At 67.0% G+C, this 113047-nt stretch carries 103 protein-coding genes and 3 tRNA genes (2 of these 106 only partly in view); 55 read left to right on the forward strand and 51 right to left on the reverse strand.

The window, feature by feature from the left end; translation table 11 throughout:
• Window positions 1–673, forward strand: partial view of a VOC family protein gene (locus tag V7S63_RS01350; RefSeq protein ID WP_336528947.1) — the 3' portion only. 203 nt of this gene lie to the left of the window's left edge; 673 of the gene's 876 nt are visible here — the last part of the coding sequence; its start codon lies beyond the left edge, outside the window; it ends in the stop codon at window positions 671–673.
• 8 nt (window positions 674–681) lie between these two features.
• On the opposite strand, the gene mdoH is transcribed toward V7S63_RS01350, so the two are convergent.
• Both mdoH and V7S63_RS01360 read right to left on the reverse strand, forming a co-directional pair.
• The gene (gene mdoH / locus V7S63_RS01355; protein ID WP_442896424.1) at window positions 682–2784 is read right to left on the reverse strand and encodes a glucans biosynthesis glucosyltransferase MdoH; all 2103 of its coding nucleotides are present in this window, start codon (window positions 2782–2784) and stop codon (window positions 682–684) included.
• Window positions 2785–2876: 92 nt separating this feature from the next.
• On the reverse strand, window positions 2877–4409 hold the full coding sequence (locus tag V7S63_RS01360) for an OpgD/OpgG family glucan biosynthesis protein (RefSeq protein ID WP_336528948.1): 1533 nt from the start codon (window positions 4407–4409) through the stop codon (window positions 2877–2879).
• A gap of 344 nt (window positions 4410–4753) precedes the next feature.
• Here V7S63_RS01360 and glmU point away from each other — a divergent pair, with 344 nt between their 5' ends.
• Both glmU and glmS read left to right on the forward strand, forming a co-directional pair.
• A complete protein-coding gene (gene glmU / locus V7S63_RS01365; RefSeq protein ID WP_336529648.1) occupies window positions 4754–6109 on the forward strand; it encodes a bifunctional UDP-N-acetylglucosamine diphosphorylase/glucosamine-1-phosphate N-acetyltransferase GlmU in 1356 nt (451 codons plus the stop codon).
• A 108-nt stretch (window positions 6110–6217) separates the two neighbouring features.
• Window positions 6218–8044, forward strand: coding sequence for a glutamine--fructose-6-phosphate transaminase (isomerizing) (glmS, locus tag V7S63_RS01370; RefSeq protein ID WP_336528949.1), 1827 nt, complete (start codon window positions 6218–6220; stop codon window positions 8042–8044).
• A 13-nt stretch (window positions 8045–8057) separates the two neighbouring features.
• Here the strand turns inward: glmS and V7S63_RS01375 are convergent, their stop codons facing one another.
• A complete protein-coding gene (locus tag V7S63_RS01375) occupies window positions 8058–8447 on the reverse strand; it encodes a YbaN family protein (protein WP_336528950.1) in 390 nt (129 codons plus the stop codon).
• A 109-nt stretch (window positions 8448–8556) separates the two neighbouring features.
• Here V7S63_RS01375 and V7S63_RS01380 point away from each other — a divergent pair, with 109 nt between their 5' ends.
• Window positions 8557–9249, forward strand: a complete 693-nt coding sequence (locus tag V7S63_RS01380; RefSeq protein ID WP_336528951.1) for a DUF502 domain-containing protein — start codon at window positions 8557–8559, stop codon at window positions 9247–9249.
• Between the two features lies 1 nt (window position 9250).
• Here the strand turns inward: V7S63_RS01380 and V7S63_RS01385 are convergent, their stop codons facing one another.
• Both V7S63_RS01385 and V7S63_RS01390 read right to left on the reverse strand, forming a co-directional pair.
• Entirely contained in the window at window positions 9251–10084 is an 834-nt protein-coding gene (locus V7S63_RS01385; RefSeq protein ID WP_336528952.1) for an AraC family transcriptional regulator, read from the reverse strand.
• A gap of 53 nt (window positions 10085–10137) precedes the next feature.
• On the reverse strand, window positions 10138–11049 hold the full coding sequence (locus tag V7S63_RS01390; RefSeq protein ID WP_336528953.1) for a LysR family transcriptional regulator: 912 nt from the start codon (window positions 11047–11049) through the stop codon (window positions 10138–10140).
• A 132-nt stretch (window positions 11050–11181) separates the two neighbouring features.
• On the opposite strand from V7S63_RS01390, the gene V7S63_RS01395 reads away from it, so the two are divergent.
• Window positions 11182–11592, forward strand: coding sequence for a RidA family protein (locus tag V7S63_RS01395; RefSeq protein WP_336528954.1), 411 nt, complete (start codon window positions 11182–11184; stop codon window positions 11590–11592).
• Window positions 11593–11615: 23 nt separating this feature from the next.
• Here V7S63_RS01395 and recG read toward each other — a convergent pair whose 3' ends face one another.
• Window positions 11616–13718 carry an ATP-dependent DNA helicase RecG gene (recG, locus tag V7S63_RS01400; protein ID WP_442896398.1) on the reverse strand — a complete coding sequence of 701 codons (2103 nt, stop codon included), beginning with the start codon at window positions 13716–13718 and terminating at the stop codon, window positions 11616–11618.
• A 135-nt stretch (window positions 13719–13853) separates the two neighbouring features.
• Here recG and V7S63_RS01405 point away from each other — a divergent pair, with 135 nt between their 5' ends.
• Window positions 13854–14150 carry an FAD assembly factor SdhE gene (locus tag V7S63_RS01405; RefSeq protein WP_091828826.1) on the forward strand — a complete coding sequence of 99 codons (297 nt, stop codon included), beginning with the start codon at window positions 13854–13856 and terminating at the stop codon, window positions 14148–14150.
• A 105-nt stretch (window positions 14151–14255) separates the two neighbouring features.
• Complete coding sequence (gene mfd, locus V7S63_RS01410) at window positions 14256–17804, forward strand: transcription-repair coupling factor (protein WP_336528956.1); 3549 nt, start codon at window positions 14256–14258, stop codon at window positions 17802–17804.
• A 194-nt stretch (window positions 17805–17998) separates the two neighbouring features.
• On the opposite strand, the gene V7S63_RS01415 is transcribed toward mfd, so the two are convergent.
• Entirely contained in the window at window positions 17999–19033 is a 1035-nt protein-coding gene (locus V7S63_RS01415; protein WP_336528957.1) for an AMP-binding protein, read from the reverse strand.
• Window positions 19034–19162: 129 nt separating this feature from the next.
• Window positions 19163–21013, reverse strand: a complete 1851-nt coding sequence (locus tag V7S63_RS01420) for an extracellular solute-binding protein (RefSeq protein ID WP_336528958.1) — start codon at window positions 21011–21013, stop codon at window positions 19163–19165.
• Between the two features lie 240 nt (window positions 21014–21253).
• Between V7S63_RS01420 and V7S63_RS01425 the strand changes: the two genes are divergently transcribed.
• On the forward strand, window positions 21254–22087 hold the full coding sequence (locus V7S63_RS01425; protein WP_336528959.1) for an invasion associated locus B family protein: 834 nt from the start codon (window positions 21254–21256) through the stop codon (window positions 22085–22087).
• Window positions 22088–22147: 60 nt separating this feature from the next.
• Here the strand turns inward: V7S63_RS01425 and mazG are convergent, their stop codons facing one another.
• Window positions 22148–22984, reverse strand: a complete 837-nt coding sequence (gene mazG, locus V7S63_RS01430) for a nucleoside triphosphate pyrophosphohydrolase (protein WP_336528960.1) — start codon at window positions 22982–22984, stop codon at window positions 22148–22150.
• Window positions 22985–23021: 37 nt separating this feature from the next.
• On the opposite strand from mazG, the gene arfB reads away from it, so the two are divergent.
• Together arfB and V7S63_RS01440 are read left to right on the forward strand one after the other, a co-directional pair.
• Window positions 23022–23441, forward strand: coding sequence for an alternative ribosome rescue aminoacyl-tRNA hydrolase ArfB (gene arfB, locus V7S63_RS01435; RefSeq protein ID WP_091828879.1), 420 nt, complete (start codon window positions 23022–23024; stop codon window positions 23439–23441).
• 1 nt (window position 23442) lies between these two features.
• Window positions 23443–23994, forward strand: coding sequence for a regulatory protein RecX (locus V7S63_RS01440; RefSeq protein WP_336528961.1), 552 nt, complete (start codon window positions 23443–23445; stop codon window positions 23992–23994).
• Between the two features lie 12 nt (window positions 23995–24006).
• On the opposite strand, the gene V7S63_RS01445 is transcribed toward V7S63_RS01440, so the two are convergent.
• On the reverse strand, window positions 24007–24987 hold the full coding sequence (locus tag V7S63_RS01445) for a Bug family tripartite tricarboxylate transporter substrate binding protein (RefSeq protein ID WP_336528962.1): 981 nt from the start codon (window positions 24985–24987) through the stop codon (window positions 24007–24009).
• Between the two features lie 520 nt (window positions 24988–25507).
• Between V7S63_RS01445 and V7S63_RS01450 the strand changes: the two genes are divergently transcribed.
• Both V7S63_RS01450 and V7S63_RS01455 read left to right on the forward strand, forming a co-directional pair.
• On the forward strand, window positions 25508–25960 hold the full coding sequence (locus tag V7S63_RS01450; RefSeq protein ID WP_336528963.1) for a VOC family protein: 453 nt from the start codon (window positions 25508–25510) through the stop codon (window positions 25958–25960).
• 125 nt (window positions 25961–26085) lie between these two features.
• Entirely contained in the window at window positions 26086–27297 is a 1212-nt protein-coding gene (locus tag V7S63_RS01455) for an MFS transporter (protein ID WP_336528964.1), read from the forward strand.
• A gap of 194 nt (window positions 27298–27491) precedes the next feature.
• Here V7S63_RS01455 and V7S63_RS01460 read toward each other — a convergent pair whose 3' ends face one another.
• From V7S63_RS01460 to V7S63_RS01490, 7 genes are all read right to left on the reverse strand, one after another.
• Complete coding sequence (locus V7S63_RS01460) at window positions 27492–28295, reverse strand: MBL fold metallo-hydrolase (RefSeq protein ID WP_336528965.1); 804 nt, start codon at window positions 28293–28295, stop codon at window positions 27492–27494.
• A 15-nt stretch (window positions 28296–28310) separates the two neighbouring features.
• Window positions 28311–29111, reverse strand: a complete 801-nt coding sequence (locus V7S63_RS01465) for a TatD family hydrolase (RefSeq protein WP_336528966.1) — start codon at window positions 29109–29111, stop codon at window positions 28311–28313.
• On the reverse strand, window positions 29111–30670 hold the full coding sequence (gene metG, locus V7S63_RS01470) for a methionine--tRNA ligase (protein WP_336528967.1): 1560 nt from the start codon (window positions 30668–30670) through the stop codon (window positions 29111–29113). Before metG ends, V7S63_RS01465 begins: the two co-directional genes overlap by 1 nt.
• Window positions 30671–30749: 79 nt before the next feature.
• A complete protein-coding gene (locus tag V7S63_RS01475; RefSeq protein WP_336528968.1) occupies window positions 30750–31820 on the reverse strand; it encodes a DNA polymerase III subunit delta' in 1071 nt (356 codons plus the stop codon).
• Window positions 31817–32494 carry a dTMP kinase gene (gene tmk / locus V7S63_RS01480; RefSeq protein WP_100960430.1) on the reverse strand — a complete coding sequence of 226 codons (678 nt, stop codon included), beginning with the start codon at window positions 32492–32494 and terminating at the stop codon, window positions 31817–31819. The genes V7S63_RS01475 and tmk overlap by 4 nt, the downstream gene beginning before the upstream one ends.
• Before the next feature lie 2 nt (window positions 32495–32496).
• Window positions 32497–33690 (reverse strand): D-alanyl-D-alanine carboxypeptidase family protein, encoded by a 1194-nt coding sequence (locus tag V7S63_RS01485; RefSeq protein WP_336528969.1) that lies wholly within the window; start codon window positions 33688–33690, stop codon window positions 32497–32499.
• Between the two features lie 70 nt (window positions 33691–33760).
• Window positions 33761–34930, reverse strand: a complete 1170-nt coding sequence (locus V7S63_RS01490) for a septal ring lytic transglycosylase RlpA family protein (protein ID WP_336528970.1) — start codon at window positions 34928–34930, stop codon at window positions 33761–33763.
• A gap of 397 nt (window positions 34931–35327) precedes the next feature.
• On the opposite strand from V7S63_RS01490, the gene V7S63_RS01495 reads away from it, so the two are divergent.
• Window positions 35328–35417 (forward strand) — tRNA-Ser (locus tag V7S63_RS01495).
• A 202-nt stretch (window positions 35418–35619) separates the two neighbouring features.
• Here the strand turns inward: V7S63_RS01495 and V7S63_RS01500 are convergent.
• Complete coding sequence (locus tag V7S63_RS01500) at window positions 35620–35814, reverse strand: hypothetical protein (protein WP_091828920.1); 195 nt, start codon at window positions 35812–35814, stop codon at window positions 35620–35622.
• A 243-nt stretch (window positions 35815–36057) separates the two neighbouring features.
• Here V7S63_RS01500 and V7S63_RS01505 point away from each other — a divergent pair, with 243 nt between their 5' ends.
• The 4 genes from V7S63_RS01505 (at window position 36058) to V7S63_RS01520 (ending at window position 37713) form a co-directional block, all read left to right on the forward strand.
• Window positions 36058–36420 (forward strand): carboxymuconolactone decarboxylase family protein, encoded by a 363-nt coding sequence (locus tag V7S63_RS01505; RefSeq protein ID WP_336528971.1) that lies wholly within the window; start codon window positions 36058–36060, stop codon window positions 36418–36420.
• A 149-nt stretch (window positions 36421–36569) separates the two neighbouring features.
• Entirely contained in the window at window positions 36570–36788 is a 219-nt protein-coding gene (locus V7S63_RS01510; protein WP_336528972.1) for a DUF2934 domain-containing protein, read from the forward strand.
• A 123-nt stretch (window positions 36789–36911) separates the two neighbouring features.
• The gene (locus V7S63_RS01515; RefSeq protein WP_336528973.1) at window positions 36912–37208 is read left to right on the forward strand and encodes a GNAT family N-acetyltransferase; all 297 of its coding nucleotides are present in this window, start codon (window positions 36912–36914) and stop codon (window positions 37206–37208) included.
• A 76-nt stretch (window positions 37209–37284) separates the two neighbouring features.
• Window positions 37285–37713: an acyl-CoA thioesterase gene (locus V7S63_RS01520; protein ID WP_336528974.1), complete on the forward strand. Its 429-nt coding sequence runs from the start codon at window positions 37285–37287 to the stop codon at window positions 37711–37713.
• Window positions 37714–37719: 6 nt separating this feature from the next.
• Here V7S63_RS01520 and V7S63_RS01525 read toward each other — a convergent pair whose 3' ends face one another.
• Window positions 37720–38157 carry a GFA family protein gene (locus tag V7S63_RS01525; protein WP_336528975.1) on the reverse strand — a complete coding sequence of 146 codons (438 nt, stop codon included), beginning with the start codon at window positions 38155–38157 and terminating at the stop codon, window positions 37720–37722.
• Between the two features lie 145 nt (window positions 38158–38302).
• Between V7S63_RS01525 and V7S63_RS01530 the strand changes: the two genes are divergently transcribed.
• The 19 genes from V7S63_RS01530 to rimO all read left to right on the forward strand — a co-directional run bounded on the left by V7S63_RS01530 (window position 38303) and on the right by rimO (window position 58210).
• A complete protein-coding gene (locus V7S63_RS01530; protein ID WP_158673321.1) occupies window positions 38303–38464 on the forward strand; it encodes a hypothetical protein in 162 nt (53 codons plus the stop codon).
• A 309-nt stretch (window positions 38465–38773) separates the two neighbouring features.
• Window positions 38774–38860 (forward strand): K(+)-transporting ATPase subunit F, encoded by an 87-nt coding sequence (gene kdpF, locus V7S63_RS28725; protein WP_126116082.1) that lies wholly within the window; start codon window positions 38774–38776, stop codon window positions 38858–38860.
• 24 nt (window positions 38861–38884) lie between these two features.
• Window positions 38885–40594: a potassium-transporting ATPase subunit KdpA gene (gene kdpA / locus V7S63_RS01535; RefSeq protein ID WP_336528976.1), complete on the forward strand. Its 1710-nt coding sequence runs from the start codon at window positions 38885–38887 to the stop codon at window positions 40592–40594.
• 22 nt (window positions 40595–40616) lie between these two features.
• Window positions 40617–42653 (forward strand): potassium-transporting ATPase subunit KdpB, encoded by a 2037-nt coding sequence (gene kdpB, locus V7S63_RS01540; protein ID WP_336528977.1) that lies wholly within the window; start codon window positions 40617–40619, stop codon window positions 42651–42653.
• A gap of 22 nt (window positions 42654–42675) precedes the next feature.
• Window positions 42676–43257 (forward strand): potassium-transporting ATPase subunit KdpC, encoded by a 582-nt coding sequence (gene kdpC, locus V7S63_RS01545; protein ID WP_336528978.1) that lies wholly within the window; start codon window positions 42676–42678, stop codon window positions 43255–43257.
• Between the two features lie 5 nt (window positions 43258–43262).
• Window positions 43263–45986 (forward strand): sensor histidine kinase, encoded by a 2724-nt coding sequence (locus V7S63_RS01550; protein ID WP_100960370.1) that lies wholly within the window; start codon window positions 43263–43265, stop codon window positions 45984–45986.
• The gene (locus V7S63_RS01555) at window positions 45983–46678 is read left to right on the forward strand and encodes a winged helix-turn-helix domain-containing protein (RefSeq protein WP_336528979.1); all 696 of its coding nucleotides are present in this window, start codon (window positions 45983–45985) and stop codon (window positions 46676–46678) included. Before V7S63_RS01550 ends, V7S63_RS01555 begins: the two co-directional genes overlap by 4 nt.
• A gap of 324 nt (window positions 46679–47002) precedes the next feature.
• Complete coding sequence (locus tag V7S63_RS01560) at window positions 47003–47356, forward strand: DUF2849 domain-containing protein (RefSeq protein ID WP_336528980.1); 354 nt, start codon at window positions 47003–47005, stop codon at window positions 47354–47356.
• Between the two features lie 3 nt (window positions 47357–47359).
• Window positions 47360–49042, forward strand: a complete 1683-nt coding sequence (locus V7S63_RS01565) for a nitrite/sulfite reductase (RefSeq protein WP_336528981.1) — start codon at window positions 47360–47362, stop codon at window positions 49040–49042.
• On the forward strand, window positions 49029–49547 hold the full coding sequence (locus tag V7S63_RS01570) for a DUF934 domain-containing protein (protein WP_091828956.1): 519 nt from the start codon (window positions 49029–49031) through the stop codon (window positions 49545–49547). The genes V7S63_RS01565 and V7S63_RS01570 overlap by 14 nt, the downstream gene beginning before the upstream one ends.
• A 4-nt stretch (window positions 49548–49551) precedes the next feature.
• Window positions 49552–49800 (forward strand): hypothetical protein, encoded by a 249-nt coding sequence (locus V7S63_RS01575; protein WP_158673320.1) that lies wholly within the window; start codon window positions 49552–49554, stop codon window positions 49798–49800.
• On the forward strand, window positions 49797–51254 hold the full coding sequence (gene cysG, locus V7S63_RS01580; protein ID WP_336528982.1) for a siroheme synthase CysG: 1458 nt from the start codon (window positions 49797–49799) through the stop codon (window positions 51252–51254). The genes V7S63_RS01575 and cysG overlap by 4 nt, the downstream gene beginning before the upstream one ends.
• 175 nt (window positions 51255–51429) lie before the next feature.
• Window positions 51430–52467: a sulfate ABC transporter substrate-binding protein gene (locus tag V7S63_RS01585; protein WP_100960361.1), complete on the forward strand. Its 1038-nt coding sequence runs from the start codon at window positions 51430–51432 to the stop codon at window positions 52465–52467.
• 2 nt (window positions 52468–52469) lie between these two features.
• On the forward strand, window positions 52470–53315 hold the full coding sequence (gene cysT, locus V7S63_RS01590; protein WP_091828968.1) for a sulfate ABC transporter permease subunit CysT: 846 nt from the start codon (window positions 52470–52472) through the stop codon (window positions 53313–53315).
• Entirely contained in the window at window positions 53308–54201 is an 894-nt protein-coding gene (gene cysW / locus V7S63_RS01595; protein WP_336528983.1) for a sulfate ABC transporter permease subunit CysW, read from the forward strand. Before cysT ends, cysW begins: the two co-directional genes overlap by 8 nt.
• Before the next feature lie 12 nt (window positions 54202–54213).
• Entirely contained in the window at window positions 54214–55260 is a 1047-nt protein-coding gene (locus V7S63_RS01600; protein WP_336528984.1) for a sulfate/molybdate ABC transporter ATP-binding protein, read from the forward strand.
• A gap of 73 nt (window positions 55261–55333) precedes the next feature.
• A complete protein-coding gene (locus tag V7S63_RS01605) occupies window positions 55334–55771 on the forward strand; it encodes an OsmC family protein (RefSeq protein WP_336528985.1) in 438 nt (145 codons plus the stop codon).
• The gene (locus tag V7S63_RS01610; protein WP_336528986.1) at window positions 55768–56631 is read left to right on the forward strand and encodes a sulfurtransferase; all 864 of its coding nucleotides are present in this window, start codon (window positions 55768–55770) and stop codon (window positions 56629–56631) included. The genes V7S63_RS01605 and V7S63_RS01610 overlap by 4 nt, the downstream gene beginning before the upstream one ends.
• Before the next feature lie 259 nt (window positions 56632–56890).
• Window positions 56891–58210, forward strand: coding sequence for a 30S ribosomal protein S12 methylthiotransferase RimO (rimO, locus tag V7S63_RS01615; RefSeq protein WP_336528987.1), 1320 nt, complete (start codon window positions 56891–56893; stop codon window positions 58208–58210).
• Here the strand turns inward: rimO and V7S63_RS01620 are convergent, their stop codons facing one another.
• The 3 genes from V7S63_RS01620 to V7S63_RS01630 form a co-directional block, all read right to left on the reverse strand.
• Entirely contained in the window at window positions 58211–58423 is a 213-nt protein-coding gene (locus V7S63_RS01620; protein WP_336528988.1) for a hypothetical protein, read from the reverse strand.
• A 102-nt stretch (window positions 58424–58525) separates the two neighbouring features.
• Window positions 58526–59554 (reverse strand): hypothetical protein, encoded by a 1029-nt coding sequence (locus V7S63_RS01625; protein WP_336528989.1) that lies wholly within the window; start codon window positions 59552–59554, stop codon window positions 58526–58528.
• 150 nt (window positions 59555–59704) lie between these two features.
• Window positions 59705–60676 carry a quinone oxidoreductase family protein gene (locus tag V7S63_RS01630; protein WP_336528990.1) on the reverse strand — a complete coding sequence of 324 codons (972 nt, stop codon included), beginning with the start codon at window positions 60674–60676 and terminating at the stop codon, window positions 59705–59707.
• Between the two features lie 182 nt (window positions 60677–60858).
• Between V7S63_RS01630 and V7S63_RS01635 the strand changes: the two genes are divergently transcribed.
• Window positions 60859–62031: a UbiH/UbiF family hydroxylase gene (locus V7S63_RS01635; protein WP_336528991.1), complete on the forward strand. Its 1173-nt coding sequence runs from the start codon at window positions 60859–60861 to the stop codon at window positions 62029–62031.
• 3 nt (window positions 62032–62034) lie between these two features.
• Here the strand turns inward: V7S63_RS01635 and V7S63_RS01640 are convergent, their stop codons facing one another.
• Both V7S63_RS01640 and V7S63_RS01645 read right to left on the reverse strand, forming a co-directional pair.
• On the reverse strand, window positions 62035–63138 hold the full coding sequence (locus V7S63_RS01640; RefSeq protein WP_336528992.1) for a CaiB/BaiF CoA transferase family protein: 1104 nt from the start codon (window positions 63136–63138) through the stop codon (window positions 62035–62037).
• Between the two features lie 33 nt (window positions 63139–63171).
• Window positions 63172–64143 carry an AEC family transporter gene (locus V7S63_RS01645; RefSeq protein ID WP_336528993.1) on the reverse strand — a complete coding sequence of 324 codons (972 nt, stop codon included), beginning with the start codon at window positions 64141–64143 and terminating at the stop codon, window positions 63172–63174.
• Between the two features lie 326 nt (window positions 64144–64469).
• On the opposite strand from V7S63_RS01645, the gene V7S63_RS01650 reads away from it, so the two are divergent.
• Entirely contained in the window at window positions 64470–66071 is a 1602-nt protein-coding gene (locus V7S63_RS01650) for a hypothetical protein (RefSeq protein ID WP_336528994.1), read from the forward strand.
• Between the two features lie 65 nt (window positions 66072–66136).
• On the opposite strand, the gene V7S63_RS01655 is transcribed toward V7S63_RS01650, so the two are convergent.
• The 3 genes from V7S63_RS01655 to V7S63_RS01665 form a co-directional block, all read right to left on the reverse strand.
• Window positions 66137–66211 (reverse strand) — tRNA-Glu (locus V7S63_RS01655).
• 94 nt (window positions 66212–66305) lie between these two features.
• On the reverse strand, window positions 66306–68108 hold the full coding sequence (gene recJ / locus V7S63_RS01660) for a single-stranded-DNA-specific exonuclease RecJ (protein WP_336528995.1): 1803 nt from the start codon (window positions 68106–68108) through the stop codon (window positions 66306–66308).
• A gap of 46 nt (window positions 68109–68154) precedes the next feature.
• Window positions 68155–69594 carry an MFS transporter gene (locus tag V7S63_RS01665; RefSeq protein ID WP_091829011.1) on the reverse strand — a complete coding sequence of 480 codons (1440 nt, stop codon included), beginning with the start codon at window positions 69592–69594 and terminating at the stop codon, window positions 68155–68157.
• Between the two features lie 297 nt (window positions 69595–69891).
• On the opposite strand from V7S63_RS01665, the gene V7S63_RS01670 reads away from it, so the two are divergent.
• The 9 genes from V7S63_RS01670 (at window position 69892) to V7S63_RS01710 (ending at window position 81647) form a co-directional block, all read left to right on the forward strand.
• Entirely contained in the window at window positions 69892–70236 is a 345-nt protein-coding gene (locus V7S63_RS01670) for a hypothetical protein (RefSeq protein ID WP_336528996.1), read from the forward strand.
• Window positions 70237–70417: 181 nt separating this feature from the next.
• A complete protein-coding gene (guaB, locus tag V7S63_RS01675) occupies window positions 70418–71911 on the forward strand; it encodes an IMP dehydrogenase (protein WP_091829017.1) in 1494 nt (497 codons plus the stop codon).
• A gap of 60 nt (window positions 71912–71971) precedes the next feature.
• Window positions 71972–72424, forward strand: coding sequence for an MAPEG family protein (locus tag V7S63_RS01680; RefSeq protein WP_336528997.1), 453 nt, complete (start codon window positions 71972–71974; stop codon window positions 72422–72424).
• 215 nt (window positions 72425–72639) lie between these two features.
• Window positions 72640–73908: an efflux RND transporter periplasmic adaptor subunit gene (locus V7S63_RS01685; RefSeq protein ID WP_336528998.1), complete on the forward strand. Its 1269-nt coding sequence runs from the start codon at window positions 72640–72642 to the stop codon at window positions 73906–73908.
• Entirely contained in the window at window positions 73908–77054 is a 3147-nt protein-coding gene (locus V7S63_RS01690; RefSeq protein WP_336528999.1) for an efflux RND transporter permease subunit, read from the forward strand. Before V7S63_RS01685 ends, V7S63_RS01690 begins: the two co-directional genes overlap by 1 nt.
• A gap of 180 nt (window positions 77055–77234) precedes the next feature.
• Window positions 77235–78347: a DUF2865 domain-containing protein gene (locus V7S63_RS01695; RefSeq protein WP_336529000.1), complete on the forward strand. Its 1113-nt coding sequence runs from the start codon at window positions 77235–77237 to the stop codon at window positions 78345–78347.
• Window positions 78348–78472: 125 nt separating this feature from the next.
• Window positions 78473–79522, forward strand: coding sequence for an HpcH/HpaI aldolase/citrate lyase family protein (locus V7S63_RS01700; RefSeq protein WP_336529001.1), 1050 nt, complete (start codon window positions 78473–78475; stop codon window positions 79520–79522).
• A 116-nt stretch (window positions 79523–79638) separates the two neighbouring features.
• Complete coding sequence (gene hspQ / locus V7S63_RS01705; protein WP_091829030.1) at window positions 79639–79968, forward strand: heat shock protein HspQ; 330 nt, start codon at window positions 79639–79641, stop codon at window positions 79966–79968.
• A 50-nt stretch (window positions 79969–80018) separates the two neighbouring features.
• Window positions 80019–81647 (forward strand): phytoene desaturase family protein, encoded by a 1629-nt coding sequence (locus V7S63_RS01710; RefSeq protein WP_336529002.1) that lies wholly within the window; start codon window positions 80019–80021, stop codon window positions 81645–81647.
• Window positions 81648–81656: 9 nt separating this feature from the next.
• Here the strand turns inward: V7S63_RS01710 and hflX are convergent, their stop codons facing one another.
• From hflX to dusB, 7 genes are all read right to left on the reverse strand, one after another.
• Window positions 81657–82994: a GTPase HflX gene (hflX, locus tag V7S63_RS01715; protein WP_336529003.1), complete on the reverse strand. Its 1338-nt coding sequence runs from the start codon at window positions 82992–82994 to the stop codon at window positions 81657–81659.
• 80 nt (window positions 82995–83074) lie between these two features.
• Window positions 83075–83323, reverse strand: coding sequence for an RNA chaperone Hfq (hfq, locus tag V7S63_RS01720; protein ID WP_057192822.1), 249 nt, complete (start codon window positions 83321–83323; stop codon window positions 83075–83077).
• 196 nt (window positions 83324–83519) lie between these two features.
• A complete protein-coding gene (gene ntrX / locus V7S63_RS01725; RefSeq protein WP_091829035.1) occupies window positions 83520–84887 on the reverse strand; it encodes a nitrogen assimilation response regulator NtrX in 1368 nt (455 codons plus the stop codon).
• Window positions 84884–87160, reverse strand: a complete 2277-nt coding sequence (locus V7S63_RS01730; RefSeq protein ID WP_336529004.1) for a sensor histidine kinase NtrY-like — start codon at window positions 87158–87160, stop codon at window positions 84884–84886. Before V7S63_RS01730 ends, ntrX begins: the two co-directional genes overlap by 4 nt.
• Before the next feature lie 232 nt (window positions 87161–87392).
• Window positions 87393–88847, reverse strand: a complete 1455-nt coding sequence (ntrC, locus tag V7S63_RS01735; RefSeq protein WP_100960310.1) for a nitrogen regulation protein NR(I) — start codon at window positions 88845–88847, stop codon at window positions 87393–87395.
• Window positions 88848–88874: 27 nt separating this feature from the next.
• On the reverse strand, window positions 88875–89927 hold the full coding sequence (locus tag V7S63_RS01740; RefSeq protein ID WP_244543705.1) for a two-component system sensor histidine kinase NtrB: 1053 nt from the start codon (window positions 89925–89927) through the stop codon (window positions 88875–88877).
• A gap of 106 nt (window positions 89928–90033) precedes the next feature.
• Complete coding sequence (gene dusB / locus V7S63_RS01745) at window positions 90034–91056, reverse strand: tRNA dihydrouridine synthase DusB (protein ID WP_100960308.1); 1023 nt, start codon at window positions 91054–91056, stop codon at window positions 90034–90036.
• Window positions 91057–91239: 183 nt separating this feature from the next.
• On the opposite strand from dusB, the gene V7S63_RS01750 reads away from it, so the two are divergent.
• Window positions 91240–92433 (forward strand): bifunctional 2-C-methyl-D-erythritol 4-phosphate cytidylyltransferase/2-C-methyl-D-erythritol 2,4-cyclodiphosphate synthase, encoded by a 1194-nt coding sequence (locus V7S63_RS01750; protein WP_336529005.1) that lies wholly within the window; start codon window positions 91240–91242, stop codon window positions 92431–92433.
• Between the two features lie 4 nt (window positions 92434–92437).
• Window positions 92438–92935 carry a CinA family protein gene (locus tag V7S63_RS01755; protein WP_336529006.1) on the forward strand — a complete coding sequence of 166 codons (498 nt, stop codon included), beginning with the start codon at window positions 92438–92440 and terminating at the stop codon, window positions 92933–92935.
• 10 nt (window positions 92936–92945) lie between these two features.
• On the opposite strand, the gene V7S63_RS01760 is transcribed toward V7S63_RS01755, so the two are convergent.
• The 15 genes from V7S63_RS01760 to V7S63_RS01830 all read right to left on the reverse strand — a co-directional run bounded on the left by V7S63_RS01760 (window position 92946) and on the right by V7S63_RS01830 (window position 106623).
• On the reverse strand, window positions 92946–95054 hold the full coding sequence (locus V7S63_RS01760) for a fused MFS/spermidine synthase (protein WP_336529007.1): 2109 nt from the start codon (window positions 95052–95054) through the stop codon (window positions 92946–92948).
• 49 nt (window positions 95055–95103) lie between these two features.
• The gene (locus V7S63_RS01765) at window positions 95104–95571 is read right to left on the reverse strand and encodes a type II toxin-antitoxin system RatA family toxin (protein ID WP_336529008.1); all 468 of its coding nucleotides are present in this window, start codon (window positions 95569–95571) and stop codon (window positions 95104–95106) included.
• 14 nt (window positions 95572–95585) lie between these two features.
• Window positions 95586–96584 (reverse strand): lipoyl synthase, encoded by a 999-nt coding sequence (lipA, locus tag V7S63_RS01770; RefSeq protein ID WP_336529009.1) that lies wholly within the window; start codon window positions 96582–96584, stop codon window positions 95586–95588.
• 95 nt (window positions 96585–96679) lie between these two features.
• Entirely contained in the window at window positions 96680–96955 is a 276-nt protein-coding gene (locus tag V7S63_RS01775; protein ID WP_091829055.1) for a GlsB/YeaQ/YmgE family stress response membrane protein, read from the reverse strand.
• Between the two features lie 71 nt (window positions 96956–97026).
• Window positions 97027–97362, reverse strand: coding sequence for a GlsB/YeaQ/YmgE family stress response membrane protein (locus V7S63_RS01780; RefSeq protein WP_336529010.1), 336 nt, complete (start codon window positions 97360–97362; stop codon window positions 97027–97029).
• A gap of 46 nt (window positions 97363–97408) precedes the next feature.
• Window positions 97409–97657 carry a GlsB/YeaQ/YmgE family stress response membrane protein gene (locus V7S63_RS01785; RefSeq protein ID WP_091829060.1) on the reverse strand — a complete coding sequence of 83 codons (249 nt, stop codon included), beginning with the start codon at window positions 97655–97657 and terminating at the stop codon, window positions 97409–97411.
• A 233-nt stretch (window positions 97658–97890) separates the two neighbouring features.
• Window positions 97891–99330, reverse strand: coding sequence for a dihydrolipoyl dehydrogenase (gene lpdA / locus V7S63_RS01790; protein WP_091829063.1), 1440 nt, complete (start codon window positions 99328–99330; stop codon window positions 97891–97893).
• A gap of 2 nt (window positions 99331–99332) precedes the next feature.
• Entirely contained in the window at window positions 99333–99881 is a 549-nt protein-coding gene (locus tag V7S63_RS01795) for an endonuclease domain-containing protein (RefSeq protein WP_336529011.1), read from the reverse strand.
• On the reverse strand, window positions 99878–100576 hold the full coding sequence (locus V7S63_RS01800; protein WP_336529012.1) for an SGNH/GDSL hydrolase family protein: 699 nt from the start codon (window positions 100574–100576) through the stop codon (window positions 99878–99880). Before V7S63_RS01800 ends, V7S63_RS01795 begins: the two co-directional genes overlap by 4 nt.
• 7 nt (window positions 100577–100583) lie before the next feature.
• The gene (locus V7S63_RS01805; protein WP_336529013.1) at window positions 100584–101954 is read right to left on the reverse strand and encodes a pyruvate dehydrogenase complex dihydrolipoamide acetyltransferase; all 1371 of its coding nucleotides are present in this window, start codon (window positions 101952–101954) and stop codon (window positions 100584–100586) included.
• Window positions 101945–102328, reverse strand: coding sequence for a hypothetical protein (locus tag V7S63_RS01810; RefSeq protein WP_091829071.1), 384 nt, complete (start codon window positions 102326–102328; stop codon window positions 101945–101947). Before V7S63_RS01810 ends, V7S63_RS01805 begins: the two co-directional genes overlap by 10 nt.
• Before the next feature lie 2 nt (window positions 102329–102330).
• Window positions 102331–103743, reverse strand: coding sequence for a pyruvate dehydrogenase complex E1 component subunit beta (locus tag V7S63_RS01815; protein WP_336529014.1), 1413 nt, complete (start codon window positions 103741–103743; stop codon window positions 102331–102333).
• A gap of 65 nt (window positions 103744–103808) precedes the next feature.
• Window positions 103809–104894: a pyruvate dehydrogenase (acetyl-transferring) E1 component subunit alpha gene (gene pdhA / locus V7S63_RS01820; protein ID WP_100960281.1), complete on the reverse strand. Its 1086-nt coding sequence runs from the start codon at window positions 104892–104894 to the stop codon at window positions 103809–103811.
• A 276-nt stretch (window positions 104895–105170) separates the two neighbouring features.
• Entirely contained in the window at window positions 105171–105482 is a 312-nt protein-coding gene (locus V7S63_RS01825; protein ID WP_336529015.1) for an FtsB family cell division protein, read from the reverse strand.
• Between the two features lie 34 nt (window positions 105483–105516).
• Entirely contained in the window at window positions 105517–106623 is a 1107-nt protein-coding gene (locus V7S63_RS01830) for a hypothetical protein (protein ID WP_336529016.1), read from the reverse strand.
• 144 nt (window positions 106624–106767) lie between these two features.
• Here V7S63_RS01830 and V7S63_RS01835 point away from each other — a divergent pair.
• A tRNA-Lys gene (locus V7S63_RS01835) sits at window positions 106768–106842 on the forward strand.
• Between the two features lie 287 nt (window positions 106843–107129).
• Here the strand turns inward: V7S63_RS01835 and V7S63_RS01840 are convergent.
• The gene (locus tag V7S63_RS01840) at window positions 107130–107393 is read right to left on the reverse strand and encodes a hypothetical protein (RefSeq protein ID WP_336529017.1); all 264 of its coding nucleotides are present in this window, start codon (window positions 107391–107393) and stop codon (window positions 107130–107132) included.
• A 192-nt stretch (window positions 107394–107585) separates the two neighbouring features.
• Here V7S63_RS01840 and V7S63_RS01845 point away from each other — a divergent pair, with 192 nt between their 5' ends.
• Complete coding sequence (locus V7S63_RS01845) at window positions 107586–108149, forward strand: PRC-barrel domain-containing protein (RefSeq protein WP_336529018.1); 564 nt, start codon at window positions 107586–107588, stop codon at window positions 108147–108149.
• Between the two features lie 67 nt (window positions 108150–108216).
• On the opposite strand, the gene V7S63_RS01850 is transcribed toward V7S63_RS01845, so the two are convergent.
• Window positions 108217–109737 carry an NAD(P)H-hydrate dehydratase gene (locus V7S63_RS01850; RefSeq protein ID WP_336529019.1) on the reverse strand — a complete coding sequence of 507 codons (1521 nt, stop codon included), beginning with the start codon at window positions 109735–109737 and terminating at the stop codon, window positions 108217–108219.
• 283 nt (window positions 109738–110020) lie between these two features.
• Here V7S63_RS01850 and V7S63_RS01855 point away from each other — a divergent pair, with 283 nt between their 5' ends.
• The 4 genes from V7S63_RS01855 to V7S63_RS01870 all read left to right on the forward strand — a co-directional run.
• Window positions 110021–110359, forward strand: a complete 339-nt coding sequence (locus tag V7S63_RS01855; protein WP_057192756.1) for a P-II family nitrogen regulator — start codon at window positions 110021–110023, stop codon at window positions 110357–110359.
• Window positions 110360–110455: 96 nt separating this feature from the next.
• Window positions 110456–111865 (forward strand): type I glutamate--ammonia ligase, encoded by a 1410-nt coding sequence (glnA, locus tag V7S63_RS01860; protein WP_091829205.1) that lies wholly within the window; start codon window positions 110456–110458, stop codon window positions 111863–111865.
• A 223-nt stretch (window positions 111866–112088) separates the two neighbouring features.
• Window positions 112089–112607, forward strand: a complete 519-nt coding sequence (locus V7S63_RS01865) for a winged helix-turn-helix transcriptional regulator (protein ID WP_336529020.1) — start codon at window positions 112089–112091, stop codon at window positions 112605–112607.
• Window positions 112604–113047: the 5' end (the start) of an MATE family efflux transporter gene (locus V7S63_RS01870; RefSeq protein WP_336529021.1), read on the forward strand. The gene runs 939 nt beyond the window's last position; the window shows 444 of its 1383 coding nt (coding positions 1–444); it begins with the start codon at window positions 112604–112606; the stop codon falls past the right edge of the window. Before V7S63_RS01865 ends, V7S63_RS01870 begins: the two co-directional genes overlap by 4 nt.

The raw sequence follows: 113047 nt of genomic DNA on the forward strand, positions 1-113047 counted from the left end.
GCCGCATGCGCCGCGGCAGTTCTCCTTCGGCGCCTTCGTGCGCGACGCGCTGGCGCAGGGCGAGGGGATGTCGATGCTGGTGCTGGAGAGCCGCGATTCGACCGGTGATGCCGAGGGCTTTCGCAGCGCCGGCATTGGCGACTTCGAGCCCTTCTTCTTCGAACGGCAGGCACGCCGGCCGGATGGCAGCGAGGTCCGCGTCGCCTTTTCGCTCGCCTTTGCCGAGAATCGGACGGCGCCTGAGTGCGGCTTCTTCGTCTGCCAGCAGCACGAGCCGCAGAACTTCTGGAACCCGGCTTTCCAGCAGCACGAGAACGGCGCGAGCGGGCTTTCCGCCGTGTTCCTGGTGGCGCAGGAGCCGGCCGCGCAAACGGCTTTCCTCAGCGCCTTCTCCGGCGCCGAGAGCTTCGCGACGCCGGAGGGAGGCTTGCGCCTGCCGCTGCCGCGTGGACGGCTGGAGGTGCTGACCCCCGGGGCCGCTGAGGCCGTGCTTGATGGCGAGAGCCGTCGGCAAGAGGCTCATTTCGCCGGCTTTGCGGTCACGGTGCCGGATTTCGAACCTCTGCGGCAGCGGCTCTTGGAGCGCGGCATCGCTCACCGCCAGGAGGGCGCCCGCTTCGTCGTTCCGGGGAGTGCGGCCTTCGGCTGCGCCATCATCTTCGAGCGCGGCTGACCCTTCGCTCAGTTCGCCCTGGGTTCGGCGCCGGCACGGGCCGGCCCTTCGGGCAGGTTGGCCAGCAGGCCGAGCAAGGCCCGGTCGTGCAGGACGACCATGCGCTCCTTCGGCTTTAGCCAGATCATCGCGTCGGCGATCGTCTCGGCATCGATCAGCTTGGCCTGCGCCACGGCGCGGTCCGGCTCGATCTCGCCGCGCCGGCGCGACTGGACCTGCGGCAGCATGGCTTCATGGTTCGCGCGCAGCATCGGATCGGCGTGCAGGGTCGCAAGCCCGTCGGCATCGTCGAAGCCGGCCTGCGAGAACTCGGCCTGGAGCGCGTTGGCCCGCACGGCGATCGCCGGCGGATCGCCTTCCTCCGGCGTCAGCAAGAGCCCGCGCCGCTTCAGCCAGAGGCCGAGCGCGAGGTTGCCCGAGGCCCAGGAGAGCGGAATCGCCAGCAGCAAGCCGACGATCGTCGGCGACATCCAGGCGAAGAGCGAGGTCGCGATCATGAAGGCCGACAGGCCGGCGACGAGTCCGAGCAGGGTATGGGCGCGGTGCCTGCGAATGATGTCGTTGAGCGGGATCGAGCCGTCGTCGCGGCGCTGCGGATTCCAGCCGGTGTCGCGGCCGACCAGGATCTGGAAGACCGAGCCGGACTGGATCACCATCATGATCGGCGCGAAGAAGGCCGAGAACAGGATCTCCAGCAGGGCCGAAAGGACGAGCCGGATACCGCCGCCGCAGGCGCGCCTGAGCTTGCCGTCGAACAGCGTCAGCAGGAGGCCGAACAGCTTCGGCGCCAGGAGGATCGCCATGGTCAGCCCGAACAGGTTGAGCGCGCGTTCGGGGTCGAAGCGCGGCCAGACCGGGAAGAGCCGGAACTCCTCGGTGAAATATTCCGGCCTGGCGTAATTGACCTGCAGCACGATCAAAATGCCGACCACCAGCTGCATCAGCCAGAAGGGCGAGGCGAGATAGGCCATCATGCCGGTGGCGAAATGCTGGCGGGTCGAGAGCTTCAGGCCCTTGGCGCCGATGATGCGCGAATGTTGCAGATTGCCCTGGCACCAGCGCCGGTCGCGGGTGGCGATGTCGATCAGCGAAGGCGGGCTCTCCTCATAGGAGCCCGTCAGGTCGGGCAGCATGTAGACCGACCAGCCGGCGCGCCGGATCAGCGCTGCCTCGACAAAATCGTGGCTGAGGACGTGGCCGCCGAAGGGCGGCTTGCCCTTGAGATCGGGCAGGCCGCAATGATCGGCGAAGGCCTTCGTCCTGATGATCGCGTTGTGGCCCCAGTAGTTGCCGTCGCGGCCGGACCAGATCGCCAGGCCCGTCGCGATGACCGGGCCGTAGACCCGCGCCGCGAACTGCTGCAGGCGCGCGAAGAAGGTGTTGCGGTTGATGATCAACGGCAGCGACTGGATGATGCCAGCGTCGGGGTCGGCCTCCATCGCCGCGGCGAGGCGCACGATGCAGGTGCCGGTCATCAGGCTGTCGGCGTCGAGCACGACCATATGGGGGTAATGTCCGCCCCAGCGCGTGACGAAGTCGGCGATGTTGCCGGCCTTGCGGTGATGGTTCTTCGGCCGGTGGCGATAATAGATGCGCGCATCCGGTCCAAGCCGCTGGCGCAGGGCCAGGAAGGCGCGTTCCTCCGCCACCCAGATGTCGGGGTTGGTGGTGTCGGAGACGATGAAATAGTCGAAATGGGCGCCCAGTCCCGTCGCCTCGATCGACTCGCGGATTGCCGCCACGGCCGCAAAGGTCCGTGCCGTCGATTCGTTGTAGATCGGCATGACCACGACGGTCTTTTGCGTCAGCGTCTCGGCGCGGGGGCTCTTCACCAGCCTGAAGAGCAGGGCGCAGAAGCCGAGGATCGCGCTGGTGAAGGCGAGAGCGATCCATGAGAAGTTCACGGTGAAGAGGACGAGCAGCACGTACTGCAGGAAGGTCGTGCGGCTGACCGACACGACATGGTACATCTCCCAGGCGCCGTAGGCGGTCAGCGCCCAGGCGCCGCCGAAGACGAAAATCCGGGCGAGCCAGGGCGTCTGCCAGGCCTGCGGTACAGCCGGCTTGCGCCCCTCGGGGGCGTTCCAGCTGCGGAAGGACTGCACCGGCATCTCCAGCCGGTTCTCGGGCGGCGTCGCCTCGACCGGGGCGGGATAGCCGGTCGCGACCTCGATCTCGGCCGGGCGGGCAGCTACGTCCACAGTCACCAGGTCCACCGATTGAGCAGGGTTTCCGAAACCGGCTGGCCGCCGGCGTCGAGCACGAGGCGCAGTTCCGAGAGCGTCTCGCTGCCGGGATCGACCTCGAAGGCGACGCGCATGGTGCGTCGTTCCGGATAGGGCCAGAGCCGCAGGTTCTGGATCGAGCCCGGCGTTGCCGTAACATTGGCGCGGATGGCGGCGACGAGGGCAGCATCGCCAAGCCTGTCGCCGGTGAAGTCGACGAGGAAGCGGCGTCGGCGCGCCTGCGAGCCCCGGCCTTGCCGGATGCGCGTCGCGGTGGCGAGCGGCGGGCGCTCGGGCGGCTGCCAGCACCAGGCCTGCCGATAGGCGATCGTCGTCTCGCTGCCGGCGGCGATCGGCTGGCGCGGGCGCCAGTAGCTGATGATGTTGTCGTTGAGCTCGGATTCGCTGGGGATTTCGATCAACTGGACCGAGCCCGGTCCCCAGTCGCCAAGCGGCTCCATCCAGACGCTCGGCCTGAGTTCGAAGCGCTGGTCGTCGTCGACGAAGGCATTGGGATCGCGCTCGCGCTGGACCAGACCGAAGCCGCGCGGATTGGAATCCTGGAAGGACGAGACCTGCAGATTGGCCGGGTTGCTGACCGGTCGGTAGATCCATTCGCCGTTGCCGGTGAGCATCTGCACGCCGGAGACCTCGTGGACCGCCGGGCGCAGATCATCGAAGCCGCGCCGGCTCTGCGGCCCGGAGAGATAGGTGCCCATCACGCAGCCGAAGCCGACATGGTCGAGATTGGCACGGGCGAACAGGGTCATCTCGACATCGATGAAGGTCACGTCGCCCGGGCGCAGCGTCATGCGGACTGCGCCAGTGACGCTCTCGGAATCGAGCAGCGCGTGGATGATCAGCATACCGGCGGCGGCGCTCGGCCGCTCGATCCAGTAGGCGCGGAAGAAAGGGATTTCCTCGCCGCGCGTCTCGCCGGGTCGCAGAATCAGGGCGCGAGCCACGGCCCCGAAATTCTGGCCGCGCGCCAGCGAGCGGAAGAAGGTCGCGCCCTGGAAAAGCGCCAGCTCATAGGGACGCTCCAGCCCTGCCGAAACGCGGAAGCCCGAGAATTGGAGGTCTGCGCCCGCAGGCGGGGGCGCCACGCGGCCATAGTTGAACTTGCTGGGATCGAAGGCGACGCGCCGGACGATCTCGTCCTCGACCGTGAACAGGCTGACCGGCGACGAGAAGACATAGCCGCGGTGCAGCGGCTCGACGGTGAAGCCGCGATTCTCGCCGGCCCAGATCATGCCCGAAGGCTGCGCCCTGATGCCGACATACTGGTCGTAGGGCAGGGTGGCGTAGCCCTCCGGCAGGTCGGTGGCGACCAAGGGCACCATCGGCCGGCGCGAGAGCACGCGCGCCGCTTCGACGACGAGTGCGGGATCGAAGCGTTGTCCTTCGGCGATAACCGATTGCACCAGCCCGGCCCATGCCGTCGGGGCCTGCGCCGCCGCAGTGCCGACGGCAAACCGCTGCGCGATGGCGCCGGTCGCTGCGAGGCTCAAAAATCGACGGCGATTCAAGGATTTCGACATGATATCCAACTTGGGCCGGCAAAGCTCTGCCGACTTGCGCTTCTAGAGCATTTCGCGCGGGGCTGAAAAGCGCAGTGCAAGGCCAAAGGCGAAAAAAGGAGCGCCTTGCATGCAGGAATGCCATGCTGAAAACGAAGCCGTGCCGAATGGCTCGTCAGAGGCCGGCATCTGGGCGCTTCGTCCGCTGGGCTTTGCCAAATCCGCTCGCTATCGGCTATCCACCGCCGGGCGGCATTCGCCTGCGCCCGCGACGACGGCCGGTCGTGGCCGCGCTTCCTCGTTAACGAGCATGTGACAGGACGATCATGACGGAAATGCAGCCCGCCCGGACCTGTCTTGCCATCGTGCTGGCCGCGGGCGAGGGGACCCGGATGAAATCGGCACGGCCGAAGGTGCTGCACGAGGTGGCTGGCCGCTCGCTGCTCGGCCATGTCCTGGCAGCCGTGACGACCGCCGGCGCCGATGCGCTCGCTGTGGTCATAGGGCCCGATCGTCCCGATGTGGCGGCCGAGGTCAGGAAGCATGCTCCGCACGCCGCGGTCTTCGTCCAGAGCGAGCGCAAGGGGACCGCGCATGCGGTGCTGGCGGCCCGTGAGAGCCTGGCGGGCAAGCACGACGATGTGCTGGTGGCGTTTGCGGATACGCCGCTGGTGCGTCCCGAGACCTTCGCCGACCTGCGCAAGGCGTTGCATGGCGGTGTCGGCGTTGCGGCGCTGGGCTTCGAGGCGAAAGATCCAGCCGGCTATGGTCGTTTCGTCACCCAGGACGGTGCGCTGCACGCCATCGTCGAACACAAGGATGCCGACGAGGCGACGCGCAGGATCACCCTGTGCAATGCCGGGCTGATGGCGCTCGACGGCAAGAAGGCCCTTGGTATCCTCGACGCGATCGGCTGCGCCAATGCGCAGAACGAATATTACCTGACCGACGCCGTTGCAGTGGCGCGAGCGCAAGGCTTGAAGACGGTCGCAAGGGTTGCGCCCGAGGCCGAGGTGCAGGGGGTCAACGATCGGGTCCAGCTCGCGGCCGTCGAGGCCGATTTCCAGCGCCGCAAGCGGCTTGAGGCGATGCTGGCCGGCGCCACGCTGATCGCGCCCGAAACCGTGTTCTTCAGCCATGACACTGTGATCGGCCGCGATGTCCTGATCGAGCCCAACGTCGTCTTCGGCCCCGGCGTCAAGATCGCGGACAATGCCGTCATTCACGCCTTCTCGCATCTCGAGGGGGCGAGCGTCGGCCCAAGCGCCTCGATCGGCCCCTATGCGCGCCTGCGCCCGGGTGCCGAACTGGCGAAGGGCGCCAGGGTCGGCAACTTCGTCGAGATCAAGGCGGCAGCGATCGGCGAGGGCGCCAAGGTCAACCACCTGACCTATATCGGCGATGCCGAGATCGGCGCGAACGCCAATATCGGCGCCGGCACGATCACCTGCAATTATGACGGCTTCGTCAAGTCTAAGACGATCATCGGCGAGGGCGCCTTCGTCGGTTCCAACTCCGCGCTGGTCGCGCCGGTGACGATCGGGGCGGGTGCCTATGTCGGCTCGGGCTCGGTCATCACCCGCGACGTCAAGCCGGATGCGCTCGCCGTCGCGCGCGGCCGGCAGATGGAGCGCGAGGGCTGGGCTTCGGCCTTCAGGGCTGCAGCGCAGGCCCGAAAGGCCCGACAATAAGCGATTTGCAAGGCATTTCGTTCACAGTTCGATATTCAACGTGATTTCGCATTTGCCGGCTCGCGGCTTATTGCGATGCACATCGATATCAACGGATGAGGCACATCCATGTGCGGGATCGTGGGCATTCTCGGCAAGCAGGCCGTCGCCGGCCAGGTCGTCGAGGCGTTGCGGCGGCTCGAATATCGCGGCTATGATTCAGCCGGCGTCGCGACCCTCGAAGGCGGCCGGCTCAGCCGCCGCCGTGCCGAGGGCAAGCTCAAGAATCTCGAAGTGCGCCTCTCCAACGAGCCGCTCGATGGCTTGATCGGCATCGGCCATACCCGCTGGGCGACGCATGGCAAGCCGACCGAGAGCAATGCCCATCCGCACGCCACGGAGAAGCTCGCGGTCGTCCACAACGGCATCATCGAGAACTTCCGCGAGCTCAAGGCCGAGCTCGAGGCCGACGGCCACGTCTTCGCCAGCGAAACCGATACAGAGGTCATCGCCCATCTCGTCACCCGCGAGCTCGATCGCGGCAAGGACCCGATCGCGGCGGTCGGAGCGTCGCTGCCGCATCTGCGTGGCGCTTTCGCGCTCGCCTTCCTGTTCGAGGGACAGGAAGACCTGCTGATCGGCGCCCGCAAGGGCTCGCCGCTCGCAGTCGGCATCGGTGACGGCGAGATGTATCTCGGCTCGGATGCGCTGGCCTTGGCGCCTTTCACCAATCTGATCGCCTATCTCGACGAGGGCGACTGGGTGGTGCTGAACCGCAAGGGTGCGACCTTCTACGACGCCGACGGGAGCCAGGTCGAGCGCCGCGCCCAGCGCGTCGCGGCCGGTGCCTTCCTGGTCGAGAAGGGCAATCACCACCACTTCATGGCCAAGGAGATCTACGAGCAGCCGGAAGTGGTCGGCCATACGCTGACGCATTATATCGACATGGCGAATGGCGTGACGCGGCTGCCTTTCGAGACGCCGTTCGACTGGAAGAGCCTGTCGCGCCTGTCCGTCTCGGCCTGCGGCACAGCTTACTACGCCGGTCTCACCGCCAAATACTGGTTCGAGAAGCTCGCCCGCCTGCCGGTCGAGATCGATGTGGCCTCGGAGTTCCGCTATCGCGAGGCGCCGCTGCCGGCGAACGGGCTCGCGCTCTTCGTCTCGCAATCGGGCGAGACCGCCGACACGCTCGCCTGCCTGCGCTATGCCCGCCAGGAAGGCCAGCACATCATGTCGGTGGTCAACGTGCCGACCTCGACGATCGCGCGCGAGAGCGACGTCGTCGCTCCGACGCTGGCCGGCCCCGAGATCGGTGTCGCCTCGACCAAGGCCTTCACCTGCCAGCTGACGGCGCTCGCTGGCCTCGCCATCGCCGCGGCCCGCGCTCGGGGCACGCTCACGGCCGAGCAGGAAGCGGCTTACGTCCAGGAACTGATCGCGCTACCCGGCCTGATGGCGCAGGCGCTGACGCTGGAGTCCGAGATCGAGAAGCTCGCCCGCAAGCTCTCCAGGGCGCGCGACGTGCTCTATCTCGGCCGCGGCACCGCCTTCCCACTGGCGCTGGAAGGCGCGCTGAAGCTCAAGGAAATCAGCTACATCCACGCCGAAGGTTATCCGGCCGGCGAGCTCAAGCACGGCCCGATCGCGCTGATCGACGAGGACATGCCGGTCATCGTCATCGCCCCGCACGATGCGCTCTTCGAGAAGACGGCCTCGAACATGCAGGAGGTCGCGGCACGCGGCGGCCGGATCATCCTGATCACCGACGCCAAGGGAGCGGCCGAAGCCGGGGTCGTGCCGGAGGCGACGATCATCATGCCGGAGATGGATCCGCTGTTCGCGCCGATCGTCTATGCGGTGCCGATCCAGATGATCGCCTATCAGACGGCCGTCTTCATGGGCAAGGACGTCGACCAGCCGCGCAATCTGGCGAAGTCGGTCACCGTCGAGTGATCTCTACCCGGTTCTAGTCCGGCTCCGGCCGGCTTGCGACATAGGTGCCGGCGGCGATCAGGCCGGCGCCGCTCAGCCAGAGCGCGATCGGCGGCGCATCGGTCGCCGCCACGATGACGAAGCTCAGCAGCATCGAGCCGCAAGCGAGATATTTCGTCCTGCGGGCAATCGCGCCGGTTTCCCGCCAGCGCACGATCTGCGGGCCGAGCCGGGGGTGATTGACCAGCCAGGTTTCGAACCGCGGCGAGGAGCGCGAGAAGCACCAGGCCGCCGCGATCAGGAAGACGGTGCCGGGCATCACGGGCAGGATCAGCCCGATGATTCCGAGCAGTACGCAGAGCCAGCCGACCGCAAGATAGAGCGGCCGATGCCAGCGGCGTTGAGATCTGGACGGTTCGGACACGAGGCCTATCGACGAATCGGGGGCTAGTCAGCGGCTGGCGCTCGGCTATCGTTCGATAGTGCGGCGCAATATGGTCAGGCCGCAAGAGCGACGGAGACCCGGATCGCCTATGACTGCCCGCACGCCCGATCCGCGCCTCGTCGTCCAGCCCGATCTGCTGCGGCCAACCTTCGGGACCAGGCTCAGGCGCTATTTCCTGACCGGTCTCGTGCTGGCAGCGCCGCTCGCCATCACCGCCTCGGTGACCTGGTGGTTCATCAACCTGGTCGACGGCATGGTGAAACCGCTGGTGCCGGCCCAGTTCTGGCCCGAAAACCATCTGCCGTTCCCGCTGCCCGGCTTCGGCCTGATCATCGCCCTGATCGGCCTGACGGTGATCGGCTTTTTTGCCGCGAACCTGGTCGGGCGCACCCTGATCGGCGCCGGCGAATCGCTCCTCAACCGGATGCCGGTGGTGCGCGGCCTCTACAAGGGCGTGAAACAGATCTTCGAGACGATCTTCTCGCAGTCCGGCACCTCGTTCCGGACGGTCGGCATGGTGCAGTTTCCGCAGCCGGGCATGTGGTCGATCGTCTTCATCGCCCAGGAGGCGGCGCCGGAGATCGCCGGCAAGCTGCCCGACGGCGACGAGCAGATCGGCGTCTTCCTGCCCTGCACGCCGAATCCGACCACCGGGTTCTTCTTCTATCTGCCGCGGCGCGAGATCGTCGAATTGTCGATCTCCGTCGAGGATGGCGCCAAGCTGATCATGTCGGCTGGGCTGATCCAGCCCGGCGAGCCATTGTCGGACGGGGCGAAGTAACTCAGCCTTTCAGCGGCACCCAGATCTCGACGATGCCGTTGCCGCTGGCGCCGTCGAAGCGCTGGTCCATGCGTTCGAGCGTGACGCCCATCGCCGGCTCCCGGCCCGATTTCGGCAGCCAGTCGCGCCAGATCGCCTCATAGGTCTGCTTGATGCCGGTGATGTGGCCGCTGTGCTCGAACACGGCACAGAGTTGCTCCGGCACGCTCAGCCGGGCGAACTCGTCGGGCAGGTCGCCGAACGAAGCGACTTCCGCACCGGCAATATAATCGAAGGCGCCGACATCGTCGCAGTTGTAGCTCGCGCCATAGGCGACATAGCCCTTCTGGCCGGGGATATGGCCGAAATGCGGGGCGATTCTCTGCCAGAGCAGCGGAATACCTTGCGTGTTGTCGACCGAGAAATGACCGTTGAAGCCGGCGATCAGCAAGGGGGTACCGGTGACGATACGCGGCTCGGCGAGGGGAGTGCGGTTTGCAGCGTGCATGGACAGAGGCTCCACGAGAGCAAGAGATGACAGATCGCGTCTCGATCGCAGTTCGTCCGGCGTGATGCCGAACTGCTCGCGAAAGGCGCGGGTGAAAGCCTCGTGAGAGCCATAGCCCCAGTCGAGCGCGACCTGAAGGATGTCGGGTGCCCCATCGGCGAGCTGGCGCGCCGCTTCCGAAAGCCGGCGCTCGCGCACATAGCGCATCACCGAGCGGCCGGTCGCCACGCCGAAGGCGCGGCTGAGATGGAAGCGAGAGACGCCGCTGACCTCCGCGATCTCGTCGAGCGAGAGCTCGGAGGCGAAGCGGCTTTCGATGCACCAAAGGGCTTTCTTGATCGGGTCCATGGCTCACTCACGAAACGCCGGCACCATGGCGGAGGCGAAGCGCGTCTGCTTGATCAGGATTGCTGTCGCTCTTTCCAGCGCGCAGCCTTGGCGACATCGAGGAAGGCCCGCAGCGCCGGCGGCACGGCGCGGTGGCCGGGATAGTAGATCGCGACCCGCTCTGGGGCGGGCGTCCACGCTGCCAGAACCCGGCGAAGGCGACCCTTGGCCAGCGCCGCCTCGGCCGCCGGGCTGGCGACATAGGCGATGCCGAGGCCCGTGATCGCGGCATCCACCATCAGTTCCTCGTCGTCGAGGATGACCGGGCCGGCTGCCTCGATCGTCAGCGCCTGTCCGGCCCGCTCGAACTCCCAGCGATAGAGTTTCCCGCCCGGCACGCGATGGCCGATGCAGCGGTGTCGCGTGAGCTCGTCGGGCGTCCGTGGCTCGCCGAAGCGTTCGAGATAGGCCGGCGACGCGACGCAGACGAAGCTGACCGCGCCGGCAAAGGGCACGGCGATCATGTCCTTCGGAATCGAGTCTACGAGGCGGACCCCGGCATCGAAACCGCCCGCGACGATGTCGATCAGCTTCCCCTCGACGACGAGGTCGACGACCACGTCGGGAAAGCGTTCGGACATCGCCGGCAGGATGTCGCGCAGGAGGATGGTTGCCCCCAGCCGCGGCGCATTGATCCGGACGGTGCCTGCGACATTGCCGCGGAAGGGGGCAACGCTGTCGAGCGCCTCGTCCAGGGTGGCGAGCGCCGGCTGAAGGCGGCCGAGCAATTCGAAGCCGGCTTCCGTCGGCGAGACGCTGCGTGTCGTGCGGTTGAGCAGGCGCACACCCATACGCTCCTCCAGCGCCCGCATTGCATGGCTCAAGGTGGAGGGCGCCGTGCCGAGCTCGTCCGCCGCGCGCCGGAAGCTGCGACGGGTCGCGACAGTGACGAAGGCGGTCAGGTCGTTCAGCGAAGGGCGAGTCATTGCTGGTGATTTTGCATCAGCGCGTACCAAACTCAACGGCTAATCCGAACAATGGTCGCCCGCTATCTCCTGTCGACTAAAGCGAACCACGCGGAGAGGCCGCTGCGTTCGCAGTCCATGAAAGGAACCGACATGGCTAAACGCGCTGCGATTTTCCCCGCCGATCGGCACGCACTGTACGATCTGCATCAGTATTCGGCCGCGATCCGGCATGGCGACCTGCTCTTCGTCTCGGGCCAGGTCGGCAGCCGCGAGGATGGTTCGCCCGAACCCGTGTTCGAGGACCAGGTCCGGCGAGCTTTCGCCAATCTACGCGCCGTGCTGGCGGCGGCGGGGGCGAGTTTCGATGACGTCATCGACGTCATCTCGTTCCACACCGACCCGCAGACGCAGTTCGAGAAGATGATGGCGATCCGCGCCGAGGAAATCGGCGAGCCGCCCTATCCGACCTGGACCGCCGTGGGCGTGACCTGGCTCGCCGGCTTCGATTTCGAACTTAAGGTCGTCGCCCGGATTCCGTCCAAGGCTACCGAAAACGCCTAGTTCGCGCAGGGCTGAGTATCATCTCAGCCGGCCCGCAGCAGGCGGATCGCGACGTCGCGCTCGAACAGGTAGAGCAGCGTCCGGATTGCCTGGCCGCGTGGCGTCTCCAGCTGCGGATCGCGCTCGATCAGCAGGCGGGCATCGTCGCGCGCGGCGGCGAGGAGATCGCCGTCGATCTCCGGCCGGGCGATGCGCCAGTCGGGCGAGCCGGACTGACGCGTGCCGAGCACCTCGCCTTCGCCGCGCAGCCGTAAGTCTTCCTCGGCGATGCGGAAGCCGTCCTCGCTCTCGCGCATGATGGTGAGGCGCGCTTCCGCCACCTGGCCGAGCGGACCCTTGTAGAGCAGCAGGCAGGTCGAGGCAGCGCTGCCTCGGCCGATCCGCCCGCGCAACTGGTGGAGCTGGGCGAGGCCGAAGCGCTCGGCATGCTCGATCACCATCACCGAGGCCTTGGGCACGTCGACGCCGACCTCGATCACCGTGGTCGAGACCAGCACCCGCGTCTTTCCGCCGGAGAAGGCGGCCATGGCGGCATCCTTGTCGCGTCCCGGCATCTGGCCGTGCAGCAGGCCGACCTTGTCGCCAAAGATGGCCTGCAGCGCCTCGAAGCGTTCCTGCGCCGCCGCGACATCGAGCGTGTCGGATTCCTGCACCAGCGGGCAGACCCAGTAGACCTGCGCACCGGCGTCGAGTGCGCGCCCGACCGCGCCGACCACCTCGTCATAGCGCTCAAGCGAGATCGCCCGCGTGGTGATCGGCTTCCGGCCGGCCGGTTTCTCCGAGAGGATCGAGACGTCCATGTCGCCGAACCAGGTCAGCGCCAGCGTGCGCGGGATCGGCGTCGCTGTCATGACGAGAATGTCGACCGCTTCGCCCTTGGCGCCGAGCAGCAGGCGCTGGTGCACGCCGAAGCGGTGCTGCTCGTCGACGACGGCGAGCGCAAGGTCGTGAAAGGCAACGCCCTCCTGGAACAGCGCATGGGTGCCGACGACAATGTCGATCTCGCCATTCGCCAGGCCTTCCAGCACCTGCCGGCGGCCGGCGCCCTTCTCGCGGCCGGTGAGCAGAGCGAGCTTGAGGCCGGCCTTGTCGGCGAGAGGCGCCAAGCGCTCGGCATGCTGCCGGGCTAGGATTTCGGTCGGCGCCATCAGCACCGATTGTCTTCTGGCTTCGGCTGCGGCTGCCATCGCCATCAGCGCGACCACGGTCTTGCCCGAGCCGACATCGCCCTGGAGCAGGCGCAGCATGCGCTCGGGTTTCTCCATGTCGTCATGGATGTCGGCGATCGCCTTGCGCTGGCCGTCGGTCAGCGTGAAGGGCAGGGCGGTTTCGATGGCGTGGCGCAAGGCGCCGTCGCCGGCGGTGGCGCGGCCGGCCGCCTTCTTCTGCTGGCGGCGCACCAAAGCGAGCGCGATCTGGCTCGCCAGCAATTCGTCATAGGCGATGCGCCGGCGGGCGACCGTTTCCCCTGTCGCGGCCTTGAGATCGACCGGGTGATGCAGAGCGTGGATGGCGTCGCGGAAGGGCACGAAATCGTGCCGTGTCAGGAAGGCCGGATCTTGCCATTCCGGCAGCTCGGGACAGCGCTCGGCCGCTCCGGCGGCGATGCGGGCCATGACGCGCCCGCCTATGCCTTCGGTGAGCCCGTAGACCGGCTCGACCGAGGGCAGGGTGGCGGCGAGCTTGGGATCGAGGATGCGGTCGGGATGCACCATCTGACGCATGCCGTCCCAGAGTTCGAGCTTGCCCGAGATGATACGATAAGCGCCGATCGGCAGGGTCTGCAGGAGATGGCGGACATCGGCATGGAAGAAGACCAGCGTGACGTCGCCGGTTTCGTCCTCGACGATGACGCGATAGGGCGCCTTCGCCTTGGTCGGTGGGGCCGGGCGATGCTCGGTCACTTGCGCCGAGAAAGTCGCGACCTCGCCGATTGGCGCCTCGGCGATGCTCTCGCTCGGCCGTCGGTCGATGGCGCCGGTCGGCAGATGGAACAGCAGATCGATGACGCGAGCGGCATGAGTCTCGTCGCCCAGCAGCCGGTCGAGCGCCTTGGCGAGCTTGGGGCCGACGCCGGAGAGGGCTGTGGCCGGTGCGAAGAGCGGATCGAGGACGGATGGACGCAATGGCTTCACGGCATGTCAGGAGTGCGAGCCCGGCGGCATTCCTGCCGCTGACTTCGCGAGATGGCATCGCTATATAGCTCGCGACGGCAGGCTCCGCGACGGGGCCGGCCCTATTTCCATTTCGCGAGGCCGAAGATGAGTGGCTCGACCCGTAGCAGCGCCGATCTCGACCCGCGCCGGCGCAAGATCCTGTTCCGCGCCTGGCATCGCGGCATGCGCGAAATGGACCTGATCATGGGCCGCTTCGCCGATGCGCAGATCGGCAATCTGACCGATGCGGAGCTCGACGAATTCGAGCGGCTGATCGAAGTACTCGACCGCGACCTTTTGAGCTGGGTGACGGGGGAGGCGCAGGTGCCGGAGAACTACGATACCGACGTCTTCCGGCGGCTAAAAGCATTTCACCAGCACGACAAGCCGATCCATGTGTGAACCGCCGTCATGGTCGGGCTTGACCCGACCATCTCGGAAACCAGTGGGCTCTCGTCCTGAGATTCTCGGGACAAGCCCGAGAATGACGCCTGAGAAAATTGCCCGATGAGCATTCCGCCTCCTGCCCAGATCGCCAAGCCGCAGCTCGAGCGCGTCCTCGATGCGCTGAACCGCGGCGACAACCCGACGCTCTCCGGCGTGCCCGATGGTTTCGACGCCGTCGTGCTCGCCGATCTGACGCGGGCTCGGGCGAAGAAATCGGAAGGGCCGGCGCTGATCGTCTTCATCGCCCGCGACGGTCAGCGCCTGCAGGTGCTGGAGAACGCGCTGCAGTTCGTCGCGCCCGATCTCGAGGTGATGAGCTTCCCGGCCTGGGACTGCCAACCCTATGACCGCGTCTCGCCGGCGCCCTCGATCGTGGCGCACCGGATGACGACTTTGTCGCGCCTCGCCAGGACCAAGTCCGGCGATCGGCCGCGTCTGCTGCTGACCACCGTCAACGCCGCGCTCCAGCGCGTGCCGGCCTTCGGCAAGGTCGCCTCCGAGAGCTTCTCGGCCGCGCCGGGCAACATGGTCGATACGGAGGAACTGGCGCGCTGGCTCGACGTCAACGGCTACCTGCGGACCTCGACGGTGCGCGAGACCGGCGAGTTCGCCGTGCGTGGCGGCATCGTCGACCTCTTCCCGCCGGGCATGCCGGCGCCGATCCGGCTCGACTTCTTCGGCGACACGCTGGAATCGATCCGGACCTTCGATCCGGAGACGCAGCGCACCACCGGGCAATTGCGCGGGCTCGACCTCGTGCCGATGTCCGAAGCGCAGATGACCAGCGACTCGATCCGTCGCTTCCGCCAATCCTATATCGCGACCTTCGGCACGCCCGGCCGCGACGACACGCTCTATGAGGCGGTGAGCGAAGGCAGGCGTCCGGCCGGTCTCGAGCACTGGCTGCCGCTGCTGGCCGAGAAGCTCGACACGCTCTTCACCTATCTGCCCGATGTCCCGATCGTCCTCGACCATCACGCCGATGATGCGGTGGCCGAGCGCATCAGCCTCATCAAGGACTACTACGACGCCCGCAAGAGCGCGCTCGACCAGCCGTCGCCGGGCTCGATACCCTATAAGCCGCTGCCGCCGGAGGCGCTCTATCTCTCGCCGGCCGATTGGCGCGGCATCATCGGCGAGGCCGGCGTCGCCTCGCTGACGCCGTTCCAGCTGCCGGAGAGCGAAGGCAAGCTCGTCGTCGATCTCGGCGCCAAGCAGGGCCGCAACTTTGCCGCCGAACGCGCCGACAATTCCGGCAGCGTCTTCGACGCGGCCGTCGCGCATGTGAAGGCCCTGGAGGCAGACGGGCGACGCGTCATCCTCGCCGCCTGGTCCGAGGGCTCGCGCGAGCGCCTCGCCCATGTGCTGGCTGATCACGGCCTGAAGACCGTCCAGATGACCGGTAGCTTGCGGGCTGCCTTCGACCTCAAGCCCGGCACCACGGCGCTCGCCGTCTGGGGGTTCGAGACCGGCTTCGAGGCCGGCAGGCTCGCCGTCATCGGCGAACAGGACATCCTGGGCGACCGGCTGGTGCGGCCGCGCAAGAAGACGCGCCGGCCGCAGGACTTCATCAACGAGCTGTCCTCGCTGACACCCGGCGACATCGTCGTCCATGTCGATCACGGCATCGGCCGCTTCGTCGGCCTGCAGACGATCACGGCGGCCGGCGCGCCGCATGACTGCCTCGAAATCCACTACGCCGGCGACGCCAAGCTGTTCCTGCCGGCCGAGAATATCGAGCTGCTCTCGCGCTACGGCTCGGAGGACACCGAGGTTGTGCTCGATCGGCTCGGTGGCGGCGGCTGGCAGGCGCGCAAGGCCAAGCTGAAGCAGCGCATCCGCGAGATGGCTGGCAAGCTGATCCAGATCGCGGCTGCCCGCGCGCTCAAGGAAGCGCCGCGCCTGATCCCGCAGGACGGGCTCTACGACGAGTTCTGCGCCCGCTTCCCCTATGAGGAGACCGAGGACCAGCAGAACACGATCGATGCCGTGCTCGAGGATCTCGCGGCTGGCCGTCCGATGGACCGGCTGGTCTGCGGCGATGTCGGTTTCGGCAAGACCGAGGTGGCGTTGCGCGCCGCCTTCACCGCCGCGCTCGCCGGCAAGCAGGTCGCGGTCGTGGTGCCGACGACGCTGCTGGCGCGCCAGCACTACCGCAATTTCGCCGAGCGCTTCGCCGGCCTGCCGGTCAAGGTCGGCCAGGCCTCGCGCTTCGTCTCGGCGCCCGATCTGAAGGCGGTCAAGCAGGGTATTGCCGACGGGACGATGGACATCACCGTCGGCACACATGCGCTGCTTGGCAAGGGCATCGACTTCAAGGATCTCGGCCTCGTCATCGTCGACGAGGAGCAGCATTTCGGCGTCGCCCATAAGGAGCGACTGAAGGAAATGCGCGCCGAGGTCCACATGCTGACGCTGACGGCGACGCCGATCCCGCGCACGCTCCAGCTCGCCATGACCGGCGTGCGCGAGCTCTCGATCATCGCGACGCCGCCGGTCGACCGGCTGGCGGTGCGCACCTTCGTCACGCCGTTCGATCCGCTGATCGTGCGCGAGGCGCTGCTGCGCGAGCGCTATAGGGGCGGGCGCTCGTTCTATGTCGTGCCGCGCATCGAGGATATCGCCGAGGTCAAGGACTTCCTCGACAAGCAGGTGCCCGAATGCAAGGTCGGCATCGCCCATGGCCAGATGGCTGCGGGCACACTGGAAGACGTGATGACCGCCTTCTACGAGGGCCAGTACGACATCCTGCTCTCGACCACGATCGTCGAATCCGGGCTCGACATCCCGACCGCCAACACGCTGATCATCCACCGCGCCGACATGTTCGGCCTGGCGCAGCTCTATCAGCTCAGGGGCCGCGTCGGCCGCTCCAAGGTGCGCGCCTATGCGCTCTTCACCGTGCCGGCCAACCGCAAGCTGACCGAGCAGGCCGACCGGCGCCTCAAGGTGCTGCAGTCGCTCGATACGCTCGGCGCCGGCTTCCAGCTCGCCAGCCACGACCTCGACATCAGAGGCGCCGGCAACCTGCTCGGCGACGAGCAGTCGGGCCATATCAAGGAGGTCGGCTACGAGCTCTACCAGCAGATGCTGGAGGAGGCAGTGGCGGCGCTGAAGGCCGGCATCGAGATCGAGAGCGACGCTCATTGGTCGCCGAGCATCCAGATCGGCGCGCCGGTGATGATCCCCGAGCACTATGTCGGCGATCTGACGCTCAGGCTGACGCTCTACAAGCGCCTCTCCACGATGGACGACGACGGCGACCTGCAGTCGTTCGGCGCCGAGCTGATCGACCGCTTCGGCCCGCTGCCGGAGGAGGTCAAGCAGCTGCTGGAGATCGTCGCGATCAAGGCGCTCTGCAAGCGCGCCAATGTCGAGAAGGTCGAGGCCGGGCCGAAGGGCATCATCGTCGCCTTCCGCGACAACGAGTTCGCCAATCCGGAGGGGCTCGTCTCGTATGTCGCGAAGATCGGGACGCTGGCCAAGGTTCGCCCCGACATGCGCGTCGTCTTCATCGACGATTTCGAGACGGCCGAGCAACGCCTGACCGGCACGCGCCGGCTGCTGACCGATCTCGCGCGCATCGCCGAGCGGAAGAAGGCGGCTTAGGCTAGGACGCTTTGCAAAAAAAGGCGCGAGTCGTCCCGGGCGACCGCAGGGAGACCCGGGACCCATTCCGGAACCTTGATCGGAAAGGCTCCGGAATGGATCCCGGATCTCCGCTTCGCTCCGTCCGGGATGACGCCGCAAGGGGTATTGAAACCTAACCCTTTGAAAACAAATCTATCATTTTCGGATAGGCTCTAAGCTGAGCCCGGATTGCGCCGCCTGATCTCGACGCGCTCGGGCGCGTGCGTGATCACGTCGACGATGGCGAGGTCGGGTCGGTCTAGGCGCGGCAAACCATCGTCCTCGCCGGCGCGGCGGGTGACGACCAGGCTGGTCAGCGACTTGTGGCCGCCGAGCCGCGAGCGCGCGAGCGCCGGCTCCAGCGCGGCGGGGATGACGAGATGGACCATGCGCCCGCCTTCCAGGCAGGCACGCAGGTCGTCGAGCACGAACAGTCCGAGCGGCAGGAGCTCGACACCAGTGAGCAGCGCGATGCCGGGCCCGGTCGCGAGCGCAGCGAGATCGCCGCCGACCAGCGTGGTGACGATGCGCGAGGACGCCAGCGGCTTCAGCACGCGCGAGATCTCGAGCGCCTTGGCGAGCACCTCCTTCTCACTGACCGTGAAGGGACCGGCGAGGCTATGTCCGTCGACGACGCGGATCGGCGCCCGGTTCGCTGCAGGCGGCAATGCCGATGGCGTAGCGCCGTGGCCGAGCAGCGGCTCCAGCGCCGCGACGCCGTCGGGTACGCGCGCTCCGAAGCCGCCGATGAAGCGCATGCCGAAGGAGCGGGCGGCGACGTCGCGGAGCAGGTGCAGCGGCTGCAGCTCGCCGATCCGTGGCACGCCGAGCGCCATCACCGCGCCGGAGCGCTCGATGATCGGCAACAGCTCCGCTTCCTTGGCGTGGGCCGGCAGGAGCATCGGCGACAGGCCGGCCCGCAGGCTGGCGAGGATCGAGACCAGTGCTTCAGGGCCGAGCGGGGCCAGGATCGCGACGCAGGCGCCGGCTTGCGGCTTGGCGAGGAGCAGAAGGTTGGCGAGCCGGTCGACGCGGCCGTCGAGCTCGGCGAAGCCGAAGGCATTGGGGGAAAAATCGCTCCAGTCGCGCCGGCCGGGCGGGTCGCGGAAAGCCGGCTCATAGCCGCGGCGGGCGGCGAGTGCCTTCAGCAGGCTGTCGAAATCGAGCCCTTCGACCAGCGCGCCGATGGAGATTTCGTCGGAGCCCATCCGCATCGCCGGCCCTAGATCCCGATGGTTTTGGATCGGGTCGATCCAAAACCATAAAGCGTGATCGGTTCTGAGAGTTCAGAGCAGGTTTCCTGCGAAAAATCGGTTCCCACTTTCTCGCGTCCTGCTCTAGTTGGCGGGCGCGGGCGGGGAGGGCGACCGCGCCAGCGTCTCATTTGAGAAGAAGAATTTCGGTCGCCGCTCGGGCAGGGTGATCTCGCGCGCCCGCGCCAGCCAAGTCTCCGGCAGATAGTAGAGCGGCACGACATAGAAGCCGGACAGCAGCAAACGATCGAGCGTGCGCACGGTCGCCACGAAATCCTCGCGCGAACGCGCCGCCAGCAGTGCCTGCAATGTTGCGTCGATGGCCGGCGAGCGCACGCCGGCATAGTTGAGCGCGCCCTTGCGCTCGGCATTGGCCGAGCCCCAGCGGCCGATCTGCTCATTGCCGGGCGAGGCGGAAGCCGGCCAGGTCCACTGGATCATGTCGAAGTCGAAGGTCGAGAGCCGGCGCCAGTACTGGACGTCGTCGATCAACCGGACCGAGACGGTGATGCCCAGGCGTGCGAGCGAGGTCGCATAGTTCAGCGCCAGCCGCTCCTGCGGGCGGTTGGTGACGGTGATCTCGAAGCCGAAAGCCTCGCTCTGGCCGTCCTTGCGCAGCTGCCCGTCGTTCAGCCGGTAGCCGGCGGCTTCCAGCAAAGCGAGCGCGCGGCGGGCCTGGTCGCGGTCGCGGCCGGAGCCGTCGGTCGTGGCCGGGGCCCAGGTTCCGGCGAGGATGTCATCGCGCACCGCACCGGGGAAGGCGGCGAGCAACGCCTTCTCGTGCTGATCGGCCGGCACGCCGAGCGCCGAGAGCTCGCTGTCGGCGAAGAAGCTGCCGGCACGTCGGTAGACGCCGTGGAACAGGTTGCGATTGGCCCATTCGAAGTCGAACAGCATGGCCAGCGCCTCGCGGACGCGGATATCGGCGAATTGCGGGCGGCGTGTATTGAAGACCAGCCCGGTCATGCCCTTGGGCGTCTGGAAGCGGAAGGTGTCGCGGACGATCCGACCCTCGCGCACGGCCGGGACGTCATAGCCGGTCATCCAGCGCGTCGGGTCGCTTTCAAGACGAACATCGTAAAGTCCTGCCTTGAAGGCTTCGAACAAAGCATTGGAATCACGGTAGAAATCGTAGCGGATCTCGTCGGCGTTGAAGAGGCCGCGGGTGAGGGCATGATCCTCGGCCCAGAAATCTTTGCGGCGCTTCAGCCGGAGCATCTCGCCTGGCTTGACCTCCTCGACGAGGTAGGGGCCGGAGCCGAGCGCCGGCTTGAAGCTGGTGTCGCCGAATTTCTCGGCGTCGGTGGCGTGCCTGGCGAAGATCGGCATGGCGCCGATCACCAGCGGCAATTCGCGGTTGGAGCCGTCGCCGAGCTCGAAGACGACGCGATCGGGCGAGGGGGCTTCGACCTTGGTCACGCGACCCAGGCTCGAGCGGTGGAACGGCTTGCCCTTGGTCTTCAGCATCTCGAAGGTGAAGATCACATCGTCCGCCGTCACCGGCTTGCCATCGGAGAAGCGGGCGCGCGGATCGATCTGGAAGGCGAGGCGGGTTCGTTCCGAGTTGAGCTCGACCTTGCTGGCCAGCAGGCCATAAGCGGTGAAAGGCTCGTCGGCGGAGCGGAACAGAAGGCTCTGCTGGACATAGCGCGGGACGGCGTCGGGGGCGACACCCAACACCACCAGCGGATTGAGGCTGTCGAAGGTGCCCTGCTGACCGTAGATGATTCGCCCGCCCTTCGGCGCCTGCGGATCGGCATAGGGCAGGTGAGCGAAACCCTTGGCCAGCTCCGGCTCGCCATGCATGGCGATGGCGGCATCGTTCTCGGCCGCAGCTGCGCGCGGGTTCCCGATCGGCCCGAAAGCCGCCAAGCCCGCCAGGACGAGCCAGAGACACCACGCGTAACGCGCCGCTGCGCTGAAAGGTCGATGCATGCTCGAAACTGATTCCCTGCCGCAGAATAACATGCGATCAAACTTGTCGCGCCGGGCTCTTCGGGGCTGGAAACCTGCGACAGAACTCGCTAAACGCAGGCCGGGCGTCATCCAAACGCCGCAATCGCGCTTGATGTGCTCACGCCGCCACCGGCTCCGGCACCTTGCTGGGTTGAGCCTTGGGTGATGCATGCCGCCGAATCCGGCGGCCGAACCAGTTTCATGGTCAAGGAAACGCAGATGTCAGCTTCGACCCGCCTGTCCCGGAGCCAGGGCGCCACCGCGAAGAGCACGGTCCGCGGCCTCGCGCTCATCCTCGGCGCCGCCGTCGCTCTAGCCCCGATCGCCGCGAGCGCGCAGCAGGCTCAGCCGCAGCGTCCGGCGAATCGCCCGGCCGCGCCGGCGCAGCAGCCCGCTCCCGCTCAGCAGCCGAGCCAGGGCCAGGCTGCCCAGACCGGTCCCACCGTCGTCCAGGTCAAGCCCGAGCCGTCCCAGACGAGCTGGACCAAGGTCTGCGGCAAGGATCAGGCGGCCAACAAGGAAATCTGCTACACCACCCGCGACTTCGTCTCTGACCAGGGCCAGCCGGTGCTTGCCGCCGCGGTCTACGACGTCAAGGGCGACGCCAACAAGATCGTGCGCTTCCTGATGCCGCTCGGCCTGCTGCTGCAGCCGGGCATCCGCTTCGGCGTCGACAACGCGCAGCCGACGCCCGGCCGCTATGCGATCTGCTTCCCGAACGGCTGCTTTGCCGAGGCGCAGGTCAAGGACGACCTCATCAACGCAATGAAGAAGGGCACCACCCTCAACATCAGCGTGCAGAACCAAGGCGCGCGCGAGGTCACCTTCGCCATCCCGCTGGCTGATTTCGCCAAGGCCTTTGACGGCGCGCCGATCGACCCGAAGGTTTTGGAAGAGCAGCAGAAGGCGCTGCAGGACGAACTCGCCAAGCGCCAGGAGGAGCTGCGCAAGCGCCTCAGCGGCGCCGAGGCGACCCCTGGCGCGGCGCCGGCCCCCGGTACGCCGGCCGCCCCGGCTCCGGGCGCGACGCCTGCGCCGGCTCCGAAGCCCTGATCGATCGAACAGGTAGAATGCATATCGACGCCGGGCCTCGTGCCCGGCGTTTTCATGTGTTCAAGGGGCGGCGCGCTCAGTGCGCTTGACCTGCTGCCAGAGCTCCTCGAGCTCCTCCAGGGTGGCCTCCCGCGGCTCGCGCCCCTGGCGCTCCAACGCCGCCTCGATGCCGGCAAAGCGCCGTTGGAATTTTGCGTTGGCAGCAGTCAGGCAGGCCTCGGGATCGGCATCGACATGGCGGGCGAGGTTGGCCACCACGAAGAGCAGGTCGCCGATCTCCTCCTGGATCGCGGCCTTGTCGCCGCCGGCGAGCGCTTCCTCGATCTCGGCGGTCTCCTCGCGGACCTTGTCGAGCACCAATCGGGCATCGTTCCAGTCGAAGCCGACGGTCGAGGCCTTGGCCTGCAGCTTCCAGGCGCGGGTCAGCGCGGGCAGGGTGGTCGGCACGCCGGCGAGCACGCCCTTGGCCTCTGCAGGTTCCGGCAGCCCGGCCTCGGCTCTGGCGCGCGCCTTGTCGGCCTTCTCCTGCGCCTTGATCTGCCCCCAGAGCGCCTTGACCTCAGCGGACGACAGATCGCGCGCATCGCCGAAGACATGCGGATGCCGGCGGATCAGCTTGGTGGTGATCGCCTCGACGACGTCGGGGAAGGCGAAGCTGCCCTGCTCCTGTGCCATTCGGGCGTGGAACACGACCTGCAGCAAGAGGTCGCCGAGCTCGTCCTTGAGATCGACGAGATCGCCGCGGGCGATCGCGTCGGCGACCTCGTGGGCCTCCTCGATCGTGTAGGGCGCAATCGAGGCGAAGTCCTGTTCGAGATCCCAGGGGCAGCCGGAGCCCGGGGTGCGCAGCGCGGCCATGATCTCGATCAGGCGCTCGATGTCGCGAGACGGCTTCATCGCTGCAATTCTCCCTGTGTTGGGGTAGCGTCCTCCCATGATTCAAGTGACCCCGTCCATCGCGATCGACGACAGCGAGATCGAGGAGAGCTTCGTGCGCGCCTCCGGTCCGGGCGGGCAGAACGTCAACAAGGTCTCGACCGCCGTCGAGCTTCGGTTCGACGCCCGCCGCTCGGCCTCGCTGCCCAATGATGTCGCGCTCCGCCTGATGAAGCTCGCCGGCAGCCGGCTGACGCAGGATGGCGTGATCGTCATCACGGCGCAGGAGCATCGCAGCCAGAGCCGCAACCGCGAAGAGGCGCTGGCGCGGCTGGTCGAGCTGATCAGGCAGGCGGAGGTGCGACCTAAGGTTCGGCGGGCGACCAAGCCGACCAAGGCCTCAAAGGAGCGGCGCCTAGCTTCGAAGGTAAAGCGTTCCTCGGTCAAGTCGACCCGCGGCAAGCCGAGGTTCGACTAGCTTGGCGTTAGGGCGGGGCAAAGAGGCGGCACCAGGAGAGCGGCCGGCGCCCAAGCGGATCACGGCCGACTATCTGCGGCGGGCCGCGCTGCATTATCTCGAACGCTATTCAGTCCCGGCGGTGCAATTGCAGCGCGTCCTGCTGCGCAAGGTCGAGCGCAGCTGCCGGCATCACGGCCAAGACCCCCAGGCATTCCGCACGGCGGTCGAGGAGATCGTCAGGTCTTGCGTCGCCTCGGGCCTCGTCGACGACCGCCGCTTCGCCGAGGCGAGGGCGCAGAGCCTGCGCCGCAAGGGGCGCTCGGCGCGGGCCGTGGCAGCGGGGCTTGCGACCAAGGGCGTCGAGCGCGGCCTCGTCGCCGAGGTCGTGGCGACCGACGAGGAGACCGAGCTGGATGCCGCGCGCATCGCTGCCCGCCGCAAGCGCCTCGGACCATGGAGCCGCGGTGATCGCGTCGCGCAGCGGCAAAAGCATATCGCGGCGCTGGCACGCGCCGGCTTCAGCCTAGCGATCGCCCGCGCCGTGATCGACGACGCGGGCGAGGGCGGGTGACCGCTGGACCGGTCAATCGGGCTTGACGTTGGCCTCGGCCACGACCTTGCCCCAGCGCGCGACCTCGACCTTGACGAAATCGCCGAAGGCGGGGCCGTAGAGGTTCGGGATCTCCGAGCCGTTTCTCTTCCAGGCTTCGGTCACCGTCGGCGCAGCCAGCGCCTTCTGCAGCTCGGCCGTCATCTTCGCGACGATCTCGGGCGGCGTGTTCTTCGGCGCCCACATCGCATACCAGGTCGAGACCTCGTAGCCCGGCACGCCCGCTTCCGCGGTGGTCGGAACATCGGGGAAGGCGCTGGCGCGTTTGGGCGCCGCGACGGCGAGGGCCCGCAGCGTGCCGCTGGAGATCTGCGCGGCGGAGGAACCCAGCCCGTCGAAGGCGAGATCGACCTGACCGGCAACGAGATCCTGCATCAGCGGGCCTGCGCCACGATAGGGCACATGGGTCAGGTTCACCTTGGTGGTGAGCTTGAACAGTTCGCCGGCGAGATGGTGCGTGGTGCCGTTGCCGGCCGAGCCATAGTTCAGCTTGTCGGGATTCTTCTTGGCGAAGTCGATCAGCTCCGCCAGCGTCTTGGCCTGGACCTTGCCGGGATGGACGACCACGACCTGCGGCGGCTGGGCGATGACGCCGATCGGGATGAAATCGGTCTGGATGTTGTAGTCGAGCTTCGGATAGAGGGCCGGCGCGATGGCGTGGTGCGCGGCGCCGATGAAGAAGGTGTAGCCGTCGGGCGCGGCCTTCGAGGCGGCCGAAGCGCCGACCGTGCCGCCGGCGCCGCCGCGGTTGTCGATCAGGATGCGCTGGCCGAACTGCTGCTCGAGCTGGGCGGCAAGGGGGCGGGCAAAGGCGTCGGTGCCGCCGCCGGCCGGGAACGGCACGATGAAGCTGACGGGCTTCTGCGGCCAGGATTGAGCCGTCGCCGGCGCTGCCGGGACGAGCTGGATGAGGGTGGCGAGCGCGAGTGCGCCGAGCCAGCCGGATTTCGACATCGATTTGATCTCCCTTGGATATCCGGACTCTTGAAGGTCCTTGCAATCGCTTCTGGCAGAATGCCGGGCGTTCCGTCAGATTAGCGCATTGCGATATCGGAATGGCAACCCGACCAAAGCAGGGTCTACCCGGCAGCCGACCGAACTGGCTGTCAGGATCGCCGCAACCGAAATCGGCCGGGAAATCCGGGCGTTTTGCATCACGTTGAAGCCAACCGGTTGGCAGGAGTGTCGGCTGCGGAGATTGACATTCATCGGCCTAGTACGTTGATATCAACATATATAGAGCGTTCGGCCTGACAGCAGAACGGCCGGCCTGAACCGTGCTCGACAGCGGGCGTTTGGCGATGAGCAGGAGCCGCATGGGTAAGGTCGCCGGTTGGCGAACACGTCATGCGCCGCTGCTGGACAATGACGGCTACGACGAGGGTGTGGGCTGGGTCACCACCTAACCGGGTGCGTTTCGGTCGGTCGATGCCGCCAGATTCGCGCCGATCTCAGACGAAAAAGGGAGACGACCATGAAGATCGTGACCAGCCTGAGCTTTCAGGGGCAGTGCCGCGAGGCTTTCGAGTTCTATGCCAAAGTGCTGGGCGGCAAGATCACGGCCGCCATGCCCTATAGCGATGCGCCGCCCGGCATGGGCATGCCGGACACCGACGGCAAGTATAAGAACTGGCTGATGCATTGCTGGCTCGAGGTCGGCGACCAGGCGCTGATGGGCGCCGACATGGATACCGCCTGGGCCCACAACATCGACAAACCCAAGAACGGCTTCGACGTCACCCTGCACACCAACGACAAGGCCCAGGGCCAGCGCTGGTTCGAGCAGTTGGCCGACGGGGGCAGGGCCGTGATGCCGTTCAGCGAGACCTTCTGGTCGCCCGGCTTCGGCTCCCTCGTCGACAAGTTCGGAATCCCGTGGATGGTCAACACCATCCCGTCGGCCGACTGGAAACCGTCGCAGGGCTGAGGCGGCCCGATCCCGATAAAAAGCTGCGGCGGGATGTCGGCTTCGCCAAGGCCGATCCGTCCTTGGGGCATTGAGCGCACCCGCGGGGCCAGTCCGGCTGACCGGGGCGCTCCTCGGAGAAGGTGATGAGCCAGTCCTATCGTTGGGTGATCGTCGCCGCAGGCGGCCTGCTCGGCTGCGTCGCGGTCGGCGCCATGTTCTCGTTGCCGGTCTTCCTGCGGCCGATGTCGCAGGATACCGGCTGGTCCGTCACCGGGATCTCGACGGCGATGACGATCGGTTTCCTCGCCATGGCGGCAGCCAGCATGGTCTGGGGCAATCTCTCCGATCGCTATGGGCCGCGCCCGGTGGTGCTGACCGGATCGATCGTCCTGGCTGCGAGCCTGGCGTTCGCGAGCAGGGCGGATTCCCTGATCGAATTCCAGCTGCTCTTCGGCCTTCTGGTCGGTGCGGCGACCGCAGCCGTCTTCGCGCCGATGATGGCCTGCGTCACCGGCTGGTTCGAGACTCAGCGCGGCCTTGCGGTCTCGCTCGTCTCGGCCGGAATGGGGATGGCGCCGATGACCATGGCGCCGCTGGCAGCCTGGCTGGTCACCATCCATGACTGGCGCGCCTCGATGCAGATCATCGCCGGCATCGCGGCGGTGCTGATGATCCCTGCGGCGCTCCTGGTGCGCCGGCCGCCAGCGCTGGAGGCAGCTGCTGCCAAGACCGAGACGACCGAAGTCACGCAAGAAGAGATGAGCGTCGGCCAGGCGGTGCGTTCGCCGCAGTTCATCACGCTCATGCTGGCGAATTTCTTCTGCTGCGCCACGCATTCCGGGCCGATCTTCCACACGGTGAGCTATGCCGTGAGCTGTGGCATCCCGATGCTCGCGGCCGTGTCGATCTACAGCGTCGAGGGATTGGCCGGCATGTTCGGCCGTCTCGGCTTCGGTGTCGCGGGGGACCGGTTCGGCGCGCAGCGGGTCCTGATCCTCGGGCTGCTGGCCCAGGCTTTCGGCGTGCTGGCCTATGCCTTCGTCGGCGAGCTCGCCGGCTTCTATGCGGTCGCTGTGATCGTCGGCTTCATCTACGCCGGCACCATGCCGCTCTATGCCGTGATCATTCGCGAGAATTTCCCGCTGAAGATGATGGGTACGATCATCGGCGGCACGGCGATGGCCGGAAGCTTGGGCATGTCGACCGGCCCGCTGCTCGGCGGCCTGATCTACGACCGGTTCGGTAGCTACGCGCCGATGTATGTCGGCTCCTGGCTCCTCGGCCTGGCGGCGATGCTGGTCCTGTGGAGCTTCCGGCCGTTTCCCGAGAAGCGGGCGGAGCTGGCGGTGGCGTGAAGGGCTTGCGCGTCGCGATGGCAGGGGGCTCAACGCGATCGGCTCATTGCTTCAACGCCTGGTGTGGTTGCGCCGGGCGTTGGAAGACGGAGTGGAGGGGCTGGAGAGAAGCGATCCGCAGGCCCAGATCCGATTCGCATAAGACATATTATGGAACTTAAATTGATGCCCGGAAATGCCCCAGTGAGGCCGGCCTAGCTCTCGACCGTCAGCGTCATGCCATCGAACGCCGGTTCAATATTGGCCGGTAAGCGCTTGGCTAAGCTGGCATAATCGAGATCGACGTGGAGGTTGGTCAGGATGGCGCGGCGCGGCCTGAGCTGCGCGATCGCTTCCAGGGATTGCTCCAGATTGAAGTGGCTGGGATGCGGCGATTCACGCAGGCAGTCGAGGACGAGAAGGTCGAGCCCGTTCATCGCCGCCATCGCTTCTGGCGGGATCGCGCTGACATCGGGCGCATAGGCAAAATCGCCGAAGCGGAAGCCGAGCGCGTCATAGTTCGGGCCGTGCTCGAGCCGGAACGGCAATGTCTCGATCGGTCCGCCAGCGCCGTCGATCACGAGCGGTTCGCCGGCTGCGAGCGGCTTCAGATCGAGGATCGGCGGATACAAGCTGCCGGGCGGCGTCTCGAACAGATAGCCGAAGCGCTGGCGCAGCGTCACGGCCGTTACGGCATCGGCGTGGACCGGGATGCGCTTGCGCATATGCAGCACCAGCGCGCGCAGATCGTCGATGCCATGGGTGTGGTCGGCATGGTCGTGGCTGAACAGGGTCACGTCGAGCCGGTTGATCTCAGCCGACAGGAGCTGCTCGCGCAGGTCCGGCGTGGTGTCGATCAGCACGCTCGTCGCGCCGTTCAGGCCGCGGCGCTCGACCAGGATCGAGCAGCGCCGGCGCCGGTTCTTCGGATCGTTGGGGTCGCAGGCGCCCCAGCCGGAGCCTGGCCGTGGCACGCCGCCGGATGAGCCGCAGCCGAGGATGGTGACGGTCAGGCTCATGCGGCGGCGCCAGCCTCAGGCAACCCGCGCCACAGGCGCCGCATGGTCCATCTTCCAGTAGCAGCGCCTGGCGTTCTCCGTCGTGATCCGGGCGATCTCGTCGAAGGAGACGCCTTTGACCTCGGCGAGAACCTTAGCAGTTTCAACGACATAGGACGGTTCGTTGCGCTTGCCGCGGTAAGGCGTGGGGGCGAGGTAGGGCGCGTCGGTTTCGACCAGCAGGTGCTCCATCGGGATGTCGCGGGCGATATCCCGTAGCGCCTGCGACGTCTTGAAGGTCAGGATACCGGAGAAGGAGATATAGAGGCCGAGCTCGACACCCGTGCTGGCCAGCATCTCACCGGCGGTGAAGCAGTGCAGGATGGCGGGGAAGGCGCCCTTCCCCATTTCCTCGCGCAGGATCGCCGCCATGTCCTCGTCGGCTTCGCGCGAATGGATCACCAGCGGCAGCTGGGTCTCGCGGGCCGCGGCGATATGGGTGCGCAGGCCCTGCTCCTGCGCTTCGCGCGGGCTCTTGTCGTAGTGATAGTCGAGCCCGGCCTCGCCGATCGCGACGCAGCGCGGATGACGCGACAGTGCGACCAGCTGCCCGGCGGTGACGTCGAGCTCTTCATGCGCGCCATGCGGATGCGTGCCGACCGTGCACCAGACCGAGGGGAAACGCTCGGCCAGCGCCGCATAGGTGTCAAAGCGAGCAACACGGGTCGAGATCGTCACCATCCGGCCGACGCCGGCCGCTTCGGCACGGCCGACGTAAGACGCGATATCCTCGGCGAAATCCGGGAAATCGAGATGGCAATGCGTATCGATCAGCATCAGGCCGCCTCGCCGCCTTCCGGCTCGACATAGCGCGGGAAGACCGCGCTCGGCGCCGGCAGCACGGTGTCCGAGGTGAGGCGGCCGGCCTCGCCGAGCGCGGCGAAGTCGCGCGCCTCCGCCGGGACCGCGAGCAGATCGAGCAGCCTGGCCATCGATTGCGGCATCACCGGCTGGGTCAGGATAGCGACCTGCCGGATCGTCTCGATCGTGACGTAGAGCACCGTATCGCGGCGGACCGGGTCGCTCTTGGAGAGCTTCCACGGCTCGTTGTTGGCGAAATAGCGGTTGGCCTCGGCGACCACGGCCCAGATGTCCGCCAGCACGACGTGCAGCGCGAAATCCTGCATGGCCGCGCGCGTCTTCGCCAGCAGCCCGTCGGCCTGCGCCAGCATGGCGCGATCGCCTTCCGTCAGCGCACCGGCCGGCGGCACCCTGCCCTCGCAGTTCTTGGCGATCATCGACAGCGAGCGCTGCGCCAGATTGCCGAGATCATTGGCGAGGTCGGCATTGATGCGTCCGACGATCGCCTCGTGGCTGTAGTTGCCATCCTGGCCGAAGGAGACCTCGCGCAGGAAGAAATAGCGCAGCTGGTCGACGCCGTAGCTATCGGCGAGCGCGAACGGGTCGACGACGTTGCCGACCGATTTCGACATCTTGGCGCCCTTGTTCAGCAGGAAGCCGTGACCGAAGACACGCCTCGGCAGCGGCAGCCCCGCCGACATCAGGAAGGCCGGCCAGTAGACCGTATGGAAGCGTACGATGTCCTTGCCGATGATGTGGACATCGGCCGGCCAGTAGTGCCAGCGCGGATCGCTCTCGTCGGGGAAGCCACAGCCGGTAACGTAGTTGTTGAGCGCGTCGACCCAGACATACATCACATGCTTGGGATCGCCCGGGACCGGCAGCCCCCAGTCGAAGGTGGTGCGGCTAATCGAGAGATCCTCGAGCCCGCTTTGGACGAAGGACACGATCTCGTTGCGGCGCGTTTCCGGCGAGACGAAGTCCGGCACGTCGCGATAAAGCGCGAGCAGCTTGTCCTGATAGGCCTTCAGACGGAAGAAATAGCTCTCCTCCTCGACCCATTCGACCGGCGTGCCCTGCCCGCCCAGGCGCGTGCCGTCGGGTTGGAGGGTCGTCTCCTCCTCGCCATAGAAGGCTTCGTCCCGGACCGAGTACCAGCCGGAATATTTGGCGAGGTAGATGTCGCCATTGGCCTCCATCCTGCGCCAGAGTTCCTGCGTCGAGGGCAGGTGGTCGGTGTCGGTGGTGCGGATGAAGCGGTCGAACGAGCAGCCCAGCCGCTGCTCCATCTCCTCGAAGCGCACGGCGATGCCGTCGACGAAATCCTTGGGCGAGAGCCCGTTCTGCGCAGCAGTGCGCTGCACCTTCTGGCCGTGCTCGTCGGTGCCGGTCATGGCGAAGACGTCATAGCCATCGAGGCGCTTGAAGCGGGCGATCGCATCCGCCGACACCATCTCATAGGCGTGGCCGATATGCGGCGGGCCGTTGGTGTAGTGGATCGCAGTCGTCAGATAGAACTTCGGGGCCGAGGCCATTGGTCTGTCCGGTCGTCAAAGAGTGAGAGCAGGACTTGCGCGAAAACCGGTTTCCACTTTTCGCATCCTGCTCCTGGTTTCAGGCCGCGCGCGAACGGGAAACCGCCTCCGACAGATCGTGAAACAGCGACATGACGAGGGGGCGGCGATCGAGATTGTAGGTTTCGACCTCGTTCGCGGCGCGTGCAAGTCTCTCCCACACCTCCGCGAGGGGCGCAAGCCGGGCCGGGCCGGCGGCGGCATGCGCATGAAGGTGCGCGCCGAGCCAGCCCTGCACGGTCTCGATCATGACCGCGAAATCGGCCTCGCCTGCCCTGCCCGCGACATCCTCGCCCAGCGCCAGCAGGGCCGAGAGATCGATCGAGGGCAACGCGTCGAGCCGCGCCCTCACCGCTTCGACCAGCGCCAGCGTTTCCGGGTCGACATAGGTCAGCGCCCGTTTGACCGAGCCTTCGGACAGAGTGGCAGCGCGGTGGAGCGCCGAGGCGTCATAGGGCAGGCGCATGCGCTCCAGCGCGATCGCGCCGGCCTGCGCGACATCTGCCTCGCCGAGTGGCTCGAAGGAGAGCAGCCGGCAGCGCGAGCGGATGGTCGGCAGGACGCGGCCGGGCGCATGGGCGACGATCAGGAAGAGGCAGCGCGGCGGCGGCTCCTCGAGCAGCTTCAGCAGGGCGTTGGCGCCCGGCCGGTCGAGGTCCTCGGCTGAATCGACGATCGCGACGCGCCAGCCGCCCTCGCCCGCGCTGGAGCCGAAGCGGTCGATGATCCGGCGCACGAGATCGACCGGGATATTGCTGGTGAAGCTCTTGCCATCCGGCTTGGCGATGCGCCGCAGCAGATGCAGGTCGGGATGCGACTGCGCCGCGATCTTGCGGGTGGCTCCCTCCGTTTCGGGCACGGCGAGATCGCGGGAATCTTCGGCGCGGCGCAGCGGATCGCCCTCGGCCAGCATGAAGCGGGCGGCGCGATAGGCGAAGCTCGCCTTGCCGACGCCCTCCGGGCCGCCGAGCAGCCAGGCATGGTGCATGCGGCCTGAGCGTAATGCCGTCAGGAGGGCTTCCTCCTGGCGCTGGTGACCAACAAGGGCCAGCGTCTCGCGTGGATGCGGCGCGTTCGGCAGGCGGTCGGGTTCGTTGCTCGATTCGATCATGCCGGCGCAATCTGCGGCAAGGGCAGCCGGCTGGAAAGCGCTTCCCAGGCGGTATCCGCGAGCACCTCCGGCGGGAGGCTGGCGTCGAGCACGACGCAGCGCTGCGGCTCGGCGGAAGCGATGTCGAGAAAGCCCTGGCGCAGGCGGCGATGGAAGCTGATCGTTTCGCTTTCGAAACGGTCTGTCGCCTCGCCCGGCTGGCGACGACGGGCGGCGCGGGCGAGGCCCGTCTCGGGCGCGAGGTCGAGGATGAAGGTCAGCTCCGGCATCAGGCCGGCGATGGCGACGGTCTCTAGGGCAGCGAGCTTGTCTCCGGCGATCTCGCCGAGCGTGCCCTGGTAGACGCGGGTCGAATCGATGAAGCGGTCGCAGATCACCCAGGCGCCGCGCTTGAGCGCCGGCCTGATCCGGCTGTCGACATGGTCGATGCGGGCTGCCTGGAACATCAGCGCTTCGGCGAAGGCACCATAGGGCTTGATCCGCCCAGCGAGCAGCGCCTCGCGGATGCGCTCGGCCTTGGGAGAGCCGCCGGGTTCGCGTGTCAGCTCGACGGTAAGCCCTTGCGCCTCCAGCCGCGCCGCGAGCGCCTTGGCGAGGGTCGACTTGCCGGCCCCCTCCCCGCCCTCGAGCGTGATGAAATGCCCGGTCGCAGGCTGCACCTTAGCTTTGGCCAAGCTCAACTCCGCTTCAGGGCCTTGCGGACCCAGCCGGTCGCGGCCTCCATCAGCGCATCGAACGCCCGCTGCTGCAGGGTTCCGGCCGCGATCGACTCGGCCGCATAGAGCGGGATCTCCAGCGTCTTGATCTCGCCGCGCGTGACCAGCAGGCGACCGACTTCCGTCCCCTCCGCCACCGGCGCCTGCAGGGGCCCCCGATAAACGATTCGAGCAGCGAGGCGTTCGCTGCTGCCGCGCGGTACCAGCAGATTGACCGGCCCTTTCGCCTTCAGCGCGATGCGCCCTTTCTCGCCACCGAAGACGCTGGCCTCGCCGACGGTCTCGCCCTCGGCGAAGACCTGCCGCTGCTCGAAGGAGCGGAAGCCCCATTCGAGCAGCTTGCGGGCCTCGCTGGCGCGATCGCGCGCATTCTTCAGCCCGTTGACCACGACGATCAGACGCTGGCCCTTCTGCACGGCCGAGCCGACGAGGCCGTAGCCGGTCTCGTCGATATTGCCTGTCTTGAGGCCGTCGGCGCCGATATCCATGGCGAGCAGCGGGTTGCGGTTGCTCTGCTTGATCTTGTTCCAGGTGAAGTCGCGCTGGCCGAAGATCCGGTAAAGCTCTGGATAGGTCTTGACGATATGGTCGGCCAGGAAGGCGAGCTCGCGCGCGGTCACCTTCTGCTGCGGATCGGCCATGCCGGTGGCATTGCGGAACTGCGATTTGGGCATGCCGAGCGCGTGGACACGCTCGGTCATGATCCTGGCGAAGCTCGCCTCATCGCCCGCCACGGCCTCGGCCAGCGCGATCGCGGCATCGTTGCCGGAGTGCACGATCAGGCCCTGAAGGATGTCGCCGAGCTTCACCCGGCTGTTGACGATGGCGAACATGGTCGAGCCGCCCGAGACGCCGCCCCCCTTGCGCCAGGCGTTCTCCGAGATCGAGATCTCGGTCTCCAGCGTCATCTTGCCGGCTGCGATCTCCTGGAAGGCGACGAGGGCGGTGGCGAGCTTGGCGAGGCTCGCCGGCACCATCAGCTCGTCGGCGGCCTTCTCATAGAGCACGGCGCCGCTGGCGGAATCGAGCAGGATCGCGTAGGGCGCGGCTGATTGGAAAGCCTGCGCGCGAGCGAGCCCCGGAGCCAGCGCAAGCAGCAGGGCCAGCACTGCGAGAATTCCGCCGGAGGCTGGCAAATAGCGGGCGCGCGCCATCCCTGATCGACCTTGCGTCATATCGAGATCAGATGATGTGCCAGTCCGGGCGGTCAAGCCCGCAACAGGATCAATTCCGCGCCAGAGGCTGCTGCTTCGTGCCGGTGGACAGCGGCGAGCCCTTGGCAAGACGCAGGGCCGGCGCCTTCTCGGTGGCGGCAGGGAGGCTGGCGGTGCGCGGCACCGGCAGCGTCGTCGTCACATTCGGACGCAAGCCCGGAACCGGCTTGCCGGCATGGGCGGCGGCGCCGAGATCGAAGGGCCGGGACGGCGGCAGGCGGACTCCGCTGATCGGGACGCCCGCCGCAGACGGCGACGCCGCGACGCTGGCGACGATCGGGCTCTGCACGGCGATCGTCCGCGGCTGCTCGGGAGCGTAGGCCTGGACGACGGGCTGCGCTTCGACCGGCGCAGGTTCAGTGCGAACAGGCGTCGGAGCGGGAGCGGGCCTGGCGGCTTCGTCGTCGAGATCCGGCCCCGCGGAGCGGCCGAGATCGACCTGAGACGCGGCGCTCGCGATCATCGTCCGGCTGCTCTGGCCCGGTATCGAGGCCGGCGAGCCGTCGGTGCGCAGCGAGGCGAGCAGCATCTGGTCGTCCGAGCCGGCGAGCGAGGCCTGGCCGAGATACTCGATCTTGACGCGCGCCGTGCCGAGATGCCGGAAGGCGAGCGCATCGGCGGTCTTCTGCGAGACGTCCATGACACGGCCGCCATGGAACGGACCACGATCGTTGACACGCACGATGATCGAGCGGCTGTTGGTGACGTTGGTGACGCGGGCATAGGCCGGCAGCGGCATGGTCGGATGCGCGGCGCTGATGCTCATGCGATCATAGACTTCGCCGTTGGCGGTGCGCCGGCCATGGAAGGCCTCGCCGTACCAGGAGGCGGTGCCGACGGCCGTGTAGCCGACCGGCTTTTCGTAAGGGGTGTAGCGCTTGCCGGCGACGGTGTAGCTGCGGCCGATCAGCTCGCGGCCGCCGCCCTTGGGCACCGGCTGCCCTTCTTCGACGACGCGGGCGCTGGCCGGACCGTATTTCGAGGACGGGAAGGCGCCGATCTCTTTCGATTTGCCGCGGCGGGCGACCTGGTTGTTGGCGCAGTTGGCGAGGAAAAGGCCGGCCAGCACGACGCAGCCAAGGCGGGTCGCCGTGGACAGGGAGGGCGAGGAGCTACGAGGGGCGTAGCCGGACTCGGCCACAGAGGAGGTCTCCGCCGCTGCGCTCGTGCCTCGCATCATGCCGCATTCCTGTTCGTCGCGCCGAAAATGCTGCGCCGCCCAAGCCACCACCGTGGCAGGGGCGCAGTTTTCGACCAATTCCATTAAGGGATCGTTAAGCGGCGGCAGCGTGAACGCGTGACCGTCAACGGAAACCCAGCACCGCCCTTGGGCGGGCACAAAGGTGTCGGAAATGCGGCAGCTGTCAATCCGCCACCATTCCGTTGCCATTTTTCGGTGGAGCGTGACCGAGCCGCAACGCCCGAACGGGCTTCACGGTGCGGCTTGACGAGATGCGCGGAGCATTGCCGCAAGCTTTTGAAAACGCGCGTATTCTCCGGAGGTTGGGCAAAGATTGCCACGATCGCTCCTCATGCGGCTTGCAAAAATCGACAGGGAACGGCAATGACGAGGCGCCGGAAGGGTGGCCGAGTGGTTTAAGGCAGCGGTCTTGAAAACCGCCGTGGGTGCAAGCCCACCGTGGGTTCGAATCCCACCCCTTCCGCCATTTATCCTTAGAGCCCGACGCGCCGATCTCATGCTTTGCCGCTGGAGGCGGGGAACGCGAAGCGCGAGTCTGAAGCCTGCAGAGATCGCGGTCTGGCTGTCTGAAACGCAGCTCTGTCTGCGCAATGCAAAGGCGGCGCTCCGGCGCCGCCTTGTTCGTCTAGTCGGGTGGTTTTGTTGCTGGACGAGCGAGGCAGACCTCCTCAGCAGGCCCGGCATTCGAAGGGCTGAACCTGCGCCCGGCCCTGCAGGATGACGATCCGCTCGGCTGCGCCGCCAGGCCTGACCCGGATCACCCCCTCATCCTCGCATTCGTCGAGGAAATAGGCGGGGAGTCCGGCACGCAGGGCCTTTTCGACCGATTGCTTGCGGAATTGCTTCAGCTTCTCTTGGTTCATGGCGAGCTCCGCTTCACAGGAGGCGATGGCACCCTTTCATCGGGATTTGGGGTGAGGTTCGCTTTCTTCAAGCATGCGCATGGCGCCCACCCGCGCAGAACACGCGCCAGCCCTGTCTCACGACGGAAGCGCAAGACGCGCTCGGCTCTACGATGTCGCCCGAGGCTGGCGCGTACCGGCCCCTCTGCCTAACAATCGTGGCCGGCCGATCACCGGGCCGATCTCACGACGGAGGGCAGTGCCATGCTGGACTGGACCACTTATCGCACCGAGCTGAAGGGCCGCGTCGGTGATTTCGGCAAGGCTGCTCCCGACGCGCTTCGCGGCTATGTCGCGCTGGCCGGCGGGGCGGCGAAGACGAGGCATCTCGACGCCCGCACGCGCGAACTGATCTCGCTCGCCGTCGCCGTCACCACGCGCTGCGACGGCTGCATCACCACCCATGTCGATGCGGCGATCAAGGCCGGGGTCAGCCGCGAGGAGATCGCCGAGGCGCTCGGCGTCGCGATCGCGATGAATGCGGGCGCAGCGCTGGTCTATTCCGCGCGCACGCTCGACTGCTTCGAACAGATGACGACCCCTGCCCCGGCGGCGGCGGCCGAATAACGCCGGCTTCGCCCGAAGGAGCCGTCACCTGCCTCCGAAAGGGCTCATGCGAGCGCCATATTGCCGTGGCAAGTTAGCCTTGGAAGCGCGGAACGCCCCATGGCGTTCCATCGTTTCCTTATCGACCGCAACGGAACCAGGAGGACGAGATGAGTCATACTGGCAAGGCCGAGCGCGAGATCCGCAAGATCGCCTATGCGCTCTGGATGGAAGAAGGGCAGCCGGACGGCCGCGATCACGAGCACTGGGAAGCGGCCAAAGCGATCTGGACCTTCCGCAACCGCAGCGAAGAGACTGTCGATCACGGTGCTGAGGACGAGCTCAAGGGCGAGCGCGCCCGCCGCCGCCAGCAGGAATTGCTGTCCTGACCCAAGCCCTGCGGGGCTGGGGTTCGTCCGCAGCCCTGCCATTCGCTTTCCGCATGATCGCACCGACGACAAGCGGTCGCGACGCACCCACATTGGTGTGGAAGGTATTCGCGGAGGCGAAGCATGACGCAGGATTTGGAGGCTGACCCGATCGAGGTCGTCGAACGGTCCGAGACGGGGCGTTTCGAGCTTGATTTTCCCGGCGGACAGGCCTTCGCGGTCTATCGTAGCGAAGGCGACCGGATCGTCGTGACGCATACCGAGGTGCCGCCGGCGTTCAACGGGCGCGGAATCGGCTCGCAACTGGCCGAGGGCATCTTCAGGATCGCCCGTGCCAGCGGACGGCGCGTGGTGCCGCGCTGCTCTTTCGTCGTCGCCTGGGCGCATCGCCATCCTGACTACCGCGACGTGCTCGCCTGAGGGACCCTCGCCGCTCTCAGCTTGCCTCGCGCCGGCCGATCGCGTTTGAAGGCTCCGTCACGAAACGGGGCCTGCCATGCCGGACGATCTCGCCATCACCGATTTTCCGCTGCGGGCGCGAGACAAGCTCCGCTATGGCGACACCGACCGCCAGGGCCACGTCAACAACGCGGTGTTCTCGACCTTTCTGGAAACCGGACGGGTCGAGCTGATCTATGGCCAGGCCGGTCGGCTGGCCGAGCCGGGAACGGCCTTCGTTCTCGCGCGACTTGAGCTGGATTTCCGGGCGGAGCTGCTGTGGCCGGGCGAGGTCGAGATCGGCACGCGCGTCGCGTCCGTCGGCCGCAGCTCGGTTCGGCTCCAGCAGGCGATCTTCCAGGGCGAGCGCTGCGTCGCCAGCGGGCTTTCTGTGATCGTCCAGATGGACGACGCGACGCGCAAGGCGCGGCCGTTCTCGGATGCTGTGCGAGAGCAGCTAGAACGACTGGCCGCGCCTGCTGCCTGACCGGCGTCACTCTTTCGGCCAGCCGACCAGCTTGGTCGGCGTCCAGCGCGCTATTCTACGCGCGCGCCGTCCCTCCAGCGCTTCGCCGCTGAAATCGCGTGGCTCGGCAGGTCGGGTGAAGCGGGCGCGTTCGTCGAGCGCATCGATGTTGATCGTGCTCCAGGCCTTGCCGGCCTCGGTCATCAGCATGGCGACGTAGACGCCGCAGCGGCGGCAGAGGACGACCTCCGAGGCTTCGAGCCCGAAGCGATAGCGTTGCAGCTCGGCCGGTTCGTGCACGACGAGGCGGGCCTGTGCCCTAGGGTCGGAGACTGTCCGAGCGTTGTGCTTGCGGCAGAAGGAGCACTGGCAGGCGCCGACAACTTCCTCCTCGGGCGGGCGCCGCAGCGTCAATTCGAGCCCGATCGCGCCGCAATGACAGGCGCCGTTCAAGCGATGCGTCATGGGCCCGCTCCTTGTTGCGCACCGTCATATCACAGCAATCATAGGCTGCGATAAAACCCATCAAAACTACTGATTTGGTACCGCATCAAATCGGGGGAACGGAATCGCTCCCGCCGCGTTCGAAGCCAAAATGCGGGAGGTCATCATGAACAGCCTTGTTGCGGCGTCGGCGCTGTTCCTGGCCGGCGGCTTGTCTGTAGTGACCATGGGGGCCGCGCCCCTGCAGGGCGTTCTCAACGATTTCTTCTGGGCGGGCCTGGCGCTATCGGGCTTTCTCGCCATCGTGGGGCTGGAAGCGGCCAGCTGAGGCCCGCTCGCCCCGACTTCTCACATTCCACGTCTGACTTTAGCGCCTAGCTTGCGACGCCTCTCGTGCGCCTAGTCTCGCGCTGGGATGCTATCGTTCCTCGCCAGAGTTCCGTCGAGCATCTTTACGCGGCCCTTATGCCCCCGCCTGCCCTTCCCGCTCGACCGCTTAGCAGGGGCTGCACCACATCTCCGGTCTGAAAACCAGGCTGGAGATCCGTCATGGCCGATATCGTCTTTCTCGCGCTCGGAGCCGGGGCCTTCGCGCTCTTCGGCTGGTACGCAGCGCTGCTGCGCAAGGTCTGACGCCATGGGCCTGACCTTGCTCTATGCCGCCGCAGCCCTCGGGCTCGCGATTTACATGGTCGCCGCGCTGCTGCGCCCCGACCGCTTCTGAACAACACAAAAAAGGAGACCTCGCATGGACTGGCGGGGCTGGGCTGAGATCGTCTTCACGATCGCACTGACAGTGGCCGTGGGCTGGCCGCTCGGCATCTATATGGCGCGCGTCTGGGCGCGCGAGCGTACGCCGCTCGACCTGGTGCTGCAGCCGGTCGAGGCAAGCTTCTACGCCGCACTCGGCATAGACAAGAACAGGGAGCAGAACTGGCTCGGCTATGCCGGTGCCGTGCTCGCCTTCAGCGTGGCCGGCTTCGTGCTGCTCTATGGCCTCCTGCGACTGCAGGGCTTCCTGCCTTTGAACCCGCTGGGCTTCGACGGCCTGTCACCGCATCTCGCCTTCAACACCGCGGTCAGCTTCGTGACCAACACGAACTGGCAGTCCTATGGTGGCGAGACGACGATGAGCAGCCTCAGCCAGATGGCCGGCCTGACGGTGCAGAACTTCGTCTCGGCTGCCGCCGGCCTCGCCGTCGCAGCGGCCGTGGCGCGCGCCTTCGCCGCCGACCGCGGCGAAACGCTCGGCAATTTCTGGGTCGATCTGACCCGCAACACCTTTTATGTGCTGCTGCCGGTCTCGATCGTCACTGCGCTCGCGCTCGTCGCTGCCGGCGTGCCGCAGAGCCTGCTCGCCAATGTCACGGCGAAGACGCTGGAAGGCGCCGACCAGATCATCGCCCTTTTCCCGGTCGCCAGCCAGGAAGCGATCAAGCAGTGGGGCACCAATGGCGGTGGCCTGTTCAACGTCAACTCGGCCCATCCGCTCGAGAACCCCACGCCGCTGACCAACCTGATCGAGGTCGTCTCGCTGAACGCGCTCGCTTTCGGCACGGTCGTCGCGTTCGGACGTGTCGCCGGCGCCCGCAAGGAAGCGCGTGCCCTGCTCTCGGCGATGGTGATCCTGGTCGGCCTCGGCGCCGCTGCGATCTACTCCTCCGAGACGCTGACGCCGCAGCCTGCGATGATCGCTGCCGGCATCACCGATGCGCCCGCCAACATGGAAGGCAAGGAGGTTCGCTTCGGCGCCGCCGCCTCGTCGATCTGGGCGGCGCAGACCACCGGCGCCTCGAACGGCTCGGTCAACGCCATGCACGGCTCGTTCATGCCGCTCGGCGGCGGCGTCGCCATGTTCCTGATCCAGCTCGGGGAGATCCTGCCCGGGGGCGTCGGCTCCGGCCTCTACGGCATGGTGGTGATGGCGCTGCTCGCCGTCTTCGTCGCTGGCCTGATGGTCGGGCGCACGCCGGAATATCTCGGCAAGAAGGTCGAGGCCCGCGAGATCAAGTTCGCCATGCTGGCGGTGCTGATCCTGCCGCTCGCGATCCTCGGCTTCTCGGCCATCGCAGCGGTGCTGCCGGTCGCGCTCGAGGGGCTGCTGAACAAGGGACCACGCGGGCTCACCGAGATCCTCTACGCCTATTCCTCGGCGGCGGGGAACAACGGCTCGGCCTTCGCGGGGCTCACCGCCAACGCGCCCTGGTGGAACACCACGCTCGGCATCGCAATGCTGCTCGGCCGCTTTGCCTACATGGTTCCGGTGATCGCCATGGCCGGCGCCATCGCCGCCAAGCCGAAGCTCGCGCCGACCGCCGGCACGCTGCCGAGCGACAGCCCGCTCTTCGTCGGCCTGCTCATCGGCATCATCCTGATCCTGGGCGGGCTGCAATTCTTCCCTGCGCTCGCGCTTGGGCCGATCGTCGAGCACTTCCAGGTGCTTGCGGCCACTCGTTGAGCCGACAAAGGAACTCCGTCAAATGAGTGTCTCACTCGCCAAATCCAGCGCCTTCAGCCAGGCCATCGTGCTGACCGCGCTGAAGAGTGCCGTCATCAAGCTCGACCCGCGCCGGCTGACCGGCAATCCGGTCATCCTCGCCACCGAGGTCGTCGCCGCGCTCGCGACCGTGTCGGCGGTCGTCGCCATCGCCAATGGCCAGCCCGCCGCCTTCCCGCTCCAGATCGCGATCTGGCTCTGGCTCACCGTCGTCTTTGCCAACTTCGCCGAGGCTATCGCCGAAGGGCGCGGCAAGGCGGCCGCGGACTCGCTGCGTGCCACCCGCGTCACCACCAAGGCCAAGCTGATCATCGACGGCGAGCGCAATGCGATGATCCCGACGCCGGCTCACGAACTCGCGCCTGATGACATCGTCCTGGTCGAGGCCGGCGACGTCATCCCTGCCGATGGCGAGATCATCGAGGGCGTAGCCTCGGTCAACGAAGCCGCGATCACCGGCGAATCCGCCCCGGTGATCCGCGAGAGCGGCGGCGACCGCTCGGCCGTCACCGGCGGCACCACCGTCGTCTCCGACTGGATCAAGGTCCGCGTGACCTCGCGGCCGGGCTCCTCCTTCCTCGATCGGATGATCGCGATGGTCGAGGGCGCCGACCGGCGCAAGACCCCGAACGAGCTGGCGCTCGCCGTGCTGCTCGCCGGGCTGACGCTGGTCTTCCTGATCGCAGTCGTCACCCTGACAGGGCTTGGCGCCTTCTCGGGGGTCTCGCTCGATCCGATGGTCCTGGGCGCGCTCTTCATCACGCTGATCCCGACCACGATCGGCGGCCTGCTCAGCGCCGTCGGCATCGCCGGGATGGATCGGCTTCTGAAAGTGAATGTCCTGGCGACCTCAGGCAGGGCCGTCGAGGCCGCCGGCGACGTCGATACGCTGCTGCTCGACAAGACCGGCACCATCACCTTCGGCAACCGCATGGCGGTCGAGGTCATCCCGGTTCCCGGCGTGCGTCCGGACGCGGCGCTGCGCGCTGCGCTGATGGCTTCGCTCGCCGACGAGACGCCGGAAGGCCGCTCCATCGTCGAACTCGCCCGCAATCAGGGCGTCACCGCTGAAGTCCCGGCGGGGGCGACCACGATCCCGTTCAGCGCCACCACCCGCCAGTCGGGCCTCGACCTCGACGGCAAATCCTGGCGCAAGGGCGCGGTCGACGCGGTGATCAAGACGCTCGACCTCGTCGAGAGCCAGGTGCCGGCGGAACTGCGCCAGGCGGTCGACGGCATCGCCCGCTCGGGTGGCACGCCGCTCGCCGTCAGCGAGAACGGTGCGCTGGTCGGCGTCATCCATCTCAAGGACGTGGTCAAGCCCGGCGTGAAGGAACGCTTCGCGGATCTCCGCCGCATGGGTGTGCGCACGGTGATGATCACCGGCGACAACCCGGTCACCGCCGCGGCGATCGCCTCGGAGGCCGGTGTCGACGACTTCCTTGCCGAGGCGACGCCGGAGGACAAGCTGCGGATCATCCGCACCGAGCAGGCCAAGGGCCGCCTCGTCGCCATGTGCGGCGACGGCGCCAACGACGCCCCTGCCCTGGCCCAGGCCGATGTCGGCGTCGCCATGCAGACCGGCGCGCAGGCGGCGCGCGAGGCCGGCAACATGGTCGATCTCGACAGCGACCCGACCAAGGTCCTGGAGATCGTCGAGGTCGGCAAGCAGTTGCTGATCACGCGCGGCGCGCTCACCACCTTCTCGATCGCCAACGACGTCGCGAAATACTTCGCCATCATCCCGGCGCTGTTCGTCGTCTCGCTGCCGGCTCTGGGCGCGCTCAACATCATGGGCCTTGCGAGCCCGCAGAGCGCCATCCTCTCGGCGGTGATCTTCAATGCTCTCGTCATCGTCGCGCTGATTCCGCTGGCCCTGCGCGGCGTGCGCTACCGGGCGATCGGCGCGGCCAAGCTGCTCTCGCGCAACCTCACCCTCTACGGCGTCGGCGGGCTGATCGCGCCGTTCGTCGGCATCAAGCTGATCGATCTCATCGTCGCCGCCTTCGGGCTCGCGTGATGGTCAGAACAGGACACAGGTCATGATCGCCAATCTTCGCCCCGCCATCGTCTCGATGGTCCTCTTCACGGCCCTGCTCGGCTTTGCCTACCCGCTGGGCGTCACCGGGCTGGCGCAGGCGCTGTTCCCGGCGCAGGCCGGCGGCTCGCTGATCCGCAACGCGTCCGGCGAGATCGTCGGCTCGCGCTGGATCGGGCAGAACTTCAAGGACGAGGCTTATCTGCGGCCCCGCCCCTCGGCTGCCGGCAAGGACGGCTATGATGCCTCGGGCTCGTCTGGCTCCAATCTCGGGCCGCTGAACGAGGACCTTGCCGCCCGCATCAAGGCCGATGCCGAGACTCTGCGCGCCGAGAGCAAGGCGCCGATCCCGGTCGACGCCGTCACCAGCTCGGCCTCCGGCCTAGACCCGCATGTCTCGCCGGCCAATGCGGCCCGGCAAGTTCCGCGTATCGCCGCGGCCCGCAGGGCTCCGGCAGCGGAGGTGCAGGCCGTGATCGCGGCCAACACCGAAGGCTCGACCTTCGGCCTGCTCGGCGAGCCGCGCGTCAATGTGCTCGCCGTCAATTTGGCACTCGACGCGCGCTGGCCGCGCGCTCAACGTTAGGTTCGATGGCAACAGACGAATCCCAGTTCCGTGAGGCAGGGCGGCCCGACCCCGACGCCCTGCTGGCTTCAGCCGGCCGCGGCAAGCGTGGCCGGCTGAAGATTTTTCTCGGCATGGCGCCGGGCGTCGGCAAGACCTACGAGATGCTGACGCAAGGTCGGCGCGCCCAGACGGAGCATGGCGAGGTGCTTGTCGGCGTGGTCGAGACGCACGGTCGCCGCGAGACGGAGGAGCTGCTCGACGGGCTCGAGGTCATGGCGCGCCGGCCGCTCGAGCACCGCGGCCGGCTGATGATGGAGTTCGACCTCGATGCGGCTCTCGCGCTGAAGCCGAGGCTGCTGCTGGTCGACGAGTATGCGCATTCCAACGCGCCGGGCAGCCGCCATCCCAAGCGCTGGCAGGACGTCGAGGAGCTGCTGCAGGCCGGCATCGACGTCTGGACGACCCTCAACGTCCAGCATCTCGAAAGCCTGGTCGACGTGGTCTGGAAGATCACCGGCGTGCGCCAGCGCGAGACGGTGCCGGACAGCGCCCTCAGCCGTGCCGACGAGATCGAGCTGATCGACATCACGCCGACCGAGCTTCGCCAGCGCATGGAGGAAGGCAAGGTCTACGTACCCGAGACGGCGCGGCTCGCCGCCGGCAACTTCTTCAAGCCGGAGAACCTGACCGCGCTGCGCGAGCTCGCCTTGCGCCGAGCCGCTCAGACGGTCGACGACCAGCTCAGCCAGGCGATGAAGCGCGCCGGCGTCGAGGGCCCCTGGGCTGCGGGCGAGCGCATCCTCGTGCTGATCGGACCCGACGCGATGGCCGGCTCGCTGGTGCGGGCGGGACGACGCCTCTCCGACATGATGATGGATGCGCCGTGGACGGTCGCCCATGTCGAGCGGCCCGGCGGGGCGGAGCCCGATTCCGGCCGCGGCGCCCATCTGGCTGAAGCGCTGAAGCTCGCCGAACAGCTCGGCGGCGCCAGCGTCGTGCTGAATGGCGACGATCTCGTCGGCGCCGTGCTCGACTATGCGCGCCGCAACAACGTCACCCAGATCGTCGTCGGCAAATCGCATCGCAAGGGCTGGCGCGGCTGGTTCCATCGCTCGCTCGCGCCGGAATTGCTGAAGGCGCAGAACGGTGCGGCGCTACACATCATCACCGAGGTGACGAGCGGCCCGGTTCAGCCTGCGAGCCCGAACACGTCGCCCGCCAGATTCAGCTGGCTCGCCCATCTCGGCGCGATCGCCATGGTCGGGCTCGTGATCGGCCTCGCCGAGCTGATCGACAAGCGGGTCGAGAACGTCAACCTCGCCATGCTGTTTCTGGTCAGCGTGCTCGGTGCCGGTCTCGCCTTCGGCTTGTGGCCGGCGGTGACGGCGGCGGCGCTCGCGGCCTTTGCCTACAACTTCTTCTTTCTGGAGCCGCGGCTGTCCTTCTGGATCGGCCACCCGGCGGATGTCCTGACCTTCCTCGTCTTCTTCGCGGTGGCGCTGACGACGGGCGGCCTGACCGGGCGCATCCGCGACCAGGCCAAGGCGACGGCGCGGCGCGCCTCGGCGATCACGGCCCTGCTCGCGGCCAGCCGCCGGCTCTCGGCCGCGGCGCGGCGCGAGGACGCCGCCGCTATCCTGGCCGAGCAGGTCTCGGCTGCGACCTCCGGCAAGGTCGTGGTGCTGCTTCCTGTCAATGGCGAGATCGCTCCCGCCGCCGGTGCCCCTGAGCTCGAAGCGCTTTCGACCGCCGACATGACCGCGGCGCGCTGGACCTGGAGCCGCGGCGAGCCGGCCGGGGCCGGTACCGGGACCTTGCCCAATGCGGCCTGGACCTTCCGGCCGTTGCAGGGCGTGCGGGCCCGTTCAGGCGTCGTCGGGTTCGAGCCGAAGGCGCTGGCGACGGCCGAGAACGCGCGCTTCGCAATGGCGCTGCTCGACCAGGGCGCGATTGCGATCGAGCGGGCCGAGCTCGCCGCTGCGGCTGTCGATGCCGAGGCGCTGCGCCGCAGCGACCGGCTGCGCTCCGCCCTCCTCAACTCGGTGAGCCATGATCTGCGTACGCCGCTCGCCACCGTGCTCGGCTCGGCGACGACGCTGATCGACTATGGCGAGGGTATGAAGGCGGCCGTGCGCGACGACCTCCTGCTCTCGATCCGCGAAGAGGCCGAGCGCCTGAACCGCTATGTCGGCGATCTGCTCGACATGACCAGGCTCGAAGGCGGGGCGCTGGTGGCGCGGCGTGACTGGATCGACGTCCGCGACGTGATCGCATCGGCGCTATCGCGCATTTCGCGCCGGCTCGGCCAACGCCGGGTCCAGCGCGACTTCCCAGCCGAACTCTCGCTCGTCAGGGCCGATGCCGGGCTGCTGGAGCAGGTGCTGGTCAACATCCTCGAGAACGCCATCGCCTATAGTGAGGACGGTGCCCTGATCGAGGCGGCCGCCTATGAGGATCGCGGCAATGTCGTGATCTCGATCGAGGATGAGGGTCGCGGCATCCCGACCGCCGAGCTGGAGCGCGTCTTCGAGAAGTTCCGGCGGCTGGAGGAATCGATCGATCGCGGTGGCGAGCGCGGCAAGGGTGCTGGCCTCGGCCTCGCCATCGCCAAGGGCTTCGTCGAAGCCATGGGCGGGCGCATCGCCGCCGCCAGCCCGATCCATGACCGCCCGGACGGCAGCAAGGGCGGCACCCGCATCCTGATCAGCCTGCGCAAGGACGCCGCGGGTGGAGAAACCAAGTCATGACCGCCTTTCGCCCGCGCATTCTCGTCATCGACGACGAGCCGCAGATCCACCGTTTCCTCGGCCCGGCGCTCGACGCCGCCGGCTACGAGCCGATCCGCGCCGACGACGCCACGACCGGCCTGCGCGAGATCGCCCGCAAGCCGCCTGATGCCGTCGTGCTCGATCTCGGCCTGCCCGACATGGACGGCAAGGAGGCGCTCGCCAAAGCACGTGCCTTCTATGACGGGCCGGTGATCATCCTCTCGGCCCGCGATCGCGAGACCGAGAAGATCGACGCGCTCGACGCCGGCGCCGACGACTATGTAGAAAAGCCCTTTGGCGTCGGCGAGTTGCTGGCGCGCCTGCGCGTCGCGCTGCGCCATCGCCTCGAACGCCAGGGCTCGGAGCCGGCGCTGCAGGTCGGCGATGTCGAGATCGACCTGGTCAACCGCCGGATCAGCAAGGGCGGTGCTCCCGTGAAGCTTTCGCCGAAGGAATACGACCTCTTCGCCTGCCTGGCGCAGGGCAATGGCCGCGTGCTGACCCATAAGCAGATCCTCACCGCGGTCTGGGGCCCGGCCCATGAGCACGACGTGCAGTATCTGCGCGTCTTCGTCGGCCAGCTCCGGCAGAAGCTCGAGGACGATCCGGCCGAGCCGAAGCTGATCGAGACCGAGCCGGGGGTGGGGTATCGGCTCGGCGGGCTGGTGTGAGGCTTCGTAAATCCACGCATCAATCTGGCTGTCATCCCGGACAAGCGGTGAAGCCGCGCCGATCCGGGATCCATTCCGGAGCTTGTCCGAAAGAGGTTCCGGAATGGGTCCCGGGTCTCCCTGCGGTCGCCCGGGACGACACGCGCAATATGGATCGCGACAGCATGATTTTTTCCGCTCGGCCTGTTGTCGGGACAGCCCGAAGAGAGATTTCCTCTTTTTGAACGGGAATAAGAAAAATCACACTACCTCGCGTGAATTGATGCTCGAACGCCCGTGCCTTATGTAAAACGTTCGGAATAGCGAACGTAGCGAGCATCATTCATGGCTGCCGCCAAGCGCCCTGCCCTGCCGGTTATCCTGCTGGCCAACGACCTGCTCGATGGCGATGTCGTCTTCGCGGCCGGCGATGCGACTGGCCTGCACTGGTCGCGTGATCCTGGTGCCGCGCTGGTCGGCGATGACGATGCGACCGCCGACCGGCTCGACGCCTTCGCCGCCGCCGAACTCGGCAACCAGCAGGTCGTCGATGCCTATCTGGTCGATGTCGCGATCGAGGACGGCGTGCCGGTGCCGCGCCACTACCGCGAGCGGATGAAGACGACCGGCCCCAGCATCCGGCGCGATCTCGGCAAGCAGGCCGAACTGCCGCTCGCCCCAGCTTTCCTGAGAGCCTGACGCATGTATCGCTACGATGAATTCGACGAACGCTTTGTCCGCGAGCGCGTCGCGCAGTTCCGCGATCAGGTCGGCCGCCGGCTGAACGGTTCGCTGACCGAGGACGAGTTCAAGCCGCTGCGCCTGAAGAACGGCGTCTATCTGCAACTGCATGCCTATATGCTGCGGATCGCGGTTCCCTACGGCACGCTGTCGTCGAAGCAGATGCGCCAGCTCGCGCTGATCGGCGAGCGCTATGACCGCGGCTACGGCCATTTCACCACACGCACCAATTTGCAGTTCAACTGGCCCAAGCTGCGCGACATCCCGGATATTCTCGACCTGCTCGCCGATGTCGAGATGCATGCGATCCAGACCTCGGGCAATTGCATCCGCAACGTCACGGCCGACCATTTCGCCGGCGTTGCCCAGGACGAGGTCGAGGACCCGCGCCCGACCGCCGAGCTGATCCGGCAATGGTCGAGCCTGCATCCCGAGTTCGATTACCTGCCGCGCAAGTTCAAGATCGCGGTCACCGGCGCCGAGCACGACCGCGCCGTGATCAAGGCGCACGATATCGGCCTGCGCATCCTGCGCCATCCCGACACGCACGAGATCGGCTATGAGGTCATCGTCGGCGGCGGCCTCGGCCGCACCCCGATGATCGGCAAGGTCGTGCGCGAGTTCCTGCCCAAGGCCGACCTGCTCGCCTATCTCGAGGCGATCATGCGGGTCTACAATCTCGAAGGCCGGCGCGACAACAAGTACAAGGCCAGGGTCAAGATCCTCGTCCACGAGATCGGCACGGAGGAGTTTTCCCGCCGCGTCGAGGAGGAGTTCGCCAGGCTCGACGGCCCCTCGGTCAATGCCGATCCGGCTGAGGTCGCGCGGATCGCCGCCTATTTCGCGCCGCCGGCCTACGAGACGCTGCCGGCGACCAGCGGTGCCTTCGAGGCGGCCAGGGCCGGCAATCCCGATTTCGCCCGCTGGGTCGAGACCAACCTCACGCCGCATCGCCAGCCGGGCTATGCCGCTCTCACGATCTCGCTGAAGCCGATCGGCGCGCCCCCCGGCGATGCCACCAGCGAGCAGATGCGCGTCGTCGCCGACCTTGCGGATGAGTTCTCGCTCTCCGAGATCCGCGTCACCCACGCGCAGAACCTCGTCCTGCCGCATGTGAAGCTGTCGGACCTGTTCGCGGTCTGGCAGCGCCTCGGCGCGGCCGAACTCGCGACGGCCAATGCCGGGCTGATCACCGACATCATCGCCTGCCCCGGCCTCGACTATTGCGCGCTGGCGACGGCTCGCTCGATCCCGATCGCGCAGGCCTTGGCGCAGCGCTTCGCCGACCCCGTCAGACAGAAGGAGATCGGTGTGCTCAACATCAAGATCTCCGGCTGCATCAATGCCTGCGGCCATCACCATGTCGGCCATATCGGGATTCTCGGGCTCGAGAAGCGCGGCATCGAATCCTACCAGATCACCCTCGGCGGCGACGCGACCGAGAACGCCGCGATCGGCGAGATCCTCGGCCCGGGCCTCGCCGCCGAGGAGGTGCCGGATGCGATCGAGCGCATCGTCTCGGTCTACCTGGCGCAGCGCCAGGCCGGCGAAAGCTTCATCGACAATGTTCGCCGCCTCGGCCTCGCGCCGTTCAAGGCGGCTTTCCAGGACACCAACCGGGAGGTCAGCCATGCCGTTGCTTGATCGTCACGGCGCCAAGACCGAAATCTGGACGCGCAGCGAAGGCGCAGCGATCGACAACATCTCGCACGCGCTGGTCGATTGGGCGGCGCTGCCGGAAGCGCTGGCGCAGAAGACGCGCGACCAGCGCATCGGCGTCGTCATCCCCAACACAGTGCGCATTCCCCAGCTGAAGCTCCTGATGCGCCAGCTCTCGCTGATCGCGATCAGCTTTCCCTCCTTCGGCGACGGGCGCGGCTTCAGCCTGGCGCGGCTGATCCGCAATCACGGCTTCACGGGCACCCTGCGCGCCAGCGGCCCACTGATCGCGGACCAGTTCGCCTATGCCATCGCCTGCGGCTTCGACGAGGTCGAGCTGCCCGAGGCGAGCGCGGCGCGCCAGCCCGTCGAGCAATGGGTCAATGCGCTCGGCCAGATCAGCCATGGCTATCAGCGCGGCTATGGCGACAGCGGCAACATCCTCGACCGGCGCCGTTCGGCCCGGCTGAAACATGTCGCGGCGGGCTGAGACGATGCACGGTTCGGCCCAATCGAGCCTGCGCCGGCCCGCCGACCGCCATAGCGACGATGAATGGGAGGAGGCCATGCTGAGCGATATCGACCGTGCCATCGGCCAGTCTGTTTCCGCACCGCGCGAGCGCTGGTTCGATCTTTGCTTCCGGCTTATCATCCTGGTGCTTGCCGGCCTGTGGCTGTTCGTGCCACCTGCGGGCGACAGCCGATTGCCCCCCGATGTGAAGGCCGCAGCGACGCAACGATGAGCGCAAGACGCCCGGAGACAACCGCCGCGCGCCGGATCGACCGGCTCGCCACCCTGCCGCTCTTCCACAAGCTGGAAGGGCGCAAGGTCGTGCTCGCGGGCGCGAGCGAAGGGGCGCTCTGGAAGGCGGAACTGCTCGCCGCCGCCGGCTCCGAGCTGCTTATCCTCGCCGGCGATCAGCCTGGAGTCTTCGGTGGCCTCGCTGCCGACCCGCCGGCCGGCTCGGTGACGGTGTTGCCGCGCGCCTGGCAGGCGGATGATCTCGATGGCGCTGCGCTCGCCATCGCCGATATCGACTCGCTCGAGGAAGCCAAGGCCTTCGTCGCCGCAGCCCGGCAAAACGGCGTCCCGGTCAATGTCGTCGACAAGCCCGAGTTCTGCGATTTTGCCTTCGGCTCGCTGGTCAACCGCTCGCCGCTCGTCATCGCGATCTCGACCGACGGCGCCGCTCCCGTCTTCGGCCAGGCGATCCGCGCCAAGATCGAGGCGTTGCTGCCGGCGGGCCTCAAGGCCTGGGCGCAGGCCGCACATGACTGGCGCCCGATGGTCAAGGCGCGCGAGCTTTCGTTCCCGCTGCGCCGCGATTTCTGGGAACGCTTCACCAGCCGGGCTCTGGCCGAGCCGCAGCGCCAGCCCGACGAGAACGATCGCCGCGATCTCGCGAGGGTGCTCGACGATATCGAGCGCGGCGGCACGCCGAACGGCCGGGTCACGCTCGTCGGCGCCGGTCCTGGCGATCCGGAACTGCTGACGCTGAAGGCGATCCGGGCGCTGCAGAGCGCCGACATAATCCTCTATGACGACCTCGTCTCGGCAGGCGTGCTCGAGCTTGCCCGGCGCGAGGCCAAGCGCATGCTGGTCGGCAAGCAGGGCTACGGCCCGGCGGTGAAGCAGGATGACATCAATGCGATGCTCGTCTCGCTCGCCGGCCAGGGCAAGCATGTCGTCCGCCTGAAGGGTGGTGACCCCGGCATCTTCGGCCGTGCCGGCGAGGAGATCGAAGCCTGCCACCGTGCCGGCATCCCGGTCACGATCGTGCCCGGCATCTCGGCGGCGCAGGGCGCGGCCGCCTCGCTTGGTCTCTCGCTCACGCATCGCGATCATGCCCGTCGGCTGCAGTTCGTTACGGGTCATGCCCGCGACGGCAAGCTGCCGCAGGATCTCGACTGGAAGGCGCTTGCCGACCCCGCCGCAACCACGGTGCTCTACATGGCGCGCGCTACGCTGCCGCTGTTCCGCGAGAAGGCGCTCGCGGCGGGGCTCGACCCGGCTACGCCCGCTGTTGCCGTGCTCGGCGCAACCACCCCGACTGAAATGCGGATCGCGAGCACGATCGCGCACCTGCCGGAGCGGCTGGGCGAGCTTCCGAGCAAGGGGCCAGTCCTCGTGCTGATCGGTCACGCCATGGGCGCCGCGCTGCCGGCTGCATCCAGCGGCAACCTGGCGCACGGCTGACGTGAACCAAACCGCCGGAGATGCGTTTTCTCTCTGGCGCGAAAAGTTTGGAAGGGCTCTACTGCCTCCGCTAGTTGAGCCATGACCGCCAATTCAGTACGTTCTGTTTGTTTTTCAGAACAGTTTTTTGAGCCGTTCACGCGGTTTTCTGAACTGTCCGACACGGAGCACTGAGATGACGCGACAGAGACTTCACCGCTTGCTGCAAGCCGGTCTGGCGCTCGGGGCCTTTGCCGTTTGCTTCGGCGTGATCGGCGGTGCGCGCGCGCAGACCGAGCTGCTCAACGTCTCCTATGATCCGACCCGCGAGCTCTATCGGGAGATCAACGCGGCCTTCATCGCCGACTGGAACGGCAAGAACGCCAAGAAGATCGGCACGATTCGGCAGTCGCATGGCGGCTCGGGTGCCCAGGCTCGCACCGTCATCGACGGCCTCAATGCCGACGTGCTGACGCTGGCGCTCGCCGGCGACATCGACGCCGTCGCCGAGCGCTCGAAGAAGCTGCCGCTCGACTGGCAGAAGCGGCTGCCGCAGAACTCCTCACCCTACACCTCGACCATTGTCTTCCTCGTCCGCAAGGGCAATCCGAAGGCGATCAAGGACTGGGGTGACCTGGTGAAGCCCGGCGTTCAGATCATCACGCCGAACCCGAAGACCTCGGGCGGGGCGCGCTGGAACTATCTCGCCGCCTGGGCCTATGCCGAGAAAGCCTTCAACAAGGACGAGGCCAAGGTCCGCGACTATATCGGGAAGCTGCTCAGCAACGTCCCGGTGCTCGACACCGGCGCGCGCGGGGCGACCACGACCTTCACCCAGCGCGGCATCGGCGACGTCTTCCTGTCCTGGGAGAACGAGGCCTTCCTGGCGCTGAAGGAGTTCGGCGAGGACAAGTTCGACATCATCGTGCCCTCGCTCTCGATCCTGGCCGAGCCGCCGGTTGCGATCGTCGACGGCAATGTCGATACCAAGGGCACCCGTGCCGAGGCGCAAGCCTATCTCGAATTCCTCTACACGCCGAAGGGCCAGGCTATCATCGCCAAGAACTACTACCGCCCTCGCAATCCGGAAGCTGCCGACCCCAAGGACATCGCCCGATTCCCGAAGGTCGAGCTCGTCACCATCGACGAGAGCTTCGGCGGCTGGGCCAAGGCGCAGCCCACCCATTTCGGTGACGGCGGCACGTTCGACCAGCTCTACAAGCCGGCGCGCTGAGCATGACGGCGGCAGTCTCCCGCTGGCGCGAGCCCAGCATCCTGCCAGGCTTCGGCCTGGCGCTGGGTATTACCGTAACGGCCCTGTCGCTGATCGTGCTGATTCCTCTGGCCGCGCTCTTCATCAAGGCGGCGAGCGCCGGCCCGGCCGACATCTGGGCGGTGGCGACCTCGCCGCGGACGCTGGCCGCGTTGAAGCTCTCCTTTTTCGGAGCCTTCTTCGCCGCGGCAGTGAATGCCGTCTTCGGGCTGATCCTGGCCTGGGTGCTCGTCCGCTATGATTTTCCGGGCAGGCGCCTGATCGATGCGGCGGTCGACCTGCCTTTCGCCCTGCCGACGGCCGTCGCCGGTATCGCGCTCGCGGCGATCTATGCGCCCAATGGTTGGGTCGGCAGCCTGCTAGCCCCCTACAACATCAAGGTCGCCTATACGCCGCTCGGCGTGATGGTGGCGCTGATCTTCATCGGGCTGCCCTTCGTCGTCCGCACCATCCAGCCGGTCTTGGAGGAATTGCCTGCCGATATCGAGGAGGCGGCGGCGCTGCTCGGAGCCAGCCGCTGGCGCACCGTTTTCTCCGTGCTGCTGCCGCCGGTGCTGCCGGCCCTGCTGACTGGCTTCGTCCTCGCCTTCGCGCGTGCCGTCGGCGAATACGGCTCAGTCATCTTCATCGCCGGCAATGTGCCGATGGTCTCCGAGATCGCACCCTTGCTGATCGTGATCCGGCTGGAGCAGTTCGACTATGCCGGGGCGGCCGTGGTCGCGACGATCATGCTCCTGCTCTCGTTTTCGCTGATCCTGCTCGTCAACCTGATCCAGGCGCGCGCCCGCCGGAGGTTCGGGGATGTCTGACGCCAGCCTGCCCTATCAGATCGAGGACCTCGCGCCCGCCCGCGCCGCAAGGCGCGTCAAGGGCGAATCCCGCATCGTCCAGTTCGTGCTGGTTGCGATTTCGCTCCTCTTCCTTAGCCTCTTCCTGTTCCTGCCGCTGATCTCGGTCTTCGTCGAGGCCGGGGCGCGTGGCTGGCACGCCTACCGTGAGGCGATCCTCGAGCCGGATGCCTTGGCGGCGATCCGGTTGACCCTGCTCATCGCGGCAATCGCGGTGCCGTTCAACGTGATCATCGGCCTGGCGGCCGCCTGGGCGATCGCCAAGTTCGAATTCCGCGGCAAGAGCCTGCTGATCAGCTTCATCGACCTGCCCTTCTCGGTCTCGCCGGTGATCTCGGGTCTGGTGTTCGTGCTGCTCTTCGGCGCGCAGGGCTATTTCGGCCCCTGGCTCGCGGCCAACGACCTCAAGATCATCTTCGCCGTGCCGGGCATCCTGCTGGCGACGATCTTCGTCACCTTCCCCTTCGTCGCGCGCGAACTGATCCCGCACATGCAGTCGCTCGGCTCGGCCGACGAGGAGACGGCGCTGACCTTGGGCGCCTCGCCCTGGCGCACCTTCTTCACGGTGACGCTGCCGAATGTGAAATGGAGCCTGTTCTACGGCGTGCTGCTCTGCAATGCCCGCGCCATGGGCGAGTTCGGCGCGGTCGCCGTCGTCTCGGGCAAGATCCGCGGCGTGACCACGACCATGCCGCTGCATGTCGAGATTCTCTACAACGAGTACATGGGCGCCGCCGCCTTCGCCGTCGCCTCGCTGCTAGCGGGCCTTGCCCTCGTCACGCTCGTCCTAAAAAGCGTCCTGGAGTGGCATTTCGCCGACGCGATCGCCGCCAGCCGCCGTCACTGAGTGGAACAGCCCATGTCGGTCGCCGTCACCATCGAAAGCGTCGAGAAGCGCTTCCAGAACTTCCCCGCCCTGCGCGGCGTCTCGCTCGACATCCAGCCGGGCGAACTCGTCGCGCTGCTCGGTCCCTCCGGCTCGGGCAAGACGACATTGCTGCGCGTCATCGCCGGGCTGGAACAGGCCGAGCGCGGCCGCGTGCTCTTCGGCGAGACCGATACCCGCGAGCTGTCGCTGCGCGAGCGCCGGATCGGCTTCGTCTTCCAGCACTATGCGTTGTTCAAGACGATGAGCGTCGCCGAGAACATCGCCTTCGGCTTGAAGTCGCGTCCGCGCGCCGAACGGCCGAGTTCGGCCGAGATCAAGAAGCGCGTCTCCGATCTTCTGGAACTCATCCAGCTGCCGGGCCTCGAAAAGCGCTATCCGAGCCAACTCTCGGGCGGCCAGCGTCAGCGCATCGCGCTCGCCCGGGCGCTGGCAATCGAGCCGCGCGTGCTGCTGCTCGACGAGCCTTTCGGAGCCTTGGACGCCAAGGTCCGCAAGGATTTGCGCGCCTGGCTGCGCGAGTTGCACCGGCACACCGGCCATACCACCGTCTTCGTCACGCACGACCAGGAGGAGGCGTTGGAGCTCGCCGACCGGGTCGCGATCCTGCATGACGGCCGGCTCGAGCAGGTCGGCTCGCCCGACGATGTCTACGACCATCCGGCGACGCCCTTCGTCTGCCAGTTCCTGGGCGACGCCAACCATCTGCCGGTCAAGGTCGTCGGCAGCCAGGCCTTCTTCCAGGACCGGCCGGTGTTGGGCGGTCTGCGCCAGAATCAGGGCGGCCCGGCCTCGCTCTATGTCCGGCCGCAGCATTTGCGCATCGTCGATGATGCGCCGCTCGCTCTGCCCGGTGTCGTCGAGCATCTGCGCCGGAACGGGCCGCTGCGCCGCGCCGAAGTCGCCGTCGAAGGGCTGCCAAAGCGGCTCGACGTCGACCTCGCCAGTCAGGTCGCGCCGGCGATCGGCGAGCGGATCCGGCTGCGCATCACGCATGGCAACCTCTTCGCCGCGGCCTGATGCCGCCCTCGCTTTTCGCGCACCGGGCGGGTTATCCCTGTCGCCTGACATGTTCTGACGACAGGAGATGGCCATGAAGGCGCGAGCGAAATGGGTCGAGGGCATGGCCTTCCTGGGTGAAGCCGGCAGCGGCCATGCAGTGGTCATGGACGGTGCGCCTGAATATGGCGGCCGCAATATCGGCATTCGGCCGATGGAGATGCTGCTGATCGGGCTCGCCGGCTGCACTGGCTTCGACGTCGTGCAGATCCTGAAGAAGGGCCGCGAGGCGGTGACCGGCTGCGAGGTCGAGGTCGAGGCGGAGCGCGCGACCGAGGACCCCAAGGTCTTCACCAAGATCCACCTCGCCTATCGCATCAGCGGCCGCGGCCTGTCGCAGGCCAAGGCCGAGCGCGCCGTCACATTGTCGAAGGAAAAGTACTGTTCCGCTTCGATCATGCTGGGGGCGACCGCGCAGATGAGCACCTCGCTCGTGGTCATCGAGGAACTGCAACAGGAGGCCGCCGAATGACGGACATCCCGACCTCGGGGCTGGTATCGCCCAACGTCCTGGCCGGAGCGCTGGGTTCGCCCGATCTCGTCATCATCGATATTCGTGCCGCCGCCGAGGGCGGGCGCCAGGCCTTCGAGGCCGGCCATATCCCCGGTGCCGTGCACAGCGACTACGCCGCCGACGGCTGGCGCGCCAAAGTCGGCAATGCGCCGGGCATGCTGCCGCCGCTCGACCATCTCGCCGAACTGGTGGGGCGGCTCGGCGTCACTCCCCCGAGCAAGGTGGTGATCGTCCCCGCCGGGCTCAGCGCCAGCGATCTTGCCGCCGCGACGCGCGTCTACTGGACGCTGAAGCTGATCGGCCACGGCCAGCAGGCCATCCTCGACGGCGGCTTCGACGGCTGGCGAACCGCGCCCGGCCTGCGGGTCGAGACCGGTCCGTCCAGGCCGGTGCCGGCCTCGCCTTACCCGGTGGTCGTGCAGCAGAAGCTCAGAAGCACCGCCGACGCCACGCTCGTTGCTTCGCGCAGCAAGCTGGCGACGCTCGTCGACGCTCGTTCGGCCAGCTATTTCGAGGGACAGGAAAAGGCGGCGGAGGCCGCGCGCGCCGGGCGCATTCCCGGCGCCGTCTCGCGCGACTATTCGGCGGCCTTCGACCCTTCGACCGGGCGGTTCAAGCCTGCCGGAGAGCTCGGCACGTTGTTCGGCCCGGTGCCGAACGGCCCGGTGATTTCCTATTGCAACACCGGCCACACTGCGTCGCTGAACTGGTTCGTGATGTCGGAGCTGCTCGAGCGCGAGGAGGTCTCGCTCTACGATGGCTCGATGACCGACTGGACACAGGACCCGGAGCGGCCAGTCGAGGTGGGGGCAGACTAGCCGCACTCGATCAACCTCCGCGTCATTCCGGACAAGCCGCGCGAGCGGCGCAGCTCCGGAATCCATCGTCGAGCGCCGGGCCTTACGATGGATTCCGGCGTTCCGCTTCGCTCCAGCCGGAATGACGAGGCAGATTGAACAAGATCGGGGCGGCCTCGTTCCACATTTGCAAATTCGTCCAAAAAGGATCAAAGGAAGCGCCAACGCGCCGGCCTTGCCGCCCCCTTCCCTTGCTCCGTATTTCAGAGTCCCGCCGCCGATGAACGCCGTCGCGCCGAAAATCTCGTTCGTCTCTCTCGGGTGCCCCAAGGCGCTCGTCGATTCCGAACGCATCATCACCTCGCTGCGCTCGGAGGGCTATGAGCTCAGCAAGAGCCATGCGGGCGCCGACGTCGTCATCGTCAACACCTGCGGCTTCCTCGATAGCGCCAAGCAGGAATCGCTGGAGGCGATCGGCTCGGCTATGGCCGAGAACGGCAAGGTCATCGTCACCGGCTGCATGGGCGCCGAGCCCGAGCAGATCCGCGACGCCTTCCCGAACCTGCTCGCGATCACCGGCCCGCAGGCCTATGAGAGCGTGGTCTCGGCCGTGCATCAGGCCGTGCCGCCCAAGCACGACCCCTTCATCGACCTGGTGCCTGACCAGGGCATCAAGCTGACGCCGCGGCATTACGCCTACCTAAAGATCTCAGAGGGTTGCAACAACCGCTGCAGCTTCTGCATCATCCCCAGGCTGCGCGGCGACCTGGTCTCGCGGCCGATCGGCGATGTGCTCCGCGAGGCCGAGAAGCTGGTCAAGGCCGGCGTCAAGGAACTGCTGGTGATCTCGCAGGACACCAGCGCCTACGGGCTCGACATCAAGTATGCGCCGTCGATGTGGAAGGATCGCGAAGTCCGCACCCGCTTCTTCGAGCTGGCGCGCGAGCTCGGGCAGATGGGGGTCTGGGTGCGGATGCACTATGTCTACCCCTATCCGCATGTCGACGAGGTCATCCCGCTGATGGCGGAGGGCAACGTGCTGCCCTATCTCGACATTCCGTTCCAGCATGCCTCGCCCTCGGTGCTGAAGGCGATGCGCCGGCCGGCCCATCACGAGAAGACGCTGGAGCGGATCCGGACATGGCGCGAGATCTGCCCGGACCTCGCCATCCGCTCGACCTTCATCGTCGGCTTCCCCGGCGAAACCGAGGAGGACGTCGACTTTCTGCTCGACTGGCTGAAGGAAGCGAAGCTGGAGCGGGTCGGCTGCTTCAAATACGAGCCGGTCAAGGGCGCGACCGCCAATGATCTCGGCCTGCCGCTGGTCGACGAGGGCGAGAAGGAGGCGCGCTGGCATCGCTTCATGAAGACGCAGGCCGAGGTCTCGGCCCGCATCGTCAAGGGCCGTGTCGGCAAGCGCATTCCGGTGATCATCGACGAGGCCGGGCCGACAGTCGCCAAGGGCCGCTCGAAATGGGACGCCCCGGAGATCGACGGCAATGTCTATGTCTCGAGCCGGCGGCCGCTGCGGCCAGGCGATATAGTCACCGTGAAGATCGAGCGCGCCGACGCCTACGACCTGCACGGCATGGCGGTCTGATCAGGCAAGCGCAGCCGACACAGTCCGCGGCATGCGGCGCGGTTCGGTCACTCGGCCGACGCGGGGACGCGACGACTTCTCGAAGACGACCTGGGCATCGCTGATCTGGGTGGCGAACTGCAATGTCGGACGGGCGGAGAGCTGCGCCTGGAGCGCCATCGCGACAATGACGAAGGAGAGAGCGAAACCAACGCGGCGAAGAAGCGGGGACATGACGTAGGGACCAGGGATCTTGTTGTTGGTCCCGCTTTGCCGGCTCCAGGTGCGCTTTCGCTTTCAGGTTTCGGAATTTTCGATTTTCTTGCTCCCTCTACGTCAGGGAGTTGGCGCGGACGCTTCCCTGCGAGAGATGGCGCGACGCTTTCGACCGAGCCGTCCGAGCCACCAGCCGAAGCGCTGCGCCGCCATGGCGACGGCCAGTGCGTAGCCGAGCAGCGCCAGCATCCAGCCGGCTGCCTGCAGGCTGAGCGCGCCGAGCACCAACGCCGAGCGCCCGAGCAATCTGAGAGTTGCGCGCACGGTCGACGGCTTGGCCGCCGCGAGCTTCGCGGCCCGGCCGACATCGCCGGCGTCCTCGGCGACGGCGAGCACTTGGCGCAAGCCGCGCTGACCTGTCCGGGCATAGAGCGCGCCGGCGTCCTGGCCGAGCGCGGTGAAGCGCGCCAGCGCTGCGGGCCGGACGATGCCACCTGCCGCCGTTTTTGCTGCCGCAAGGTCCAGGCGGGCTGCTGCGCCGAGGCTCGCCGTCAGGGCCGGCCGGTCGATGGCGCCGGTGGCCATGCGGCCGAGATTCGCGGTCAGCACGGGGGAAAGCAGCTTTGCCTTGCTCGCCGCCTTGACGGCACTGACGCCGCCCCGGGCCGGAAGGCCACCTCCGAGACTGACCCAGGTTGCGGCGCTGATCGCCAGGCCGACAGCGGCGAGCACCAACACTGTCTCGTCGATCGTCTCGCCAGCCGCCAGCCTGCTGCCTTCGCGGGCGAGATCGCGGAGATCGCCGAAGCCGCTGATATCGCCGACCAGCGCACCGGCGAAGGCGGCCTCGCTCTCGCGCTCACCCGCGACGAAGCCGTAGCCGAAGTCGGAGACGGCCCGCCTTAGCGCAGTCTCGTGCAACACTTCGATCCGCGCGATGCGTTCTGGTGCGACGGCGATCCCGCGCTCGGCTGCCAGCGCGACGAAACTCTCGGCGAGGGGAAGATCGCCGGTCGTCACCGCCAGGTCGACCTCATGGGCGATGCGATCCTGCGTCGCGACGCCGGGGAGGCGCAGCCGCGACAGCTCGGTGGGATCGTCCTGCGCCTGCTGGAGGCGCCAGCCCTGCAAAGCCGGCGGAGCGATCACGGCTCCGCCAACTGCGAGAGCCAGAACGAGGCTCGACGAAACGATGACCCTGTGAATGCGCAAGCGGCATACCTGAAACGGAAACGGTCCGGCCACCCGGCCGGACCGCAATTCACCTAACCTTTGATTCAGGCGGAAATTGCGCCGCCGCTACGGCACGATCACCGTCGAGCCGGTCGTGCCGCGCCCTTCCAGCGCGCGGTGGGCGTCGGCGGCGTCCTTTAGCGCGAAGCGAGCGTTGATCGCGACGGCGACCTTGCCGGAGCCGACGGCCTCGAACAGGTTCTTCGCCATCGCGACCAGCGTCTCACGGTTGGCGGTGTGCGTGTTCATCGTCGGGCGGGTGACGTAGAGCGAGCCCTTCGCGGCGAGGATGCCGAGATTGAAGGCCTCGACCGCGCCCGAGGCATTGCCGAAGCTCGCCAGCAGGCCGAACGGTCGCAGCGAATCGAGCGAGCCCATGAAGGTGTCCTTGCCGACGCCGTCATAGACGACGTTGCAGAGCTTGCCGCCGGTGATCTCCTTGACCCGCGCCGGAACGTCCTCGTCGCGGTAGAGGATGACATGGTCGGCCTTGTTCGCCTTGGCGAGTTCGGCCTTCTCCTTGCTGCCGACCGTGCCGATCACGGTCGCGCCGAGCGCCTTACCCCATTGGCACAGGATCGAGCCGGTGCCGCCGGCCGCAGCATGGACCAGGATCGTGTCGCCGGCCTTCACCGGATAGGTGCGATGGAGCAGGTATTCGGCAGTCAGCCCCTTCAGCAGCATGCTGGCGGCGGCCTCGTAAGAGACGTTGTCGGGCAAGGCGACGACGGCCGAGGCCGGAACGATGCGCTCCTCGGCATAGGCGCCGTGGGCGGCGACGACGGCGATGCGGTCGCCCGGCTTGAACTCGGTCACGCCGGGGCCGACCGCGAGCACGTCGCCGGCCGATTCATTGCCGAGCGTGAACGGCAGCGGCGCCGGATAGAGGCCGGTGCGGAAATAGGTGTCGATGAAGTTGAGGCCGATGGCGCGGTTGCGGATCAGGATTTCGCCCGCCCCCGGTGCCGGCAGGCTGATCTCCTCCAGTTGCAGAACCTCGGGGCCACCGGTCTTGTGTACGCGGATTGCTTTCGCCATGGCGATCATCTCCTCCTGTCGATGGCGCCGACGATAGGGACTTGCCCTGCTTGGGCGCAACGGCCGCGCCGCATTCGCGACCGGCATTCGACGCCGGGCGTGCTGGCGAATTTGCATAGACGGCGCTGTCCTGCGGCAAGCGTGCGCTCGCCAGCGGCGCCGGCATGGGTTACCGAAAGGCCATGACGGACCAGCAGCATTGCGACATCGCGATCGTCGGGGCGGGCGCGGTCGGGCTCGCGGCGGCGCTCGCGCTCGCCGCCGCCGGGCGGCAGGTCGCGCTGTTCGGGCAGGCCAGCGCGCCGCGCGATGGCCGCACGGTCGCTCTTCTCGACGGCTCGTGGCGATTGCTCGAAGCGCTTGGCCTGACGGAAACGCTAGACACAGTCGCGGCGCCGCTTGCGGTCATGCGTATGGTCGATGACACCGGCAGCCTGTTTCGGCAGCCGCCGGTCGAGTTCAAGGCGGCCGAGCTCGGGCTGCCGGCCTTCGGCTGGAACATCGAGAACGCCGCGCTGGTCGCGGCGATGGCCGCGAAGGCGGCCGCCGAGCCACGCATCCGCATGATCCCGCAGGCAGTGACGCAGATCACGGCGGGCGCCGACAGCGTCCGTCTGGCGGGTGACGGCTTCACGCCTGTCGCGGCCCGCCTCGTCGTCGGCGCCGATGGCCGCAAGTCGCGGGTCCGTGAGGCTGCCGGCATCACGACGCGCGACTGGAGCTATCCGCAGGTGGCGCTGACGGCGATCCTGAGCCATCGCCGCGAGCATCGGGACGCATCGACCGAATTCCACACCCGCTCGGGGCCCTGCACGCTGGTGCCGATGCCCGGCCGGCGCTCCTCGCTGGTCTGGCTGGTCGAACCGACTGAGGCCGAGCGGATCGCCGGGCTCGATGATTCTGCGTTCGCCCAGGCGGTCGAACGCCGGACCCATTCGATCCTCGGCGCGCTCACGGTTGCAGGCCCGCGCGGGCGCGTGCCGATGGGCGGCCTGTCGGTCGATCGGTTCGCGGGTGGGCGCATGGCGCTGATCGGCGAAGCCGCGCATGTCTTCCCGCCGATCGGGGCGCAGGGGCTCAATCTCGGCCTGCGCGACGTCGCGGCCCTGCGCGATGCCGTCGCCGGCGCTGACGATCCCGGCGAGCTTGCGGCGCTGTCAGCCTATGATCGCTCGCGCCAGGCCGATGTGCGCCTGCGCACCGGCGCTGTCGATGCGCTCAACCGGACCCTGCTGACCGACCTGCTGCCGGCCGACCTGATGCGTGGCGCCGGGCTGCTGGCGCTGTCGCGCATCGCACCCTTGCGCCGCCTGGTCATGCGCCAGGGGCTGGCCGGCGGCACTGCGGCGGGCTGAACCTCAAATCTCGTAGTCGCCGACCGGCGGGCTTGGCCGCAGCGCCGGCGCGGCGTCGCGGAAGACAGGCGCGAGTGGCAATGGCGTCGACACCATGCGCTTTCCACCGGGCTCCTCAACCTGCCGGTCGAGCAGGCCGCGCGCGGTCAGCTGCGGATCTGCCAGCGCCTCGTCGAGCGTGCGCACCACGGTGCAGCAGCAGTCGAGCGGCTCGATCGTCGCCCGCCAATGAGTGGCCGGCTGACCGGCGATGATCGCGGCGATTGCGGCTCGCGTGGCTGCGGGATCATGCCGGTCGTCGCGGAGCTCTTTGGCGAGCCCGATGCCCTCGCAAAAACTCGTCCAGAACTTCTCCTCAAGCGCACCGACGGCGAGGAAACAGCCATCCTCCGTGGCATAGAGGCCATAGCGCGGGCTGGCGCCGGTGAGCAGCCCCTCCCCGCCATTGGGATAGCGGCCCGAGGCCCGCCCTTGTGCCAGCGCGTACCATGAGAAGGTGAGCATCGCGTCGGTCATGGCGATGTCGAGATGGCAGCCTTGGCCGGAGCGGTCGCGCTCGCGCAAGGCCAGCAGGATGTTGATCACCGCCGGCATGGCGCCGCCGGCAATGTCGGCGACTAGGGTCGGCGGCAGTGGTGCCTCGCGGCCCGGCGCGAGCGACTGGCCGAGCAGCCCGCCGATCGCCTGGTAGTTGATGTCGTGGCCAGCCTCGGCGGCGCGTGGGCCGTCCTGGCCGTAGCCGCTGATCGAGCAGTAGACCAGCCGCGGATTGAGCGCCTTCAGAGCCTCGTAGCCGAAGCCGAGCCGGGACATGACGCCCGGCCGGAACTGCTCGATCACGATGTCGGCTTGCCTTATCAGCGGTGTCAGCCGCTCCAGCGCACCGGGCGCCTTGAGATCGATGGCGAGGCTCCGCTTGCCGCGGTTCAGCGCGGCGAAGGGAGCGGAGGTCTCGCCGAATTGCGGCGGAAAGCGGCGCATGTCCTCGCCATCCGGCCGCTCGATCCGGATCACGCGCGCGCCCGCTTCGGCGAGGAAGAGACTCGCCAGAGGTCCGGGCAGCAGGGTCGAGAAGTCGAGGACGAGGAGGTCGGAGAGTGGCTGCATCGCTGGGCCCGGGAAGACAGGCCGTTCAGGCCGTCAGTGGAACAAATCTGCCGGCATCCTGCCCGTCTTCACCAGCCACAGGAAGCCCGTCAGCGTCACCGTCGAGACGATGGTTCCGACAAGGATGCAGGCCGAGGCACGCTCGATGCCGACGCGGTACTGCGTCGAGATCACGAAAATGTTCAGTGCCGGCGGCAGCGCCGCCATGATCACGGCGGCATAAACCCAGGGTGCCGAGAAGTCGCCAAGGCCGGATAGCAGCAGCCAGACCAGAAGCGGGTGCAGCAGCAGCTTGATGGCGACGAGCCAGGGCAGCTCGCTCGGCATCTGCCGGATCGGCTGCAATGCAACGGTCACGCCGAGCAGGAAGAGCGCGCAGGGGGCGGCGGCCTGCGAGAGCCAGAGCGTCATCTTGTCGATCGCGGTCGGCAATTCGAGCTTGAGAAAGGCCGCGAGCACGCCGGCGACGGTGGCGACGTTGAAAGGATGGGTCACGACCCGCCGGATCACCTCGCCCGCCGTCGCGGCGAAGCTGCGCTTCTCGACGCCGGCCAGGGCCATCAGGAACGGAATTAGCGAGAACAGCAGCAGGTTGTCGAAAACGAAGATCAGGACGACCGGGGCGCTGGCGACGGGCCCTAGCGCCGCCAGGATCAGCGGCGGGCCCATATAGCCGATATTGGAATAGGAGCCGGCGACGCCCTGCATCACCGCCTGCGGCATGTCGCCATGGGTATGGCGCCAGCCAAGCGCGAAGGAGAGCACGAAGGCGCAGAAGGTCGCGAGCGTCGTCACCGCGACGAAACGCCAGTTGGTCAAATCGCTCAGGGGCTTGTCGGCGATCAGCCGGTAGAACAGGCAAGGTAGCGCGACATAGATCAGGAAGAACTGCATCCAGGCGAGCCCCTCGCCCGGCAGGCGCTTGTAGCGGCCGATCAGGAAGCCGAGCAGGATCAACCCAAAGAAGGGTGCGACCAGATTGAACAGGCTGGCGATGTCGGCCATGCGGCACTCTCGAGCGCCGACGATGGCGGCTGCGCCGCCTTATAGGATGGCCGCCGGCGCCTGAGAACCCGCAGGGGCGCACATCCCTGCGCCGGTCGCGAAATGCCGTTGCGGTGAGCCCGCTGCCCGAGTTCCGCCCCCTCGTTTCATGCAACTAAAAATTGCAGCTTTCGACAAAGCTGGAAGCGATCGGGTAACACATTTCTGCCATGTTCCCCGAATGGCTCATGGAAAAGGCGATGATGAGCAGCTCTCAAGCGGCAGCAGGTAGCTCGGTGTCCGGGGCAGTCTGGCGATCTTCGATCACGTCTCCGGTCTTCTGGATCGTGGCATTCCTGGTGATGGTGATCCTGGGGCTCGCACTGCCGATCCGCCTGCCGCTGGGGCCGAACTACTGGGATACCGACATCTATCTCGACGCCGCCCAGCGCATCCGGCAGGGCCAAATCCCCAATATCGACTTCTTCACCTCGATCGGTCCGCTCGGCTTCTATCTCACCGCGGGGATCAAGGCGCTGTTCCCGCAGGCCCAGCCGGCCCTGCTAGCCAACTGGGCGATCGTGCCGATCTCGCTGCCGATCGCCGCGCTGATCGCCTGGGACATCGACGCGCGCTCGCGCAAGCTTTCGCTGGCGATCGTCATTCCGTTCCTGTTCCTGACTTCGCTTCCGATCAACCTCCATAGCCTCTACCCGTCGCCCGGCTTTGATGGCTTCGGGTACTACAACCGCCATGTCGCCCTGCTGCTCTATCTGCTGCTGGCGGCACTCCTCTTCGTCGAGAGCCGGATCCTGCTGACGACGCTCGTCGCGGTGCTGATGGTCGCGCTGTTCCTGGTCAAGGTCACGGGCCCGGTATCGGGCGCCGCCCTCGTCGGCTATGCGGTCCTGGCCGGGCGCATGCGCCTTCGCGATGCGTCGATCGCCGCCGGCGCGGTCATAGCGTGCCTGGGCGCGATCGAGCTCGCGACGGGCGTGGTCTATGCCTATGTCGAGGACATCATCGACCTCGCCCTGCTCAACTCCGCCTCGTTCCTGCGGCGTTTCCTGACGCTGGGCTCGATCAAGTTCAATGTGATAGCGCCCTGCCTGGCGCTGATCGGCGTCCTTGCCTACATGGCGCGAAGAGACAGGCTGTCGCCGGCAAGCCTGCTGATCTCGCCGCTGGGCTGGCTCAGCGCAAGCCTCTTCGCCCTCGTCCTAGGCGAGACGCAGAACAGCGGATCGCTCGAGTTCATCGGGCTCTGGCCGGTGTTGATCCTGATCCTCAAGGACCATTCTCACAGGTTCGGCGACCCGTTGCGCCCATGGGTGCTGGTGCTCGTCATGGCGGTGTCGCTGCCGAGCGCCGTGATTTTCCTGGAGCGGGGCGCGCGGGCGCTGATCGCTGCGCCGCGCTACCAGGCGCTGGCGGTGCCGGATGTCGGACCGCTCGGCCGCGTCAGCCTCAAGCCTGAACTCGCACAGCGGGCGATCGCCCAGATCGAGCACTATCCGAAATACAAGGAGGCCTATGAGGACCTCGCCCGCCAGGGCCTGCTGCCGTCGGCGACCTTGTTCTCGGAGATCGATCACCAGGCGACCTGGCTGCTCGAAGTGCAGCAGGGGCTCGATGCGATCAAGCGCTGGGAGGCGGCGAATCGTCGCCAGCTGAACGGCTTCTTCGCACTCGATTTCGTCAGCCCGTTCAACCATCTGCTCGGTCGCGCCGCGCCGCAGCACGTTGCGCTCGGCATCGATACCGAGCGCACCAATCCGAAGGTCACGCGCGAGATGCTGGAGGCCCTGCGCGACATCGACGCGATCATGCGGCCCAAATGCCCCTACGAGGTCAAGCGGGCGGCGATCTGGAAGCAGTTCGCGCAGGCTCTGGAGGGCCGCCAGCTCGTCGCGCTGTCGCCCTGCTGGGACATGTATCTGAGGAAGTAGCCTACCCGGAGCGCCGAGAGGACGTATGCCAAGCGGCGTTGCGATGCCTATAGCGCTGGCGGGAATGGCGCGGTCTACGGGAGTCGAACCCGTCTCCCCAGCGTGAAAGGCTGGTGTCCTAACCGATAGACGAAGACCGCGGGCCTGAGCGCGAAGCGCTCTTGCGAGGCGGGGCGAGCTATAGTGTCCCGGCGAAGCTTGGGCAACCCCGTTGTCAGGGTTTTTCGCATTCGCTCACAGCGGCCGGGCCAGATCCACCACGCGCACCTCGGCCCGTTCGCTGCCGCCCCAGCGGTTCAGCGTCAATGTGCCGGCCAGATGCACGCTCTCGCCGCGTGCCGCCAGCAGCGCCTGGCCGAGCGGCTCGCGCGCGGCGCGGAAGGCGATTCCCCCGATGGTGGCGCCATCGCCCGCCCGCAGCTTGATGCGCAGATGCCCGCCGGCGCCGACCTCGATCACCTCCGTCAGGCGGTGCGCCGGCAGCACGAAGACCGGCTCCGGGCAGCCGGCGCCGAACGGTCCGGCCCGGTCGATCTCGGCGAGCAGGCGCGGATTGGCGCCGCCGGCGCTGATCGCCGCGTCGATCAGCAGGGCCTCGGCCTCGCGCGAGCCGGCGACGCCGCCGGCCAGCCTCTCGCTGACGAAATTGGCGAAGGCGCCCTCCTGTCCTGGCGCCAGCGTCACGCCCGCCGCCATGGCATGGCCACCGCCCTTGACCGCAAGGCCGGCCTCGACCGCCTGGCGCACGGCCGAGCCGAGATCGACGCCGGCGATCGAACGGCCCGAGCCGGTCGCGCCGCCATTGGCATTGCGCGCCAGCGCGAAGGCCGGCCGGTTGAACCGTTCCTTCAGGCGGCCCGCGATCAGTCCGACGATGCCAGGATGCCAATCGGCCGAACCGACGACCAGCACCGGATGCGAAGCGGCATCCTCGAAGCGGTGCTCGACCTCGGCCACCGCTTCCTCGACCGCAGCCCGCTCGATCTCCTGACGCTCCTGGTTGAGCCGGTTGAGCTCGGCGGCGATCGTGCGCGCCTCGACCTCGTCGCGGGTCAGAAGCAAGCGGGCGCCGAGAGCGGCGTCGCCGATGCGCCCGCCGGCATTGATGCGCGGCCCGAGCAGGAATCCGAGATGCCAGGCCTGCACGGGGCCATCGAGCCCGGCGACGTCGAGCAGCGCCGCGAGGCCGGGGCGCTGGCGCAGTCGCATCACGGCGATGCCCTGGCGCACGAAGGCTCGGTTGAGGCCGATCAGCGGCACGACATCGGCGACCGTCGCCAGCCCGACAAGATCGAGCGCCGCGAGCAGATCGGGCTCACCGCCCCTCGCCTGCCAGGCGCCGCGCCGACGCAGTTCGCGATTGGTCGCGACGAGCGCCAGGAAGACGACGCCGGCGGCACAGAGATGGCCCAGGCCGGAGAGATCGTCCTGCCGGTTGGGATTGACCAGCGCCTGGACCTCGGGGAGCAGTTCGGGCGCCTGGTGATGGTCGAGCACGACGGTGTCGAGGCCGAGCCGTGCCGCCTGCTGCAGGGGCTCGTGGCTGGTGGTGCCGCAGTCGACGGTGACGAGCAGCGTCGCGCCCTCGCCGGCCAGCATCGTGATCGCCTCGGCATTGGGGCCATAGCCCTCGATCAGCCGATCGGGGATATGGATGCGCGGCTTTGCTCCGGCCTCGGCGAGAAAACCGGCGAGCAGGGCCGCCGAGCAGGCGCCGTCGACATCGTAGTCGCCGAAGATCGCGACTTTCTCGCCGGATATCGCCGCCTGCGCGAGCCGCTGTGCGGCGCGGTCCATGTCGCGCAGCACGGACGGGTCCGGCAGCAGGTCGCGCAGCTTCGGCTCGAGATGGCGCAGCGCCTCGCTGGAGGCGACGCCGCGGCCGGCGAGGACGCGCGCCAGCGTGTCGGGCACGCCTTCGACCTGCGCCAGCGCCTCGGCCTGCGCGAGGCCCGCGGGATCGAGGCGATTGCGCCAGGGGCGTCCGAGGGCGGAGTGCCCGACACCGAGGAACAGGCGATTCTGGCCGAGGGTCATGCGCCACCGCTGGCGCAGCGGCGCGGCTTCGTCAATCGGCAGAGCATCACTCGAGCGGCTTCTGATCCTCGATCGCCTGCGCCGTGACCTTGCGGGCGCTCACCGGAGCGTGGCCGGAGACCTCTGCACCGGCATCGGGCTTCAGCCTGATCATCCACAATGCCGATGAGGCCGAGATCAGGCCGACGAGGGCGAAGGCTGGCCAGAAATCGCCTGCGCCCAGCGCCTTGCCGCCATTGTAGAGATTGGCGGCCTCCAGCGCGAAGGCGCCGACGGTGATGCCGAGGCTCAGGGACAATTGCTGGGCGACGCTGGAGAAGCTGGTCGCGCTCGACATGTCGCGGTTCGAGACGTCGGCATAGCTCAGCGCATTGATGCCGGTGAACTGCAGCGAGCGGAAGCAGCCGCCGACGAAGAGCACGCCAAGCATGAGCCAGTGCGGTGTCGTCGGCGTGAACAGGCCTGAAGCCGCCAGGAAGGCCGAGCCGATCAACGCGTTGAACGTCAACACGCCGCGAAAGCCGAAGCGGGCGAGGATCGTCTTCGCCAGCGTCTTCATCACGAGGGCGCCGGCCGCCGAAGCGAAGGTGATCAGGCCAGATTGCAGTGCGTCGAGCCCGAAGCCGAGCTGCAGCATCAAAGGCAGCAGGAAGGGGATCGCGCCGATGCCGACGCGAAATATCGAGCCGCCGAGGACGCCGATCCGATAGGTCGGAATGCGCAGCAGCGAGAGATTGAGCACCGGATAAGCCAGCCGGCGGGCATGGAACCAGTAGATGACCAGCGCCACGATGCCGAACGCCACGCAGCCATAGGAGACGGCAACGGGCACGAGATGGCGCCCACCGGTTGCGAGGCCGAGCATCAGCGCGGCGAAGCCCGTCGATGACAACAGGAAGCCGGTGATGTCGAGCGGGGCGACGTCCTCCTCGCGGATATCCTCGAAGAACATTGTCGCGAGCGCGATGCCGAGCAGGCCGATCGGCAGGTTGATGAAGAAGATCCAGCGCCAGTCGAAATAGGTCGTGATGAAGCCGCCGACCACCGGGCCGACGACCGGGCCGACCAGCGCCGGCACCGTTAGATAGGCCAGCGCGCTGACGAGTTCGGACTTCTCGACGCTGCGCAGGATGACGAGCCGGCCGACCGGTACCATCATCGCTCCGCCCATGCCCTGGATGAAGCGCGCGCCGACGAAGGCACCGAGCGAGTTCGAGAAGGCGCAAAGCACCGAGCCGAACATGAAGATGCCGAGCGCCGTCCTGAAGATGGTGCGGGCTCCGAACTTGTCGGCCATCCAGCCGGAGATCGGGATGAAGACGGCGAGGCTGACGAGGTAGGACGTCAGCGCCAGCTTGAGCGCGATCGGATCCTCGCCGAGCGATTTGGCGATCACCGGCAGCGAGGTCGCGATCACCGTCGAGTCGGTGTTCTCCATGAACAACGCGCAGGCGACGATGAGAGGCAGGAGCTTGGCGCGCTGCAAGGTATCGAACTTTCGGATTTTTCGCCGCCCGCTGCCCTTTAATGCGGCTCTATCCGGCTGGCGAGGGCCAATAGGGGCTTGGTGACGAGGATTGGATCCGGTGCATGGCGAGGGGACTGTGGCTATTCAAGGAAAGTCGGCTTCCGATCTGCTCTCACGTCGTCACAAGGACGTGAGAGCGGCCCCGTTATGCGTTTGCGACAAGGCGATCCGGCTCAACCATACCTATCTCTTGGGTTGAAGGGGCGATGGTTTCGCTTACGCCGACGCGGCCGGTCCGCGGGCAAGAGGTGTCCTATGATCAACTCCACCCACCACGCAGTCCGCTCGCTCACCGTGACCGCTTTGCGTCACGGTGCCGCTGTCGCTTTGCTGGCCGGCGCCGCGTTCTTCAGCGCTGGCCAGGCGCCGGCCTTGGCCCAGTCGACCAGCTGGGAAGACGGCTGCGCGATGCGCGTCGTCACCCCGGGTTCGGGCGATGCGCTGCGGAACTACAACTGCGCCCGTCAGAAGGAATGCCAGCAGATGGCGAACGCCAAAGGCGGCATGATGATGGGCATGGGCTGTTTCGGCGTCGAGCCGAAGGCGGCCGGGCCGGCAGCGCAGCAGGCTGGCCGGACACGCCCGGCGCAGCAGCAATAGGCTCGGCCCCATCTGGGCTCTAAGCGGTCCGGCCGTCCGGCCGGGACCGCTCAGACAGTTTTTGTCACAACGCCCCTAGCGGGCCGGTCACACGCGTGATATCGGGCCTCGTCAACTCGGCTTAGGGCATATCCGCCCTGCCCCTTTTTCAGTGCCGGCCGCACCGGCCCCGGAGTTGACGATGGCGACGATCACTGACGGCCTCATTCGCGACGGTTTCACCTTCGACGACGTGCTGCTCGAGCCCGGCCCGTCCGAGGTGATGCCTGGCGATGTCGACATCTCGACCAAGCTCACCAAGACGATCTCGCTCAACCTGCCGATCATCGCCTCGGCGATGGATACGGTCACCGAGGCGAAGATGGCGATCGCCATGGCGCAGGCCGGCGGCCTCGGCGTCGTGCATCGCAATCTCGACCCCGAACAGCAGGCCGACCAGGTCCGCCTCGTCAAGAAGTTCGAATCCGGGATGATCGCCAACCCGATCACGATCCATCCCGACGAGACACTGGCCGACGCGTTGACGCTGATGCGCAACAACGGCATTTCCGGCATCCCGGTCGTCGAGCGCGGGCCTCAGGGGCACAACGGCAAGCTGGTCGGCATCCTGACCAATCGCGACGTGCGCTTTGCCGCCAATCCGGAACAGCCCGTCTCGGAGCTGATGACCAAGGACCGCCTCATCACGGTTCGCGAGGGCGTCGCGCAGGATGAAGCCCGCCGACTGCTGCATCAGTTCCGCATCGAGAAGCTGCTGGTGGTCGACGATCACTACCGCTGCATCGGCCTGATCACCGTCAAGGACATGGAGAAGCAGGTCACGCATCCCAATGCCGCCAAGGACAGCCGGGGCCGGCTCCTGGTCGCGGCAGCGACGACGACCGGCGACCTCGGATTCGAGCGCTCCGAGATGCTGATAGATGCCGGCGTCGATCTCATCGTCGTCGACACCGCCCATGGCCACTCGGCCAAGGTGCTGGAGGCGGTGACGCGGGTGAAGAAGCTCTCCAATGCCGTCCAGGTCATCGCCGGCAACGTCGCTACCGCCGGCGGCGCTCAGGCGCTGATCGATGCCGGCGCCGACGCGATCAAGGTCGGCATCGGCCCCGGATCGATCTGCACCACCCGTATCGTCGCCGGCGTCGGCGTGCCGCAGCTCACTGCGGTGATGGATGCGGCCTCGGCGGGGCAGAAGGCCGGCATCCCGATCATCGCCGATGGCGGCATCAAGTATTCGGGCGACCTCGCCAAGGCGCTCGCGGCCGGTGCTGCCTGCGCCATGGTCGGCTCGCTGCTTGCCGGCACCGACGAGACACCGGGCGAGACCTTCCTGTACCAGGGGCGCTCCTACAAGGCGTATCGCGGCATGGGCTCGGTCGGTGCGATGGCGCGCGGCTCGGCCGACCGCTATTTCCAGCAGGACATCAAGGATGCGCTGAAGCTGGTGCCTGAGGGCATCGAGGGCCAGGTCGCCTATAAGGGCCCGGTCTCGGGTGTGCTGCATCAGCTCGCCGGCGGCCTGCGCGCCGCGATGGGCTATGTCGGCGGCCGCGACCTCGAAGACTATCGCAACAAGGCCCGCTTCATCCGCATCACCAGCGCCGGCCTGCGCGAGAGCCATGTCCATGACGTGACGATCGTGCGCGAAAGCCCGAACTATCCGACGCGCTCCTGATCTCGGATCGCCTCACGGCGATCTGTCCTTTTTCGATCGGGCATCAGATACTTCCGGAGCGTGGACCCAGTTGTCGGTCCGCCGCTCCGCGAAGAGGACGACATGACGCTCAAGCTTATCTATCCGGCGCTGGCCCAGATTTTCTGGAGCTTCGTCGTCCTCGTCATCATGTTCCAGCGCCGCAAGCGGGCCTTCGCCAATCGCGAGGTCGGGCTCGCCGATATCGCGGTCTCGACCGAGCGTTATCCTGACTCCGCGCGACTGGCCGCGGCCAATTTCAGTAATCAGTTCGAGACTCCGGTCCTGTTCTTCGCGCTGATCCTGATCGCGATCCATGTCGGCGCGACCGGCTACGTCATGGCAGCGCTGGCCTGGGCTTATGTCGCGACACGTGTCGTCCATACATTGGTTCACACTGGAACCAACAGCCTGAAGCAGCGTGCACTCATCTTTGCTGCTGGCATTGCTTGCCTGTTCTTCATGTGGGTTGGTATCGTGGTTGCTGTTCTCTGAACAGCTTTTGCTTGTCGCACGCAAGACGTGTGCGGCCGATTTCGACCGGCCGAATTGTCGTCCTGTCACCTCGTCGCTACAGCGCTCAATAAACCGTGTTAGACACTTGCGTCGAAACCGGGCCGTCTTCATGCTAAATTCTTGCGGTGAGGACAATGGGGGGAGCGACCGTCCGAATTTGCCGGATACGGCGTTCCCGTGGCGCAAGGCTTTCTATGGCAGTGCTGACTTTCGGGCGTGTGGCTCTGTTCTCGGCCGCGGGCGTGCTCGCCGCGGGCGCGTTTCTTCATTACACTGGGCGCCCCGTTCCCTGGCCACTCGATCAGGTTCCTTACGGCAAGGTGATCCCCGGCCCGGCCAAGCCCGCCGCCACCGCATCAGCCCCCGCAGCGGGCGGCAACAACCGCTGGGGCCAGGCCAACCGGCCGCCGGTGACGATCGTCACCGCAAAGGTGGAGCGCCGGCCGATGCCGGTGCGGATCGATGCGATCGGCACCGTCCAGGCGATCTCGACCGTCAACATCCGCTCGCGCGTCGACAGCCAGATCATGGCGGTCGAATTCCGCGATGGCGCCATGGTCAACAAGGGAGACGTGCTGTTCCGGCTGGATTCACGCCAGCTCGAGGCGCAGCTCCGTCAGGCCGAGGCGAATGTCGCGCGCGACAAGGCCTCGCTGATTGCGGCCGAATCCGATCTGCGGCGGGCCGAAGAGCTCTCGCGGCGCGAGATCGCCACCGACGCACGGCTCGATACCGCCCGCACGGCCGTGAGCACGCTGCGCGCCGCCATCCGCGGCGGCGAGGCGGCTGTCGACAGCCTGCGCGTCCAGCTCAGCTATTACACGATCAGCGCGCCGGTTTCGGGCCGCGTCGGCGTCGCCGCCCTCAAGGAAGGCAACATCGCCAAGAGCGGCGACAGCTCGGCGATGCTCGCGACGATCAACCAGATCGACCCGATCTATGTCAGCTTCGCCGTGGCGCAGCGCTATCTGCCGGAGATCCGCGAGGCGATGCAGGCGAAGACGGCGGTCGTCCAGGCGAGCCAGCAGGGCGTCGGCAGGACCATCGAGGGTACGATCGCGGTGATCGACAATGCGGTCGATGCGACGACCGGCACGATCCAGATCCGCGCCAGCTTCGACAATCCCGCCGAGACGCTCTGGCCGGGCGCGCTCGGCCAGGTCAGGCTGACGCTGCGGACCGAGCCCGATGCCGTCACCGTGCCGCGTGAGGCCGTCCAGACCGGGCAGAACGGCTCCTATGTCTTCGTGATCGAGAACAATGTCGCCCGCGCCCGGCCGATCGTCGTCGCGCGCAATGTCGATGACCGCGCCGTCATCGCCTCGGGCCTGACCGGCGACGAGACCGTGGCGATCGACGGGCAACTGCTGCTGACAGAAGGCGCGCGCACCATCGAGCGCGGCCGCGGCGGCCAGAGCCCGCCGGCGCCCAATCTCACCTCCCAGCGGGGGAGCGCCGGCTGATGAACCTGCCCGAGCTCTGCATCCGTCGCCCGGTCATGACGACCCTCCTGATGGCGACGTTCCTGATCTTCGGGCTGTTCGCCTTCAAGCAGCTGCCGGTCGCGGCACTGCCCCGGGTCGATTTCCCGACCATCAATGTCAGCGCCCGCCTGCCGGGTGCGAGCCCCGAAACGATGGCCTCCTCGGTCGCGGCGCCGCTCGAGCGCGAATTCGCCTCGATCTCCGGCATCACCTCGATGTCGTCGGTCTCACAGCAGGGCTCGACCTCGATCACGCTTCAGTTCGACCTCAACCGCAACATCGACGGCGCCGCGCTCGACGTGCAGGCGGCGCTCAGCGCGACGGTGCGGCGCCTGCCGCCCGAGCTCCCTGCCCCGCCGAGCTTCAGGAAGGTCAACCCGGCAGACCAGCCGGTATTGTTCATGGTGCTGACCTCGGCGACCAAGCCGCTCTACGAGGTCCATGAATTCGGCGAGAACATCCTGCAGCAGCAGATCTCGCAATTGCCCGGCGTCGCTCAGGTCAACATCTTCGGCGCGCAGAAATACGCCGTGCGAGTGCGGGTGAATCCCGACGCCGTCTCGGCCCGCGGCCTCTCTCTTGCCGAAGTCCGCACCGCCATCGCTGCGGCGAATTCCAACTCTCCGGTCGGCACGCTGAATGGCTCCAACCAGCGCCTGACGCTCGGCGCCACCGGCCAGATGGAACGCGCCGGCGAGTATGGCAACCTGATCATCTCGCAGAAGAATGGCATCCCGATCCGCCTCAACGACGTCGCGCAGATCTATGATTCCGTTGAGAACGACCAGACCGGCAGCTGGTACAACGGCCAGCGCTCGATCATGCTCGCGGTCTACCGCCAGTCGGACGCCAACACCGTCCAGGTCGTCGACAGCATCAAGGACAAGCTCGACGCCTATCGGGCGCAATTGCCCGCAGCGATCGAACTGCACGTCCTGAACGACCGTTCGATCCCGATCCGCGAGGCGGTCGAGGACGTCGAGGTCTCGCTGATGATCGCGATCGCCCTCGTCATCATGGTGATCTTCCTGTTCCTGAAGAGCTTCGCCGCAACGGTGATCCCGACGCTGGCGCTGCCGATCTCCCTGGTCGGCACCTTCGCGATCATGTTTGCGCTGGGCTATTCGCTCGACAACATCTCGCTGCTGGCGCTGACGCTTGCGGTCGGCTTCGTCGTCGACGACGCCATCGTCATGCTGGAGAACATCATCCGGCATATCGAAATGGGCAAGAAGCCGTTCCAGGCGGCGCTCGACGGCTCGCGCGAGATCGGCTTCACCATCCTGTCGATCACCATCTCGCTCGTCGCCGTCTTCATCCCGGTCTTCTTCATGGGCGGCGTGGTCGGCAAGGTCTTCGCCGAATTCGCCGGCACGATCGCCGCGGCGATCATCGTCTCCGGCTTCGTCTCGCTGACGTTGACGCCGATGCTGTGCGCCCGCTTCCTCAAGGCGCACGACCATCACAAGAAGCCGAACATCGTCGAGCGTGTGTTCGAAGCCGGCTTCCAGGGCATGCTCGGCGCCTATCGCTGGACGCTCGACCTCGTGCTGAGGGCGCGCTTCCTGATGCTGCTGGTGACGCTCGGCACGGTCTATGTCTCGGTCCAGCTCTATATGGACGTGCCCAAGGGCTTCTTCCCGACCGAGGATACCGGCCTCCTGCGCGGCTCGACCGAAGGCCCGCCCGATACCTCGTTCGAGGCGATGGCGGCGCGCCAGATCCGTCTCGCCGAGATCGTGAAGGCCGATCCCGCGATCGACTACCTGACCTCGAATATCGGCGGCTTCAACGCCACCAATAACGGCTTCATGTTTATCGCGCTGAAGCCGAAGGAGCAGCGCGACAAGGCCGAGGTCGTGATCGCGCGCCTGCGCCGGGCCGTCTCGGAGGTGCCGGGCATCACCGCGGTGTTCCAGCAGGTCCAGAACATCAACCTCAACGCCGGCCGTTCCTCGCGGGCGCAGTATCTCTATTCGCTGCAGGGGCCCGACCTTGGCGCGCTCTTCAATTACGCGCCACTGATGCAGCAGCGCCTGGCGCAGCTGCCGCAATTGCGCGACGCCAATATCGACCTGCAACTGCGCAACCCGCAGCTCTCGATCGACATCGATCGCGAGCGCGCCGCCAGCCTGGGCATCTCCAGCGACCAGATCCGCCAGGCGCTCGGCAACGCCTTCGGCTCGCGCCAGATCGCGACGATCTTCACGCCAGCGACCGACTACCAGGTGATCATGGAGGCCGAGCGCGCCTACCAGCAGGACCCGGCGGTGCTGTCGCGCCTGATGCTCAAGGCCGCCAACGGCCAGAACGTGCCGCTCGAGGCGGTGGCGACGATCAAGCCAAGCGTCGGGCCGCTCGCAGTCAACCGGATCTCGCAGCAGCCGGCGGTGACGATCTCGTTCAACACGGCACCTGGCGTCTCGCTCGGCGATGCCGTCAACGCGATCCGCGCCGCCGAGCGCGACATCAACCTGCCCGCCTCGATCGTCACCAGCTTCGCCGGCTCGGCCCAGCTCTTCCAGGATGCGCTGAAGGGCCAGGGCCTGCTGATCTTCGCGGCGATCCTGGTGATCTACATCATCCTCGGCATTCTCTACGAGAGCTTCATCCACCCGATCACGATCCTGTCCGGCCTGCCCTCGGCGGGCCTGGGCGCCCTCCTCGCCCTGCAGTATTTCCACATGGACCTGTCAGTGATCGCGATCATCGGCATCCTGATGCTGGTCGGCATCGTCAAGAAGAACGCGATCATGATGGTCGACTTCGCGATCGAGCGCCGCAAGATGGGTGACGACGCGCTGACTGCCATCCGTGATGCCGCGCTGGTGCGCTTCCGGCCGATCATGATGACGAGCTTCGCGGCGATCTTCGGCGTGCTGCCGATCGCGCTCGGCCATGGCGCCGGAGCGGAACTGCGCCAGCCGCTCGGCATCGCCGTGGTCGGTGGCCTCGTCGTCTCGCAGCTGCTGACGCTCTACATCACGCCGGTCGTCTATTTCTATCTCGACAAGGTCGACAGCTTCATCTCCGGCCGCGGTCGCGGCGAGCGGGAGGAAGCGGCCTCGGTGCCGGGCGCGATCCCGGTCGCGATCCCGCAGGCGGTGCATCGCCAGCCGGATTGAGGCATCCGGCTCCGGCCGCCGGTCGCTTCAGACCGGCAGACCCTATTCCAGCGATCTGCGCATTAACGATGACGCCGGCTTTGCGGTGACGGCTGCTGCGCGGCCGTTGAGTCTTAACGAAAAGTAAACTAAGCCAATCCTGCGGCGGACAATGAACTAGCGAGCGGTGGAGAGATCGCGGTGCTTCGTGTCCGTAATGTCGATTGCCTGCGTTCCGATCCTGTCCCGCCGACCGGTTCCAGTTCCTCGACGAAGGTGAATTCCGTCTCGCGTGGCCGCAGCGGTGGCTTGCGCATGGTCGCCATGGCCGGCGTCGGGCTCGCGCTCGGCGCGAGTGGCACGGTCCTGACCGTCTCGCTGGTCCAGGCCGAGGACGACGCCGGAATCCGCGCCTTTTATCGCGAGGAAGCTACCCGCCGGGCCGAACGCGTGCCGGCTCGGGCCGCCTACGCCTCCGTTCCCGTGTCGGCTTATGCCCCGGCCCGCCACACCTGGTCCGTGCCCTTCTTCCAGCAGGCACGCCCGGATGGGCGTCTTGCACCGCCGCCGGTCGAGCTCAATCCGTTCAAGCCGGTCCGTGCTGCAGCCAGGCAGGTGCAGCAGAAGCCGAAGCTGCCGCCGATCCGCTACGACACCGTGTCCGGCGCGGCCGATGTGACGCGGACCATCTGCGTGCGCCTCTGCGACGGCTTCCAGACGCCGATCGGCCATCTGCGCAGCCAGTCCGATCTCAGGGCGCATGAGGCGCTCTGCCAGGCCGCCAACCCCGGCGTGCCGGTCAAGGTCTTCAAGGTCGCGGCCGGCGCCGCGACGATCGACGACGCCGTGGCGAACGACGGCAAGACCTATCGCCAGCTGCCGATGGCCTATGCCTATGAGCGCGGCGCCGATCCAGCCTGCCGGCCTGCCATCGCAACGGCGAAGGATCGCCGCGTCTCGCTGCTGCGCGACTTCACCTTGCGTCCGGGCGACAGCATCGTGCTCGACGGACGGGTGCGGACCTTCACCGGCGGCAAATGGCCCTACAACACCGCCGATTTCCGCGATTTCCGCGGCGCGCCCGACCTGACGGCCAGCGACCGTCGCCAGATCGACGAGAAGGTCGGCGTCTCGCATCGGGAAGCGCAGGTCCGCGCCTTGCGCCGGCAGATGCGGGTGCGCGAGGCCAGCCTGCACGATGACAGCTATGCCAGCGACGCCGATACGCTCGGCCTGCGTGGCGTGCTCACCCCCCGCGATCCGATTGCGAATCCGGCGCGCGTCGTGCTGCAGACGCCATTTTCGCGCAACTGAGCGGTCTTAAGTTTATTATCCTAGGATTTCTGCCCTAGGATAATTCACCCAAAGCCTGCCGAAAGACCGATGGACGGCGCGGCGACCTTCCGGCACATTCGCTGCATCGCAGCATGGAGCCGAGCATGACGACCAAGACGCCGCGCCAGTTCTTCCGCCCGCTGGCGATCGGCGCGCCCGAGCCCTATCGCGAGCTGCCGCTGCGGCTGGAGCGGATGATCCATTTCGTGCCGCCGCACCTCGAGAAGGTCCGCGCCAAGGTTCCCGAGCTCGCCGGCCAGGTCGACATCGTGCTCGGCAACCTCGAGGATGCGATTCCGGTCGAGGCGAAGCAGGCGGCGCGCGACGGATTCATCGAGCTTGCCAAAGCGACCGATTTTGGCGCGACCGGCCTGTGGACCCGCGTCAATGCGCTGAACTCGCCCTGGTTTCTCGACGACATCGCCGCGATCATGGCTGAGATCGGCGGCAAGCTCGACGTCGTCATGGTGCCGAAGGTCGAGGGCCCCTGGGACATCCATTATGTCGACCAGCTGCTGGCGCAGTACGAGGCGCGCCATGCCCTGCCCAAGCCGATCCTGATCCACGCCATCCTGGAGACGGCCGAGGGCGTGAAGAACGTCGATGCGATCGCCACCGCCTCCCCGCGCATGCATGGCATGAGCCTGGGCCCGGCGGACCTCGCCGCCTCGCGCGCCATGAAGACGACGCGCGTCGGCGGCGGCCATCCCGAATACAAGGTCATCGCCGACCCCACGCCCGATGGCGGCCCGCGCGCCGTGGCGCAGCAGGATCTTTGGCATTACACCCTGGCGAAGATGGTCGACGCCTGCGCCTCGGCCGGCCTGAAGCCCTTCTACGGCCCGTTCGGCGACTTCTCGGACGGAGCCGCCTGCGAGGCGCAGTTCCGCAACGCCTTCCTGCTCGGCTGCGCCGGCGCCTGGACGCTGCATCCCTCGCAGATCGAGATCGCCAAGCGCGTCTTCAGCCCCGATCCGGACGAGGTTTCCTTCGCCAGACGCATCCTGGAAGCAATGCCGGACGGCTCAGGCGCGGTGATGATCGACGGCAAGATGCAGGACGACGCGACCTGGAAGCAGGCCAAGGTCATTGTCGACCTGGCGCGGCAGGTTGCGGCCCGCGATCCGGCGCTGGCGGCGCGCTACGGCTTCTGAAAGAGCGCTGCCGCGACATCGACGGATATTGACGCATTTGCGACGTAATCCTACGTCAAGCGCAGGGTTACGGCGACACCGGCTGTGACGGGCCGGCCTGGGGCTGAACGAGGGTCATGGAATCACGCACGGCGAAATTCCGCATCGGCGACGTTGTACGCCATCGCGTCTATCCGTTCCGCGGCGTGATCTTCGACGTCGATCCGGTGTTCTCGAACTCGGACGAATGGTGGCTGGCGATTCCGGAGCATCTGCGCCCGTCCAAGGACCAGCCCTTCTATCACCTCTTCGCCGAGAACGAGGAAACCGAGTACGTCGCCTATGTCTCGGAACAAAATCTCGTGATCGACGAGTCGGGCCAGCCGATCCGTCATCCGCAGGCGCGCGAATATTTCCGGCGCGACCGCAAGGGCAAGTATCGACTCGACAAGGCCGAGCTGAACTGAGTTGCCGAGTTTCCAATAGACGTGCTGCGTGCTGACGAAGGGGTGGTTTCGTGAGCACCAGCCATGCCGACATCGTCATTCTTGGCGGTGGCCATAATGGCCTCGTCTGCGCCTTCTATCTGGCCAAAGCCGGGCTGAAGGTCATCGTGCTGGAGCGGCGCGCCGTGGTCGGCGGCGCGGCGGTCACCGAGGAATTCCATCCCGGCTTCCGCAATTCCACGGCGAGCTACACGGTCAGCCTGCTCAATCCGCGCATCATCGCGGATATGGAGCTGGCACGGCACGGGCTGCGCATCGTCGAGCGGCGCATGGCGAACTTCCTGCCGCTGCCGGATGGGCGCTATCTCGCTGCCGGCGAGGGGCGCACGGAAGCGGAGGTGGCGAAATTCTCCGCCCGCGACGCGGAGCGGCTATCGACCTATGGCGCGCGGCTGGAACAGATCGCCGCGATCCTGCGCGATCTCGTGCTGCAGGCGCCGCCCAATCTCGGGGATGGCGGCTGGCTGGCGGCGCTGCCGCAGATGCTGGACGCGGCCGCGCTCGGGCGGCGCATCGCCGGGCTCGACCAGTCCGGACGGCGCGATCTCCTCGACCTCTTCACCAAATCGGCCGGCGACTGGCTCGACGGCTGGTTCGAGAGCGATCCGGTCAAGGCGCTGTTCGGCTTCGACAGCGTGGTCGGCAACTATGCCAGCCCCTATACGCCCGGCTCGGCCTATGTGCTGCTGCATCACGTCTTCGGAGAGGTCAACGGCAAGCGCGGCGCCTGGGGCCATGCGTTCGGCGGCATGGGCGCGATCACGCAGGCCATGGCGCGGGCCTGCGCCGAACAGGGCGTCGAGATCAGGCTGGAGACGCTGGTCGCTCAGGTTCTGACCGAAAAAGGCTGCGCCGTCGGTGCCGTGACCGAACAGGGCGATGTGGTGCGGGCGCGCGCCGTGGTGTCCAACCTGCATCCGCGCCTGCTGTTCGAGCGGCTCGTCGATCCGGCGATCGTTGCCGCCGACTTCGGCGAGCGCATCCGCCGCTATGCCTCGGGCTCTGGCACCTTCCGGATGAACCTGGCGTTGTCGGAACTGCCCCGCTTCACCTGCCTGCCGGAACCGGGCGACCACCTCACCGCCGGAATCATCATCGCGCCCTCGCTCGCCTATATGGACCGCGCGCATGCGCAGGCGCGGCTGTCGGGCTGGTCGAGCGAGCCGATCGTCGAGATGCTGATCCCGTCGACGCTGGACGATGGCCTCGCCCCGCCCGGTCGCCATGTCGCCAGCCTGTTCTGCCAGCATGTTGCGCCACAGCTGCCGGACGGTGGGAGCTGGGATGCGCATCGCGACGCGGTGGCCGATCTGATGATCGACACCGTGGACCGCTACGCCCCGGGGTTCCGGGCTTCCGTCATCGGCCGGCTGGCTTTGGCGCCGAGCGATCTGGAGGCGCGCTTCGGATTGGTGAGCGGCGACATCTTCCATGGCCGCCTGACGCTCGACCAGCTCTTCAGCGCCCGCCCGGTGCTCGGCCACGCCGATTATCGCATGCCGGTGCCGGGCCTCTATCTCTGCGGCTCGGGCGCCCATCCGGGCGGCGGCGTCACCGGCGCGCCGGGGCACAATGCGGCCCGCTCCGTGCTCGCCGACCTGAAGCCCCGGCGTTTCAGACTGCGGCCAGTGCAACCGTGACCGGCCTCCTCAGGAGTTGCTGCCGACGCGTTCAGCCTGAGGGAAACGGGCGCCGAAGGCCCCTTCCCGCTCGGGCGGCAATCTCACCAGCAGGCTGAGCGCGCCGTCCTCCGCATCCTCGCGCTCGAGGATCTCGCCATTGGCGTGCAGCCAGGCCAGGGACTTGCCGTCGCCCGGTTCCAGCGTGAGCCGATAGACCGGGCGCGTGCGGGCGATGCGCCGCTCGATCGCGTCGGTCAGCCTTTCCATGCCCTCGCCGGTCAAGGCGGAGACCAGCACCGGCCGCGAGGCTCCGGGCTTGAGCTCGGTCAACGCCGCCTGGCGCTCGCGCTCGTCGCCCGAGAGCAGATCGGCCTTGTTCCAGACCTCGATGACGCGCTCGCCGTCCTCCGGGTCGATGCCGAGATCGCGCAGGATGCCCTGGACATCGGCGGCCTGGGCCTGCGTGTCCTCATGCGAAACGTCGCGGACATGCAGCAGCACATCAGCCTCGATCGCATCTTCAAGCGTTGCACGGAAAGCCGCGACGAGCTGCGTCGGCAGGTCGGAGATGAAGCCGACCGTGTCGGAGAGCATGATCCTGGCGCCATGGGGCAGCTTCAGCGCCCGCGCCGTCGGGTCGAGCGTGGCGAAAAGCATGTCCTGCGCCAGAACTTCGGCCGAGGTCAGCCGGTTGAACAGCGTCGACTTGCCGGCATTGGTGTAGCCGACCAGCGCGACGACCGGATAGGGCACGCGCTTGCGGCTGGCGCGATGCAGCGAGCGCGTGCGTTTCACGCTGTCGAGCTCGCGCTCGATCTTGGTCATCCGCTCCTGGATGATGCGCCGGTCGGCCTCGATCTGGGTCTCACCGGGTCCGCCGAGGAAGCCGAAGCCGCCGCGCTGGCGCTCTAGGTGGGTCCAGGACCTGACCAGGCGGCTCTTCTGATAGTTGAGATGGGCGAGCTCGACCTGCAGCGCGCCTTCGCGCGTGCGGGCGCGCCGGCCGAAGATCTCGAGGATCAGGCCAGTGCGGTCGATCACCTTGCAGCCGAAGGCCTTTTCGAGATTGCGCTGCTGCACCGGCGACAGGGCGCAGTCCATCACGACGAGGCCGATTTCCTCGATCTTGACGCGCTCGGCCAGTTCCTCGACCTTGCCCTTGCCGAGATAGGTTGCTGGCCGCAGCGCCGTCAGGACCACGGGGATCGCCTCGACAATCTGGAGGTCGATGGCGCTAGCGAGGCCGAACGCCTCGTCCAGCCGCGCTGCATGGCTGCGCTGGTTCTCGTCGCCCGCAGCGGCCCGGCTGGCGGCATGGCGCGCCAGGTAAGGACCGATCACAAAGGCGCGAGTGTCAGCGGCCAAGGCATGCTCGGCCGCATCGATCGAGATCCCGATTGCGCTTCCGCTGCCCGTCGTCGCGCCGCCGGCCTTGCCGCCCACGGTCAGGCCTTGTCCGTGTCCTCGGGCTCGAACAACTGGACCGGATGGCCTGGCATGATGGTCGAGATCGCATGCTTGTAGACGAGCTGCGAATGCCCGTCGCGACGCAGGAGAACGCAGAAATTATCGAACCAGGTGACCACGCCCTGCAGTTTGACGCCGTTCACGAGAAAGATGGTCAGCGGAATCTTCTGTTTGCGGACGTGGTTGAGGAAGGTGTCCTGGAGATTTTGAGCCCGTTCGGCGGCCATGGGTAATCCCTGTTGTTGGGATCGCAATCGGCTTGCCCTTGCGATCCAGATCGTTCCGTTCGGCTTCGGCGCCAATCGCCGGGCCGTCGGAACACCGACGCTTCATTAGATCGTGACCCGGCGAGAACGCGCAAGGGTTGCGGAACGTCAATTTCGGCCAACCGCCTTGCGTGCGGCGCAACACGACGGTTGGATTTCAGCCCACTCCAAGCGATTTCAGCTTACGGTGCAGGGCTGAACGCTCCATGCCGATGAACTCCGCCGTGCGCGAGATGTTGCCGGAGAAACGGGCGATCTGCGCCATCAGATATTCGCGCTCGAAGATCTCGCGGGCATCGCGCAGCGGCAGGCTCATCAGCTTCTCGCCGCCCGAGCCGGAGGGCGTCGTCGGCACCATGGCGCCGACCTCGGCCGGCAGCATGTCGACGGTGATCTCCGCCGTGGGCTCGCCCTTGGTCAGGATCATCAGCCGCTCGACGTTGTTGCGCAGCTCGCGGACATTGCCCGGCCATTCATGCGATTGCAGGATCGCCATGGCGTCGCCGCCGATCCGGCGCTTGGGCAGGCCGGTCGCGACCGAGATCTGGTCCATGAAGAACTCGATCAGCTCGGGAACGTCCTCGCGCCGCTCAGACAAGGCCGGCACGCGGATCGGCACCACGCCGAGCCGGTGATACAGGTCCTCGCGCAATTGACCGTCGGCGATCAGCTTGGCGAGGTCGCGGCTGCTCGACGAGATGATCCTGACGTCGACATGAACGCGGGTCGCGCCGCCGACACGCTGGAAGTTCTGATCGACCAGGACGCGCAGGATGCGGTTCTGAGTCTCGCGCGGCATGTCGCCGATCTCGTCGATGTAGAGCGTGCCGCCATGCGCTTCCTCGAGCGCGCCGACCCGGCGCGAGCGCCCGTCGCCGCCCTCGATGCCGAACAGCTCCTCCTCCATCGTCTCGGGCGTAATCGTCGCGGCGTTGATCACCACGAAGGGGCCGGCCGAGCGGGTCGAGGCGTCGTGCAGGGTGCGCGCGGTCAGCTCCTTGCCGCAGCCCGGCTCGCCCGTGATCAGCACGCGGGCATTGGTCGGCGCGACGCGCTCCAGCGTCTGGCGCAACTGGTTGACCGCGGTCGAGCGGCCGACGATACGGCTGGCCTGGACCGAGCGCGTCTTGAGCTCGCGGACCTCGCGGCGCAGGCGCGAGGCCTCCAGCGCCCGCTCGGCGACGAGAACGAGCCGGTCGGCCTTGAACGGCTTCTCGATGAAGTCGTAGGCGCCGCTCTTAATTGCCGAGACGGCTGTCTCGATGTTGCCGTGCCCGGAGATCATCACCACCGCGAGGTCGGGATGGCTCTCCTTGATCAGCTCCAGCACCTGCAACCCGTCGAGCCGGCTGCCTTGGAGCCAGATGTCGAGGAAGACGAGATTGGGGCGCCGTGCCGCGATCGCGGCCAGCGCCTCGTCGGCGGAGCCCGCCTTGCGCGTCCGATAGCCCTCGTCCTCCAGGAGGCCGGCCACCAGTTCGCGAATATCGACCTCGTCGTCGACGACGAGAATGTCAGCACTCATGCCTTCGTCCCGTTTACTTGTCGTGCGGCGGAATTCGCCGGGTGATTGCGTGCTTCTGGCCTGTCTTCGTCGGCCGGCGGCGGTCCGGTCTCGATGAACCAGAGCCTGATCCGGGCGCCGCGGGCGCCGTCGGGGCGGTCGAGCAGTTCGATGCCGCCGCCATGATCCTCGAGGATCTTGCCGACGATGGCGAGGCCGAGCCCGGTACCGCCGTCGCGGGTCGTCATGTAGGGCTCGAGCAGCTTCTGGCGCTGGTCGGCCGGCAAGCCCTTGCCGTTGTCGAGGATGTCGATGACGATCCGCCCGTCCTGTGTCCGTTCGAAACTGATCTCGATGCGGCCCTTGCCGCGCTCCTCGGCTGGCACCGCCTGGATCGCCTCGGTCGCGTTCTTGATGACGTTGGTCAGGGCTTGCGAGATCAGGCGCCGGTCGAAATGGGCCAGGACCGGCGCCTCCGGCAGGTTGTCGGTGATGTCGATCTCGGGATTGCCGACCCGCATCAGGAAGGTGACCTGCCTTGCCGTCTCGATGATGTCGTCCCGTGCCGGCGAGGGTTTGGGCATGCGGGCGAAGGATGAGAACTCGTCGACCATGCGGCGAATGTCCTCGACCTGGCGCACGATCGTCGCCGTGCACTGGTCGAAGATCTCCTTGTCGTCGACGATGACGCGGCCGAACTTGCGCCGGATCCGCTCGGCCGAGAGCTGGATCGGCGTCAGCGGGTTCTTGATCTCATGGGCGATGCGGCGGGCGACGTCGGCCCAGGCGGCTGTGCGCTGCGCCGAGACGAGATCGGTAATGTCGTCGAGCGTCACGACCAGCCCGGCACCAGCCCCCTCGCCTTCGCGCGTCGCGCGGATGTTGAGCATGCGCTCGCGGCCGCCACGGGTGATCGCTGCCTGGCTGGAGCTCAGGCGCTGGCGATTGCTCAGTGCCTCGGAGACGAAGCCGGCGATCTCGGGAACGACGCGCGCGACGGGTTCGCCGAGCAGCCGGCCGCCGGAGCCGAGCAAGGTCTCGGCCGAGCGGTTGCTGAGGGTGATGTGCCCGTCCTCGTCGATGCCGAGCACGCCCGAAGAGACGCCGGAGAGCACCGTCTCGGTGAAGCGCCTGCGTCGGTCGATCACTTCGCTTGCCGTGACCAGCCCATCGCGCTGGCGGCGCAGTTCGGCGGTCATCTTGTTGAAGGTTTCGCCGAGATGGGCGAGATCCCCCTCCGCTCGTCGTATCGGCACCTGGACGTAGAAATTGCCGCTGGAGACCTGGTCGGTCGCGTGGATCATCCGCCGAATCGGGGCGACCAGACCGTTGGCGAAGTTGAGGCCGAGCCAGATCGCCGAGAGCAGCAGGATCACCGAGATCAACGCATACATCGAGGCAAAAGCGATCTGCACGCCCTTTCGGCGCGCATCAATGCCGAGATATTCGACCGCGGCACCACGGGCGACGGCCGGGAACTCGACTGCAAGCGGATCGACCTCGCGGGCGACATAGAGGAAGGCGCCGTCATAGGTCGGCAGCTTCATCAGCGCACCGAAGACCCGCCCCTCCGACGGTAATACGCAGATCGGCTCCGGCGAGCTCTGCGCATCTTCGAATGCGTCGGCATTCGGTTTGTGAGGGTCGCGCAGCACGTCGATATTGGCGCGGACGACGACGGTGTCCGGCGGCTTCATGATCCAGACCACCGGCAGGCCGAGCGCCGTGGCCCGCGCCGTCAGAAAGGTCTCGAACCAGCGTCGATCAGCGTCGTAGGCGGTTTTCGCCCGCCCGAGATCGTCGGCGAGCAACCTGATCTCGCGGCCGAGCGAACGGCATTGGCCGGTCGTGTAGGCGTCGGCGACCTCGACGGATTTGAAGATCACGTCGCGCATCCGGTCGGAGAACCAGGGCTCGAGACCGCGCTCCAGCGTCGCCGTCGCGATGATCGCGACGAGAATCGCCGGCAGGGCGGCGACGATGCTGAACAGGCTGACGATCCGCACATGCAGGCCGGCGGCGGCCACGCCCTTGCGCCTGGCGCGGATCAGAACCGCCGCCTCGAAGGCGACGATGATCAGCAGGAGCAGGATCAGCAGGCCGTTGATGATGAAGACGCCGACCACGACCTCGTGGACGGGTGCGACCGGCGTCGCGCCGGAGAGAACGAGGAAGGTGGTGAGCGCCGAGACCAGCGCGAACCCGACGACGAGCGCGCCGAGCCAGCCCGAGACCCGGCGTGGCGGGTCGTCGGTCCGGGGCGTCATGCGCATGTCGCCGGTCGAAGTGGTCAAGACGGAATCGGAGCTCCATTGCAGCGGCGGTCCGTCATCGGAACTACCGCACAGCGCACTGATGCGCCGCCGCAACGGTGTTGTCAAAATATGACAGATGCAAGGCAGCCACAGTTGCTGCGAGAGCCGGCTCCGATCAGGTCGATTCAACCTGATCCGTATATCCGGCTCTCAACTTAAGGCGACGCCGCTTTATCGATCAGCTAGCGGAGCAAGCTGATCGGAGCGGGCTCTAGCGCGGCGAGCGTACCACCTGCATGTCGAGCTCGCGGATCTTCTTGCGGAGAGTGTTGCGATTGAGTCCTAGCAGCTCCGCGGCGCGAATCTGGTTGCCCCTCGTTGCCGCCAGGGCGGCGGCGATCAGGGGCGGCTCGATCTCACGCAGGATGCGGTGATAGAGGCCGGGCGGCGGGATCTGGTCGCCGAAACCGCCGAAATACTGGCCGAGATGGCGCTCCACCGAACCGGACAGGGTTTCTGCACGCTCCGGGGCGCTGCTGCTGCTCCCGGCTTGCATCGGAGCACCGGTCGCCGGCTGCAACTCGGCTTCGACGATCGGCGCCGTGATCGTCTCCTGCGGATAGAGCGCGGCCAGACGCCGCACCAGATTCTCCAGCTCGCGGACATTGCCGGGCCAGCGATAGCGCCGCAGCACGTCCATCGCTTCCGAATCGATCTGCTTGCGGGGCAGTCCCTCCTTCTCGACCATCGCGAAGAAATGGCGGACGAGATCCGGAATGTCCTCGACGCGCTCGCGCAGCGGCGGCAGGCGGATCGGCACGACATTGAGGCGGAAGAACAAGTCCTCCCGGAACAGTCCGTGAGCGATCGAGATGCGCAGGTCCTTGTTGGTCGCGGCGACAATGCGGACGTTGGTCTTGATCGGGGTGCGGCCGCCGACGGTGGTGTATTCGCCTTGCTGAAGCACGCGCAGCAGGCGCGTCTGCGCCTCCATCGGCATGTCGCCGATCTCGTCGAGGAAGAGCGTGCCGCCCTCGGCCTGCTCGAAGCGGCCGGAGGAACGGGTCAAAGCGCCGGTGAAGGCGCCCTTCTCGTGGCCGAACAGCTCCGATTCGATCAGGTCCTTCGGGATCGCCGCCATGTTTATCGCGACGAAGGGGCCATTGCGACGCTTGCCGTAGTCGTGCAGGGCGCGGGCGACCAGCTCCTTGCCGGTGCCCGATTCACCGTTGATCATCACGGTGAGATCGATCGGCATCAGCCGCGCCAACGCGCGGTAGACGTCCTGCATCGCCGGCGAGCGGCCGACCAGCGGGATGTCCTCGGGCTCGGCGGCATGGTTGCGCGGCGCATCGCCGCGAGGCCGCGACAGGGCCCGCCCGACGATGGCGACGAGCTCCTTCAGGTCGAAGGGCTTGGGCAGGTATTCGTAGGCGCCGCGCTCGGAAGCCTTGATCGCGGTCATGAAGGTGTTCTGCGCGCTCATCACGATGATCGGCAGCTCGGGCCGAACCCGCTTGATGCGCGGCAGAAGGTCGAAGGCGTTGCCGTCCGGCATCACCACGTCGGTGATGATGAGATCGCCGAGGCCCTGCGCCGCCCAGGTCCAGAGCGTCGCCGCCTGGCCGGTGGTGCGGACTTCGTAGCCGGCGCGGGCGAGCGCCTGGTTGAGGACGGTGCGGATCGCGGCGTCGTCGTCGGCGATGAGAATGTTACCCGTCGGCATGCGCTTTTCCGTGTCCTACTCGTCTTTTCACCCGGCCTGAGACGGTTTGGCCTCGTGCAGGGGCAACCGAATGCGGAATGTCGTGCGTCGCGGCACGGATTCGCATTCGACGATTCCGCCGTGATCGCCGATCACCTTGGCGACGAGTGCAAGTCCAAGGCCACTTCCCTGCGCCTTGGTGGTAACGAAGGGATCGAACAGGAGCTGGTGCAGTTCGGGCGGCACGCCAGGCCCATTGTCGCGCACACCGATCTCGAGCGGCAGAGCGAGCCGGGCACCGGAGCCCGGCGCCTGCATGCGGATGCCCGGGCGATAGGCTGTGGTCAGCGTGATCTCGCCGTCGATAGCGTCCTGGCCGATCGCCTCGGCCGCGTTCTTAACCAGGTTGAGCAGCACCTGGACGAGTTGGTCGCGATTGCCGGCGACCGGAGGGAGCGACGGATCGTAGGCCTCGCTGAAGCGGATGTGGCGGGCAAAGCCAGACTGCGCCAACCGCTTCACATGGTCGAGCACGTCATGGACGTTGACCGGCCCGCGCTCGCTCGGGCGCTCGTCGCCGAACAATTCGACGCGCTCGACCAGCTTCACGATCCGATCGGCCTCATCGCAGATCAACTGCGTCAGCAGGCGATCCTCGTCGCCGACCGAAGCCTCGAGCAACTGCGCCGCACCACGGATGCCGGAGAGCGGGTTCTTGATCTCATGCGCAAGCATGGCGCCGAGCGCCGTGATTGAGCGGGCTGCCCCTCTATGCGTCAATTGCCTGTCCATTTTTTCGGCAATTGTTCGTTCTTGCAGCAGAAGCACCACGGCATCGGGCTGGCTGGGCAGCAATGAGGCAAAGACGTCGACGATCCGGTCAAGGCCGAGCCGCGGCGAAGCGAGCTCGAGCCGATACTCGCTGACGCTGGCGCCGCGGCGCTGCACCTCTTCGACCAGTCCCAGGACCGGGGAGCCGAAGGCGACGAGGTCATCGAGGCGCTGGCGCTTCAGGACAAGCGCGCTGGCCTGGAAAAAGTCTTCGGCAGCGGTGTTGGCGTAGAGAATGCCATGCCGCTCCCCGATCACCAGCACGGGCATGGGCAGGACGTTCAGGGCCTGGATTTCGAGCAGGTCGGACAATGGATCGTGCCGCCCCTCCACACCGTCGTTGAACATCGCCATCGTCATATGCGGACTTTCGTGATCAGGCGGCGGCGCCGAGGCGGTCGCTTGAGAACAATTGCCCGAGCGCAGCGATCGCCCGCGCGGGTTCAGTGGTGGTGAGCAACTCGCGGCGGGCGCCCTCGTCGGGCTCCAGCCCGCTGGCGAGCGCTTCGTCGGCATAGGCGGCAAGATGCTTGCGCGCATGACGGACGCCGGATTCGCGTCCCATCAGCGACAGCAGGTCCTCATAATGCTCGCGGGCGATGTCGTGCTTGGCGGCGAGCGAAATCTCCAGCGGGACGCGGCCGGAGAGTTCGGCGCCGATCGCGCCGGGCAGCCAGGGGCGGCCCATCGCGGCGCGGCCGACCATGACATAGTCGGCGCCAGATCGTTCCAGGCAGCACCGCGCCTGCGACAGCGTCGCGATGTCGCCATTGGCGACGAGCGGAAACGTGCCTGCGGCGCGCACCGGGCGGATCGCGGCCCAATCGGCCTGCCCTTTGTAGAACTGCTGGCGCGTGCGGCCATGAACGGTGATCGCAGCTGCGCCGGCAACGACAGCCCGGCGCGCCAGCTCCGGCGCGTTGCGGCTGGCATCGTCCCAGCCGAGCCGCATCTTGACCGTGACCGGCACCTTCACCGCCGCGACGACGGCCTCGACCAGGCCGACGGCATGGTCGAGATCACGCATCAGCGCCGAGCCGGCCCAGCCGCCGACGACGCGCTTGGCCGGGCAGCCCATATTGATGTCGACGATATCCGCGCCCGAGGCCTCGGCGACCTGCGCGGCTTCGGCGAGCCAGCGCGCCTCGCAACCGGCTAGCTGAACGACATGCGGCGTGACGCCGGCGCCCTCGGCCCGCAGCCTCGCCTCTTCGCTGCCGCGGACGAGCTCGTCCGATGCGACCATCTCGGACACTACGAGCCCGGCGCCGAAGCGCGCGGCGATCCGGCGCATGGCCAGATCGGTCACGCCCGACATCGGCGCGAGGAAGGCGCGCGAGACCGGCAGCAGCCCGCCGATCGACACTTTGCGCTCGCCCGAATTTGAGGCAGTTTCCATTCTGCCGATTTATTGGACAAATGGTGCGGCGCGCAAGAGAATTTCACGCGATGTTGCAATGCAATATCGACATGCGTGGAAATTGATCCTCATCTCGCCTCTTGCTTCAGCGTGCTGATGGCTTGGCGCGAGCCCCTTGCCGTCCTATCAGCGAAGCCCCGTGATCCGGACCCAAGAGGATCGATGACACCGGCCGTCGCAGCCCTGATCGTTGCCGCCGGGCGCGGCCTGCGCGCCGGAGCTGGTTCTCCCAAGCAGTACCGGCAGCTGGGTGGCGTGCCGGTCCTGTGCCGTACGCTCGCGCCCTTCCTGGCGGAAAGCCGCCTCGGCACGGTGCTGGTGGTGACCGGGGCCGGTGACAACGACCGCTATGACGACGCGATCAGCCGGCTTCCGCAGAGCGCCCGCACTCGGCTGCTCGCGCCGATCGAAGGTGGCGAGACCCGCCAGGATTCGGTTCGCGCGGGGCTGGAGGCGCTCGCGGCGTCGGGATTCACCGGCACCATTCTCGTGCACGATGCGGCGCGGCCTTGCGTGTCACCAGCGCTGATCGAGCGGGCCTTGGCGGCCGGTGCCGAGAGTGTCGCCGCCATTCCGGCACTCGCGGTCACCGACACCGTCAAGCGCGTCGATGCCACCGGCCAGATCGAAGAGACCCTGCCGCGCGAGCAGCTCGTGTCGGTGCAGACACCGCAAGCCTTCGCGTTCCAGCCGCTGCTGGCCGCGCACCGGGCCGCCCATGCCGCTGGAGCCGCTGGCTTCACTGACGATTCCGCCATCATGGAATGGGCCGGCCACCGGGTAGCGACCTTCGCCGGAGATTCGATGAACCTGAAGCTGACTTATCCCGGCGATTTCGAACTGGCCGAGCAGCGCCTCGCCCGCCCGCTCGTCACCCGCATCGGCACCGGCTATGACGTCCACGCCTTCACCGAGGGCGACCATGTCTGGCTCGGCGGCATCCGCATCCCGCACAGCCGCGGTGTCACTGCCCATTCCGACGGCGACGTCGCCCTGCATGCGCTTACCGATGCCGTGCTGGGCGCCTTGGCCGATGGCGACATCGGCAGCCATTTCCCGCCGAGCGATCCGCAATGGCGGGGCGCCTCCTCTGATCGCTTCCTCGCCTTCGCTGCAAACCGTGTCCGGCAGCGCGGCGGGCGGATCGATCATCTCGACCTGACCATCGTCTGCGAGGGACCGAAGGTCGGCCCGCAGCGCGATGCCATCCGCGCCCGCATCGCCGAGATCGCGGGCCTGCGCCTCGACCAGGTCGGTACCAAGGCGACGACCTCGGAGCGTCTCGGTTTCACCGGGCGCGGCGAGGGCCTCGCCGCGCTCGCCACCGCCACCATCCGCCTGCCGGAACCGGAGTGAGGCCATGTTCGATCTCGATATCCGTTCGCTTGCCGCCGAACTGCTGAACATCTCGCGGGAGCGCGGCATCACCGTCGCGACGGTCGAATCCTGCACGGGCGGGCTGGTTGCAGGCGCCCTGACGGCGATCTCCGGCTCGTCCAGCATGGTGCTCGGCGGCCTCGTAACCTATTCCAACGAAGCGAAGACGGTTCTGGCTGATGTCCCGGCCGAATTGATCCGCCAGCATGGCGCGGTCAGCGAGCCGGTCGCGCGCGCCATGGCGGAGGGTGGCCGCGAGCGGCTGTCATCGCGGCTTGCCGTCTCCGTCACGGGTATCGCCGGTCCTGACGGCGGCAGCGAAGCGAAGCCGGTCGGGCTTGTGCACTTCGCCTGCGCCAACGGGGCACGGACGCTGCATCGCGAGAAGCGCTTCGGCGCGACGGGACGCGACGAGATCAGGCGCCTCAGCGTGCTGGAGGCGCTCGACCTGCTGCGCGAGGCCGCGCTGACGATCGAATAGGCTGCGGTGCCTATTTCGGCGAAAGCTGCCGCCAGATCGCGCCGACGATGTCGGCATAGTCGTCGCTCCAGGGACGGGTCGTCCCCGGTCCGACCTGCTGCTTCCACCCCTTCACGACCGGACCCGGATCGACGCCCGGCCGCGTGACCACTGCGACGCTCGGAGCGGTTTTCAGGGCTTGCAGATCGGCTTCGGTCCGAACCGGGCTGTTGATCCAGGTCGTCAGCCCCTGCCCTGCCGCCGTCGCCCTGACCACGGATTGAAGCTCCATGTTCCGGTTGGAGATGTGCAGGAGCACGGCTCCATCCGGCTTGAGCTTGCGCATATAGAGCGCCAGGGCCTCGCTGGTGAGCAGATGGACCGGGATCGCGTCGGACGAGAACGCATCGACGACGATCAGGTCGAGCGAGCCGTTGCTGGCGTCGCCGAGCGTCAGCCGCGCATCGCCGATGACGAAGGTCGGCTTGGGTGCACAGACGCTGAAGAAGCTGAAGCGGGCCGGATCGGTCGCGATCCCGATCACCGCCGGGTCGATCTCGTAGAAGCGCCAATCCTCGCCGGTGCGGGCCTGGCAGGCGAGCGAGCCCGTCCCGACGCCGATCGCGGCGACGGCTCCAAGGGTGCCTCCCCTCGCCTGGCGAACGGAGTCGATGCCATCGGCAATGCCACCGCCGGTGAAGTAATAGGTCAACGGCTCCGGGCGCCCGGACACCGGCGTACCGTCATCCTGACGCAGGCGTTGCGCACCATGGATCGTGCTGCCGTGACTGAGTACGCGGAAGCGGCCCGCCTGCATCTCGCTGATCCGGTGCACGCCGAAGAAGGAGCGAACCATGTCCGTCCGGGTGGTTTCACGGACGATGAGCGCCGTCATTGCGACAACGGCCAGGCAAGCAAGCGCGGCACCTTGCCGCCGCGACGGCCGGACGGAGGTGAAACCCGGGCGGCAGAGCATGCCTGCCACGACCAGAAGCGGATACTCGGCCACGGAATTGAACAGCAATGGCGCCAGCAAGGCGGCGAACACGCCGCCCAGCACACCGCCGAACGACATCCAGAGGTAGAAGCTCGTCAGCTCCGCCGCTGACGGCCGCAGCCGCGCCAGCTCGCCATGCGCGACCATCGCCGTGACGGACAGAATGGAGAGATGGAGGACGAGTTCGCTGCCCCAGCCCAGGCGCAGGTTGAACACCATCGAGGCCATGTAGCAGAGGACGAGCAGCAGCTGCACGTTCAGCATCCAGCCATGGCGCAGCAGCGGCTTGCGCTGGAAGACGATGACGAAGGTCAGCAGGAAGAGTGCGAGCGGGGCGACCCAAAGCAGCGGGCCGGCCGCAACATCGGTCGAAATATGCGCCGTTACGGCGACCAGCAGGCCAGACGGCACGAAGGCAAGGAAGAGCCAATGCAACTTGCGGCCGGCAGGGATCGGCTCGGCCATCAGCGGGGCGGTATCGCGCGTGCCCGCCGCCGATCCGACGCACAATCCGGCGCAAGCCGTGATGCCGGCGAGCAGCAGACCGAAACCCCAGGCCCAGGCCGAAGCCTGTGTCGCCAGTCTGAGGGCGGGTTCGACCGCGAACGGATAGGCGAGCAAAGCGAGGAAGCTGCCGATGTTGGAGGCAGCATAGAGGAAGTAGGGATCGCGGGCATGGGCATGGCCCGTCCGGGCGAACCAGGCCTGCAGCAACGGGCCGTTTGCGGAGACAGCAAAGAAGGGCAACCCGACCGAGGCGGCGAAGAGCAGCAGGAGCCAGGAGAATTCGCCTTGTTGCGGCGGGCGTTCGAAGCCGGCGGCGATGCCGATGGGTAGTGAGGTCGCTACGACCACGATCATCAGGGCGATGTGGATCAGCGCGGCGCGCCGCACGCTGAAGCGGCTGACAAGCCAGTGCGCATAGGCGTAGCCCGCGAGCAGAATCGCCTGGAAGAAGACCATCGCCGTCGACCAGACTGCCGGTGAGCCGCCGAGCTTCGGCAGCACCATCTTGGCGAACATCGGCTGGATGCCGAAGAGCAGGAAGGCGGAGAGAAAGATCGTGCCGGCGAAGACCGGCAGTACCGCGCTCATCCCGCGCGCACTGGCGCCGGCAGGCGTCTGCATCACTGGAGTGTCCATGCCTTCCCCCTGCCGGAACGAGGGAAACAATGGCGCAGGCCGCTTAAGACTAGGTGAGCGCCGCCGGGCTGCTGCCATAGATCGCGTCGGCACGCTTCTCGAACGCCTCGGCGAATTTGCGGAAGGCCTTGTCGAACATCGCGCCCATCAGCAGGCCGAGCATGCGGCTGGCGAATTCGTAGGAGATGAAGAAGCCGATCTCGCTGCCCGTATCGAGCGGCTTGAAGCTCCAGCGGTTCTCCAGATAGCGGAACGGCCCGTCGACATATTCGACCACGATCTTGAGATTGCCGGGGTCGAGCGTGACGCGACTGGTGAAGGTCTCGCGGATCGCCTTGTAGCCAACCGTCATGTCGGCGAGCAGCACCTCCCCGCCGCCCTCGCGGGGCGTGCGCCTGCGCACCGTCAGCCCCTCGCAAAGCGGCAGGAACTGCGGGTACTTCTCGACATCCGCCACAAGCGCGAACATCTCTCCGGGCGAATGCTTCACCCGGCGGGTGCTGTTGAACATCGGCATGTGACTTGGGCCGATCAGCTGCCGAGCTTGGCCGCGCGTGCAGCCCGCAGCTTGGCGAAGTCCTCGCCGGCATGATGCGAGGAGCGCGTCAAAGGCGTCGAGGAGACCATCAGGAAGCCCTTCACATAGGCGATGGTCTCGAAGCTCTTGAACTCGTCCGGCGTGACGAAGCGGATGACGGCATGATGCTTTCGCGACGGAGCGAGGTACTGGCCAATGGTGATGAAATCGACCTCGGCCGAGCGCAGATCGTCCATCAGCTGCAGGACCTCGTTCCGCTCCTCGCCGAGGCCGACCATGATGCCGGACTTGGTGAAGATGGTCGGGTCCAGCTCTTTCACCTGCTGCAGCAGGCGCAGCGAATGGAAATAGCGGGCACCGGGGCGCACTTTGAGGTACTTGCCGGGCACCGTCTCGAGATTGTGGTTGAAGACGTCGGGCTTGGCCGCGACGACGATCTCGAGCGCGCCGGGCTTGCGCAGGAAGTCCGGCGTCAGGATCTCGATCGTCGTGCCGGGCGAAGCTTCGCGGATGGCGCGGATGACGCGGGCGAAATGCTCGGCGCCGCCATCCTGGAGATCGTCGCGGTCGACCGAGGTGATCACGACATGGTCCAGGCCGAGCTTGGCGACGGCGTCGGCGACCTTGCGCGGCTCGTCATGATCGAGTGCCTCGGGCACGCCGGTCTTGACGTTGCAGAAGGCACAGGCGCGCGTGCATGTGTCGCCCATGATCATGAAGGTGGCGTGCTTCTTCTCCCAACACTCACCGATATTGGGGCAGCCCGCCTCCTCGCAGACCGTGACGAGCTTTTCGGCCTTCACAATCTTCTGGGTTTCGGCCCATTTCGGCGAGCCGGGGGCCTTCACGCGAATCCAGTCCGGCTTGCGCAGGATCGGATTCTCCGGCCGCTTCTGCTTTTCCGGATGGCGCAGCTCCGGCTTCACCTCGGATTTCGGGTTGCCGGCATTGGGGCGCGGATCGCGGTTGAGGAGGTCGAGCACGACGGCCATGGACGGGTCCGTTACTGGCGCCGCGCAGCAGGGCGCGGCCACTCCCGTCTAGCTAATGCCGAAGTGCCTCGCGAGCAACCCGCGCGCCATGGGACTCAGTTGCGCACCGCGCGCCAGACCACGATCAGCAGGCAGGCGCCGGCGATCGCAGCGACGAGCGTGCGCCAGAAGCCGAAGATCGGGATCTCCAGCAGTTCGGCAATACGGCTACCGACGAAGGAGCCGGCGACGCCGACAATCATGTTGGTGAAGAGGCCGTGATCCGACGAGGTGACGCGCTCGGCGATCCAGCCGGCGATGACGCCGATCAGCAGCGTCATGAAGAAGCCATAGCCCGGCGTGCCGAGCGCGGCATAGATCTGGTCGTTCATGGCAATCCCCCTGCCCTCAAGTCCGGCCAGCCGGCCGCAGTCTGCAACGCGCCACCCGCGCGCTGGTTCCGTCAGGCAATGAAGCGGGCCAGCAGCACCACCAGGATGGCGCCGATCACCGCCATCGCCATTGAATCGAGGAAGCGGTAGCCGGTGCTCGCGCGCCAGCCGGTGACGCGGACGATGCCCTGCCCGACCAGCATGCCGAGCAGGCCGACCACGGCATGGCGCAGGAAGCCGCCACCGCCGACGACCAGGCTGGCGATGAAGCCCGCGCCGGTACCGAACGCCACTGGAGGCAGAAGCCGGCGCCAGTAGAGCGCGAGCTTCGTGCCGGGCGGAAGGATCTCGATCTTGTCGTCCGGAACGATCCGATCGGGTTTGGCGGATTTGCGGGCGCGCGTCATCGGCCGGATATGGCCTCGGCCGCGCGCGAATTCCAGCGCCGGGAGATCAGGCGATCAACCGGGCCAAAAAGACCACCACGATCGCGCCGATCGTCGCGGTGACGATCTGCGAGACCAGCGGATTGCCGATGCCGAGGCTGATGCCGAGGAACTGCAGCAGGAAGCTGCCGACGAAGGCGCCGATCAAGCCGGTGATGATGTAACGGATCAGGCCGCCGCCGCCCATGACGATGCTGGCGAGCCAGCCGGCGACGGCGCCGATGGCGAGAGCGACGAGAACGGCACGAAGGTCCATGGCGATCCTCCTGATCAGGCCTCATATCATCGCCGGACCGATGTGAAGCGGATGTGAACGCTGTGCGGCGCGCCGCATGATCAAGTCGTCCCGGGCGCAGCGAAGCGTAGACCCGGGACCCATGCCTGAACTGTTCCGGAATGGATCCCGGATCGGCGCGGCTTCGCCGCTTGTCCGGGATGACCCGCGTTCCTCCATGAACGGAGCGGAAGGATTCTGGACGCTGTCCCTCCTCAGGCGTTCAGCACCTTGCCGTAGGCATCGAGCACCGCCTCCTTCATCGTCTCCGACAGGGTCGGATGCGGGAAGATGGTGTGCATCAGCTCTTCCTCGGTGGTCTCGAGGTTCATCGCGACGACAAAGCCCTGGATCAGCTCGGTGACCTCCGCGCCGACCATGTGGGCGCCGAGCAGCTTGCCGGTCTTGGCGTCGAAGATCGTCTTGACCATGCCGCTGTCCTCGCCCAGCGCCACAGCCTTGCCGTTGGCGACGAAGTTGAAGCGGCCGACCTTGAGCTGGTGCCCGGCGTCCTTGGCCTTGGCCTCGGTCAGGCCGACGCTGGCGATCTGCGGGTGGCAATAGGTGCAGCCCGGGATCATCGCCTTGTCCATCGGGTGCGGGTGCAGGCCCTTGATCGCCTCGACGCAGATCACCGCCTCGTGCTCGGCCTTGTGCGCCAGCATCGGCGGGCCGGCGACGTCGCCGATCGCGTAGATGCCCTTCACATTGGTGCGGCAGAGGCCGTCGATCGCGATCACGCCGCGATCGAGCTTCACGCCGAGCGCTTCGAGGCCGAGGTTCTCGACATTGGCGACGACGCCGACGGCCGAGATCATCCGCTCGGCGGTGATCGTCTGCTTGTTGCCCTTGTCGTCCTCGACATGGGCGGTAACCGAGTTCGCCCCCTTCTCCACCTTGGTGACTTTGGTCGAAGTCAGGATCTTCATGCCCTGTTTCTCGAAAGCCTTGCGGGCGAAGGCACCGATCTCGGCATCCTCGACGGGGACGACCTGCGGCATCACCTCGACGACCGTCACCTCGGCGCCGAGCGTGCGATAGAACGAAGCGAACTCGATGCCGATCGCGCCGGAGCCCATCACCACCAGCGATTTCGGCATGGTCGGCGGCACCAGCGCCTCGAAATAGGTCCAGATCAGCTTGCCGTCCGGCTCCAGCCCCGGCAGGGCGCGCGGACGGGCGCCGGTCGCGACGATGATATGGTCGGCGGTATAGGTGCCCTCGCCCTTGGCGCCCTTCGGGATCGGCCCCTGCGGCTGCATCGCCGGCTTCTTGGTCGGCGCGACCACGATGGTGTTGGCCTTGGTGAGCTTGGCCTCGCCCCAGATCACGTCGACCTTGTTCTTCTTCATCAAGAACTGGACGCCGTTATTCATCCTGACCGCGATGCCGCGCGAGCGCTTCACCACCGCCTCCAGATCGGCCTTGAACGAGCCTTCCAGGGTCAGCCCGTAATCCTTGGCGTGCTGGCCGTAGTGCAGGATCTCGGCCGAGCGCAGCAGCGCCTTGGTCGGGATGCAGCCCCAGTTCGAGCAGATGCCGGCAAGGTGCTCGCGCTCGACGATCGCCGTCTTGAAGCCGAGCTGCGCCGCGCGGATCGCCGCGACATAGCCGCCGGGGCCGGAGCCGATGATGATGATGTCGTAGTCAGCCATGGCTAGCGCTCCTCCCCTCCCCCTTGTGGGGAGGGGCTGGGGGTGGGGGTGGTATGACCGGGTTCGGGGCTATTCGTCAGGGCGGCAAAGATCGTGTCGACCACCATATCGGCGTCGATCATCACTTGGCGGTTAGTGAAGCGCAGGACGCGGAATCCTTGGGTTTCAAGCCAGGCGGAACGCTTTGCGTCATAGCGAACCGCCGTATCAGATCCGTGCTGGTCGCCGTCCACCTCGATAATGAGACGGGCGCTGAAGCAGACGAAATCGACAACATAATATCCAAGCGCGGCCTGCCGGCGAAAATGCCGGCCTTCTTGCGGCAAGCGCTTGCGAAGAAGCATCCAGAGGCGCTTCTCGGGTTCTGTTTGGCTACGCCGTAGCGTCGCAGCGTTTCGCTTAGCTGCCTCGCCAGCGACGCGATCCTTGGCTTGCACCCACGGCATAATGCACCCCACCACGGACCAGCGCTGCAGGACGACCCCCACCCCTGCCCCTCCCCCCAGGGGGGAGGGGTTAGCGCATGCGCAAACAACCTGTCGCGCCATCATCCCACGCGCCCAGTAATCCGCAGCGCCGGCCCGCGCGCCGGCAATGGCAGGCCGAGCAGGCCGTCGACCACGGGGGCAAGCGCCAGCCCGATCGCGCGGGTGTTCTCGGCGTCGAGATGGATGCCGTCCGCGCCGGTCACCGTCGCGACCGCAGCCGCGTCGAAGAAGCTGACGCCGATCTCGTCGGCGATGCGGCGATAATAGGTCGCCAGCAGCGCCATCTTCTCGGGCGCCCCCTCCATGAAGAAATTGGCCTCATGCTCGGGGTCATCCGGCATGCGCACCACCGGCGGCGCGACGATCAGCACCTCCGGTACCGGCATGCCGGGCTCGACGGGTGGGCGCTGCGCCACCTGCGCCAGCATCCGCATCGAGCGGGCGACGTCGTAGGGCGCCAGCGAATGCTGGCGCTGGCAGTCATTGGTGCCGAGCATCAGGATGACGAGATCGAGCGGCGCATGGCACTCGATGAAGAGTGGCAGGAGCGAGATGCCGGAGCGATAGGGGCGTAAGGGGTCTTCGAGCGCGATCCGCCGGCCGTTGAGCCCCTCCTCGATCACCGTGGCATAGCCGCCGAGCGCCTTCTCGAGCACCCGCGGCCAGCGCACATCGTCGCCATGCCGCTCCGGCCGGTTTGCGATCCGGCCCCAGGTCAGGGAATCGCCGAAAGCGAGGATGCGGGCCTGGCGGGTCATCGCCGCCTCACACCAGCATCGCCATCGGCTTCTCGATATAGCCCTTGAAGGCCTGGAGCAGCTCGGCGCCGAGCGCGCCGTCCACGGCGCGGTGGTCGGTCGAGAGCGTCACCGACATCACCGTCGCGACGGCCGGCTGGCCGCCCTTGACGATGACCCGCTGCTCGCCGGCGCCGACCGCCAGGATCGTCGCATGCGGCGGGTTCACCACCGCGGCGAAGTCCTTGACGCCGAACATGCCGAGGTTCGAGACCGCCGTGGTGCCGCCCTGATACTCCTCGGGCTTCAGCTTGCGCGCTTTCGCCCGTGCCGCCATGTCCTTCATCTCGTTGGAGATCTGGGAGAGCGTCTTGTGGCAGGCGTCGCGGATGATCGGAGTGATCAGCCCGCCCGGGATCGAGACGGCGACGCCGACATCGGCATGCTTGTGCTTGAGCATGGCACCATCGGTCCAGGAGACGTTGGCGTCCGGCACGGCCTTGAGCGCCAGCGCCAGCGCCTTGATCACCATGTCGTTGACCGAGAGCTTGTAGGCCGGCTTGCCGTCCTTCTCCGGCGCGGCGGCATTGAGCTCGGCCCGCAGCTTCAGCAGCGCGTCGAGCTCGCAATCCAGCGTGACGTAGAAGTGCGGGATGGTCTGTTTGGCCTCGGTCAGGCGGCGCGCGATCGTCTTGCGCATGCCGTCATGCGGGATCTCCTCATAGGAGCCCGGCGCGAACAGCTTCTTGGTCTGCTCGTCCGAGGGGCCGGTCGCGAGCGGCGCGGCGGCGGGCTTTGGCGCGGCAGGAGCGCCTGCCGGGGCAGCAGCCGGCGCGGTCTTGGCCGTCCCGCCCTGCTTGGCTGCCTCGATGTCCTTCTCGACGATACGGCCATGCGGGCCCGAGCCCTGGACCTTGCCAAGGTCGATGCCGGCCTCCTTGGCGAGGCGGCGTGCCAGCGGCGAGGCGAAGGGCCGATCACCCGAGACCGATTTGCCACCGGTGTTCAAGCCGGATTCCGCGGTGACCTGCGGTGTCGATTCGTGCTTGGCTTCCGCTTTCGGTGCAGCCGCCTCGGCCTTTGCCGGCTCCAGCTTGGGAGCTTCGGCTTTCGGAGCATCGGCCTTGGCGGGCGCCGAGACGCTCTTGGCATCCTCGCCTTCGCCGGCGATCACGCCGATCACCTCGTTGACGGCGACGTCGGCGGTGCCTTCGGGCACCACGATCTTGGCGAGGACGCCCTCGTCGACCGCCTCGACCTCCATCGTCGCCTTGTCGGTCTCGATCTCGGCGATGATGTCGCCGGACTTGATGGCGTCACCTTCCTTCTTCAGCCACTTGGCGAGATTGCCCTTCTCCATCGTCGGAGAGAGCGCGGGCATCAGGATGTTCACGGGCATGGCTGGAGGCTCGCTTTTTCCAATGCGATGAACAGCATGCGGCGGATGACGCCCATGCCGAAACTGACGGAGACAAGAACGAAGGCGATATAGTCGAGATGCTCCAGCGCCGTGCCGGCCAGCGTCTTGCCGGCCATGAGTTCGGGCGCGAAAGCCTGGACGCTTTCCGGAATCAGCGTCAGCACGCCGGCGGCGGCGAGCACGAAGGCGAATATGTCGACACGGTGCAGATAGAGCCGCGTCGTAGCGAGGTCTCTCGGTGTCAGCGGGCGCGGCGCCAGCCGTTTGCGGGGCTGGACATAGGCATAGCTCGCCAGCCCCCCGATCGCCGCGAGGCCGACCGAAACCAGCATGGCTCCGATCGTCACCTGCATGGTCAGGCCCGATAGCAGACGGCCTTGGCCGCCGCGACGACCTCGCCGATATTCGGCAGCGCAAGCTTCTCGAGATTGGCGGCGTAGGGCATCGGCACGTCCTTGCCGGTGACGCGCGCGACGGGCGCATCGAGATAGTCGAAGGCCGCTTCCATGATCTTCATGCCGATCTCGGCAGTGACGCCCGATTGCGGGAAGCCCTCCTCGACCGCGACGCAGCGATTGGTCTTCTGCACCGAGGCAATGACGGTCTCGATGTCCATCGGGCGGATGGTTCTGAGATCGATCACCTCGGCCTCGATGCCGTCCTTGGCTAGCGCCTCGGCCGCGCCGAGCGCATAGGTCATGCCGATGCCGAAGGAGACGATGGTGACGTCGCTGCCCGGGCGCACGACCTTGGCCTTGCCGATGGGAATCGTGAAATCGTCGCCCTTGGGCACGTCGAAGGAGCGGCCGTAGAGGATTTCGTTCTCGAGGAAGATGATCGGGTTGGGATCGCGGATCGCGCTCTTCAGCAGGCCCTTCGCATCGGAAGCGCTGTAGGGCATCACCACCTTGAGGCCGGGCACGTTCGAGTACCAGGCGGCATAGTCGTGGCTGTGCTGGGCGCCAACGCGGGCGGCGGCGCCGTTGGGGCCGCGGAAGACGATCGGGCAGCCCATCTGGCCGCCGGACATGTAGAGCGTCTTGGCCGCCGAGTTGATGATGTGGTCGATCGCCTGCATGGCGAAGTTGAAGGTCATGAATTCGACGATCGGCTTCAGGCCGGTCAGCGCCGCGCCGACGCCGATGCCGGCAAAGCCGTGCTCGGTGATCGGGGTGTCGATGACGCGGCGGGCGCCGAACTCCTGCAGCAGGCCCTGCGTGACCTTGTAGGCGCCCTGATACTCGGCGACCTCCTCGCCCATGACGAAGACGTCGGCATCACGACGCATCTCCTCGGCCATGGCGTCGCGAAGCGCCTCGCGCACCGTCATCGAGACGATCTCTGCGCCGGCCGGGAACTCGGAGGAGGCGTCATAGGATTTCGCCTGTGCCGGAACGCTCGCCGCTGCGGCAGGAGCCGGGCTGGTGGGCGCCTCGGCGGCCTTTTCGGGCTCCGCCGGCTTCTCCGCGGCCTGCGGCGCGGGAGCCGCCTTGGCGGAGCCGCTGGCCGCGGCGGATACGTCCTCGCCATCGGCGGCGATCAGGCCGATCAGCGAATTGACCGCGACGTTCTCGGTGCCGTCGGCGATTAGGATCTTGGCGAGCACGCCCTCGTCGACCGCCTCGACCTCCATGGTCGCCTTGTCGGTCTCGATCTCGGCGATGATGTCACCGGCCTTGATCTTGTCGCCTTCGGCTTTCAGCCACTTGGCGAGCTTGCCCTGTTCCATGGTCGGCGACAGGGCGGGCATCAGAATGTCGATCGGCATTTACGCACCCGGATTTCTGGGATGGCCGCGAGGGCTGAAAGGGCGGGGAGGATCGAGCGCGGCCTTCAGGCCTGCGCCGGCTCCAGCAGGATATCGGTGTAGAGCTCGGAGACGTCCGGCTCCGGGTCATGCGTCGCGAACTCCGCCGCGTCGTTGACGATCTCGCGGACCTTGGCGTCGATCGCCTTGAGCTCGTCCTCGCCGACCTTATGCTCGCGGGTCAGGCGGGCGCGGACCTGCTCGATCGGGTCGTGCTCCTCGCGCATGCGCTGGACCTCGTCCTTCGAGCGGTACTTCGCCGGATCGGACATCGAATGGCCGCGATAGCGGTAGGTCTGCATTTCCAGGATGTAGGGGCCCTTGCCGGAGCGAGCATGCTCGATGGCGCGGCTCGCCGCCTCGCGCACGGCCCGGACGTCCATGCCGTCGACCTGCTCGCCCGGGATGCCGAAGGAGACGCCACGCTTGGAGAAGTCGGTCTGGGCCGAGGCACGGTTGACCGAGGTGCCCATGGCATAGCGGTTGTTCTCGATCACGAACACGACCGGCAGCTTCCAGAGCTCGGCCATGTTGAAGCTCTCATAGACCTGGCCCTGATTGGCGGCGCCGTCGCCGAAATAGGCCATCGATACGCGCCCGTCCTGGCGGTACCAGTTGGCGAAGCCGAGGCCGGCGCCGAGCGAAACCTGGGCGCCGACGATGCCGTGGCCGCCATAGAAATTCTTCTCGCGGCTGAACATGTGCATCGAGCCGCCCTTGCCGTGCGAATAGCCGCCGCGCCGGCCGGTGAGCTCGGCCATCACGCCACGCGATTCCATGCCGCAAGCCAGCATGTGGCCGTGGTCGCGATAGCCGGTGATGACCTGGTCGCCCTCCTTCGACGCCATCTGCATGCCGATGACCACGGCTTCCTGGCCGATATAGAGATGGCAGAAGCCGCCGATCAGGCCCATGCCGTACATCTGGCCCGCCTTCTCTTCGAAGCGGCGGATCAGCAGCATCTCGCGATAGGCGTGGAGGTCTTCGTCCTTGTTGAAGGTCGGGACGTTCGAAAGCGTCTTGGCCGCACCTTTCGAAGCGCTCTTCGCTGGCGCCTTTGCGGCTGCCTTCGCAGGCGCCCCTGCTTTCGTCTTCCGTGCGGCAATGGCCATGAACGGTCCTCCCGAGCTCTACTGCTTTGGTTGTAGAGTAAGCCCCACACCTTGGCGAGACGGGCATCTCGCACTGCAACATAACCTAAGTATCTGACATTTATACGATAATGCCATTTAACCGATTATCGGTTAATCGATCTTTTTGCGACCAATGACGCTGGGAAAGCTGGCTCGGCGCCGCTTTCGGCGTGTGCCTCGCAACCGATCGGTAGAGCTGTTTTCCCGGCTGGAACGTCGGCTCGCTGGCCTCGCCTCAAGGACGCTGCGGGGGCGTCAACGCCCCATGACGACGACGTCGTTGCGGTGGATGCGCCCGAGCACGGCACGCGCCCTCTCCTCGAGCAGGTCGCGATCGATGGCCTCGTCGCGCATCAGTCCCAGGCGCTTCTCCCAGTCCTGCCGTTCGCCGTTCAGGCTAGCGAGTTCCGCTTCCATCTCGCCGAGATTCTCGCGCAGGCCGGCCGACGTCTCGAGCCCGCGCGCTCCGTGCTGCGCGTGGAACAGGAAATAGCCGACCACAGCGCTCGACACGAGATAGAGCGCGAGCGTGACCAGGACAGAGCGGAGACCGCGGCGGATGACCATGCCGCCACGGTAGAGTCGCTTGGTTGATGCGCAGTTAACGAGGAGCGCCAATCACGATCAAGGCCGGGTCGTCCGGAGCTCGCTGCCCCTGTCCCAGCGTGATCAGATCGGCTTCGAGCCGGCGCGCGATCGGCAACCGATAGTGCAGAGGGTCCCAGTAATTGGCATCCTCGCGGGTCAATGCCGACGGATGGGTGTAGTCGGCGACCACGGCCTTTTGACGTGACGCGATCGCCGCGATCTGCGCCTTGCAGGCAGCAAAGCGTTGCCAGGCCGGGCTGCCTTCGCGCGGCATCGCGCCGGCATGGACCGGGGGCAGCACGATCAGACGCCGCGTCGCCGCCGGAAACGCGGCGAGGCCCTGCTCCAGCCAGGCAAGCGCCGGGAAGCGCCAGCTCGCGCGTTCGGCGGCCGACACCGCGGCGCCAGGCGCCTGGGGCGCCAGATCAGGCGCTCTGCCGCCGTGGCTGCGATAGAGATGGGAGCGCGCGCGAGCGAGATCATACGTCTCTTCGGGCGGCGTGAAGACCTCGTAGCCGTCGCCGCGCAGGCGCTCCGGCTGCAGGCCGAGCCGATAGGCAGCCAGGCGCAGCGCGATCTCGAGCGTGGTGACATTGAGCTGCTTTGGCCAGTTGTACCAAGCGCTGTCGTCATAGAGCCAGGGCGGGAACGGCCGCGGCGTCAACCGGCGAGCCTCGTCGGTCGCATCGGCGTCGCACCAAGTCTGGTCGATACCCCAGATCACGACCTTCGGGGCCGTAACCTTGCGCGCGAACAGGCCGGCGATCTGGCTCTGCTCCCAGGGTGTGGCGGCATTCATGCCGAGATTGGCGAAGCGGGCGGACAATCCCTTCGACAGAATCTGCGGATCGAGCAGGCGCATCGTCGAGGTGCCGAGGACGGCCGAATCGAACGCTCCCGACTTGACGATCTGCGGATACATGAAGCGCTGGTTGAGATCCATCAGCGGCCGCGCGGGCTGGCCGGCCCGCAAGCGCGCACCGTAGGGATCGAGCACGATGATGAAGCCGAGCAGGAAGGCCGTCAGCGTCGCGGCGGCAAGCGCGAACGCCGTGGTCCAGCCGCGCCAGTCTTGCGGTGCGCCGCTCGGCACTGCTCCGGTTGCACGCTCGTTCGCCATCGGCAGTGCTTCTGCCACGATGCGTCGGCCGGAACAATGTTGACCGGCGCGCGCCACCTGCCTATGTCAGCGCACCGGAGCAGACTGAATTGGTGCGCTGCATGATCGTTTCGCTGATCGAGCGAACGGGAAGCGCGCCGGTGAGGGCGGGTAGCTCAGTGGTAGAGCACGTGACTTTTAATCATGTGGTCGAGGGTTCGATCCCCTCCCCGCTCACCAACAAAATCAATAGTTTGGCTTGATTTTTTATAAGTAGCGTTTTCCAGATTGCTTCCCAATCTGTGTTTTGGGAAGCATTTTGCTGGTCGGTAAGCGCGATTCCGCGGCATCGGTCGCGACTCAACCGCTACTTCACGCGGCCTACTCCAGCATTTCAGAAAGCCAGTCCAGGTGATGCTTGATGTGGAGTCCCCAGTGGAATCCTCCGGAGCATGCCGCCAGCATGAGGCCAGGTTAAGCGCCCGACGTCGTTATTTGGATCGGCAAAGCCGCCGGCCCTGCCGTCTTTAGCCCAGACGTTCGACGATGCCGCCCGGCGGCTTCCCCCGCGGTTGCCGCAGCGCCCTTCCACCGAAGGACTGGCCTCCCGACGGCGCGATCGCTCCGCCATAGGCGTCGAGCTCCCAACAGCGCCAGCGCTGGTAGTCGGCTGCCGTCGTCCCCTCGGAGCAGACGCGCCATTGCGAGCGCTCCCAGAAGGCCGCGGCGGGTCGTGTCGTCGCGATCATACCGAGGGCAGCGAGGCTCAGAAGCGTAAGATTCCTGCGCATTCTGTCAGGCTCCGAGCCACGTGGCGGGCCGTCAGCAAAGCGCACAGGCCTTACCGAAGCGCTAAGCCGACAGGCGTCGCGGAGTTCCGCCTCCGTAAAACGACAGGCGCATGCTCCCCATACGCGAACCAAAACGCCTTTTCCGCGTTGTTCGATCATTCCGCACATGCGGACATGATAGGAGGAAATACGATGTACAAGCGTCACGTTGCATTGACGGCTATCGGCGGCGTCATGCTTGCCACCGCTGCAGTCGCGCAGACCAGCGCGCCCTCGAACCAGCCGCCGAGCCCGCAGCCGACCGCGCCCGCGACGAGCGCGCCGGCCACCCCGGCGCCGGCGGCCGAAACCGCCAAGGCTCCCGAGAACAACCTCGCCGGCCAGGGCAAATGGCGGGCATCGAAGCTGATGGGCGTCGACATCTACGGTCCGGACAACAAGAAGGTCGGCGACGTCACCGAGGTCGTGTTCGACAAGGCCGGCAAGATCGAGCTTGTCACGGTCGGCGTCGGCGGCTTCCTCGGCATCGGCACCAAGGATGTCGCCATCCCGTTCGAGCAGGTGCAGTGGAGCGAGGAGCCGATGGTTACGCCGGCTCCTTCCCCGGCCGGCGGAACCGGAACTGGCGGCAGCACGGCGATGAACGCGCCGCCGGCAGCCAAGAAGGGTCCGGAGATGTATCCCGACCACGGCAAGATCACGATGACCAAGGAGCAACTGACGTCCGCTCCGGCCGTGACCTACGCCGCTCGCTAAGCACGCGCTGGCAACGCTCACTCGAGGCCCGCCCTGAAAGGGGCGGGCCTTTTGTTTGCCGAGCACTTCAGTCCTCGACCTCTGCCAGCACGCCAGGGAGCGCCTCAGGCAGGTCGTCGGCGATCAAGCCCAGGCCGCTCGTCTCGCCAGCCCGCCCATGCAGCCATACGGCGGCGCAGGCCGCCTCGAACGCCGGCATCTTTTGCGCCAGCAGGCCGGCGACGATTCCGCCGAGGACATCGCCTGAGCCGGCGGTCGCCAGGGCGGAAGAACCAGTGTTGTTGATCGCGGCGCGCCCATCGGGCGCGGCGATGACCGTATCCGGCCCCTTGAGGACAACGACTGCTCCCATCAGCCCGGCAGCGCGACGCGCCCGCTCGAGCTTGCCGCGTTCGGGGTCGAAGCCCGCGGCATCGGCGACGAGGCGCTTGAATTCGCCCTCATGCGGCGTCAGCACTGCCAATCCGGCACGCTGCTGCAGCAGATCAGTGAAGGCCGGCCGCTGCGCGCCGATATGAGTCAGCGCGTCGGCATCGAAGACGCAAGCACGGTCGCTGCGTAGAGCGGCCGCCACCCAGGATCGCGCTTCATCGTCGAGGCCGAGAGCCGGCCCGATCAGCAGGGCGTCGACCTTGCCTCCTGATAGCATCGCCTCGAAGGCTGCGGCGTCGGCCGCCGCACGTTGCATCAAGGCATCGGGGCCGCGCGCGGCATGCGCCGCCAGCGCCTCCGGCTGGCAGATGATCGTCGCGAGCCCTGCGCCGATGCGCAGCGCCGCACGAGCGCCAAGCCGCGGCGCCCCGACACCGGACAATCCGCCCGCAGCGACTGCAACAGCACCGCGGGCATATTTGTGGACGCCGGGGTCATGGTCCGGCCATCGTGTGCGCCAGAGGCCTGGCGCATTGCGGAAGGTCGATGGCGTGATCCTGCCCGGCGCGAAGATGGTCTCGGCCCGGATGCCGATATCGGCCAGGGTGACGACACCGCAGAGCGATCGACCCGGTTGGAGCAGATGGCCGGGTTTCAGCCGGAAAAAGGTCACGGTCTCGGCAGCGCGGATGACGGGGCCGTCCGCGAGCCCGGTATCGCCGTGGACACCGCTCGGCACGTCGACGCAAACGACGGGTTTGCCTGCGGCGTTGACCTGCTCGACAAGCGCCGCGAGCTCGCCGGAGATCGCACGGCTGAGCCCGGCGCCGAACAGGGCGTCGACCACGAGGTCATGCCTGGCCGGGTCGATTTCACCGACTGCCGCGACGGGGCCCGTCCAGCCCTGCGCCGCCAGCTCCGCATCGCCCGTCAAGGCGGTGGGGTCAGCGGCGAGCGCTAGCGTGACCCGGCAGCCGCGCTCGGCCAGCAGCCGGCCCGCGACGAAACCATCGCCGCCATTGTTGCCGGGGCCACTCAGCACGAGGACGCTCTGACCGGGGCGGATGCGCCGCGTCACCGCATCGGCGACCGCCTTGCCCGCCCTTTCCATCAGGACGATGCCCGGCGTACCGGTCGCGATCGTCGCCGCGTCCGCCGCCGCCATCTCGGCGACGCTGAGCAAAGCGAGGGGCGAGAGATCGGCAGCCATCGTCATCAAAGGATTGTCTGCCGGCACAGGCGCCGAGGCAAGGATGCAGGCAATTTACTTATTTGCACCCAAGATAAGCATCTGCATATTTTTTGGACGGTTTTTCGCCTCTTCAAGAGGCGGTTTGCCCTGGGGGGCGTCATGGCGGCCGGACGGCGCCGATGCTATGAGCAGCACAGGCGGGGTTTTGCTGGACGCGCCGAGGTTGATCCGGACCGGCCGCCATGGTCAGAACGGAAAAAGGCTGCGTACAGTGGTCGAAGGTCACGCCAAGGAGGTCGGTCGGCGCATGAAGAAGATCGAAGCGATCATCAAGCCCTTCAAGCTCGACGAGGTGAAGGAGGCGCTGCAGGAGGTCGGCCTCCAGGGCATCACGGTGCTCGAGGCGAAGGGTTTCGGCCGCCAGAAGGGTCATACTGAGCTCTATCGCGGCGCCGAATATGTGGTCGACTTCCTGCCGAAGGTGAAGATCGAGATCGTGCTGGCCGACGACATGGTCGAGCGCGCGATCGAGGCGATCAAGAAGGCGGCCCAGACCGGCCGCATCGGCGATGGCAAGATTTTTGTATCGAGCGTGGAGGGGGCGATCCGTATCCGCACCGGCGAGTCCGGCGCGGACGCGATCTGAGGATTGGTCCCATCCCCGAAGGAATGCGTGCGCCGGCGGAGTCCCGCGGGCAGCGTCTGTCGTGAGACCCTAGCAGTCGACAAAGGAAGTCGTGAGATGAAGAACGCCAAAGAGGTCCTGAAGGCGATCAAGGACAATGACGTCAAATACGTCGACTTCCGCTTCACCGATCCGCGCGGCAAGTGGCAGCACGTCACCTTCGACGTCTCGATGATCGACGAAGAGATTTTCGCCGAGGGCACGATGTTCGACGGCTCCTCGATCGCCGGCTGGAAGGCGATCAACGAGTCCGACATGCTGCTGATGCCCGACCCGACGACGGCCTGCATCGACCCGTTCTTCTCGGCCTCGACCATGGTCATCAACTGCGACGTGCTCGAGCCGGCGACCGGCGAACCCTACAGCCGCGACCCGCGCGGCATGGCCAAGAAGGCCGAGGCGTACCTCAAGTCGACCGGCATCGGCGACACCGTCTATGTCGGCCCCGAAGCCGAATTCTTCGTTTTCGACGACGTCAAGTTCTCGGCTGACCCGTACAACACCGGCTTCAAGCTCGACAGCGTCGAGCTGCCGATCAACGGCCAGACCGAGTACGAAGGCGGCAATCTCGGCCACCGCATCGCGATCAAGGGCGGCTACTTCCCGGTTCCGCCGCAGGATTCGGCGCAGGACATGCGCGGCGAGATGCTCGCTGCCATGGCGGCGATGGGCGTCAAGGTCGAGAAGCACCACCACGAGGTCGCCTCGGCCCAGCACGAACTCGGCATGAAGTTCGACACGCTGACGCATATGGCGGACCAGATGCAGGTCTATAAGTACGCCATCCACAATGTCGCCCAGAGCTACGGCAAGACCGCGACCTTCATGCCTAAGCCGGTCTATGGCGACAACGGCTCGGGCATGCACGTCCACCTGTCGATCTGGAAGGGTGGCAAGCCCCTCTTCGCCGGCAACAAGTACGCCGACCTGTCGCAGGAGTGCCTGTGGTTCATCGGGGGCGTCATCAAGCACGCCAAGGCGCTGAACGCCTTCACCAACCCGTCGACCAACTCCTACAAGCGCCTGGTCCCGGGCTATGAGGCGCCGGTGCTGCTCGCCTATTCGGCGCGCAACCGCTCGGCCTCCTGCCGTATTCCGTGGACGACTTCGCCGAAGGCCAAGCGCGTCGAGGTTCGCTTCCCCGATCCGATGGCGAACCCCTATCTCGCCTTCGCCGCGCTGACGATGGCCGGCCTCGACGGCATCCTCAACAAGATCGATCCGGGCCCGGCGATGGACAAGGATCTCTACGACCTGCCGCCGCGCGAGCTGAAGAAGATCCCGACCGTCTGCGGCTCGCTGCGCGAGGCGCTGGATTCACTCAAGAAGGACAACGCCTTCCTCAAGGCCGGCGGCGTCTTCACCGACGACTTCATCGAGAGCTATATCGAGCTCAAGATGCAGGACGTGGCGCGCTTCGAGATGACGCCGCACCCGGTCGAGTTCACGATGTACTATTCCTACTGAGCAGGTTTCCGGCCGGGCTTCGGGTCCGGACAGGATTTCCTCCTGGCTGCGGCGATCCGCAGTCCACCTTCAAACCGGGGCGGAAACGCCCCGGTTTTTTCATGTCCAGCGTCCGGCCTCCCAATAGGGCGTTCGGCGCTCTTCGCATGGCGCCGCTCAAGGTAGCTTGCATCATGCAAGTCGCATCTGTAACTTGCATAATGCAAGTCAATCGAGGCGACCCATGAAACGGACCCCCTTCGCCGCAATGTCCTGCCCGATCGCCCGCGGCCTCGACCGCGTCGGCGAGTGGTGGAGCATCCTGATCCTGCGCGATGCCCTGCAAGGGTTGACCCGCTTCGACGAGTTCGAGCGCAGCTTGGGGATCGCGCCCAACATGCTGGCGCGACGTCTGGCAGGACTGGTCGACGGCGGCTTGATGGAAAAGCGCGCCTATAGCGAGCGTCCGCGGCGGTACGATTACGTCCTGACCGAACGCGGCCGCGACTTCCGCGAGGTGGTGCAGGCGCTGCTCGCCTGGGGGAACCGGCATTTCGCGCCGGAGGGGCCAAGCATGCTCATCGTCGATCGGACGACGGGCCTGGCCGCCGAGCCGATCCTCGTCGACAGCGTCAGCGGCAAGTCGCTCGCCGACCCCATCTTCGAGACCAGGCCCGGTCCGGCGCTGGGCAATCGCGGTCTTGCGCGCCAGGCGTTGATCGCAGCGGCGCGCGTCCGGCACGAGGCGGAGAGCCGTTCGTGACCACGACCGAGGCGGCGCCCGGAAACGCCATCCACAGCGCGCGCACGCTGCGTTTGCTCAACGACCCGATCGTCCCGACACTGCTGCGTCTCGCTTGGCCCAACATGCTGATCATGCTCGCCCAGGCCTCGACGGGCCTGATCGAGACATGGTGGGTCTCGCATCTCGGCACCGAGGCGCTTGCGGGAATGGCTTTGGTCTTCCCGGCGGCAATGCTGATGCAGATGATCTCCGCCGGCGCGATGGGAGGCGGCATCTCCTCGGCCGTGGCCCGGGCCCTCGGCGCCGGCCAGCGCGAGGAAGCCGACGCGCTCGTGCTCCATGCCGTCGTGATCAACCTGCTGCTCGGACTGGTCTTCTCGGCTGTCATGCTGGTCTGGGGGCGGCCGATCTATCGGGCACTCGGCGCGACCTCCGGCGAGCTTGATGCCGCCCTCGCC

Source organism: Allobosea sp. CCNWLY174 (assembly GCF_037120455.1).
Classification (GTDB): domain Bacteria; phylum Pseudomonadota; class Alphaproteobacteria; order Rhizobiales; family Beijerinckiaceae; genus Allobosea; species Allobosea lupini.

Bases quoted from the DNA above. Each gene is read 5' to 3' on its own strand.
- V7S63_RS01810 (WP_091829071.1), bottom strand. From the start codon at position 102,328: ATGCAGGTGACGATCGGAGCCATGCTGGTTTCGGTCGGCCTCGCGGCG.
- V7S63_RS01670 (WP_336528996.1), top strand. From the start codon at position 69,892: ATGATCAACTCCACCCACCACGCAGTCCGCTCGCTCACCGTGACCGCT.
- V7S63_RS01850 (WP_336529019.1), bottom strand. From the start codon at position 109,737: ATGACGATGGCTGCCGATCTCTCGCCCCTCGCTTTGCTCAGCGTCGCC.
- ntrC (WP_100960310.1), bottom strand. From the start codon at position 88,847: ATGCCGACGGGTAACATTCTCATCGCCGACGACGACGCCGCGATCCGC.
- V7S63_RS01740 (WP_244543705.1), bottom strand. From the start codon at position 89,927: ATGCCCGTGCTGGTGATCGGGGAGCGGCATGGCATTCTCTACGCCAAC.
- V7S63_RS01605 (WP_336528985.1), top strand. From the start codon at position 55,334: ATGAAGGCGCGAGCGAAATGGGTCGAGGGCATGGCCTTCCTGGGTGAA.
- lipA (WP_336529009.1), bottom strand. From the start codon at position 96,584: ATGGCCGTCGTGCTCGACCTCCTCAACCGCGATCCGCGCCCCAATGCC.
- cysT (WP_091828968.1), top strand. From the start codon at position 52,470: ATGACGGCGGCAGTCTCCCGCTGGCGCGAGCCCAGCATCCTGCCAGGC.
- V7S63_RS01755 (WP_336529006.1), top strand. From the start codon at position 92,438: ATGTTCGATCTCGATATCCGTTCGCTTGCCGCCGAACTGCTGAACATC.
- V7S63_RS01395 (WP_336528954.1), top strand. From the start codon at position 11,182: ATGGCTAAACGCGCTGCGATTTTCCCCGCCGATCGGCACGCACTGTAC.
- V7S63_RS01455 (WP_336528964.1), top strand. From the start codon at position 26,086: ATGAGCCAGTCCTATCGTTGGGTGATCGTCGCCGCAGGCGGCCTGCTC.
- V7S63_RS01855 (WP_057192756.1), top strand. From the start codon at position 110,021: ATGAAGAAGATCGAAGCGATCATCAAGCCCTTCAAGCTCGACGAGGTG.
- V7S63_RS01390 (WP_336528953.1), bottom strand. From the start codon at position 11,049: ATGACTCGCCCTTCGCTGAACGACCTGACCGCCTTCGTCACTGTCGCG.
- V7S63_RS01460 (WP_336528965.1), bottom strand. From the start codon at position 28,295: ATGAGCCTGACCGTCACCATCCTCGGCTGCGGCTCATCCGGCGGCGTG.
- V7S63_RS01380 (WP_336528951.1), top strand. From the start codon at position 8,557: ATGACTGCCCGCACGCCCGATCCGCGCCTCGTCGTCCAGCCCGATCTG.
- V7S63_RS01750 (WP_336529005.1), top strand. From the start codon at position 91,240: ATGACACCGGCCGTCGCAGCCCTGATCGTTGCCGCCGGGCGCGGCCTG.
- glnA (WP_091829205.1), top strand. From the start codon at position 110,456: ATGAAGAACGCCAAAGAGGTCCTGAAGGCGATCAAGGACAATGACGTC.
- V7S63_RS01690 (WP_336528999.1), top strand. From the start codon at position 73,908: ATGAACCTGCCCGAGCTCTGCATCCGTCGCCCGGTCATGACGACCCTC.
- V7S63_RS01420 (WP_336528958.1), bottom strand. From the start codon at position 21,013: ATGCATCGACCTTTCAGCGCAGCGGCGCGTTACGCGTGGTGTCTCTGG.
- hfq (WP_057192822.1), bottom strand. From the start codon at position 83,323: ATGGCCGCCGAACGGGCTCAAAATCTCCAGGACACCTTCCTCAACCAC.
- V7S63_RS01575 (WP_158673320.1), top strand. From the start codon at position 49,552: ATGCACGGTTCGGCCCAATCGAGCCTGCGCCGGCCCGCCGACCGCCAT.
- rimO (WP_336528987.1), top strand. From the start codon at position 56,891: ATGAACGCCGTCGCGCCGAAAATCTCGTTCGTCTCTCTCGGGTGCCCC.
- V7S63_RS01685 (WP_336528998.1), top strand. From the start codon at position 72,640: ATGGCAGTGCTGACTTTCGGGCGTGTGGCTCTGTTCTCGGCCGCGGGC.
- V7S63_RS01570 (WP_091828956.1), top strand. From the start codon at position 49,029: ATGCCGTTGCTTGATCGTCACGGCGCCAAGACCGAAATCTGGACGCGC.
- V7S63_RS01505 (WP_336528971.1), top strand. From the start codon at position 36,058: ATGCTGGACTGGACCACTTATCGCACCGAGCTGAAGGGCCGCGTCGGT.
- V7S63_RS01645 (WP_336528993.1), bottom strand. From the start codon at position 64,143: ATGGCCGACATCGCCAGCCTGTTCAATCTGGTCGCACCCTTCTTTGGG.
- ntrX (WP_091829035.1), bottom strand. From the start codon at position 84,887: ATGAGTGCTGACATTCTCGTCGTCGACGACGAGGTCGATATTCGCGAA.
- recJ (WP_336528995.1), bottom strand. From the start codon at position 68,108: ATGACCCTCGGCCAGAATCGCCTGTTCCTCGGTGTCGGGCACTCCGCC.
- V7S63_RS01585 (WP_100960361.1), top strand. From the start codon at position 51,430: ATGACGCGACAGAGACTTCACCGCTTGCTGCAAGCCGGTCTGGCGCTC.
- V7S63_RS01520 (WP_336528974.1), top strand. From the start codon at position 37,285: ATGCCGGACGATCTCGCCATCACCGATTTTCCGCTGCGGGCGCGAGAC.
- dusB (WP_100960308.1), bottom strand. From the start codon at position 91,056: ATGGAAACTGCCTCAAATTCGGGCGAGCGCAAAGTGTCGATCGGCGGG.
- cysG (WP_336528982.1), top strand. From the start codon at position 49,797: ATGAGCGCAAGACGCCCGGAGACAACCGCCGCGCGCCGGATCGACCGG.
- V7S63_RS01490 (WP_336528970.1), bottom strand. From the start codon at position 34,930: ATGATGCGAGGCACGAGCGCAGCGGCGGAGACCTCCTCTGTGGCCGAG.
- V7S63_RS01840 (WP_336529017.1), bottom strand. From the start codon at position 107,393: ATGCGCAGGAATCTTACGCTTCTGAGCCTCGCTGCCCTCGGTATGATC.
- V7S63_RS01550 (WP_100960370.1), top strand. From the start codon at position 43,263: ATGGCAACAGACGAATCCCAGTTCCGTGAGGCAGGGCGGCCCGACCCC.
- V7S63_RS01560 (WP_336528980.1), top strand. From the start codon at position 47,003: ATGGCTGCCGCCAAGCGCCCTGCCCTGCCGGTTATCCTGCTGGCCAAC.
- arfB (WP_091828879.1), top strand. From the start codon at position 23,022: ATGATTCAAGTGACCCCGTCCATCGCGATCGACGACAGCGAGATCGAG.
- V7S63_RS01600 (WP_336528984.1), top strand. From the start codon at position 54,214: ATGTCGGTCGCCGTCACCATCGAAAGCGTCGAGAAGCGCTTCCAGAAC.
- V7S63_RS01845 (WP_336529018.1), top strand. From the start codon at position 107,586: ATGTACAAGCGTCACGTTGCATTGACGGCTATCGGCGGCGTCATGCTT.
- mdoH (WP_442896424.1), bottom strand. From the start codon at position 2,784: ATGCCGGTGCAGTCCTTCCGCAGCTGGAACGCCCCCGAGGGGCGCAAG.
- V7S63_RS01775 (WP_091829055.1), bottom strand. From the start codon at position 96,955: ATGAACGACCAGATCTATGCCGCGCTCGGCACGCCGGGCTATGGCTTC.
- V7S63_RS01415 (WP_336528957.1), bottom strand. From the start codon at position 19,033: ATGGGCTCCGACGAAATCTCCATCGGCGCGCTGGTCGAAGGGCTCGAT.
- cysW (WP_336528983.1), top strand. From the start codon at position 53,308: ATGTCTGACGCCAGCCTGCCCTATCAGATCGAGGACCTCGCGCCCGCC.
- V7S63_RS01630 (WP_336528990.1), bottom strand. From the start codon at position 60,676: ATGGCGAAAGCAATCCGCGTACACAAGACCGGTGGCCCCGAGGTTCTG.
- V7S63_RS01760 (WP_336529007.1), bottom strand. From the start codon at position 95,054: ATGGACACTCCAGTGATGCAGACGCCTGCCGGCGCCAGTGCGCGCGGG.
- kdpC (WP_336528978.1), top strand. From the start codon at position 42,676: ATGATCGCCAATCTTCGCCCCGCCATCGTCTCGATGGTCCTCTTCACG.
- V7S63_RS01640 (WP_336528992.1), bottom strand. From the start codon at position 63,138: ATGCAGCCACTCTCCGACCTCCTCGTCCTCGACTTCTCGACCCTGCTG.
- V7S63_RS01700 (WP_336529001.1), top strand. From the start codon at position 78,473: ATGACGACCAAGACGCCGCGCCAGTTCTTCCGCCCGCTGGCGATCGGC.
- V7S63_RS01465 (WP_336528966.1), bottom strand. From the start codon at position 29,111: ATGCTGATCGATACGCATTGCCATCTCGATTTCCCGGATTTCGCCGAG.
- V7S63_RS01500 (WP_091828920.1), bottom strand. From the start codon at position 35,814: ATGAACCAAGAGAAGCTGAAGCAATTCCGCAAGCAATCGGTCGAAAAG.
- glmS (WP_336528949.1), top strand. From the start codon at position 6,218: ATGTGCGGGATCGTGGGCATTCTCGGCAAGCAGGCCGTCGCCGGCCAG.
- glmU (WP_336529648.1), top strand. From the start codon at position 4,754: ATGCAGCCCGCCCGGACCTGTCTTGCCATCGTGCTGGCCGCGGGCGAG.
- V7S63_RS01610 (WP_336528986.1), top strand. From the start codon at position 55,768: ATGACGGACATCCCGACCTCGGGGCTGGTATCGCCCAACGTCCTGGCC.
- V7S63_RS01405 (WP_091828826.1), top strand. From the start codon at position 13,854: ATGAGTGGCTCGACCCGTAGCAGCGCCGATCTCGACCCGCGCCGGCGC.
- V7S63_RS01825 (WP_336529015.1), bottom strand. From the start codon at position 105,482: ATGGTCATCCGCCGCGGTCTCCGCTCTGTCCTGGTCACGCTCGCGCTC.
- V7S63_RS01555 (WP_336528979.1), top strand. From the start codon at position 45,983: ATGACCGCCTTTCGCCCGCGCATTCTCGTCATCGACGACGAGCCGCAG.
- V7S63_RS01425 (WP_336528959.1), top strand. From the start codon at position 21,254: ATGTCAGCTTCGACCCGCCTGTCCCGGAGCCAGGGCGCCACCGCGAAG.
- V7S63_RS01515 (WP_336528973.1), top strand. From the start codon at position 36,912: ATGACGCAGGATTTGGAGGCTGACCCGATCGAGGTCGTCGAACGGTCC.
- V7S63_RS01830 (WP_336529016.1), bottom strand. From the start codon at position 106,623: ATGGCGAACGAGCGTGCAACCGGAGCAGTGCCGAGCGGCGCACCGCAA.
- V7S63_RS01865 (WP_336529020.1), top strand. From the start codon at position 112,089: ATGAAACGGACCCCCTTCGCCGCAATGTCCTGCCCGATCGCCCGCGGC.
- guaB (WP_091829017.1), top strand. From the start codon at position 70,418: ATGGCGACGATCACTGACGGCCTCATTCGCGACGGTTTCACCTTCGAC.
- mazG (WP_336528960.1), bottom strand. From the start codon at position 22,984: ATGAAGCCGTCTCGCGACATCGAGCGCCTGATCGAGATCATGGCCGCG.
- mfd (WP_336528956.1), top strand. From the start codon at position 14,256: ATGAGCATTCCGCCTCCTGCCCAGATCGCCAAGCCGCAGCTCGAGCGC.
- V7S63_RS01485 (WP_336528969.1), bottom strand. From the start codon at position 33,690: ATGGCGCGCGCCCGCTATTTGCCAGCCTCCGGCGGAATTCTCGCAGTG.
- V7S63_RS01635 (WP_336528991.1), top strand. From the start codon at position 60,859: ATGACGGACCAGCAGCATTGCGACATCGCGATCGTCGGGGCGGGCGCG.
- V7S63_RS01450 (WP_336528963.1), top strand. From the start codon at position 25,508: ATGAAGATCGTGACCAGCCTGAGCTTTCAGGGGCAGTGCCGCGAGGCT.
- V7S63_RS01525 (WP_336528975.1), bottom strand. From the start codon at position 38,157: ATGACGCATCGCTTGAACGGCGCCTGTCATTGCGGCGCGATCGGGCTC.
- V7S63_RS01565 (WP_336528981.1), top strand. From the start codon at position 47,360: ATGTATCGCTACGATGAATTCGACGAACGCTTTGTCCGCGAGCGCGTC.
- lpdA (WP_091829063.1), bottom strand. From the start codon at position 99,330: ATGGCTGACTACGACATCATCATCATCGGCTCCGGCCCCGGCGGCTAT.
- V7S63_RS01800 (WP_336529012.1), bottom strand. From the start codon at position 100,576: ATGACCCGCCAGGCCCGCATCCTCGCTTTCGGCGATTCCCTGACCTGG.
- hspQ (WP_091829030.1), top strand. From the start codon at position 79,639: ATGGAATCACGCACGGCGAAATTCCGCATCGGCGACGTTGTACGCCAT.
- V7S63_RS01510 (WP_336528972.1), top strand. From the start codon at position 36,570: ATGAGTCATACTGGCAAGGCCGAGCGCGAGATCCGCAAGATCGCCTAT.
- kdpB (WP_336528977.1), top strand. From the start codon at position 40,617: ATGAGTGTCTCACTCGCCAAATCCAGCGCCTTCAGCCAGGCCATCGTG.
- V7S63_RS01530 (WP_158673321.1), top strand. From the start codon at position 38,303: ATGAACAGCCTTGTTGCGGCGTCGGCGCTGTTCCTGGCCGGCGGCTTG.
- V7S63_RS01475 (WP_336528968.1), bottom strand. From the start codon at position 31,820: ATGATCGAATCGAGCAACGAACCCGACCGCCTGCCGAACGCGCCGCAT.
- V7S63_RS01765 (WP_336529008.1), bottom strand. From the start codon at position 95,571: ATGCCGATGTTCAACAGCACCCGCCGGGTGAAGCATTCGCCCGGAGAG.
- V7S63_RS01795 (WP_336529011.1), bottom strand. From the start codon at position 99,881: ATGATGGCGCGACAGGTTGTTTGCGCATGCGCTAACCCCTCCCCCCTG.
- V7S63_RS01620 (WP_336528988.1), bottom strand. From the start codon at position 58,423: ATGTCCCCGCTTCTTCGCCGCGTTGGTTTCGCTCTCTCCTTCGTCATT.
- V7S63_RS01780 (WP_336529010.1), bottom strand. From the start codon at position 97,362: ATGACGCGCGCCCGCAAATCCGCCAAACCCGATCGGATCGTTCCGGAC.
- kdpA (WP_336528976.1), top strand. From the start codon at position 38,885: ATGGACTGGCGGGGCTGGGCTGAGATCGTCTTCACGATCGCACTGACA.
- V7S63_RS01805 (WP_336529013.1), bottom strand. From the start codon at position 101,954: ATGCCCGTGAACATCCTGATGCCCGCGCTCTCTCCGACGATGGAGAAG.
- V7S63_RS01785 (WP_091829060.1), bottom strand. From the start codon at position 97,657: ATGGACCTTCGTGCCGTTCTCGTCGCTCTCGCCATCGGCGCCGTCGCC.
- pdhA (WP_100960281.1), bottom strand. From the start codon at position 104,894: ATGGCCATTGCCGCACGGAAGACGAAAGCAGGGGCGCCTGCGAAGGCA.
- kdpF (WP_126116082.1), top strand. From the start codon at position 38,774: ATGGGCCTGACCTTGCTCTATGCCGCCGCAGCCCTCGGGCTCGCGATT.
- V7S63_RS01815 (WP_336529014.1), bottom strand. From the start codon at position 103,743: ATGCCGATCGACATTCTGATGCCCGCCCTGTCGCCGACCATGGAACAG.
- V7S63_RS01445 (WP_336528962.1), bottom strand. From the start codon at position 24,987: ATGTCGAAATCCGGCTGGCTCGGCGCACTCGCGCTCGCCACCCTCATC.
- V7S63_RS01385 (WP_336528952.1), bottom strand. From the start codon at position 10,084: ATGGACCCGATCAAGAAAGCCCTTTGGTGCATCGAAAGCCGCTTCGCC.
- metG (WP_336528967.1), bottom strand. From the start codon at position 30,670: ATGGCCTCGGCCCCGAAGTTCTATCTGACGACTGCGATCCACTACACC.